The following is a 105,829-nucleotide window of genomic DNA, read 5'->3' on the forward strand; positions in this document are numbered from 1 at the left end:
TGGTGCGGCCGTTGGCGGGACCAGTCAGTGCGGCCAGCTCAGGGGGCGGTCGGCGGGATCGGCTGGTCGGGCTGCTGATGACGGCCGGTGTCGGAGTCGTGCTCAACCGGTAGGGCCGGGAGATAGGGCCAAGTGGTGTGGTCTGGTGGTAGGGCCAACCTGGTGGGGCCGGATGATAGACCGCCCGGCGCGGTGAGCCGGAGTGGCACAGCGATCAGTATTCGGTGGCGGACCAGGCTCTACGTGTAAACAAAGTCTGGTCAGAGCAGGCTTTGTTTACACGTAGTCTCCGGCGGCCCAGCCCTTGAGCCGGATGGCTCGCTCAGGCTCAGCTTCGGGTCGTCGACCTGCGCTTGGGCCCCCGGCCTGTGGGGCAGCCTCCGAAAGGCACCGTCACTCTTCCCAACGACCCTACTCTCAGCCCTTTTCCGGCGTTGGTGCCCGGCCGGGCGGTCAGGTGGAGGTGATTCCGGCCGTCGGCAGCCCCACCAGACGGGCGGCCCCGTTGCGGCTCGCCGGACCGGGGGCTTCCCGTTGCGACGTCACCAGACGGGCGGCTCGCCCAGGCTCAGGTCCGGGTCGTCGGCGCGGAAGGTCTTGATCGGGCCTGGGCCGGTGTGCGGGCCTTCGAAGCGCACCGTCACTCTGCCCAGGCCGGCACCCTGTACCCAGCCGGGGCCTCGCTCTGTGTGCACTACGTCTTGGCCGGGGCGCCACTCGGGGACGCCGGAGGCGTCGGGCTCACTGGTGGTCGTTTCCTCCAGCTCGGCCGTCCAGCCGAAACCTTTTGCACTGGGCTGCTTCTCGCTCTCCAGCGGAAGTTTCTCCGGCGTGCCGCCCATCACGGTGGCCAGCACCGGCGGGCTTACGGGCAGGCGTTCGTCGGGCTCGTCGCCCACCTCGGCCAGGAGGTCGGAGAGCAGGTCGGTCTGGGCGAAGTCGGTGAGGCCGGCCACGCCGACGCCGAGGAGGCGGATGCCGTCGCTGACGTCGACGGCGTCGAGCAGGTGGCGGATGCTCGACATGATCTTGTTCAGCGAGTCGGTGGGCTGGTCGAGGGTGAACGAGCGGGTGATGGTGCTGAAGTCGTAGCTGCGCACCTTGATGGTGATGGTGCGGGCGCAGAGCCCGTCTTTGGTGATCCGGCCGACCACCCGCTCGGCCATGCGGCGGGCGTGCTCGTTCAGCTCGCGGCGGTCGGTGAGGTCGCGGGAGAAGGTCTCCTCGGCGGAGACCGACTTGGCGTCGCGCTCGGGTTCAAGCTCGCGGTTGTCGATGCCGCGGGCGTGCTGGTGCACGGCGGTGCCGTGGGCCTGGCCGAGGATGCCGACGATCTCCTTCTCGGTGGCCTCGGCCACCTCGCCGACGGTGTGCATGCCGAACTTGTGCAGGCGCTCCTGCGTGGCCGGGCCGATGCCGGGCAGGCGGCGCACCGGCAGGGCGGCCAGGGTCTGCCGCTCGGTGCCCGGGGCCACCACGGTGAGGCCGTCGGGCTTGTTCAGGTCAGAGCCGATCTTGGCCACCAGCTTGCTGGTGCCCACCCCGACCGAGGCGGTGAGGCCGGTGGCCTCGCGAATGCGCCGGCGGACTTCCTCGGCCAGTTCGGTGACGCCGGGCACGTCGATGCCCGGGTGGGTGGGAGTGAGGTCGACGTAGGCCTCGTCGACCGACATCTGCTCGATCAGCGGGGACACCTCGGCCAGCAGACCCATGACCACCCGCGAGGCCGCGCGGTAGGCGTGGAACCGCGGGGTGAGATAGGCGGCGTTGGGGCAGCGGCGGCGCGCCTCGATGATGGACATGGCCGAGCCGACGCCGAAGCGGCGGGCCTCGTAGGAGGCGGTGGCCACCACGCCGCGGCGGCCGGTGCCACCCACCACCACCGGCTTGCCCCGCAACGAGGGCTTGTGCAGCTGTTCGACGGCGGAGAAGAACGCGTCGAGATCCAGGTGGAGGATCACCGGTCGCGTTCGCATACCCACAGTTGTACCCAAAGGGTCCGACAGTCTTGGCCCGGCACCCGCGGCGCAGCACCGCTAGCATGGCCCACATGTCTGGCTCGGACATTCCGGACCTCTCTCCCGAGGCCACGCCCAGGCGCCTGATCATGCTGGTCGGCGTCGACGGGTCGGAGAGCTCGCTGCGTGCCCGCGCCTACGCGGTGGGCCTGGCCCGGCGCTCGCACGCCTACCTGATCATGGTCTACGTGCGTCAGCTGAGCACGATGACGGCGTTCGCCCCCGGCCCGGGAACCGCCGCCATCGAGGAGGCCGAGGACGAGGTGGCCGCCGAGCTCCGCCGGGAGATGACGATGCTCGCCGAGGAGCCCGGCCCGCAGCTCGACGCCGAGCTGATCGAGTGCACCGGCAGCCCGTTCCAGGCGCTGAACCAGATCGCCGCCGAGCGCCGCGCCGACGCCATCATCGTGGGCGCCTCCAAGCAGGCCGGGCACCGGTTCGTCGGCTCCCTCGCCGTGCACCTGGTGCGCAACGCCAGCTGCCCGGTCACCGTCGTCCCCTGAGCCCTCCGGATCCAGACCGGGTCCACCCGGTCGCCCTGCGCCGAACCCCCCTCCACGCAGGGCAATCCCGGCTTCCCGGTCGGGCAGCCGTGCCCGAAGGGGCAGGACCGAAAAGATCGCCGCTGACCTGCCCGGATGCCGAAACCCGGAAGATCTGGCGGTTCTCGGTGCATCGGGCCCTCTCCCAGCGTGCTCCACTTCCGTCGGCAACGTCCGTGACCACCGGAAGACCGAGAGGGCCTCCCACCATGAGCACCCCCACCGTCAACGACCTGGCCGAGCTGCGCGAGCACCTCACCCGGCCTGACGGCACCACCGTCCTGGCTCTGCCCGGAGACCCCGGGTACGCCGTCGCGACCCCGTGGAACGTGGCCAAGACGGTCACGCCGCAGGCTGTCGTCCTGGCCGAGACGGCCGAAGACATCTCCCGCACCGTCGCTTTCGCCACCGACCAGGGCCTGCGGGTCGCGGTCCAGTGCACCGGCCACGGCGCCACCGGCCTGACCGCGCAGGACGTCGAGAAGGCCGACGTGCTGCTGGTCCACACCGGCCGGATGAACGATGTGCAGATCGATCCGCAGACCCGGACCGCCCGGCTGGGGGCCGGGGTGATCTGGCAGCAGGTGATCGAGGCCGCCGCCCCGTACGGCCTGGCCCCGATCGTCGGCTCCGCCCCCGGCGTCGGCGCGGTCGGCTTCCTCACCGGCGGCGGGATCGGCCCGCTGTCGCGCACTTACGGCCTGGCCTCCGACCTGGTCCGGGCCTTCGAGCTGGTCACCGGCAACGGCGAGCTGCGCCGGGTGACCGCGACCGAGAACCCGGAGCTGTTCTGGGGTCTGCGCGGCGGGAAGGCCACGCTGGGCATCGTCACCGCGGTCGAGCTGGAACTGCTTCCGCTGAGCGGCTTCTACGGCGGGGCGATCTACCTCGACGCCGGTGACGCCGAGGTCACCGGCCGTGTCCTGCACGCCTGGCGGGCCTGGAGCCTGAACCTGCCCGAGCACGCCAACACCTCGATCGCGATCTTCCAGCTGCCGCCGCTGCCCGCGGTCCCGCCGCCGCTGGCCGGCCGGATGACCGTCGGGATCCGTTACACCAGCACCGCTCCCGAGCCCGAGGCGGCCGAACTGTTCGCCCCGATGCGCGCACTGGGCACCCCGCTGATCGACGCGGTGGGCCCGATGCCCTTCGCCGCGATCGGCGCCGTCCACGCCGACCCGGTCGACCCGATGCCGGTCGCGGAGGAGGCCACTCTGCTGAGCGAACTGCCCACCGAGGCCGTCGACGAGATCCTGCGCGTGACCGGCCCGGGTTCCGGCTCGGTGCAGCTGGTGGCCGAGATCCGGCGTCTGGGTGGCGTTCTGGCCAAGGAGCCGGAGCATGCGGACGCCTTCAGCCATCGTGAGGCGGGCTACTCGTTCTTCGCCGCCGGTGTGCTCGCCCCCGAGATCGCGGCGATCGTCAAGCCGCAGGCCCAGGCCATGACGGCGGCCCTGGCCCGATGGAGCACGGGCGGTTTCATGCCGAACTTCTCCAGCGACCTCACCGCGGCCGAGCGGGTCAGCAGCTACGACGAGAGCACCCGCAAGCGCCTGGCCGATCTGGCCGATTCCTACGACCCGGCGGGCACTTTCCGGGTCGGCCAGGTGGTTCGCCACTAGCGGTCAGCACCGAGGCACCGGACCTGAAGGCTCAGAACCCGGGCGGCACCACGAGGTCGCCCGGGTTCAGCTCGGTCACGGAGGAACGCCCGAGCCCCAGGAGGGCGGAGTCGATGCCCCCACGCAGGATGTCGAGCACGTTCTCCACCCCGGCCTGGCCGTTCGCGGCGAGCCCCCAGAGGTAGGCCCGGCCGATCAGTACTGCGCGCGCCCCCAGGGCCAGCGCCTTGACCACGTCGGAACCGCGACGGATCCCCCCGTCCATAAGCACTTCGATCTCCCCGCCGACCGCCTCGGCGATGGCAGGAAGACTGCGGACGGCGGCGCGCTCGGTATCGAGGTTGTTTCCCCCGTGATTGGACACCGAGATAGCGGTGACCCCCGCGTCCAAGGCGCGGCGGGCGTCCTCAATTCGGGTTACCCCCTTGAGCATGAAGGGGCCGTTCCACTGCGAACGCAACCACGCGACGTCCTCCCATGTGGGCGGTGGGGTGCTTTTCCATGCCCCGTAAGCCTCGAAGAACGTAGGTAGCGGACGGCCCGGCTCGGCCAGGTTCGGCACCGTGAGGTCAGGGAGCTTCCCGGCGGCCACCCAGTCCCACAACCACGCGGGCCGCGCCAGCACGGCGGGAGCGAATCGGACCGCCGTAGGCAGGTCTATTCGTAGGGGGATCGACGGCGAGCCCCAGTCGCGCCCTTCTGAGAACGACCAGTTCAAAGTGAGGACGAGTCCTGCCGCACCTGCGCGAGCCGCGCGCTCTACCCCGGCCATCACGTGCTCCCGGGAGCCGGTCCAGCTCGTCTGGAAGAACGTGACCGGGTTAGCGGCCACCACCTCCGTAAGGGGGCGACTGGCGAAGGACGACAGCGACATCGCCGTACCCCGGGAAGCCGCGGCCCGGGCCACCGCCACCTCGGCCTCCGGATGCACCGCCTGAACGCCGGTAGGCGAGATCAGTACCGGCAGGGCAAGTCGCTGCCCCATGACCGTGACCTGCTGCGACCGCTGCGCGGACAGCCCGGCCACGTGCGGCGCGAACCCCAGCTCAGCGAACGCCCGCTCGTTGTCCTCGATGGTCAGCCCGCGCTCGGACCCGGCGACCAGCGCCTTGTAGACGGGCTCGGGCAACCGTCGGCGGGCCCGCCGACGGGCCTCGGCGACGCTCTCGAACCACGGATCGCGGAGTCTCACCGGCCTATATTGACACCACGTGCCAATATAGAGCCAGCACATCCGGACAGCGGTCTCGAAGAAGAGAAAGAGCACACCTATGGCCAACGCATGGTTCGAGACGGTCGCCGAAGCCCAGCGGCGTGCGAAGAAGCGGCTGCCCAAGTCGGTGTACATGGCCCTGGTGGCCGGCTCCGAGCGCGGCCTCACCGTGGACGACAACCTGAACGCCTTCGGTGAGCTGGGCTTCGCCCCGCACATCGCCGGGCTGTCGCAGGCCCGCGAACTGAGCACCACGGTGATGGGCCAGCCTCTGGACCTGCCGGTGATGATCTCCCCCACCGGCGTGCAGGCCGTGCACCCCGAGGGCGAGGTGGCGGTGGCCCGCGCGGCCGCCAACCGGGGCATCACCATGGGCCTGAGCTCGTTCGCCAGCAAGTCCATCGAGGAGGTGGCGGCGGTCAACGACCGGACCTTCTTCCAGATGTACTGGGTGGGCAGCCGCGAGGTGCTGGTGCAGCGCATGGAGCGCGCCCGCGCCGCCGGGGCCAAGGGCCTGATCATGACCACCGACTGGTCGTTCTCCAACGGCCGGGACTGGGGCTCGCCGAGCATCCCGGACAAGATCGACCTCAGGACGGCGATCCGTTTCGCCCCCGAGGTGCTGCGCCGGCCCAAGTGGCTGTACGAGTTCGGCCGGACCGGCGCCATCCCCGACCTGACCACGCCGAACCTGGCCCCGGCGGACGGCGGACCGGCCCCCACCTTCTTCGGCGCCTACGGCGAGTGGATGGGCACCCCGCTGCCTACCTGGGAAGACATCGCCTGGCTGCGGGAGCAGTGGGACGGGCCGTTCATGCTCAAGGGTGTGATGCGGGTGGACGACGCCCGGCGCGCCGTCGACGCCGGGGTCACCGCGATCTCGGTGTCCAACCACGGCGGCAACAACCTGGACGGCACCCCGGCCCCGATCCGCGCCCTGCCGGCCATCGCCGAGGCCGTCGGCAACGACGTCGAGGTGGTGCTCGACGGCGGCATCCGCCGCGGCTCGGACGTGGTCAAGGCGATCGCCCTGGGCGCCCGGGCCGTGATGATCGGCCGCGCCTACCTGTGGGGCCTGGCCGCCAACGGGCAGGCCGGCGTCGAGAACGTGATCGACATCCTGCGCGGCGGCATCGACTCGGCCGTGCTCGGCCTCGGGCACTCCTCGATCCACCAGGTCACCGCGGACGACGTGATCGTTCCGGACGGTTTCACCCGGTCGCTCGGAGTGACGCCCGCGCAGAAAGTGGTGCAGGCCGCAGTGCAGTCGGCCTGACCGCCCACCAGCGGTGAACCAGCACGGCACCCCCTGATCGGCCCCCGGAAACCAAGACAGTGCGCTGGTTTCCGGGGGCTCTCCAGCTCTGCGGCGCCGGAGCGGGTGGCCCGGGTAAGGAAACCGCGCCACAGAGTGATCGAAACAGGTGTATTTCATACCCATGGCGGTTTCGGACAAACCCCAGTGACCCCCTAGGCTTTCGCAGGTGCCGACCACCCCCGAGCCGACCCCGGCCCCGGCGTCACCGCCCGCAGCCCGGCCGTTCCAGGTCGACCTGCGGGGCATCGTCGACCTCCTGAGCCGCAGCATCTACTCCGGCCCCCAGGTGTATCTGCGGGAACTCCTGCAGAACGGGGTCGACGCGATCACCGCGCGGCAGTCCCTGCCGGGGGCCCCGCCCGGGGTCATCCGGATCACCCCGGCGGCCGCCCCGGGGGGCGAACTGGTCTTCACCGACAACGGAATCGGCCTCACCGCCGCCGAGGTCGGCGAGCTCCTGGCCACGGTCGGTCGCAGCTCGAAACGCGACGTGCTCGACCTGCCCCGCACCGACCGGCTCGGCCAGTTCGGCATCGGCCTGCTGAGCTGCTTCATGGTCAGCGACGACATCCGGGTGCTGTCCCGCAGCGCCGGCGGCGAGCCGCCGGTCGAGTGGGTCGGCAGCGCCGACGGCACGTTCACGGTGCGTGAGATCACCGAGGCAGAAATTCTGGACGTCGTCGGTCCCGGTGGGCTGGCGACCGGGACCCAGGTGCGGCTGCGGCCGCGGTCGGCCGGTACCGGCGAGGGCGCGCTGACCTCCGCGGCCGGTGTCCTCGACCTGGCCTCCCGGTACGGCGCCTACCTGCCGGTGCCGGTCCGGGTCGACCTGCCCGGCGGCGGTGAGCAGACGGTCAGCGGCGAGCCGCTCTTCGCCCAGCCGTTCCTGCTGCCCTCGCCCGGGCTGATGGCGCTGGGCCGCGAACTGGTCGGGGCCGACCCGCTCGACGCGATCCCGCTGCACGTGCCCGCCACCGGCACCCGGGGCACGGCGTTCGTCCTGCCCTTCGCCCCCTCCCCCGGCGCCCGCCAGGCCACCCGGGTCTACCTGCGCGGCATGCTGCTGTCCGAGCGGGTCGACGACCTGCTGCCGGAGTGGGCGTTCTTCGCCCGCTGCGTGGTCGACACCACCGGCCTGCGGCCCACCGCCAGCCGCGAGTCGCTGATCCAGGACGACGCGCTCGAGGAGACCCGGGCCGAGCTCGGCGCCGCCCTGCGCCGCTGGGTGGCCACGATGGCCAACCGCGACCCGGTCCGGCTCAGCACCTTCCTGGGCGTGCACCACCTGGCCCTGCGCGCGCTGGTGCTGCACGACGACGAGCTGGCCGGCTTCATCGTGCCCTGGCTGCCGATCGAGACCAGCAACGGCCAGACCACCTACCGCGAGCTGCTGCGCCGGGGCGACCCGCTGCGCTTCGCCGAGACGGTCGACGAGTTCCGGCAGATCGCGGCGATCGCCCGGCCGGACGCCCCGGTGATCAACGGCGGCTACGTCTACGACTCCGACATCCTGCGCCGGCTGCCCGACCTGATTCCGGGCACCGTGGTCGAGACGGTCACCATCACCGACGAGCTGGCCTCGCTGGACGTGCCGCCGCTGGCCGAGCGCCCGGCCGCGCAGCGGCTGCAGGCCCGGGCCGAGGCGGCCCTCAAGGATCTGGACTGCACGGTGCTCGTGCGGTCGTTCGCCCCCGACACCCTCCCCGCCCTGCACATCGCCGACGCCGGGGTGCTCCGCCGGCTGCAGCGGCAGCGGGCGAAGGAGGCCGGGAGCGGGATGTGGGCGTCGATCCTGCAGCGGATCGACGACGCACAGGACGCCCAGAACGCGTCCGAGGGCGAGGCGGAGACGGTCGGTGCGGCCGGCCAGCTCTGCCTCAACTGGCGCAATCGGCTGGTACGGGCACTGGCCGAGAGCGAGGACGAGCTGCTGCTGGCCCGTACCGTAAGGGTGGTTCACGTGCAGGCCCTGCTGGCTGCACACCGCCCGCTCCGCGCGGTCGAGCGGGCCTCGCTCACCGACGCACTGACCGACATCGTGCACCTGAGTGCCGGGCTGGGCGCGGACCTCGGCGACATGCCGGACGCCCCCGGGGAGAACTGATCGCATGAACACCACGCAAAGCCCCACCCAGAACACCGGCCGCCCCGAGGGCCGGCCCGCCCGGTCGATCGACACCGACGTCCTGCTGGACCGGGTCGAGTGCCTTCTCGTGCTGGAGGAGTTCGGCCTGGCCGGGCAGCTCCTGGACCTGATCGCCACCCGCCGGATGCTGCTGAAGACCACCTTCACCGACGAGCAGAACCAGCGGCTGGCCACCGCCCGCGCCCGTCGGGACTCCCCGCCGGAGCTGGACGAGGCGCTGGCCCCGGTGGTCGCCGCCCCCGACGACACCGACCCGCTGCAGGTCGCCGCGATCGTCGACGAGCAGCTGGCCAAGGAGGGCTGGAACCGTGGCCAGCGGGCGGCCCTGCTGCGGGCCAAGGCCTGGATGCTGGCCGGCGCCGGGCAGCTCGAGGAGATGCTGAACACCGCCGAGGAGGCCCTGCGCACCGGGCTCGACCTGGGCGCCCACGGCTTCTGCGTGCAGCTGTCGCGCACCGCCGCCCAGGCCACCCTGGAGCTGCACCGCTACCAGGAGGCCGCCGACCTGTACCGGCTGGCCCTCAGCGAGGCCGCCGCCGGTGAGCCGATCGTCATCGTCGAGCCGCCCCGCCAGCCGCACGGCGACCTGCTCGGCCTGATCGACTCGCTGCACCTGCTGGGCCGGGCCCGGGGCCGGGCCTCGGACGCCAAGGGGGCCGAGGAGGTGCTGCGCGAGGCGCTGCAGCTGGCCTCCACCCCGCCGGCCTCGGAGCACCCGGCGGTCAGTGCCGCCCGGGCCGAGGTGCTGCACGGGCTGGCCCTGCTGATCAGCGGCGCCGACCCCGACCGGCTGGACGATGCGGTGGAGTGCGCCGGGAAGTCTGCCGACACCTTCACCGGGATCAACGCCAAGGTGGACGCGGGGCGGGCGCTGGCCCTGGCCGCCCGGCTGCTCACCTCGGCCGACCGGCCGGCCGACGCGGTGCCGTTCCTGGAGCGGGCCACCGCCGTGCTCGCCGCCGAGCCCGAGCACCTGGTCGGCTGCCTGGACATCCTGGCCGCCACTTACGCCCAGCTGGGCCGTACTGAAGACGCCCGGGCGGCCGAGGAGATGTCCGAGCACATGCGCACGCTGCAGAACCAGTAACCACTGGACCAACCCCCGGGAGATGGCATGGATGCCGTCGAGAAGCGCCTCGCCGACCTGCTCGCGCGGGTCGACGCAACCCCGTTCGGCGTAGCCGGACGGGCGCTTCTCGACGAGTGCGTGGCCCTGGCCGACCAGCACGACCTGCCGGAGTGGGGCTACGCGGCCCGGCTCCGGCTGCTGGCCTCGGCCGCCCGCATCGGTGACACCGACGCCCAGCTGTCCGCCTTCGCCTGGTGCGTGGGCCGCAACGCCGCCGACCCGGAGCGCTTCCCGCTCCAGGTCGGCGACCACGACCTGCTCTGGTACCACAAGCACGTGGTGGCCGCCCTGACCGCCAGCCCGCTGTTCACGCTCGACGACGTGGAGTCGGCCCTCGAGGCGATGCAGGAGCAGTACCTGCGGGCCGGGGCCGGGATGTCGGCCGTCTGGCAGGCCCGGTTCCAGGCCACCCTCGGCCTGGGCCGGCCCGAGCGGGCGGCCGGGATGCTGGCCGCCCTCAGGCGCACCCCGCGCGACGAGTACAGCCACTGCTTCACCTGCTCGCGGGCCGAGGAGGCGGAGTTCCACTACCTGGCCGGGCACGACCAGGCCGGGCTCGCGCTCACCGCGGAGATCCTGGCCAACGACCTGAGCTGCGGCGACGAGCCGGCCAACGCGATGGCGCACGCCCTGCTGCCGCTGCTGCGGGCCGGCCGCCCGGGTGAGGCCCGGCGGCTGCACCTGCGCGGCTACCGGCTGATCCGCTCCAGCCCCGACCGGCTCCGGGCGATCGCCCAGCACCTGCGCTTCTGCGCGGTCACCGGCAACGAGGCCCGCGGTCTGGAGATCCTGGTCCAGCACCTGCGGCTGCTCGAGCACGACCGGCTCAACCAGCTGGCCCACCTCGACCTGCTCTCGGCCGCGGTGGTGCTGCTCACCGCGGTCGAGCAGGCCGGGGCGGGCGACCAGCCGGTGATCGCCTCCGCGCCCTGGACGATCCGCGAGCTGCTGGTCGCCCTGCGGGCCCGGGCCGCCGCCCTGGCCGAGCGGTTCGACCAGCGCAACGGCAACGACTTCGAGAGCCGCCGGCTCGCGCAGGACGAGGAACTGCTCAACACCCGCTACGACGTGCCCCTGGACACCCGCCCGTCGCCTCCTCCGGTGCTGCCGGTGCCGGCCGAGCAGCTGCACGCCGAGGCCCGCCGGCTGCGGGCCGAGGCCGAGAACCTGGCCGACAAGGAACCGGCCCGGGCGCTGTCGGCCGCCCGCGAGGGGCTGCGGCTGGCCCTCGGCCTGGGCAACCGCGAGCTCACCATCAGCATCGCCCGGTTCGGGGCGCTGGCCGCGATGACCATGGGCGAGGACGAGGCGGCGATCGAGTTCTGCCGGGTGGCGGTGGACGAGGCCGCCACCGCCGAACTGGCCGCCGAGCCGTCGTTCCGTCTGGAACTGGGCGCGGCGCTGTTCCGCGGGGGCCGCGCCGAGGAGGCCGGTCTCGAGATCGAGGAGGCGCTGCGCCAGCTGCGGGTGGCCGGGGCCCCGCCGTCCGAGCTGGCCGTCGGGCACCACCAGCTCGGGCAGGCCGAGGCCGCCCAGGGCCGGTTCACCGCGGCCCGCGCCAACTACCGCGACGCCATCGCCCTGGCCTCCCGGTCCGGCGACCACGCCGCCAGCACCCGCTACGGCCTGGCCCTGGGCGAGCTGCTGCTCTCCCGCGACGACCCGCAGGGCCTGACCGTGCTGGCCGGCACCGTGGTCTCGGCCCGCAACCTGACCAGCAATCCGCAGGTGCAGATCGGCGCGCTGCACCTGCTCGGCCGCTCGCTCGGCGCGATGCACCAGGACGAGCTGGCCGAGCGCGTGCTGCGCGAGGCCCTGCACCTGGCCGACGACGCCCAGGAGATCCCGGCGATCCGTTACGAGCACGCCGACGTGCTCGACTCGATCTCCCGGGCGGTCAGCGCCGACCCCACCCGCCGCGACGAGGCGGTGGAGCTGGCCCGGCGCGCCGCCGACGGGTTCGCCGCCGCCTCCGCGCGGTCCGAGGCCGGGCGCGCCCTGCTGCGCGCGGCCTCGATGCTCGAGCACGACCAGCCCGGCCAGGCCCTGACCCTGATGGAGCGGGCCGCCCAGCTCGCCGCCGAGCGTCCCGAGGTGCTGGTGAAGTGCCTCGACTCGCTGGCCGAGCTGCAGGAGAGGCTCGGGCGCACCGGTGAGGCGCACCTGTCCCGCACCCGCGCCGACCGGCTGCGCACCACCGCCGGCCTCCTGGGCTGACCAAGGCTGATCAGAAGCCGACCACACCCCCCGAGACCACCTAGGAGTACCGCCCTCATGCAGAGCGCCGAGGCCCGGATCGAGCAGCTCTTCGGCGAGATCGACGCCATGCCCTTCGGACCCGGTGAACGGGCCCTGATCGACGAGGCGGTGGCCCTGGCCGACGAGAACGGCCTGGACCAGCTGGCCTACGCGGCGCGGCTGCGGCTGCTGCCCTCGGCCAGCATGCTCGGCGACACCGACGCCCAGCTCTCCGCGTTCGCCTGGTGCGTCGGCCGCAACGCCGCCGACCCCCAGCGTTTCCCGCTCCAGGTGGGCGGTTTCGACCTGCTCTGGTACCACAAGCACGTGGTCAGCTCGCTGATGGGCAGCCCGCTGTTCTCCCTCGCCGACGTCGAGGCGGCGATCGAGGCGATGCAGGAGCAGTACGTGAAGGAGGGCGTGGGCGTCTCCGGCGTGCTGCAGGCCCGCTTCCAGGCCGCCGTCGGGCAGGGCCGGCTGGAAGAGGCCGGCCGGTGGCTGGGCGAGCTGAAGCGCACCCCGCGCGACAACTACAGCCACTGCGAGACCTGCGTGCGGGCCGAGGAGGCGCAGTACCACTACGCGATCGGCAAGGACGCGGACGGGCTGGCCCTCGCCGACGAGATCTTCCAGCAGGGCATGACCTGCGGGGACGAACCGGAGAACACGATCGCCCAGGCGCTGCTGCCGCTGCTGCGGGCGGGCCGGGTGGAGGGCGTCTACGGGGCGCGGCAGCTGCACCTGCGCGGCTACCGGATGGCCCGCGGGAACGCCGACCACCTGCCGATGATCGCCCAGCACCTGCGGTTCTGCGCGGTCACCGGCAACGCCGCCCGGGGTCTGGACATCCTCGAGCGGCACCTGGGCTGGCTGGTGCACGACGGCCTGAACGCCGAGGCCCACTTCGAGGCCCTGTCCAGCGCCGCCGTGCTGCTGGGGGCGGCCGAGCGGGCCGGGGCCGGCGGCCAGACCGTCAGCGCGGCCTCGGACCCGAAGCTGCAGAAGGTGTTCGGCGAGCACACCGGGCCGTGGACGGTGAGCGAGTTGCGCAAGGCCGCCCACGCCGCCGCCACCGACCTGGCCGCCCAGTTCGACCGGCGCAACGGCAACCAGTGGTACGCCTCCCGGCTGGCCGAGGACGAGGCCCTGGCCGAGGTCTCCTACGAGCTGCCGATCGGGGCCACCCGGGTGGGCACCGACCGCACCGACGCGACCGCCGCCGTGCTGCCGGACGACTTGGACGGCCGCCTCACCATGGCCGACGACCTGCTGGCGATGGACGAGCGCGGCCAGGCCCAGCAGATCCTGGCCGCTGCCGACGCGCTCGGGGAGGCCCCCGGCGGTGAGCCGCTGACCGCCGCCCAGATCGCCACGATCGCCGGGCTCCGGGCCCGGCTCGAGGCCGCCGCCGAGAGCGACGAGGTGCTGGCCGGCATCTTCTCGGTCGCCGCCCAGGACGGCCTGGGCGCCGCGCTCGCAATGACCGAGACCGCGCTGGCCGACCCGGAACTGGAGAAGGGCCGCGGGCGGGGCCGGCGGGCCGCCCTGCTGCGCACCAAGGCCCAGTTGCTGGGTGCCGACGACCAGTACGACGCCGGTCTGGCCGCGGCGGACGCCAGCCTGGCCATCGGTCTGCGGCTGGGCGCGCGCGAATGGGCCTCCACCACCGCTTCTCTGGCCGCCCACCTGGCCCAGGACGCGGGCAAGGCCGACCTGGCCATCGAGCGCTGGCGGATCGCGATCCGCGAGGCGGCGCTGGCCGAACTGCCCCAGGAGCTCGTCGCCCGGCTCGAGCTGGGCTCGCTGCTGCAGGCCCTGGGCCGGGCCGAGGAGGGCGTGGAAGAGGCGCGCGAGGTGCTGCGTCGGCAGACCGCCACCGGTGCCCCCGACTCCGAGCGCGCCGAGACCCTGCGCCGGATCGGCCAGGGCTCGGTGGCCATGCAGGAGCTGCAGGACGCCCTGGACGCCTACCGCGACGCCGTGGCCCTGGCCTCCAAGGCGCAGGACTGGCTGGTGGCCACCCGCGCCGCGCTGGCGCTGGGCGACCTGATGACCGAGACCGGCGACGAGGACGGCATCACGGTGCTGGCCGGGGCGGTCGAGTCGGCCCGGCACCTCGAGGACGAGGACCCGATGTGGGTGATCCGGGCCATGCACATGCACGGCCGGGCGCTCAGTGTGGCCGACGACGACGAGCGGGCCGCCGAGGTGCTGCGCGAGGCGATCGACCGGGCCGCCCGGGCCGCCGCCGACGAGCACCCGGCCGCCGCGTTCGAGCACGCCGACCTGCTCGACTCCCTGGCCCGGGCGCTGGTCACCGATCACGAGGACGAGGCGCTGAAGCTGGCCCAGCAGGCGGCCGGTGAGTTCGCCGCGATCGACGAGGCGGTGCCCGCCGGGCGTGCGCTGATGCTGGCCGCCGGCATCCACTTCAACCGCGAGCAGCCGGAACAGGCCCGGCCGCTGATGGAACGGGCCGCCGAGATCCTGACCGAGCACCCCGACGTGCTGGGCCAGGTGCTGCACGCCCTCGGCGACGTGTACGAGCAGCTCGACCGGCACCACGACGCCAAGCAGGCCCGCGAGCGGGCCGAGTCGCTCAGCTGAGCTAACGGCTGCGGGTCACCGATCCGAGCAGGCGCCACTTCCACGAGGGCCGCACGGCCCGGAAGTGGCGTCTGCGGAAGCTTCCCGCCCAGACTCCGGCCCCGTAGGCCGCATCGTCCATCAGCACCGCGGCCGTCCAGCGCACCGGGTCGATGTCCGGCTTGTCGCGCAACCATTCACGGACGGGTGGCGCGACGACCAGCGCGGCTGCGGCCAGGAGCCGTCCCCGGCGTCTGTTTCCGGGAACTGCGGCCACGGCCACGGCTACCGGGAGCGCGAACTGGGACGTCCAGCGGCCGATTCCGAAGAACGTCTCACGGACGCCGACGGCCAGTGGCCGTAGCAGGTCGTCCGGGTCGGTGCCCGCCTTTTTCAGTGCCATCCACGAATCTGCGTACCCAGCAGCGAAAGTGACGGCGGCCAGAACCGGCCGGCGGGCCAGCAACGCGGCCACCGTCGAGACCGGGGCCGCCACCGCGACCAGCGGTGCCACCTTGCCCGGATGCCGCTGCTCGAGCGCCGCGGCCGACGTACCGTAGGCGAAACGCCTGCGCAGCAGATCCTTCCAGGCCGACGGGTCTTCGTGACCGATCTCCACCGACGGGTCGTACCGCACCCGCCAGCCGGCCTCCAGCAGCCTCCAGACCAGATCCACATCTTCCCCGAAGCGCAGGTCCTCGTCGAAACCACGGTGCCCAGAGACGTCTTCAAGCGCCTCTCGACGCAGGATCAGCGCGGCGGTGGGCAGATAGGACACGCGGCTCAGCGGTGCGACCCGGGCCGGCAGGCCACCGAGGTCGAGCACCGGCCGGGCCTGGGTGAAACGCTCTGCGAAGGTCCGCGCCGCACGCCCTCCGGCGACCACGCGGGGCGCCACGGCAGCAAGCAGCGGATCGTCGAAATGCCCGACCAGATCGTCGATCCAGCCCTCGGACGGCAGGCAGTCGCTGTCGAGGAAGGCCACCAGCGGCGTGCCCACCTGCTTCAGAGCCTCGTTGCGGGCCGGGCCCGGGCCTCCGTTGACCGTACGGACGATCACCCGCGCACCGTGCCGCTGAGCCACCGCCGCCACCGCGGCCGGATCGTGCGAGGCGTCGTCCACCACGATCACCTCGGCCACCGCCTCCTGCTCGCCCGCGCCCAGCCCGGCCAGGCAGCGCTCGAGCTCGGCCGCACGATCGCGCACCGGCACGACCACGGTGACCGTTCCGCGCCGGGCCGGCCGCCCCTCGTTCTCGGCGGGCAGCCCCTGACGCTGTGGGTGCACCAGACCGGCGTCGGAGAACCTGCGGGCCAGGGCCGCGGCCGCCGCAGTGCCGACGACGCCGGAACGCAGCTGCGAGAACGCCTCCTGCCCGGCCGGATTGAGGCGGAACAGGCGGGCCGGAGAACCTCCGAACACGGTTCCGTCCGGTTTGACCACGACTTCCGGATCCAGCTCGACCGACATGCCCACGGGCAGCCCGGTACTGCTCCGGCCGTTCTTCCCCACGCTGGTCACGGGAGAAACTCTAGAGGCCCAGCTTCCCGTACGGCGGATCCCAGGCCAGTACCTGCGTGTGCAATCCGTCGATCAGCCGCTGGAGCACCCTTTCGCCCTCTTCGGCACTGGCTCCGGCCGGGTCGCCGAGCACGCCGTTGGGGCTCACCGACTTCACTCCCCCGGCACGTAACCGCCCGATCAGTTCCCGCACCGGCGTGGTGTCGCCCGCCTCGGCCCGCTCCAGGTCGACCAGGTGGGGCTGCAGGGCCAGCTGCAGCGAGGTCTCGGTGCGCCCGGCGTGGGCGTCCCCGTCCCACATCGCCATCCACAGCAGCACGTCTCTGGACTCGGCCCGCAACTGCCGCACGGCCTTCACGGCGGGCACCGCGTTGCCGCCGTGGGCATTGACGAAGATCTGCCGCCGGTAGGTCTCGCCCGCCGAGCGCCCCAGCTCCAGCAGCATCAGCTCGAGGGCCTCCTGGCCGATCGACAGCGTGCCCGGGAACCCGGCGTGCTCGCCGCTCGACCCGTACCCGACCGCCGGCGCCACCGCCACCTGCCCCATCCGCTCGGCCAGCCCGACCGCCACCGCCACCGCCACGTCGCGGTCGGTGCCCAGCGGCAGGTGCGGGCCGTGCTGCTCGGTCGAGCCGATCGGGATCGCGATGATGCCGTCGCCCGCCGCGTGCTCGGCGATCTCCGGGCTGGTCATCGCGGCGAGGTCCAGATAGCCAAGGTGAGCCACCCGGCGAACCCTACGCGGCACCTCCGGGCCACTGTTCGCCAGGTCTTCGTCAGGTCTTCGTCAAGCTCGGAAGATCTGGGCCAGCGCAGGTGCTACCTGGCGGTGGCCGCGCACCGGGAACATCCGGCCACGCCCCAGAAGAGCCAACTCACGGCCCAGTTCCTCGTCCTTCTCACCGGCCGCGTCGAGCAGCACGTCGAGCCGGGGCAGGAGCGCGGCCGCCCCCCGGGGATCGGGCCCGGCGTTGTGCACGCAGTCCGACAGCAGCAGCACCCGGGCCTCCGGGTTGGGGCGTTTGGCAAGCTCGGCCGCCGCCAGCTGCAGGGGGAACCCGACGTTGGTCAGGCCCCGGGCCGGCAGCCGGAGCAGGTCGTCGAGCAGCTTCTGAGCCACGAAGGGTTGCCCCATCGGCAGCACGATCGAGCAGTCCGACCAGAACGCGATGACTCCCACGTCGTCGTTGCCCAGTTCCCCGGCCAGCGCGCCCACGGTGGCGGCGGCGGTGCGGATGCGTTCGCCGCGCATCGAGCCGGAAACGTCCACCACCAGCTCGACCGAGCGCCGGCGGCGCACCCGCTCGCGCACGACGATGTCCTCGTCTTCCGGAAACGGCTTCTCCGCGAGCACTTCGAGGGTGCGGTCCAGATCGATCTCGTCGGCGCCCTCCCGGTAGCGCACGCTCACCAGCTCGCCGCTGCCGCGTCTACGGCCCCGGCCCCTGGCCGGCCGGTGCAGCGAGAGCCGCGCCGCGATCTGCCGGGCCCGCTCCTTGACCGCGTCCTGCTCCTCGTCCTGCTCCTGCGGCTCCAGCGGGACGAGTTCCCCCGCGTCGTCGGTATCGCCCGGCCCGCTCGAGCCTTTCGCCCGACCGGCCTTGGCCGCAGCCTTGGTTCCCCGCCCCAGCGACTGCAGCACCAGCCCGTCACCGTTGCCGGCGATGCTGAAAACCATGGGCTCAGCGCGGAGTTGTTTGGGTTTACGGCGCAGAGGACGTCGGCCCGGCCGGTCGGGTCTCTCGACCGGCGAGTCCGCGTCGACTGCTCTTCAACCCGGCTGGGCCGCCGCCGGGGTGAGGATGAACCGGTCTTCCCAGATCTGGCGCAGCACCCGCTCGGGGGTGGTCTCGGCGGCCTCGTCGAGATGGATCCGGCCGGAGAGCGCCACCGCCATGGCATCGAGAACCAGCCGCGGATAGGCGCTCTCGGGATCGAGCCGGGTGGTCGAGTCCGCCGCCTCGGAAACCCCGCGCAGGGCGGCCAGCTGGTTGGCCACCAGCACCACGTCGATTGCGCCGCGCACACTGCTGCCCTGCCGCAGATCCGGATGTCGACGGGTGGCCCGGTTCACCCACACCGCGTCGGCCACCAGCAACGCCCCGAGTTCCGCCCCCTGGCCGGTGCGCAGGTCGACGATACTGATCTCGGCCGCCTCGTCCTGGTAGTCCACCGCCAGGCGGCACAGCCGGTCGGTGATCGAGCTGGAGAGCCGGGTGGTGCCGACATTGTCGTAGGGGTTCATCGAGGCGATCAGCCGGAAGGTGGGCTGCGCCACCACCTGCCCGGCCCGCGGCACGGTGACGCGCCGCTCGGCCAGGGCCGCCAGCAGCGTGTTCAGGGTGTCGTCGGGAGCGCGGTTGAACTCCTCGAGATACAGGAACCCGCCCTGCTGCATGGCTTCCAGCAGCGGCCCGGGCACGAAATTGTCCCGCGAATAGTCTTCTTTCAGCACCCGCGCCGGGTTGTGGTGCCCCACCAGCTTGGCCGGGGTGAGATCGGCGTTGCCCTCGACGTAGAACAGCGGGATGCCCCACTCGTCGGCGATCGCCCGCAGCAGCGTGGTCTTCCCGGTGCCGGGCGGGCCCTCCAGCACGATGTCCCGTCCTGCGGCCACCGCCGACAGCACCAGCTCGAGTTCGTGCTCGCGGCCGACCAGATGCTTGGCCACCCGGTCGCGGGTGCGGGCCACGTCGGGGATCTGGGTCACGTGCTGCGGTCCTCACTGTCGGGGGCAAACAATGGACGATTGTCCCGCCTCCCGGCCACCCGCACGACGGTGGGTGGCCGGGTCGTGGTCGGAATTCAGAGCTGGGTGGTCCCGGCGTCCACGGTCATCGCCAGCGCGGTGACGTAGCGGGACTCGTCGGAGGCCAGGAAGAGCACCGCGTTGGACTGGTCCTCGGGCTGGGTCACGTCGACCGGCAGCATCTTGCCCATCATCACCCCGACCCGCGGGTTCTTCTCCAGCAAGGGGCCGAAGGCGCCGCCCATCGCGCCCATCGGGGTCTCCACCCCGGTCGGGTGCAGGCTGTTCTCCCCCAGCCCTAGGGGGCCGGGAGGTGCCCCCACCTGATGTGGTGCATCGCCAGCTCGGCGGCCAGCGCCCGGGCCAGGCCGGTGACGGCGTGCTTGCTGGCCACGTAGGGCGCCAGGAACGGCAGACCGACCAGTCCGGCCGCCGAGCTGGTCAGCACGATCGAACCGCCGCCGGCCGCGATCAGGTGAGGTGCCCCGGCCCGCACGGTGTTCCAGGTGCCGGTGATGTTGATGTCCAGCGTGTCCTGCCAGATCTGGGGGGTCACCTGGTCCCATGCGGCGACGTGGCAGATGCCGGCGTTACCGACGACGACGTCGAGCTTGCCGAGCTGGGCCACCCCGTCGTCGACGGCCTGGGTGAGCGCCGCCGCGTCGCGGGTGTCGACCACCGCGGAGACGATGCGCCGGTCCAGGGCCTCGACCTGGCGCACGGTCTCGGCCAGGTCTTCGGGAGTGGCGGCCGGATAGGCCAGATCGGGGACCGGACCGCAGAGGTCGACCGCGATGATGTCCGCGCCCTCGGCGGCCAGCCGGAGCGCGTGGCTGCGGCCCTGGCCGCGGGCCGCCCCGGTGATCAGAGCTACTTTGCCTTCGACACGTCCTGCCATGAGTGAGCACCTCTCCAACAACATTGTCAGTGAATGGCTGCTGCATCCCCTGGGCACCATTAGTAGACCCGTCACCTGTCGGACGGACCCCCTCTGGCGACGAAAGGCCTGTGACCTCGCTCTCATTCACCACAGTGATACTCGTTGTCGCGCAAGCTTTTTGGGTACCAGCAAAACGGCAGCGCGCGATTCCCCTCCGGTTCGGAAAGGAATCGCGCGCTGCTGGTGACTTACCTCAGGCGGGCCGGGCCCCGGTCTCCAGACCGGCCGGGCCGAAGCCGCTGAGCGGGCTCTCGTCACACCCTCTCGACGGCGGCCGGGCGACCGCCGCGCTGGGATCGAAGCCGGCGAGCGGGTTCTCGTCGCACCCACGGGCCGGCGGCGCCGAGACCACCCCGGCAACCGGGCGCATCCCCAACGCCAGGGCGACCGGCTTGTTCTTCTGACTGCGCAGGGGGTTCTTGTGCGAGTGGTCGAGGCTCGGCTTCGGGATCTCGCCCTGCACCGCGTCCAGGGCCGCCTCACCGAAACCGCGCACGCACTCCGGGTCGGGCCCGTCCAGCGGCAGACCGGTGAAGAACTTGGCCGCCATGCAGCCGCCCCGGCAGGAGTCGAAGAACTGGCAGGACGAGCACGCCCCGCCGCTCTGCGGCTGCCGAAGCTCCTGGAACAGCTCCGACTTCTGCCAGACCTGCTTGAAACCGCCCTCGTCGCGCACGTTCCCGGCGAGGAACTCGTCGTGGATCGCGAACGGGCAGGCGTACACGTCGCCCACCGGGTCGATCAGGCAGACCACCCGGCCGGCCCCGCACAGGTTCAGCCCGGGCAGCGCACCACCGAAAGCGGCCAGGTGGAAGAAGGAGTCACCGGTGAGGACCTGGTCACCGTTGGCCACCAGCCAGTCGTACAGCTGCTTCTGCTGGGGGGCGAGCAGGTGCAGCTCGTCCCAGACGTCCGCGCCCCGGCCCGAAGGCCGCAGCCGGGTCAGCCGCAGCTGCGCCCCGTAGCGGTCGGCGATCGCCTTGAACTCGTCCAGCTGGCCCACGTTCTGGCGGGTGACCACCACGGACAGCTTGAACCCGGTGAACCCGGCGTCGGCCATGTTCTGCATGGCCCGCATCGCCGTGTCGTAACTGCCCGCGCCCCGGACATAGTCGTTGACCTCGGCGGTCGCGCCGTCCAGGGAGATCTGGACGTCCACGTAGTCGGAGCCGGCCAGGCGCTGGGCCACCTCGGGGGTGATCCGCACGCCGTTGGTGGAGAACTTCACGCCCACGTGGTGCTCGGTGGCGTAGTCGACCAGGTGCCAGAAGTCCGGCCGCACGGTCGGCTCGCCGCCGCCGATGTTGACGTAGAAGACCTGCATCCGCTCCAGCTCGTCGATCACCGCCTCGGCCTCGGCGGTGGTCAGCTCCCGCGGGTCGCGCCGGCCCGACGAGGACAGGCAGTGCACGCAGGCGAGATTGCAGGCGTAGGTGAGTTCCCAGGTCAGGCAGATCGGCGCGTCCAGCCCGAGGGCGAACTTGTCGACCAGCCGGCCGGGAGAAGGGATCGGCGCGGCGGGGGTGAGGTTCGCCGGTTCGAGTACGGCCGTCATGCAGGCTCCTGTCCGGACGTCGTGCTGCGGGGACGGATCAGGTCGCCCGCCGCGAGAGAGGCCAGCGCCCGGCCCAGAGCAGGCAGGTGCGTCGGGTGGGCCCCCGCCGCCAGACACGCCGAGCGCGCGTCCGGGGCGGTGGCCAGGCCGTTGACGATGTCCAGTAGTTGACGGGTCTTCAGGAACGACAGACGCCGATTCCCGAAGTGGTACATCAGGGCACCGAAGGGCTCCGGCCGCACCGAGACGCTGGGATGCAGCTCCCAGGCCTGGTCCAGCAGGTCCGTCTCCAGCCCGGGGGCCGGTGCCGGGGGCGGCACCGACATCCGGTCCGGGTGGGCCGGGTGGGTCGGGCTGGTCGGGGTGGTCATCGCCTGGTCCTCAGCCGGCCGGCGATCAGTAGACGCCGCACATCCCGTCGATCGAGACCTCTTCGACCAGCAGGTCCTCGACGCCGACGGCCTCCTGGGACTCGACGACCTGGTCCTGCGGCGCGCTCGTGCTGTTCATCGGAACGACCTCTCTTCGACGGTGATGAGCTGGTGACGGGAGTTTATGACACTGCGTGTCGTAAACGTCAAGAGTGACGACCACCCGCAGGAGAACACACCGGTGATTGAATGACACTGCAGACCGGATGCGTCAGTGCCGCACCTGGCACCACCCGAGAAGGAGAGCGGCCGATGGCCACCGGGCCCGCCAGTGAGACCCGCAGCGGGCGCCCCCGCGCCACCAGCCGCGCCACCCTGGAACGGATCGCCCTGCAGCTGTTCGCCGAGCAGGGCTTCGACGCCACCACGGTCGAGCAGATCGCAGAACGGGCCGGAGTCAGCCGGCGCACCTTCTTCCGCTACTTCGACACCAAGGCCGACGTGCTCTGGTCGGAGTTCGACGCCGAGGTGGCCACCCTGCACCGTCTGCTCGCCGAGACCCCGCCCGACGTTCCGCTGACCGAGGCGATCCGCCGGGCCGTGCTCACCGCCAACCACTACGGCGTCGACGACGTGGCCGGCCTGCGCACCCGCATGCAGGTGATCACCGGCATCCCCGCCCTGCAGGCCTCGTCCGCCTCGCACTACGACAACTGGGCCGGCGCCCTGGCCGAGTTCGCCGCCCGCCGGCTGCGCCAGCAGCCCCGCGACCTGATCCCCCAGGCCATCGGCTTCAGCGCCCTCGGGGTGTGCCGGGCCGCGTTCGACCAGTGGGTCGCCCGCCGCGACGCCGACCTGATCAACTACCTGGACATCGCCCTCACCGCCTGGAAGTCCGGCTTCGGCGATCTGGACCGCTGAACCACCGCTGCACCCTCCGCGACTGCTCACCGTGCGTTTCTTAACCCTCCAGCGGGCCGATGGGCCGTCCTGCATACGCAGCGGCACCCTATCCGTACGGTGGGTCACCATCTCGGGACGGAGGGTGAAATGCCCACCCTCTTTTGTCGCCCCTGTCGTAATTGGAACCAAAATCTGAGTCAAGCGAGCTGTAACGCTTCCTCCACCCGCTGCGATGCAAGCGGGCGACGGTCCCCTCTGCAGTAGCGCGAAGGGTTCATTCATGTCTCTGGCCATGCCCTATCCGGCTCGACGTCGCGCCAAGTCCAAGCAGCAGTCCGCCCCGCCCCCAGGCGTGCCGGTGGCCACACCGGCCGCCGGTCACGACTCCGACCACGGCGCGATGCCTCCGGGGGTCCTCCCCACGGATCAGGTCTGGCACGTAGGCCTGTCGTTGCCCGGGATGTTCCCGTTCCGGGAAGCAAGCTGCCCCTGCGCCAAGGCGGCGTGCGGGCTCGTGGTCCCCGACCCCGCCGTCGAATGCCTCGTGCACACCGACGGCGCCCGCTTCCTGCAGGTGCACTCCGCCGCCGACTGCGGGTTCCCCCGCACCGGCTGGCGTCGCAAGCGCCGCCACAACCAGCACTGACGCCGGCCGGCGGCCGTTGAAGGCCGATCTGACCGTCGGGCCCCGGAACGCGACCCTCCGGTGCCCGACGGTCCGATCCTCTAAGGTCGCCGGGTGACCGACGGCTCCACCACCCTCTCCCTGGAAGACCTGGCCCCCGAGGCCGGGGTGCTGCGGATCTACCGCCAGGTGTTCGCCGTCCTCGCCCGTGAGCACGGCGCGATGATCACCGACGTCGACCTGCTGGACATCGACGAGGCGGTGCTGGCGGCGTTCGCCGACGCGGGCACCGAGGGGCTGACGCTGGAGGCCGCCGTCGCCGCCTGCCGCCGGTACGACCCGGCGGCAGTCACGCGACGGTTCGAGGTGCTGCGCGGCTACGGGGCGATCACCCGGGTCGTCGACCACCCGGGCGAGCGCTTCCACCGCGCGGCCTTCGCGCCCTACGTCATGCTGCTGTTCCTGCGCCGCCTGGCCGCCGCCGGTGGGCAGGGTGAACTGCACCAGCTGCTGGCTCTGGAAGGGCTCAGCATCCGCTCGCCCAACGCCGGGGTGGAAGACGGCCGGGGTTCGGTGAACCGCCTTTCGCGGGTGTTCCGCCTGATGGCCAATCAGCTCTCCAGCCTGACCACCACGAGCCCGGTCGAGGAACTGCGCGAGCACGCCGAGCTGCTGTGGGGCAACCGCGCCCTGATCCGCCAGGCCGAAGACGTGCACGCCCAGGCCCTGGGCCGCTGGCCCGAACTCGACCGCGAGTGCGCCCAGCTGCGCACTGCCCTCGCGGCGTACGCCGACGCCAGCGAGTCCGCCGCCGCCCGCCTGATCGAGCAGGCCGGATCCACCCGCGCCCTGGGTCTGCTGCCGGTCGAGACCTGGCGCAGCTTCGCCCGCACGTCCGATGCGCAGACCCTCGCCGGGGTGTTGCAAGGCCAGGTCTTCGACGCCGTCGCCCCCTGGTTCTCCCCCCAGGCGATGGCCCAGGCGGTGGACAACGCCCAGACCTCAGGGCCCGTCCGCATGCCCCCGCCCCGCCCCACCGGCGACACCGAGGCCCCCACCGACCGGCAGCTCGCCGGGGACAGCGATCTGCTCGAGTTCAGTGAGCGGGTGCTGTCCAAGCACGGACGGGTCGGGGTAAGTGAGTTGCTCGAAGACGCGGACGACTGGATGGAGGGGAGGCGCATCCTGTCGATGCTCGTCGCCGCCCACCACTCCCCCGAGGTCGACGCCGAGCTGACGTGGGCCGACGGCTTCCGCGTGGACCCGGAGGGCCCGGTGGCCTGGGTCTCGGGCGGGATCTTCGCCCGCTCCGCCGTGCCCGCCGGCCGTTCTGCCGAGGTAGGCAACCAAGCTCAGGCTGACGGCCAGACCTCCGCCGCCCGCCAGAACTCGGCCACCTCCCCGGAGCCGGAGATGCCCGCATGAACAGCGCCGAGACCGCCCTCTGGTGGGCCCGCGCCCGCGCCCTCGGCCCCTCCCGCCACCAGACCGGCACCCCCGCCCCCGACGGATTCCTCCGCCTCCTCGAACCCGACGCCACCGAGGTCTGGCTCCTGCCCGCCCACCCCGGCACCGCCGGCCCCTGGGTTCTCGACGAGCTGGGCCTCAACGGACCCACCGTCGAGCAGCCGAACGACACCGCACGGATGCTCGCGGCCGTGGTGCGCTGCTGCTGGGCCGACCCGGACTCGGCGATCTGGCCGGGCCGCGAGGCCGACTGGGAGACCGTGATGTCGGTCTACCGCACCTTCGGGGACCGCGACGAACAGGTGGTGCACCGCGCCGCCACCGGCGCGATCCGGCGCCTGCACAGCGGAGCCTGGGTGATCTGGAACGAGCAGCAGCGTGTGGTCCGGCTGGGACCCCGCTGCGGAACCTGGGAGAACGCCGACCTGACGGTGCTGCGCGAACTCTGGCGCACCCTCCCGGCCCCGACGGAGCCGGACGAGGACGCACCCGAGCTCGAGGCGGAGCAGCCCGCAACCGCAGCACCCGAAGCTGCCGGTCCCGAAGCCACCGAGCCCGGCAGCGCCCAGACCCAGCAGTCCGAACCCGAGGAGCCGACCGCGTGACCGAGATGCACCCCGCCTTCACGGCGGCGGTGGCGGACCTGTCCGAGCGGCACCGGGACGAGGTGCTGGCCGCCTACGCCGCGCTCGAGCACAGCTGGCAGCCCCTGCACGAGTCCCAGCTGCTGGCCCTGCGCGACGCCACCCTGCGCCGCTCGCTCCAGCAACTGCTGCACCCGCTGGGCCGCACGCTGGTCAAGGCCGGGCCGCACCTGTGGACGTCCGGCTACCGCGACGACGTCGCCCGCGAGCTCAGCGCCGAGGTGCTGGAGTCGCTTCCCCTGGTCGACCGCGCGGTGTTCGTGCTGATCCTGATCCACTCGGTGGCCATCCCCCGCAGCCAGGGCCTGGTCGACCTGGACACCTGGATCTCCAACCAGCCCACATCCGTCGAGGAGCTGAACCGCTACTCCAAGCTGCCCCGCACGGCGGTGCGCGCCGGGCTGGCCCGGCTGCGCGCGTCCGGCCTGGTGCAGCTGGCTCCCGACCGGCGTCCGAACTCCGCCAAGTCTGGGAGCAGCTCGAGCGCCGGGGCCTCATACCTGCCCGGCCCCCAGCTGGCCCGGCTCACCCCGGCGGCCCGGCGTCTGCTTCAGGAAGAGCTGATCCTGGCCGCCGGGGCCGACACCCCGCTGGCCGCCGCGATCCGGGCGCGGCGGGCACGCCCCTCCGAAGACGGAACCGCCGCGCCGACCACTAACCGGGCAACCCAGCCGACCAGCAGCCAGGCCGCCGAGCTGTCCGCTGCCCAGGTCACCGACCCGGCCACCGACCAAGGGGCCGAACCGCTCGAGGCGACGCCCCCGTCCATTGTTTCTGAAACTTCTGAAAACATTGCACCACAGGAGAACTCGTGACCACCCCGCCGATGATCGCCATCGACCGCAACGACCCGAACGACATCGTCGGGCCGCGCGTGCTGGTCGGCGTCCAGATGGTCGACATCTCCCGGCTCTCCGCGCACCCGGTCCCCCTGACCAACGGCGGGCTCATCACGGTGGCCGGTCAGGGTCCGAAAGACTCCAACGGCGCAGGCAAGTCCTCGTTCATCGCCGCCCTGAGCCTGCTGCACGCCGATGAGCAGTGGCGGCTGGCCGGCGGCGCCCCCGGCTCGGCCGAACTGCTGTTCACAGCCGAGCTGGCAGCTCAGGAGGCTCGCTGGGCGAACGCCGATCACGGCTACGTCATCGGCGTTTTCGCCGATCCTTCGGCCCAGACCGTCGACGAACTGGAAGCCGGCGCCCTCACCGTCTGGCTGCGAATCAACCGCAAGTCGCCCTATCTGAGCCTGCGCTGGAAGCAGGGCCTGCACGTTCCCTACGGCGCGAACGACGCCGAACGCGCTGCGGGAGTGCACAACCTCTGGGCTCAACTGCCGAACTCCAACGGTCGCGACGACTTTCACGCCGGACGGCTCGCCCGCGTGCTCTACGGCGGTCAGGTGCGCTGCGTCTCGTTCCTCTCCACCTCGGTACGCGCCTCCCCTGCCGCTAACCTCCTGGCCCAGCCGCTGAACGAGCTCTCACCGTGGCGCATGTTCGACGCGGTGGCCACCCTGACCGGGCTCGACCGCGAACTGGAGCAGGAGCAGGCGCTGCGCTCGGGCGAGCATGCCCGGCGGGTCGACGTGGTCGAGGCCGAGCAGGACCTGGCCAACTGGCAGCGTGAGATGGAGGGCGTCGAGGCCGGGATCAAGCGTCGTGACGTGGCCCGTCAGATCCTCGGCCAGGCCCGGGAGTCGTGGCGCTCGCGCTGCGCCCGGCACGTGGTCGACGGGCTGGAGCGGCTGAGCGAGCTCCGGCGGAACCTTGGCGACGTGCGCGCCGGGCAGGCTGCGGCTCGCGAGCGCCTGGCCGAGAACGAGGCCCGGATGGAGGAACTCGGCAACGACGACGGACTGCAGGAGACCTTCCGCCAGACCGAGCGGCTGCGTAACGAACTTCGCGAACGCCGCAGCAACGCCGACACCCAGGCCCGGATGAACCTGCGCCAGGTCGAGGATCTCGGCGCGAAGCTGCGGGAGCTGAAAGAGGCGGCCCGCGCGGCCGACGGCCGGGATGTGACCCGGGCCCGCGAAGAAGTCGCGGCAGCCCAGGAAGCGTTGGAAGCCGTGATCTCCCGTCGGGGCGCGGCCGAAGACGCGGTCGAGGCCGCGGCCAAGCAGGTCAAGGCAGCCGAGGCCGGCGACGACGTTGCCGCCCAGCAGCTGAAACTGCTGCAGAAGGCCGGGATTCCGGCCGCCAGCGTGGTCGACGTGCTTGACCTGGCCGAGGATCAGCGAGCGGTGTGGGAACCCCGTCTGGCCCCCTATCGGCACGCGGTGGCGGTGCCCGCCGACCACGCCGATGCAGCCCGCGAGACGCTGGCCGGGGAGCCCGGCTCGATGATCGTGCTGGCCGACGGCCAGCCCACCACCGGCCTGCCCACCAGCACCACCGCCGAGTTCGGCCTCGCCTCGTTCCTGAAGGCCCTGGCCGGCCGCGCGGGTGAACGCGACCAGCACGTCGACGAAGCAGCCGGTGTGATCGTGGTGGCCGGGTTCGAGCGTCCGCTGACCGGCCGGGACGCCCGGGTCCGGGCCGCCCGCGAGCAGCTCGCCCAGACCGAGGAGATGCTCGAGCAGATCGGTACCGCGCTCGAGCGGGCCCGGGCCAAGCTGGTCACCGCCTCCTCCCGGCTGGAGGGGGCCAAGGCCGCCCAGCGGGTCGAGGACGCCGAGGTGGACATCGAGCGGCTCCGTGAGCAGGCGGGTGAGCTGCAGGAGAACCTGGAGGAGCTGATCGGCCCGCTGGAGGACGCGGAGGCCGCGCACACCCGGGCCGCGGTCGACCGGCAGACCCGGCTGGACAAGATCAACACCCTGCGCGGCGAGGTGAGCCGCAGCCAGGCCGAGGTGCGCCAGGCCGAGGAGATCGCCGAGAAGCTCGAGGCCGAACTGCAGGCCGTGGACGTGGACGCCCGCGCGGTGGCCTGGGGCGCCACCTCCGGCTCGGCCGAGCAGCACCTGCTGGAACTGGGTGAGGACGACCAGAAGCGCAGCACCACCGAATGGAACGCGCTGGTGGTCTACCAGCTGGAAGACGTGATCCGGCGCTGCTTCCCGGACAACACCCCGGCCCAGGAACTACCCGCCGAGCTGCGGGCCCTGCTGGTCGAGCAGAAGTGGCAGCGCAGCCCGGTCGAGCAGCGGGTGCCGATGGTGCCCGACCTGATCCGGGCCCTGCGCACCCACCTGGACGTGACCGCCCAGCAGGACGCCCACGACCAGGCGATGATCGACCAGCAGCGGGCCCAGCGGCGGGCCGACCTGGAGGCCGCCCAGGCCGGTCTGGCCGAGTCCGAGCAGACCACCCGGGCCCACCGTTCGGTGCTCGCCCAGGGCATCCGGGCCAAGCTCAAGCTGGTCGCCGACGAGTTCGACCGGCTCGACCGGGAGTACGGCGGCTACGGCGCGGGCCTGGAGTACCCGGAGCCCGAGCCACCCACCGAGCCGGACAAGCCCTGGCGCTGGAGCCTCACGCCGCGCTGGCGCCGGGCCGAGAACCAGCGGATGTCCAGCTACAACCTCCGGGCCAACACCGCGATGATGGACGAGAAGGCGGTCAAGCTGGTCTGTGCCGCCGCGCTCGCCGGTGGCAACGATCGTCCATTGTTGTTGATCCTCGACGAACTGGGCCGCAACCTGGGCAAGCAGCACCGCCGCGAGGCGGTCGCGCTGTTCGAGCGGATCGGCCGCGACCGGAACATCACGGTGATCGGCGCCCTGCAGGACGACATGGAGCGCTACGCGATCGAGGCCTCGAACCTCTACATCAAGCTGCGCCGCTCCTCCGACGCGGTGGCCTACAACGACCCGCCGATCGTGCTCGGCGACGACGCCAACCGGGCCCGGGTGGAACTGCTGCGCGAGTGGATGAGCACCTACCGACCCCAGAGCACCGACATCGACCTGCGGGACGACGAGCTCGACCTGAGCCAGTGAGTCTCAGTCGAGCAGGTGCCTGAGATAGGTCTGCGGGTCGTTCAGGTAGCGGCGCCAGTGGTCCACGATCAGCAGGTCTTCCCAGGCCACGTTGCTGATGCCGTTGGCGCCGAACTCGAGGATCGTGGCGCCCGGCGTGGAGGCGAGGATCGGTGAGTGGGTGGCGCAGACCACCTGGGCGCCGCTGCGCCCGAGCCGGGTGAACAACTCGACCAGGCGCAGCGACGAGGTGAACGACAGCGCGGACTCGGGCTCGTCGAGCACGTAGAACCCGGGCCCGGTGAACATCGCGTCCAAGGCGGTGAGAAAGCCCTCCCCGTGGCTCATCTCGTCGGTGCTGCCCTCCCAGTAGCCGGGCACGCCGCTGAGTGACGACAGCAGGTTCATCGCCGTCTCGGCCCGCAGGAAGAAACCGCGGCGGGCCTTGCGCGGCCCGCTCATCATCCGGTGGCCGTTGACACTCGTCTTCAGTTTCAGCATCTCACCGAGCTGCGACTTCTCCCGGGTGCTGGCGTATTTCGTGCCCGCCTTGCCCCCGTACGAATCCAGGCCGAAGGCCTCGGCGAGCGCCTCCGCCACCGTCGACTTGCCGGAGCCGTTCTCCCCCACCAGGAACGTGATCGGCTTGGTGAAGGCCAGCCCCTGCTCGGCCAGATCGGTCACCGCCGGAACGGTGAACGGCCAAGCCTCCAGATCCGCCTCTTGAACATACGCACGATGCACCAGCACAGGTGCAAACCTAGCGCCGAACCTCAGGAATCGGACAGGGAGGATCCCAGCAGCTCGAGCAGCTCACCGGTGCCGTGCTCGCGATCCTTCACGTTGTCGTGGCCGTCGAGGAAGGCACCGTACTCGGTGAACACCAGCCGGGCGCCGGCGTCGTCGGGGCGGATCTCGATCGTGGTCTGCGAGACCGAGAGCTTCACCCCGTTCACGTACATCTCGTAGCTGTACACGATCCGCTCGTTCTCGACGATGTCGTGATAGGTGGCCACGAAGCGGTGCTCCATGTCGCCGGTGCGCCCGGCGTTGACCTCGGTACCGCCCACCCGGAAGTCCCAGACCTCTTCGATCACCTCCGACGCGGCGTGCGAGAACCAGGCCTTCTTCGCCTTCTGGTCCGACAACGCGAAGTAGACCCGCTCCGGCCGGGCCGGATAGATCTTCTCGATCACAAAGGTGTCGTGCTGCACAGAACGTTCGCTCATTGCCCCACTCCTCGAAAAGACGTCATTCCTCGGGATTCTCGGTCAGCCAGGTACCCAGCCGGTCGAGCCGCTCCTCAGCCCCGCGCCGGCGCTCGGCGATCCATCGCCCCACCTCGTCGAGCACCTCGACATCCAGCTCACAGGTGCGCACGCGGCCCTGTTTGTGGCTACGCACGAGCCCGCCGGCCTCCAGCACGGCCAGGTGCTGCACCACCGCGGGCAGCGACATCTTCAGCGGTTTCGCCAGCTCGCTGACCGACGCCGGCCCCCTTCCGAGACGCTCGACCATGGCCCTCCGGCTGGGATCCGCCAACGCCTGGAACGCCCGGTCGAGCACCACAGAATGGTTAAGCACCCGCTTAAGTATTGCGCTAGGCTCCCGGAAGTCAAGACGGCCGCGCCTGATGGGGGACCAGATGAGCCAGCGCATCGACACCGTGCACCGCTACCTGGAGGGGTTCCGCCGCAGCGACCACGCGGCCGTCCTGGCCTGCCTCACTGAAGACGTGGTCTGGAACATCCCGGGCACCCGGAACACCAGGGGCAAGGCCGAGTTCGACACCGAGATAGAGAACCCGGCCTTCGCCGGGAGCCCCGAACTGCTGGTCGAACGGACGATCGAGGCGGCCGACGCGGTCATCTGTCTCGGAGCGGGGGTCGGCTTTCTGCGCGAGGCGGGCCCGTTCCGCTTCGCCTTCAACGACGTGTTCACGTTCCGGGGAGACCTGATCAGCCAGGTCGACTCGTACGTGGTGGGGCTGCCTCCTAGCTGAGCCGGAGGGTGATGGTCGCGCCCTGGGCGTCGTGCCAGAGGGTGATCGTGCCGCGCAGACCGGCCAGCTCCCCCGTGCCCGAGCCCGGCACGATCGTCCCGAACGTGGTGCCGTCCTCGCCGTCCATGATCCCGCCGTGCTGGTAGACCAGCGTTCCGCTGCGGCCGTCGATCGTGCCCTCGAACCGCTCGGAGGCCACGTACCCCTGCCCACCCTCGGCCTGGGCGGTCAGCACACGAGCCGTACTCGTACCGGAAACCGCTCCGGTGAAGGTCTTCTCGACCACCACCTGACTCAGCACAGTGTCCTGCTCAGCATAGGGCTCTGCGTCCCACCGGGTCACCTGAAACTCTGCCACGATCTCTGTCATACGCCCGAGCCTAGGCAGGCGCACGGTCCGCGGCATTGAAGAATCACGTCAGGCTCGCAGGCCCAGCCTCACCAGCAGGGCCGCCGCCAGGCACACCCCGGCATTCACCGCGATGGCCAGATGCAGACCGTTCAGCAGTTCCACCGAAGCACCGGCCACCACCACGGCCGACAGCACCGGCGTGCCCAGCGTGATGCCGACCTGCTGGCTCATGGTCACCAGCCCCGTGGCCAGGCCCTGCTCATGGTCGGGCAGTCCACTTGTGGCCGTGGTCACGTAACCCACGATCGCCACCAGATTCGCCACACCGCCCACGAAAACCAACAGCAGCAGCGGAATCACCCAAGCACGATCGGGCCCGGCGAACACCAGCGGCAGCGTGGCCGCCCCCTGCACCACGAAGCCGAACGTCAAACCTCGGCGTAGCCCGACCCTGGCGAAAATCCGAGGCGCGAGCAGCCCGCCCAGCACAGTGCCCACCCCGAGCACACCGAACACGGCCCCCGCGGCCAGAGCCGAAATGCCAAGCACGTCCTGCAGATAGAGGGTGAGCAGGAAGACCAGCGAGGTCTCAGCGGCGAAGGCCAGCGCTCCGGCCAGGTTTCCGACGGCAGTCGGTCGCCGGCGCAGCATGGCCAGGGCGATCAGCGGCTGAGCGGAACGGCTTTCGATCCAGAGAAACAGCAGACAAAGGACGCCCGCGGTCACCAAAGCAGTCCAGGTGGGTGTGGCGGTCCAGCCGCTTTCGCCGGCGCTGCTGGCACCGAGCACGAGGGCGACCAGCGCACCGGTGGCCAGCAGCGCGCCCGGCAGATCGAGCCGCACGCCGGCGGACCGAATCTGATCCTTCGGCAGCACCCGTGGCGCGACCGCCAGCACGGCCACCGCCACGATCACGTTGAGGAAGAAGGCCCAGCGCCAGCTCAGGGTGTCGGTGAGCAGGCCGCCCAGCATGGCTCCGGTGGTGAACCCGCCAGCCATCAGCGCACCGTTGAGCCCGAGCGCCCGGTCCCGCGCCGGTCCCTCGGGGAACCCGGTGGTGAGCAGCGACAACGCGGCCGGGGTGACCATGGCCGTGGCCACGCCCTGGGCCGCTCGGGCGGCCAGCAGCACGAACGCGGTCTGGGCCAGCCCGCCGGCCAGGGACGAGACACCGAGCAGCACCATGCCGAGCAGGAAGATCCGGCGTCGGCCGAGCAGGTCGCACACCCGGCCGAAGAACAGCGTCAGCCCGGCGGCGCAGAGCGCGTAGCTGGTGGCGATCCATTGCAGGTCAGCTGTTTCCAGGCCGATGTCCCGGCCGATCACCGGTAGAGCGACGTTGAGCACGGAGAAGTCGACGGCGAGGGTGAAGCCCGCGGTGAGCAGGACCGGGAGAGTCGCCCGGGGCGAGGTTCGAAGCATGCGACCAACGCTGGCGCCCGGCCCCGAAGGCAACCAGCCACCGGCACAGCCGACGCACCCGCTGCCTGACCTTCACAGGGTCAGGCACGCCGCCCGCGCCTGCCGCACACTGGTTCCGTGCCGACCGTCCATGATGCCCGTGACCTGGGCGACTTCCTGCGCACCCGTCGGGCCGGCATCTCGCCGGACGAGGCCGGCCTGACCAGTTACGGCACCCGCCGAGTGCCCGGCCTGCGCCGAGAAGAACTGGCCCAGCTCGCCGGGATCTCCACCGCCTACTACACAAGGCTCGAACAGGGGCAGTCCCAGGCCGCGTCGGACGCGATCATCGAGTCCCTGGCCCGGGCGCTACGCCTGACCCCCGACGAGCGGGCCCACCTGTTCGAACTGGCCCGCCCTCGCCCGGCCGACCGCCGCCGACCTCCGAAGCCGGAACACGCCGGACCGGGCGTGGTGCAGTTACTCGAAGCCATGCACGACGTACCCGCACTTGTGCTGGGACGGCACAACGACGTCCTCAGTTGGAACGCTCTTGGCCACGCCCTGCTGGCCGGCCACCTCGACCGACAGGCCCCCGACGCCGCCGGCCCCGACCGCCCCAACCTGACCAGGATGCTCTTCCTCGACGCGCACACCCGCGAACTGCACCGCGACTGGGCCGACGAGGCAGCGACGTCGGTGGCCTCCCTGCGCTACGTCGCCGCGCACCACCCGGACGATCCGGCCCTGGCCGCGCTGATCGGCGAACTCAGCCTGCACAGCCCGGAGTTCGCCGCTCTGTGGGCCCGCCATCAGGTGCGCCTGTGCTCCAGCGGCACCCGCCGGCTGCATCACCCTGTGGTCGGTGATCTCGACCTGAGCTTCGAGGTGCTGCACCTGCCCGACGCCACCGGCGTTCGCCTGCTCACCCACACCGCGGCGCCCGGTAGCGCGACGGCCCAGGGTCTCGCCCTGCTGAACTTTCATACGCTTTGAAAGTTCAGGTTAGGTAAGGCTAAGCTCTCAGGTCGCAGGGAAGCCCTCGCCCCTGCCCCTAGAGAGGAACCATCACGTGAGAACACGCACCGGCCTGGTCGCCCTGATCGCCGCGGCCGCCCTGGCCCTGAGCGCCTGCGGCGGATCGGACTCGGGCTCGGACGAGGAGGCCGCGGCCCAGTCCGGCGCCGCCACCTTCGAGCCGGTCACCATCAAGCACGCCCTGGGCACCGCGGAGATCACGGAGAAGCCGGAGCGGATCGTCACCCTCGGCCAGGGCTCCACCGAGACCGCGATCGCGCTGGGCACCGTGCCGGTCGGGATCGAGGAGTACCCCTGGGGCAGCGACGACACGGGCTACCTGCCCTGGATCCACGAAGCGGTGACCGAGCGCGGCGCCGAGCTGCCCGAGCAGTTCACCGGCAGCACCGAGCTGGACGTCGAGGCGATCGTCGAGCTGGAGCCCGACCTGATCCTGGCTCCCTGGTCGGGAGTCACGCAGGAGCAGTACGACCTGCTCAAGGACGTGGCGCCGACCGTCGCGTACCCGAAGCTGCCCTGGACCATCACCTGGGACGAGCAGATCAAGACGATCGGCCAGGCGATGGGGCGCAGCGCCGACGCCGAGAAGCTGATCGCCGACGTGAAGAAGCAGCTGGCCGAAGCGGCGAACCCGGCCTACAAGGACATCACCTTCTCGTACATCTACAACAGCGGCCCGGGCACGCTCGGCGTGTTCTACCCCGGTGAGCAGCGGGTGGCCATGGTCAGCGCGCTCGGCCTGACCGTCGACCCGGTGGTGGACACCCTGGGCGAGTGGGAGGTCGAGGGCACCGACTCGGCCGCGATCGGCCTGGAGAACGCCGACAAGCTCAAGGACTCGGACCTGATCTTCACGTTCTACTCGGACGAGGCCAACCGCAAGGAGATCGAGGGGCAGAAGCTGTACAAGCAGATCCCGGCGATCCAGCGGGGTTCGGTGGTGGCGCCGACCGACCAGCCGTTCGTCACGGCGTCCTCGATCATCAACCCGCTGACCGTGCCGTGGACCCTGGAGCGGTTCACCCCGCTGATCGACGAGGCCGTCGCGAAGCTCGACCGTTGAGCAAGGTGCGGGGCTCCCTGGTTGTTCTGGGAGCACTCGCCGGGCTGGCCGCCGCTTCGGTGGCCAGCCTGTTCCTCGGCGGGAAGGTGACCGACCCGGGTGCCGTGCTGGGCGTGCTCACCGGCACCCCCGATCCGTACCTGGAAGCCGTTCTCGACGCCCGGTTCGCGCGAACGGTGATGGGAGCCCTGGTCGGCTGCGCCCTGGCGGTCGCCGGCGTGGTCATCCAGGGCATCACCCGTAACCCGCTCGGCGATCCCGGGCTGCTGGGCGTGACCGTCGGCGCATCTGCGGCGATGGTCACGGCCGCCGCCGTCAGTGGGGCCGGCTTCGGCGCCGGCTCGATCTGGGTGGCGATGGTCGGCGCCCTGCTGACCGTGCTGCTGGTCTACACCGTGGGCGGCCGTTCCGCCTCCGGCAGTGTGGTGACTCTGCTGCTCACCGGAGCCGTGGTGTCGGCCGTGCTCAGCGCCTACATCGAGGCCATGACGCTGACCAACCCGAAAGTGTTCGACTCGTTCCGCTTCTGGGTGATCGGTGCGCTCGGCGGGCGCGACCTGGAGGTTGCCGCCTCGATCGCACCGGCCCTCATCGTCGGACTACTGCTCGCGATGGTCCTCGCCCCCTCGCTGAACAACCTTGCTCTGGGCGAAGACGTAGCCACCTCGCTCGGTACGCCGGTGGCGCTGGTCCGGGCCGGCGGCATCCTGGCCGCAGCTCTGCTCAGTGCTGCTGGCACGGCGGCCGTCGGGCCGATCGCCTTCGTCGGGCTGGCCGTGCCCCACCTCGCCCGTTCCCTGGCCGGGAGCGATCACCGCTGGCAAATCCCGGTGGCCGCCCTGCTCGGGGGAATGTTGCTGATCGTGGCCGACATCCTGGGCCGGATCGTCGCTCGCCCCGAGGAGATCATGGTCGGCATCGTCACCGCGCTGCTGGGCGCCCCGTTCCTGCTCCTGGCCGTACGCCGAGGGTGGGCGGCCCGATGATCGCTCGTCTCGGCTCACGAGTAGCCATCCCCGTACATCGCTCGGCCCTGATCTACAGCCTGTGCACACTTTTCGCAGTGCTGGCCGTTGGGGTGGCCACGCTGTCGCTCGGGCGCCTGGGCATCTCTCCGGCCGATCTGCCCTCTGCACTGACCGGCGGTGCCGAAGGAAAGACCAAGTTCGTGCTGGAACGTCTGCGCGGACCCCGACTGGCCACGGCAATGCTGGCCGGGGCCTTGCTCGGGCTCTCCGGCACCCTGTTCCAGAGTGTCACCCGCAATCCCCTGGGCAGCCCGGACGTGATCGGTCTGGGCGCCGGAGCCGGTGCGGGAGTAGCCATCTCGTCACTCATGTTCACCGGCATCCCCACGCCGGTCGGGGCCGTGCTCGGCGCCGGAGCCGCCACGCTGATCGTCTATCTCTGCACCGGCATGGGTTTCCGCTCCCCCACCCGCACGATCATCGCGGGTATCGGGGTGGCGGCGATGGCCTACGCGGTCACCCAGTACGTGGTGAGCGTCAAATTACGGGACGCGGCGGCCCAGTTGGCTGCCTACCTGGTCGGATCGCTCAATGCGGCGAACGTCGACGACTTCCTGGTCAGCGGGGTCGTCCTGCTGGTGGTGCTGCCGTTGGCGATGACGCTGCCCGCCGCGATCCGGATGATGGAGATGGGCGACGACACAGCGGCCGGGCTGGGCATCGATCCGGACCGTACGCGTACGGCCGCGATCCTGCTGTCGGTCGTGGCGGCCGGCGCTGCCGTGGCCGCGGCCGGTCCCGTCTCGTTCGTCGCTCTCACCGCACCTCAAATTGCCCGTCGGGTGGTTCGTTCCGCCGATGTCGGCGTGCTCCCGGCCGCTCTCACCGGTGCGCTGATCATGGTCGTCGCCGACTTGGCCGCACAACAGGTGCCGTTCGTCGAAGGCTTGCCCGTAGGCGTCCTCACGCTTGGGGTCGGTGGTTGCTATCTGGGGTACCTGCTGCTGAGCGAGCACAAGAAAGGACGTTTGTGAGCCTGTCACTGGAGAACGTGACACTTGGGTACGGCGGGCCGGCTGTGGTGCGCGACCTGACCCTGGCCGTGCCGGAAGGTGAGTTCACCGCGGTGATCGGCCCCAACGGGTGCGGTAAGTCGACGGTGCTCAAGGCTTTGGCCCGCACCCTGCGACCGACTTCAGGGCGGGTTGAGCTCGACGGCCACGAACTGCGTTCCCTGCGGCCGAAAGCCGTTGCCCGACGGGTCGCGGCGCTGCCCCAGCATCCGATCGCGCCTGAGTCGCTGCGGGTGCGGGATCTGGTTGCCCGCGGCCGTCATCCGTACCATTCGCTGCTGCGCCAGTGGCTACCGGGCGACGCGGGCATCGTGTCCGATGCGATGACCGCGACCGGGGTCACGGCGTATGCCGACCGACTGCTGACCGACCTTTCCGGCGGTCAGCGGCAGCGGGTCTGGATCGCCATGGTGCTGGCCCAGCAGACCCAGTACGTGCTGCTCGACGAGCCCACGTCGTTCCTCGACCTGGCTCATCAGGTCGAACTGCTGCACCTGTGCCAGGACATGCGCGCCGACGGCCGCACAGTGCTGGCCGTGCTGCACGACATCAACCAGGCCGCGCGCTACGCCTCACATCTGGTGGTGATGTCCGATGGTGAGGTGGTGGCCTCGGGGGCGCCGGCCGACGTGCTGAGCGAGCAGTTGGTCCGGGACGTGTTCGGGGTGGACGGTGTGGTGGGTACCGACTCCGAGAGCAGCACCCCCATGGTCACCGTCCGGGCGCGTTCTGCTGCTGGTCGCGCTGCAGCTGATCGCGTTCGGCCTTGATCCGGGCCCACTCGCTGCCCAGCCGCGAATCGATCAGCCAGCTCATGTAGTCGCGCATGTTCCGCACCCGCTGCCAGGCCACCCCGCCCTCCCGCACGTGCGGCAGCGTCTCCACGGCCAGTTGCAGCTGGCTGGTCAGGTACTCCTGCTCACGCTCGAGGAATCCGGCCCAGACGTCCTCGTCCATCACGAAATAGTGCGAGCGCTCGCCGGATCTGCGCACCCGGCGCACGAAACCCCGCTCCACCAGCGCCCGGGTGTACGACGACACCGAGCCCGCACTGATCTGCAGCTGCTGGGACAGCTCCTGCGGGCTCACCCCGTCCGACTCGTCCACCAGCAGGTAGCCGGCGATCAGGCCCTCGATCCGGGATGCGCCGGTGGCGGCCCACGAGTCGGCGAAACGCTCGACGAACTGCCGCATCTGAAGGTCTGCGGGGCTGTCTTCCGGAGACTGCATGACAACAGTATTTCAGTAAGGCAGGATGGAGGCATGACGACCCTTCAGGGCAAGGTGGCTCTGGTGGCGGGGGCCACCCGCGGCGCCGGTCGCGGTATCGCGGTAGAGCTGGGCGCGGCCGGGGCAACGGTCTACGTCACCGGCCGCACCACCCGTTCGCAGGCCTCGGAGTACCAGCGGCCCGAGACCATCGAAGAGACGGCCGAGCTGGTCACGGCCGCCGGCGGCACCGGGATCGCCGTTCCCACAGACCATCTCGACCAGGCCGCGGTCGAGTCACTGGTCGCGCAGATCCGCGCCGCCCACGGGCAGCTCGACGTTCTGGTCAACGACATCTGGGGCGGTGAGCTGCTGTTCGAGTGGGACAAGGCGGTCTGGGAGCACGACCTGGACAAGGGCCTGCGCCTGCTCCGCCTGGCCGTCGACACGCACCTGATCACCGCCCACTTCGCCCTGCCGCTGCTGATCAGCAGGCCGGGCGGGCTCCTGGTCGAGGTCACCGACGGCACCACCGCGTACAACGCCACCAACTACCGGCTCAACCCGTTCTACGACCTGGCCAAGGTCGCGGTGAACCGGATGGGCTGGTCCCACTCGCGCGACCTGCGCAAGCACGGCTGCCTGGCGGTCTCGCTCACCCCCGGCTGGATGCGCTCGGAGATGATGCTGGAGCACTTCTCGGTCACCGAAGAGACCTGGCGCGACGCGCTGGCCACCGAGCCGCACTTCGCCATCTCGGAGACCCCCCGTTTCACCGGCCGCGCGGTCGCGGCCCTGGCTGCCGATCCCGACCGGGCCCGCTGGAACGGTGAGTCGCTCTCCAGCGGGCAGCTCGCCCAGGTGTACGGGTTCGACGACCTCGACGGCTCCCGACCTGACGCCTGGCGCTACATCGTCGAGGTGCAGGACGCGGGCAGACCGGCCGACGTCACAGGCTACCGCTGAGGGTCTTCAGCCCGCCGAGATCCCGCGTTCCAGTGTGCGCACCACCGTGGGCACCACGTCGAACTTGGCCATTGCGCCGCCCTGCACCTGCTCGAACGCGGTGAAACAGGTGGCCCAGAGCATCTGCTGGATCCACTCCGCGCTCGCCTCGGCGTCGAACACGCCCTCCTGCTGACCACGTCGGATCAGCATGATCACCGGGTCCTGGTCGGTGGACAGGTTCGGCGCGGCCTTGGGCAGGATCTCGGTCAGCATGCACTTGTCCCCGAACACGAACATGATCTGGTCGCTCACCGAGGCCAGCGCCGCCACCGCCCGGCGCATCGCCTCCTGCGGGGTGCCCTGGTCGAGCCTCGCCGCAACCGTCACCTCGTCCATCGCCTCGAGGGCGTGCTCGGCCGCCGCGACCATCAGTCCCTCCCGATCGGGGAAGTAGCGGTGCAGCGTGGTGCGCCCGACCCCGGCCGCCTGAGCGATCTGCGGCAGCGTGGCGGCCCGGTCACGGGCCAGCACACTGACCGCGGCCTCGAGAATGGCCCGCTCGGTGCGGTTGCGGGTGGGCGTCGACACGTCGCTCACGATAGCAACGGGATGCTCGAGTTCAGTAATGGAGCTTTGCAGTTCCATTTATGAGGTCTAGAGTTCCATCCATGAACGAGCCGATGATGGTTCAGGCCCGCGGCCTGCGTAAGACGTTCATGGTCAGACGGCAGCCGATCGAGGCCGTACGCAATGTCAGCCTCGATGTGCCCGCCGGTGGCCTGCTTGCACTGCTCGGCCCGAACGGGGCCGGTAAATCCACCACCATGCGCATGCTCACCACTCTCCTGCCGCCCACGGCCGGTTCGGTGCACGTGGGCGGCATCGATGCCGTGGCCGAGCCCGCCCGGGCCCGGCGCCAGATCGGTTACGTGGGCCAGAAGTCCGCGGCCGGCGAGAACTACCGGGTCCGAGACGAACTCACCACTCAAGGACGCTGTTTCGGCCTGCCGGTGAACGTCGCCCGCGAGCGGGCCGACGAGGCGCTCGAGATGCTCGGGATCGCCGCGCTCGCGAATCGCATGCCCGGCACGCTCTCGGGAGGACAGAGGCGCCGGGTAGACATTGCTTTCGGCCTGGTGCACCGGCCGCGCGTGCTGTTCCTCGACGAGCCCACCACCGGCCTCGACCCGCACAGCCGGGCCGGGGTCTGGGAGCAGATCGACCGGTTGCGCGCCGAGCACGACATGACGGTGGTGCTCACCACCCACTATCTGGACGAGGTGGAGCGGGCGGCCGGGCAGATCGTGATTGTGGACGAGGGTGAGGTGGTTGCCGAGGGAACGCCGGCCGAGCTACGGGGCCGGGTTTCGGGCAGCAGTTCGCTGGACGACGTGTTCATCGCCCTGACCGGTCGCCGGCTTCACGAGACCGGGGAGGCGTACAGCCGTGCCTAAGTTCCTGAACGATGTACGCACCGTGTTCGCCCGCGAGATAGCCCCAGAGCTGCGCTCCCCCATCGGCCTGCTCTTCGCGATGATCCAGCCGGTGCTGTTCCTGGTGCTTTTCGGGCCGATGCTCTCCGGCGCCGATCTGCAGCAGGACAGTTCGAGCTGGCGCTGGTTCGTGCCCGGCATCCTGGTGATGATGTGCCTGTTCGGTCCCTTGGGCGCCGGGCACGCTCTGATGACGGAGCTGTCGGGCGGCCAGATGGAACGCTTCCTGGCCACCCCGATCAGCCGCGTCGCGCTGGTGGCCGGCCGCACCGCGAAAGACCTGATCGTGCTCCTGATCCAGGCCGTGCTGATCATCGCCGTGGCCATGCCACTGGGCCTGAACCTGCACCTGCCCGGTGCCCTGGCCTGCCTCGGCCTGCTGGCCGTACTGGGCGTCGGGCTCAGCGGTTTCTCCTACTTGCTGGCCATCGCCGCCCTGCCCAGCGGCAACCTGTTCTGGATCGTCACCCAGGTCTTCGTGTTCCCGGTGATCCTGCTCTCCGGTGTGCTTCTGCCGGTCAACGCCGGCCCGGGCTGGCTGGAAACGGTCTCCGCGTTCAACCCCGGCCGCTACGTCGTCGACGCCTGCCGGGCCCTGTTCAACGGAGACTTCCTCGTCGCCGCGGTCGCCCAGGGCCTGCTTGCCGCACTGCTCCTGGCCTTCGCGGGCGTGCTACTGGCCACCCGAGCAATGCGTCGGGGTGTCTGATCTCAAGCCGGGTCGCCGCCGAGCCGCGCGTACAGCAACGAGTCTCGCCAGCGTCCTTTGATCTGCATGTGGTGCCGCATCCGGCCTTCCAGGCTCAGCCCGGTCTTCTCCAGCACCCGGGCCGAGGCCTGGTTGTCCGGATCCTCGGCATAGGCGTGTACCGCGTCGAAATCGTCGGGCATGATGTCGCGCAGAAGCAGACGTTCGGTGCGCAGTTCGGCGGTGGGCATCACCCGAAGGTACGCGCCGGGACCGCTGGGGGCCGCCCTGTTTATCCGGATCCGGCTCAGTCGTGCGGCTCATGGGCCGACTGGAAGCCGAGCTTGATCAGCGTCTCCATGATCTCCATGGCTTCCTCGGTGTTCTCGATCGGTGTCTGCGAGGGGTAGGGCTTGCAGATCAGATCGACACCGTGGGTGGACCAGCGGCGGGTGAGCACCTCCCCCTGGATCAGCAGGGCCCGGCCGGTCTGGTCGGACATGCTGATGAAGGTCTCTCCGGAGGGGCTGGCGCTGACCCCCATGATCTCAATGTCCTTGCCCATCAGCGCGATCAGGTCGCCCGGGTGGGGCACTTCGGAGAATTCCTTCTCCAACGGCTTGAAATAGGCCGGATTGCGCCGGGTGCCGTCGTGGGCGATGTAGTCCACGATCACCTGAACAGACATTTGACCGTCAGTCATACTCGACAGCGTAGCGTGAGCCCGCGCCGAATCCAGGGCCGGAGAACGGCTCTCCGAAGCTCAGCCGCCGGGCCAGGAGCTGCTCCACACTGCGTTCGGCCAGCTTCAGGCGTTGTTCCAGCGTGCCGGTGAGCAATACCCATGAATGCCCGGCCGCGGTCAGCTCGTCGACAAACCACCCGGTCATCGCAGCCCTGACGGCCAGATCGCCCTCCCGGAGCCCGTCGTCGTGCCACGGCACACCCTCGTGGTCAGTGACCAGATAGAGGTGACGATCCGGCAGATCCAGGGCCCAGGGCTGGGCCGGCCGGGCCTGCTCGCCCAGGTAACGGCGTTCCCAGAGCATGGTCGCGAACGCGTCGGTGTCGCAGATCAGTACCGGCGATCCGGAACGCGCCGCGGACTCCTCAGCTCGGGTCTGCTCGTACGCCACCCGGTCGAAGTCTTCGTGGTTCCAGACGATTGCCTCAAGTTCCGGCTCCGGCCGACCGGCCTCACGCGCCGCCCGCTTCTCGGCATCCCACTTGATCGTGGTGTACTCACGGCCGTACTCCGGCACCCACCCGGTGCGCGCCCACACACCGCCCTTACTGCGGCAGGATTCGGCAAGCATGGACGAGATCGTGGTAGTTCCCGTCGATTCCGCACCAATCAGGATGATCCGGGTGGTCAAACCGGCTTGCGTAGCCGGAGCAAGATCGTCCCAGTGGCCGCCCGGATCCGCCCGTACTGCGGTGGCAGACAGGTCGTCCCGCAGCAGGGACACCGCCTTGGCCCCGAACCGGCCGGCCAGCTCCGGGCCGTAGGCATCGGCCGAGTAGACGGCATCCACGGGAACGGTCTGCCCAGTGGCTCTGATACCCGCCCGCATCACCGCGACCTGAGCCTGCCAGACCTGCTCGTCACCGACGTCCATCGGTGCATCGCAACGGATCCCACCAACGGTGACCTGAGACTCGTCCTTATGTTCTGCTTTCAGCCAGGCGACCCGGTGCTCCAGCGGCACGGTCTCGGCGATCGAGGCCATCACCAGCACGGTGACGCGCTCGCACTCGGCCGCGGCCCGCCGGATCACCCGATGATGCCCCCGGTGCGGCGGATAGAACTTGCCGATGAACAGGCCGTGCCGATAAGCCTTCACGCGTGAATCGTTTCCTTCACTGCTGCGGCCGCCCGCCACCGGCGCAACCCGTCCAGACACAGCGCCAGGAAGAGCGCATAGACGATGGCGGTGAGGTACAGGTCCTTGCTCACGTACAGCGGGATGTAGATGCAGTCGGCCGCGATCCAGAAGAACCAGGTGGCAACCCGTCTGGTGTTGAGCAGCCACTGAGCCACCAGCGACAGCGAGGTGGTCAGTGCATCCAGGAACGGGCTGGAGTCGTGGGTCTCGCGCAGAATCACGGTCAGCACGGCAGTTCCGACGACGACCGCGAGCACACAGATCAGCAGAGTACGCCGATCGGCCTCCCGGATCGGGCTCTCCTCCTGAACCTCGTTCCGCCCCTGGAACCACTGCCACCAGCCGATGATGCCGAGCGCGATGAAGACGATCTGCAGGCCGGCATCGGCCCAGAGCCGCGCCGAGGCGAACAGCACCAGGAACATGGCGCAGTTGACGATCCCGACCGGGAAGTTGGCGATGCTCCCGCGGGTGGTCAGCCAGACGCACAGCCCGCCGGTGATGAAGCCCAGCAGTTCGGCCCAGGTGACGGGAGCGCCCCACAGGTCGAACACGGCCTGGTTGAGTGGCGCCACCCAGTCGCTCAGGAGATCCATCCCGCTCACCTCTCGTCGTCCTGACTATTATTCGTCAGAGTGACGATAGCTGGTGATGCCGCCGAAAATCCAGAGCTACACCGGGTTGGTTGTCGGCCGGCCCGGCCGACTGTGATGGAATCCCGGGTCCGATCCCCACCGCCCCGCAAGGACCTCGCATGCCCCAGCAACTCCTGCCCTTCCTGGCCGTGGTCATGATCCTTACGCTCACCCCCGGCCCCGACATGGCGCTGGTGCTGCGCAACGGCGTGCGTGGGGGCGTGCGAATGGCCTGGTGGACGGGTCTGGGCTGCTGCGCAGGCATCAGCGTGTACGCCGCTGCTTCGGCCGTAGGTGTGGCCGCGATCCTGGCCGCCTCGGCCACGGCCTTCACCATCATCAAGCTGGCCGGCGCCGCCTATCTGATCTACCTAGGCATCCTGGCCGTATGGCATGCGCGCAAGCAGCCCTCGGTGACGGCTTCTACGGAGACTGGGACCGCCGCCCCCGACCCCGCCACCGCCTTCCGGCAGGGCCTGCTCAGCAACCTGCTCAACCCCAAGATCGCCCTGATCTTCCTCACCCTCATCCCCCAGTTCGTCTCCCCCGGCGAACCCGCCCTGCCCACCACCGCCACCCTGGCCGCCGTCTTCCTGATCGTCGCGGTGGCCTGGTGGCGCCTGTTCTCCCTCGCCGTCGGTGTTCTCGGCGCTGTGTTGTCCCGGCCGCGGGTACGCGTGAACATCGAGCGCGTCACCGGCGTCGTCCTGATCGGCCTGGGGCTGCGGGTGGCGACGAGCGCGCACTGATAATCCAACTGCGCCGTGATCATGAGTTTCGGGACACTGGCCCGATGGAAGCCACGCTGCAAGAACTTGAACGCTATTACGACACCGTCCCCCGGCTCAGCGCACGGGCCGAGGACTTCGGCCCCCTGACGCTGTTCGTCCGCGACAACGGCGGTCACCCCTTCTACGCCCGTCCCACCCTGAGCGCCCAGGAAGCGGTGGCCGCGCAGAACATCGAGGCCGTACGAGCGCGCCAGCGTGAACTCGGCATACCCGAGACCTTCGAATGGGTGCACGAGATCTCGCCCGGGCTGACGGAGGCTGCGCGGGAGGCAGGCCTTGAGGTCGCTTCATGTCCCCTGCTGGTCCTGCCTCCCGACGCCGAGGTGTCTCCGCCTACCGCGCCGGTGCAGTTTCTGACGGCGGACAGCCCCGCCTTGGGCGCTGCGATTGCCGTGCAGCGGTTGTCTTTCTCGGGGAAGGACACAGATCTGGCTGACGAGGTCGCGGCCGCTACGGCTGACGGCACGATCGAGCGCGCGCAGGCCCAGCTTCGCTCTTCTGCAACGTATTTCTGCGCCGCCCTGGACCCGGACGGCAACCCGCTGAGCGCCGGCCAGCACAACCCCGTCGGCGATGTCACCGAGATCGTCGGCGTTGCCACCCTGCCCACCGCCCGGCGTCGCGGTCTGGGCGCCGCCGTCACTGCCGCACTGATCGCCGACGCCCGAGCCCGGGGCATCCGGACGATCTTCCTCTCGGCCGCGGACCAGAACGTGGCCCGGGTCTATCAACGCCTGGGCTTCGAGCGGCTCGGCACGGCCATGATCGTCGGATAGAGGTTCGTCGGTGATCGACGACAACAGCCTGATCCTCCTGACGCCGTACGCCCAGGGGCTGCGCTCGCAGCCTGGCATCGAGGGCGCTCTGGGCCTCCCTCTGGAACTCCTGGAAGCCGACCTCACGCCAAAAGCGTTCAGCCTGGCTGCCGTGCTCTTCACCTACCCGGTCGAAAGCCCTCCCCGGGTGGTCGACCTTCGCCGGCTCGACCGGGGTGACTACCAGGCTGAGCTGAGGGAGCTTGTGAAGCACGGCTGGGTGCTGCTGCAGTGACCTGTCCCACGGCCAGAAACTTTCTGGCCAGACTCTGAACTTTTTGGCTGGGTGCTGCATCGAAGTCTGCGTCCAACAAAAACGGCCAGTGGCCCACCGGCCCGGCAGCCGCTCAGCAGGGAGTCCCCCGTGTTCGTGTCCAGCAAGCGCATTCGTCTCGCCGCCGCCTTCGCCGCCTCGGTGACCGGCGCCGGTGTCCTGCTCGCAGTCGGTACCCCGGCCCAGGCCGCAGTTTCCGAAGATGCCGGCACCGTCGCGGTGGCGAGCGCAGCCGCCAAGCCGGACTACTCGCTGATCCCGGCCAACCGCATGACCAAGGCCGGAAAGGCCAAGAAGGGCCTGGACTTCGGCTACATCGACAAGGTCACGGTGAAGAACGGCGTGGTGAAGATCCGCTTCGACCGCGCCGAGTTCTACACCGGCCGCACCGCCAACGAGATCGCCGGCGGAGAGTCGGTCAGCGGATACGAGGTCGTGGACAAGAGCTCCAAGAAGTACACGTTCACCGTGGCCAAGAAGGCCGGCCTGACCGGCGAGCTGGACCTGGTCTCGTTCGACCAGCAGACCAACCGCCACAAGATCACCCGCCAGCAGTTGATCACCCGGCTGAAGCAGGCCGACAAGGACAACCGCCGCGTCGCCGTGTGGCTGCGTCACACCAACGGCGACAAGGGCACCGTGACGTCGCTGGCCGAGCAGTACATCCCCTGATCTTTGTCCGACAGCGGGCGGGCACCTCAAGCAGTGGGGTGCCCGCCCGCTTCTTGACGTCCTTTGGCTAATACGATTAGCTTGAGGCTAATCAAGAAAGCTTGCGACTGCCGGACGAGGGACGAACGCCATGGACAGCACCCCCAGGAAACAGGACCGCACCTCGCACCCCGGCTCCAAGCCCCCTGGCCACGACCTGTTCTCGGGCGGTCTGCGCTTCCTGACCGAACTGATCGCCTGGATCGCCGCCCCCTGGGCGCTCTGGCCACACTCCATCCTTCTGGCCATCGGCGTCGTCCTACTGCTGATCGTTCCTCCCGCCATCTTCAGCACTCCCGGCGACCGGCCCGGCGGCGACACCCCCATCGCCGTCCCCGGCGCGGTCACCATCCTCATGCTGCTGTCTCATCTGGTCGCGGCCACGGCAGCGGCCTGGGCGCTCTGGCCCACCTGGATCGCGGTGGCGGTGACGACCCTCTGCGTCGTCGTGGTGATCACCGAGCAGCCCCGCTGGCGCGCACTGACTCGACGAAGCCGCCCCTGAACGCCCTCCAACCCTGCATTCCTTGCACAAGGGCCAGGTTCAGCCCGGTGTACCGCGCAGGCGCGCGCCGACCGAGGCCGGGGCAGCCTTACCGAGCATCTGACACAAGGTCACGACCTCCGCAGCCTCGGTCACCTCGCTCCAACGCCGCATCCCGTCGTTCCACTCGTCGCCGTACGGCACTGCGGTGACATCACTGACGGCAGTACGCTTCCCGTCTTCCGTGGCCACGGCGAAACTCTGGTGCCCGTCGGTCTGACCTCGAAGGCCCCAGACCGTTCCGCACGGGGTCACGACCTTGTGAACACCCAGGCCGTAGGCATTCTCGGACCGGTAGGCCGCAGGCAGGTCCACCACGGTCTTCAGCTGCGTGAGCTGTTCGTCGGAGAACAGCTTGCCGGCGAACAGAGCCGAGACGAAGACGGCCAGATCGTCCTGATCGGAGATCATGGCGCCGGCCGCACCCGCCCTGCCGTCGATGGGCCAAGCTGCGGTGTCGGTATATTCGGGCAAGGCGCCATCGAACTTCATCGAGTACCCGCGCGCGTATCCCTGGTCGATGTTCGTGGCCACAGTCTCGGGCAGATAGGTCTTCTTCAGGCCCAGCGGGCCACTGATGCGCTCGTCCACCAGCTCGGGCAGCTCCTGCCCGGTCACCTTCTGCAGCAGCTTTCCGATCACGATGTAGCCGGTGTTCGATTAGCCCCAGCTCTCCCCGGGCTCGAAATTGGGCCCATGCGGGAACGCCATCGCAAGCAGCTGGTCCTCGGTCCAGAGCCGCTCCGGATTCGTTCCCAGGACGCCCAGAACTTGTCGTCGTCGATGTAGTCGAACAGGCCGCTGGTGTGGTTGAGCAGCATGCGAACAGTGATCTTCTTCCCGTTGGGCACCACGCCGGGCAGGTACTCCGCGAGCGACGCATCCAGATCGACCTTGCCCTCGTCCACCAGCTGAAGACACAACGTCGCCATGAAAGCCTTCGCAATACTGCCGATCTGGAACTGATCGGCGGCCTGGATCGTGCGGTCGGTCTCCCGGTCCGCCACCCCCAGGGCCGTGCGCTCGACCCCTCCACCATCGTCGATCCGCGCCATGAAGCCGGGAACCGCGGCACCCACCACCTGCTGCGCCACCTCATCCATGACTGCGCCGTCCGGCGCCGGCTCGGCGGCCTTTTCCAACGAACTGCTGCACGCGACCAGAAGCACGGAAGTCACCATGATCGACCAGATTCTTGGCACATCACGGAGCTTAGTGAGTGACCCATCGGTAGCAGTGCGTAGCACTATTGTCAGGACTCCAAGTACTCCAGAGCAGACCATGTACTTGACCAGAACGTACGGAGAGCAGACTGATGCTCAGCAGCAGACAAGCGCTTCGACCCAAGGAGAGCCCATGCCGACCGATCCCGACGACACCCTCGTCCCCGTCCACGTCCCCCGGCGCCACCTCACCGCCGTCTACGGGTTCATCGCCAGCCTCGAGGCCGCCGGTGATGCTGAAGCCCTGCCCGAACCAGCCACCAGCTGGTCTGTCGCAGACCTGAGCCGCTTCGCCGAGCCCCCCACCGCCACCAGCCTCACCATCGGCAAGGTGCTCGACGTGCTCGCCGGCAAGCCCGGCGACTACTTCTCCACCACCCAGCTCGAAGAGCTGACCGGCGTGCCCCGCCCCAACCTCAAGGGCGCGTTCTCCGCCCTTACCCGGCACATCAACAAGCACTACGACGGGCGCGACTGGATGCTCGAGTTCCGCTGGGGAACCGAGCTAGGAGCCGGGCACCCGGCCGAAGCGCACTACCGGCTCACCGAGGAGCAGGCCGACCTCTGGAAGCAAGCCCGCTCGTCCTGAAAGTTCCTACACAGAAAGGTGAACGACATGGCCATGGAAGGCAGGCAGCTGACCCGGGACCAGGTGCTGAGCTGGCGGGAGTCGTGGTCGCAGGCCGACCGCGATCGCATCGCCGCCGCCCTCGACGCCATCGATGGCGGCGCGTACCTGGCCCCACCGAGCGGCGGCTACCTCGGCGCGTGGGTGAACCACCAGATGGTCTTCACCATCAACCCGGGCTATGTCGCCTGGCGCCTCGGGCCGTACACGAAAGAGCTTCCATCTGAGCTGTTCCCGAGCATGTACGCGAACGAGACCCACGAGTGGCACGAGCTGTCGACGTTCCGCTACTACGGTGGCGGGGTCAAGAACATCGAGGCGGAGGAGAAGGTCTGCCCCATCCACGGAATGACCCTTCCGAAGACCGGGATCTGCGACGACTGCGCCTGATTCGGGGCTGCCATACTCGCCCACGTGCTGAATGAACCTCGCGAACTCATGGACGCCTTCCGCGGCACAGCACTGGAAGGCCTGAACGTCGAGACAGTCCCCCAAAGCGACGTACTGTTAGTGACGTGGCTGGATCCCAAGAATCTTCTCGCCGGCTGGCAGGCTGCCCGGGATCTCATGGCGGTCACCGGACGTCGCCCCGTCGCTGTCGGCGAGGAGTTCCGGGACGAGTTCTTCGAAGTTGAAGCGGCTGAGCTGCAGGAGCTCGAGACAGCAGTCCATTCTCTCGATCCTTGGCCCGAGAAGTACGCGCTGGAAGCCGAACTGGACCGAAAATACTGGTCGATGGACGAGGTCGATCTCGAGACGGTCTCTCAACTCCTGAACTTTCGGGGCTCCGGTCCGGCCTGGGATTCCGATGCGGTGGCGAGAGAACTGCTACCCGGCATCCCTGCGCCGACCACCGACTACACGTTGAACGAGCACCTTCTCAAACACATTTGTGACGCCCCTGAACGGCTCGCGCAGTTGGGTCCCGTTGATGAGAGCGAGACGTCCTCTGGTGCGCTGGACTGGTACAAGGCCACCGAGGTGCACCTGGCACTTCTGCCGACGACCAGCCCCTGGCTGTCAGCCGCCTGGCTCTACTACTTCGGTGAGGACGACACCGCCAACCTGGCCGCCTGCATGCGTCAATGGAACGAAGCCTGGGGAGCCGAGATAGTCGCCTCGTGGGGAACCATGCTCCAGTTCGTCACCACCCGTCGACCCGCGTTCGGCCCCGAGGCCTTCGAACTCGCTCGTCAGCACCTGGCCATGGCCGGCAACCTGCACGTGCCCCCGCTACAGCTGGCCTGGGAACTGGCCCACACCAATGCCTGGTTCCTGCACGAACGGCCCTGATCCAAGTCGCCTACATGAGACGAACCTTGTAGGCGTCGAACCGGCGATCGGCCTTCAACAGCAACAAGTCTCGCCGGGCAGCCTGAGCGATGAGCATGCGGTCGAACGAGTCGTCGTGATGCCGGGGCAGGGCCCTTGCCGCCAACCCGTCCTCCACCATGACGGCCAGTTCGGAGATGCCCTCGTCGTCCAGTTCCTGACGCAGGTCCTCGGGCACATCCAGCTCCCCCAGCGACGCCTTGATCGACATCTCCCAGGCCGAGGCGGCCGAGACGAAGACCGCTCGGTCCGGCTCCGCGATGACCTTGCGCATGGCCACGGGCAGGCGCTCATCGTCGGCGAGCCACCAGAGCAGGATGTGCGTGTCGAGCAGGACGCTGGTACGACGAGGCGGCGGCTCAACTGGCCGAGGTGATCGAGAAGGCGGAGACGACCTCGGCGACGCTTGCGGCGGTGGGTGCGGAGGGGGTGGCTGAGACGGTTGATCAGGTCAGAGACGCATTGCAGGGCATCTCCACCAGCACCAGCGGCCTGAACGGCTCGCTCGAGAATGCAGCGAAGACGCTGGAGGCGGCCAAGGGTTGAAGGGCGGGCGACTCCGCGGGCAGTGCGCCGACGGACACCAGCGCGCCATCGGGCGTGACGACCTCTCCAACGGACGCACCGGCGCACGAGGAACCCGCAGCAAGCCCGCGCGGCGAGTCGCAAGCCGTACCTGTCTCAGAGCCGTCAGATCAGATCGAGGGCACCGTCGTGGACGCGCCCGCTCATGCTTCGGCAGAAACTGGCTCTCAACTGCCGGCTGGCCAAGAGATCCCTGACGAAATCAGAGACGATACTTCGTTCGCCTTCTGGTCCGACGAGGACCTTCGCATCACGGCTGAGGTACAGAAACAGGTCGGCGCCCAGGAAGAGCTGGAGAAGCAGGAGGAAGAGGCTTCTGGGCTGCGGCGCACTTGGAAGCAGACTTCCCGGCTCGCCGCGGCCACGGGTGTAGTCGCCTACGAGATCGGGTCAACGACACTTCCGGCGGTTCCGGAGTGGGCATGGGGACCCATCGCCGCTGCGATGGCGCTTCCGGAATTCGTGAGGGCCTTCAGGGGCTGGTGGCATGGAAAGGACTGAATACGTGAAGATTGATCCTGCAGCCGAGGATCTCGGTCGGGAAGCTGTTCGTACCGCGATAGCGAAGGACCGTGGGGGTTTCGAAAAGGCACTCGAGGAGATTGCTCGAGCCGCACCTGCTCTACGGGACCAAGTGTTGCCCATCTACTCCGCTGTGGGCCGTTCCGTTCTTCGGAGCATCTACTCGGGCGGCGCCCCCAATCAGAAGCAGAATCTTGAGATGGCCCAGCAGATCAGGGCCACGAGCCCCTGGGCCCCTCTCGAACTGAAGGAAATCTGGGAAACCCTGGAAGGGCTGTCCAGCGCCAACCACACACCAGATGTAGCGCCCGAGCGTCTGGCTGCCACGCTGTTCGTAGTCGTCGGATATCTCCTAGCTGCCTACACCAAGAGTTCCGGCTTCGAGAGCTTCTACGACTACCTGGATGCGGTGCTGAACGACTTGGTCAGGCCATCCTCGTAGGGGCCGGTGGCGCAGCCGGTACAAAATCGATGTCGGAAGTCACGGCCGCACCGGCTCACAGCGACCCGTGCCTCAGCATCGTGGGGTGCCGTATGCGAGGGCATATCCGTAGATACCCAGGCGCATATTGCACAAATCGGTCAAATTTGCTGAACTGTTGGGCCTGCCGATCAAGCAGCTCGCCGAGAACACTGGGGGGTTCCTCGCATGCCCGAGTCACCCCTGATCGACTTCCGTCTGCACGAGACCCGCGCCGGCCGCGCCGGGGCTCCGGGCGAGTTCGAGGAGATGGTCAACCAGCTCGTCCACGTTCTCCATCCCGGTTCCCGGTCGGTGCAGGCAGACCCGGGTGACTGGGGAATCGATGCGTTCGCCGGCGATCTTCACGGCACCATCACGGTGTGGCAGAGCAAGTACTTCACCCAGATCGGCAAAGCACAGTTCAACCAGATCAACGACTCGCTGAACTCCGTGGTGAAGCACGCTGCCAAGCACGGATTCCGCTTCGAGCGGTGGATCCTGTGTACACCGTGCGACCTGAACCCTGAATCGACACGCTCTTGGCAGCGGCTCGAACAGCGGTATCTGGACGAGCACGGGGTGACACTGGAGTTCTGGGGCCGCACCGCGCTCACCGAACGGTTGCGACGGCCAGAGGCATGGCATCTGCGCTACAGCTACTACGGTGGAAACCCCCCGCCCAGAATACCTTTACCTAAACCGCTGACCCCATTGAGCCCGCCGGACCGGACTCTGTCTGATCCATGGAATCCGGGTGACGTGGTCCGGATCCGCGATCAGCGATATGTCGTGCGTCGCGTTGCCACATCGGAAGACGCGGGTGGTTTCATTCTTGGATGGCGTACGGCTCTGGCGATTCCGGAGGGCCGGTCGCACCTCGTCTGGGTCCAGCAGACCCGCGGCGTCGGCGCCGCGAGCCTGAAATGCAGTGTGAACGCTCGTGGTCTTCCTCCTGTGGAGCTGTACGTGGAGGGGCCCGAGACAAGCACTTTGATCACCCGCTGTCCCGCGGGACGCTCGTGGGCCGACCTCTACCGGGCCGGTCCTCTGCCTGCGGCGGCCCTCCCTTCGTTCTTCAGCATGGCGGCGGCCGCCGGTCGTTCACTGGCCCAGTTGCACGAGAGCGGTTTTGACCATCGCCGTCTGGAGGGCGAGGTCTTCATCGTGCAGGACCGTACGGTGAGACTGCGAGACGGCGGTCTGATGGGCGCACCTGGTCTCCCTGGAGACAGTCTCGACGCGCCGGCTGCCCCCGAACAACAGCACCCACCCTATACAGCCGGACCGCAGACCGACCTGTACCAGTTCGCGGCCTTGATCTGGCGGTCACTGACCGGGAACCCGCCGTCGCCGGGCCCTTACCAGCCATCTTTGCGCTTGTTCTACCCCGCGCTGCCGGAGGATCGGCCGTTCCGGAGAGCCCTGAGCCCCGACCCCGGCGCCCGTGGGCACCTCGACGAACTGATCAAGGGCCTGAACGTCTGCGCGGCCGGGTGAAAGAGCCGGCGCATTTTGCAGGCCCCCTGGCCATCATTCAGAACCGGGCCCTGCGCGAGGATCCTCAGCGGACCAGCCAGGACAATGTGTCGATCTTCGTGATTGCCGAAGAGATCACCGCCATGCTCTCCACCGGACGGCTTCCGGCTCGGATCGACGCGTTCCAGGGCGACGAGCAACTCGTCCTTCACACCACCCGCCACGTCATCACGCTGTACCCGACCAAACGCCAGGACGCGTTCCGGATCGGCTCGATCCGGCCGGCCAACCTGAGAACCGAGTCCCGAGTGGCAACCGCCGGTTGCCTGCTGAGCATGCCCGGATGCCACCTGTTCGACGACGTCCTGAGCATCGGCCAGAATTTCTCCCCTGAGCAGCAGCGACGCTTCACCACGTGGCCCCAGCTGAAGCAAACGCTGCAGACCACCGATCTTCCCGGTGACGAACGCGCCGAACGGCATCAGGCTTATCTGGCCGACACCGCCAGCATCATCAAGGTCGAGGAAGAACTGGATCGTCAGGCCACCCAGCAGGCCGGCGTACTCACGTACACGGCCGTAAGTTCCGCTCAGGAGCAACGTTATTCCGAACGCGACGTGTACCGCTTCGCCGTACTGGAGCGACCTGCATTCGGTCCAGGAGATCAGGTGACCATCGACGGCGATGCGCCGTTGCGGGCAGGCGTCGTACGCGTCACCCAGCGATCCATCACTCTCCGCATGCCGCGCACGGACGTCTCGGCCATCCCTGCAAGCGGCACCATCCGGCTCGCGCCCAAGTCGTCGGTGTTCCGCGCCCAGAATCAGGCCGTCAGGACCCTACGCGAAGGCCGGTCGCTCAATCCCGAACTCCTGCATCACCTCGTAGACGGTGAGCACCGTCCCTACACACCGGGGTGGGCCACCCCGCTCACGCCGTTGGACGCGTCCCAGAACGATGTCTTCCGCAGGGCTTTGGGCATCAAGGACCAGTTGCTGGTGCTCGGCCCACCCGGCACGGGAAAGACCCGGGTACTCACCGCGATCGCCGCTGAGGCGGTACGCCGGGGTCAGAGAATCCTGCTGGCTTCCCAGACCAATCAGGCGGTGGACAACGTTCTTGAGCGACTGCCGGACGGACTTCTTGCCGTGCGGACCGGCAACGAGGACAGCATCGTGGAGGGTCTGCGGCGTTACCTCCCTCGGGAGCACGCCAGCCAATTACGCCGCTCCATCCAGGCCCGAACCCACGACGCCAGTCAGGTCTACCGCTTCTTCCGGGAGGACGGGGAGAGCACCTCGTGGCTGAGCGAGATCCAGGATGCCTGGAGCGGGTCGGTCCAGGCCGAAAAGTGTCTGCGGCTGGCGCAGAAGGCCTACGACGACCGTGCGGAAGAGATCAGGCGGGCCAACCCCGTCCCCCGGTCGTCATGGCTGCGGCGCGTCCTCCTGTGGGAGAGCAAGGAGGCCGCGCTGGCCCGGGTCCGGTCCGTCGAACTGACGCAGTCCGCGCTGATCGACGTGGATCCCCTGGCTCAGCGGGCCCGGTCGGAGTGCCGTGCCCAGCAGAGCGCCCGTGAGGACGCCCTTGAGCGTTGCCGAAGGGCTGCGCAGGTCCTGGATCGCGAACTGGCCCTGGCACTACCCGATCAGCATCGCCCCGCCGACAGGGACGTCTCCGATGGGGACAAGTATGTGCACGACGCCCGCAAGCTGGTCGAAATGGCGCGCCGGCGCTCGCAGCTGCTGCAGGACTGGGCCGGGCAACTCGACTCCTCCGACGAGGTGCTGGAGCGCGAGATCCTTCGATATGCCGGAGTAGTCGCGACCACCTGCACCGGTGCAGCCCGGGCCGAACTGCAGGAACTGGAGTTCGACCTGGCCCTGATCGACGAGGCCGGGCAGATCTCCACCCCCAATCTCTTGATACCGCTGGTTCTGGCGCGGCGGCACGTCCTGGTGGGTGACGACCGGCAGTTACCGCCGGTCGTCAGCGAGGGCGTGAGTGAAGCACTGACCGAGCGGGGACGCGACGACCTCGTCAACGTGCTGCACCGCAGCACCTTCGAGGATCTGTATCGCCGCGGCGCTCCGGAAGCGGCGCACAAGACCATGCTGTCGGTTCAGCGCCGGATGCCTGATGTGCTGGCCCGGTTCATTTCTCAGCAGTTCTACGACGGCAAACTGCAGTCCCGCAGCACCTCGAGCTCGACTGACCCCTCCTTCACCTCGCCGATCGCGTTCATCGACACCTCCGACCAGCCCGAGAAGACGCGGTGGGAACAACGGGTAGGCGGCTCCGGTTCCGACCGGCAACGTAGCTGTCGCAACAATTTCGAGGCCCAGATCATCGTTCGCCTGATGGCCGAACGCCAGGGCCTCAGCCAGGACGCTGCGGTTATCGTCCCCTACCGGGCCCAGCAACTCCGGATCACCGAACTGCTGAGCCGGGACCTCGGACCCGGTCACGCCGTGGAGGTGGGCACGGTGGACCGATTTCAGGGCGGGGAAAGGGACCTCATCGTCTTCGGCTTCACCCGCAGTAACAAGAACGGGACCATTGGATTCCTCAAGGAACTGCGGCGCCTGAACGTCGCGATGACCCGGGCCAGGAGTCAGCTCATCCTGGTCGGAGACGCACGCTGCCTCTCCGGCGCCGCAGATTCGGACTTCCGTGCGTTCATGCGCGAACTGCTGGCTTACATCGCCACCCACGGCGACCGGCGCATGAGCGCGAACGTGTTCCCGCCGGAGAAGGGCTGACCTGCCGGTGCCGAACACCAAGCTCCTCGGGCCACCGACCCGCTCACTGGAGCGAGTGCTTTCCCGCACGGACGTCACCCCGACGCGGCTCTTGCGCGTGATGTGGCCGGTTCAGCGGGTCGAGGTCGAGGCCGAGAGTGTCGAGTACCAAAGCTTCGACCTCATAGACCGCTTCGTCCTTCGTGCCGTGGCCGAGTGCGAGTTGTCCCGTAAGAGCGACATCGCCGCCTTCCTCGGCGTCTCCGAGGCCTTGATAGCCGGCGCCTGCGCCTTCCTGACCCAGATCCAGCACCTGACGCAGATCGGTGATCTGATCACGATCACAGTTTTTGGACGCCGGTCCCTGGCTTCCGGTTCACGGGAAGTTCCTCAGAAGTCACGTCTCTACTTGCTTTTTGACGGTGTCACCGCGCAGCCTCTGCCCCGCGACTACCATCGCGGCGACCTCACCTACGACCCCGAGCCGTCGAATCGGGAGTGGGAACGTATACCGGCCTATGCCCCCTTTCCTCTCGATCATGTGGACCGGTTGTTCCGGCGCACCGACCGCAGCGACTTCAACCTGCCCACGCACCTCCAGGCCCTGCGGGTCCTCACGATCAAGACCGTCTACACGGCGGTCCATCTGGTCCAGACCCATGAGCACGAGATTCTCGCGTTCTCTGAGGCCATGCCGGACGGCGACAAGATCATCGGGGCGATCCTGCGCCAGGACGATCGCATCCCCGGGTTGATCCGCTCGACGCCCTCGAAGGAACCCGACGAGATCTGGCAGAAGTGGCGCCAAGGCCGCCCCTTCGGACCGTTGGTACGACAGCGCCCCGACGGTGTCTGGAGGGCCACCTACCCCGCACGAGCTTTCCGCGAGCATGAGATAGCGCCGAGCCGGGTAGGCAGTTTCGACTACCGGGACCAGCACTTCATCCAGCTCTGGTGCGACTCCGACCGAGTACGACAGCAGGCTCTGGTGACGCGACTGCACCAGATGGCTCGGACCATCCAGCAAAAGGAAGATCTTCGGCTTCGGATCCGCGACCTGGCTACCGTCCTGGAACTGGGCGACGTCAGCGATGACGACGTGCTCGGGTGGGCCACCGTGGCAGGCCTGGGTGAAGAGATCGCGACCCTAGTCAAGATCCCGTGATGCGGCCGACGGACCTTTCTCGATGAGCACGGCTACCCACGCAGGCGAGCCGGCGCCCCCGTTCCTACGCCCGGAGGAGCCCTCCGCGGCTGACGCGCGCCGACCACCTACCCAGAAGCGCCGGGGAGGGTAGCTCGCCCTCGCCGGATACGGTCAGCCACCAGTCCCTGTTGGGCAGACTCTGAACGGCCCAGAATCGCCCTGGTCATGCGGGATCCGACCGCAGCCCCCGCGCCGAACAGGATCCCGGCTCCGAAGACAGCGCCTCCTCGTAAGGCCGAGCCTCTTACAGCGCGAAGGCGTCGCCCAAATTCGGTCGGCTTCCCAGCGACGCGGACACTTTCGGCCGGATCTGGTGTCGTCGATCGAACTGACTCGCCAGAGCCTTCCTGAGCGGACAGCTGTGGGGCACGTCGCTCGTCCTCCGGCGGGCGCTGCCCAGCAGCGACCAGTTGTGGCTGGCCGAGGCCCACCGGCCGTTCGAGCCGGCGCACTCTGTATGCCCGATTGATGTAGGCGTTAGTCTTCTTGGGCGGCTGCGACTTCCAGAGGACTACTTCCAGTTGCCCGAAGTCAGCGACCTTTGCGAAAGCCCTGTCTCCAGAGGCTACGACGAAATACCGAACGCCGAGTTGGGCCAGCCGCTGCGCTTCGGCCAAGAGCATGGTGTCCGCGGCATCCTTGCCGTCGTCGGACACAAGCAGCTTGACGCCGCGCTCACGCAGGTACCGCCGCGATTCAGCACCGATTCGGCTGCCCGCACAGGCAGCGACCACTGGGGTGTACGGGTCGACGCAGGCCAGCAGGGCATCCATCCTGGATGACAGAACGCTTGATCGGGCTTTCTGGCCAACCATGTTCTCCAGATCGACCAGCAGAACGGCCTGACCGCTCGCCCCGTCCTGTGGGGTCTCCATCTTCAGACCGAACCCGCGCGCCGCGATGTCAGGTAGCGTTCCCGCACCGCATCCAGTCGCTCGCCGGTCGACTCCACCTGCCAGATCTTCCAGCCTCTGGAGGACGGTGTTTCCCACAACTGCTGCTCGGCAGTTCTGAGCGAGGTGTAGGTCTCGATGTGGCCGTTGGTCAGGAGTTTCACGCGGTGTTTCTGGCCCGAGCGATTCCCCAGCAGGGTCTCGTTCGGAGACAGCAGCCCGGCTCTGAGCAGATCGGAGAGCCGCACTCCCCGCGCGCCGAGAGCGGCCGGTTCGGAAGTAGCAGAGACCGGGCCCACGGGGGTGGTCGCGACAATGAACCCCAGCGCCGAAGGCGACCAGATTCGGCGGGCGATCTCCTCGTACAGGAGGCAGCGCTCTTCCACCAATTCCTCGAGGGACTTACCGGCCTTGTACGGTTTGAAGTGCCCGTCCAGACCGCTCGCCCTACGAAACTGCCGGAACCTGGTTACGCCCCGGCCCTCGTACCTGCTGGGGGCCAGAGAGGCCGCCAGCCAGTTGTACGGCGCGTACCGTTCAACCTTCTCGATCAGGCTCAGCGGGCCGAAACTGGCGTTCTCGCTGCCGTCCAGCAGAACCAGACCGCCGATCTGGCTACGCAGCCGCTTGACCTCGAACGCGTTCATCCCGTTGTTCAGGTAGACGCCCGGCTTCTGGGTCACCAGGTGTTCGATCTCGACTGGGCGGCGGCCGTCAGGACGTTCGAGCAGATCGGCGACGGAACCGCGGCCTGCGACTTCCTGTTCCAGCCAGGCGGTGATCCGGGCCAAGAAGTACAGAACGAAAGGGCGATTGCCCTGACCGTAGAGGAGAGTTCTGGCCTCGTCGAGGCTCGCGAACCAGGACTGGGAGGCTGATCCCAGTTCTCGGGCCACGTCCTTGACGTCCTTGGCCCGCCTGAGCCGGGGCAGTAGCCGGTCAACTTCTGCGTCGAGTTCGGCCTGCGCGTAGGACTGTCCCAGCAGGCCTTGCTTCAGCACGAAGAGATCGACGAAATTTGCCACCAGATTGGTCTTCTTCTCGACCGCAGCGCGGCTCTCGCCCGGAACCATCGCGGCGAGCGTGAGATCGAACTGCTGCAGCAGACCGTTGCGCTCATTCAGCCACAAGGCCGGGAAGTCGGCGTTGAATTTCTTGGCATGATCGAGCATGCGGCCGTACCACTCGTACCTCGGCCGGATCTCGTTCTTGAACAAGAGATATCGATCGCCGTGCCGTGGCTTGGGCCATACCTCTTTCTGGTTCTCGACCAGCCACTCGTGCGGGGACTTGTCCAGCATTTCGCGGGCCCGTTCGCGCTCCGAGGACTTCTGCGGTACGTCCGAGTATCTGGAGTGCAGAACGTTTCTGACGAAGGTCATCGGCTCATTGGCGTCCCTGGATCCCAAGAAGTCCGTCATGGCCTTCCAGTGTGGGTCGAAGTCGTCCCGCTCCCGTGCCGGAACATCGCTACGCAGATAGTCCTTCAGGAGATCGAACGGGGACAGGCGCACGCCCCTGTCGTTGATCCGGTTGAAGAGCTCGTTTCCGCGCTGCGCGTCACCTGCGTCGATCTCCACCAGTGAGACGCGGTCCAGCAGCCAGTTCACGAAGTCCGGCAGTGCTTCGCCCTTGACGGAGTCGGGCAGATGCTCGGCCAGCCGCTCACCGGCGTCCCAGATCATTCGCGTCGCGAGGGTATCCGGATAGTAGGGTTGCTGGTCCAGCCGGCTCCTGAAGGCCGGCTCGTACTCCCCCACCTTGACAGCGAAGTCTGACCTGGACTCGCCACGGATGGCGCTTCTGAGCCGGGCCGCCTCAGTCTGTGCGTCATCATGCTCCTGGGCGAGGACGTACAGAATAATGAGGAGCAGGAGCAAGGTGGTGATCCGCTGCTGCCCGTCCGCCAGATAGGTCCTGCCACTTTCCCGGTACACGACGATCGAACCCAGGCAGTACGTGGGAAAGCTGCGGTATGCGTCCTCGTCGTAGGTCGGCTGCCAATCTCTCTCGAACTTCCTCCACAAGTCGTCGATGAGCTTCTCGACCTGAGCCTGCTGCCAGACGTAGCTCCGTTGGTAGCTCTGCAGATAATAAGCTCGGTCCTTGAAAGCCTGCCCTACCGTGACGCCCCGGGCAGAGACGATCTGCTCAGGCTGTGACGCCCCCGTCAATGCGGCCCCCTCATCACGCGTCGAGATCAGCGAGCAATGCCTCGATCAGCTCTCCTCGACCACCGCCTTGACCACGACGACGCGCTCCGGGCCGGCTCCCGACCAGGCGTAACCCGCGCGTACCACCCGTACGGCCTGGCCTGGACGCGGCCTGGCTGCTCCCGCCGGCTCGTGCAGCTCTCGATCGAACTCGACCGTCTCGCCGGACCGCCCCAAGGGGGTGAGTCGCTGGTCCAGCGCCCGCTGCGTGAGCCAGTCGAGAATGTCTGCGCCAGAGCCTCCGTCCGCAATCAGTGAATCCACTGAGGCGACAAGCTCGGCCAACAGCGTCGCCTTTTCTCGCTCCCGCTGCTGAGACCATGAGATTTGCGCCCCCGCACCGCTTTTCTCGACCAGGGCAAGCGTGTCGGAAATGTTGTCGGTGAACGCCTCGACCAGCCAGGCGCGGCCGGCTGAGCGCTTACCGGCCTGAACGGTCAGTTTCTCCAGCGAGTCGTGAGACGACTCGGTGGTGAACGACCACTCGTACACCCCAGATCGGGGGCAGGTGATGCGTGGATGCTCCTTCAAGGAAGGCTGCAGCGTCTTCCACCAGCGATCCACGTCGGCCTTGGACACACCGGCCTCGATGAGTTCGGCCTTGATCTCCTGCGTACGTACGGGGTCTCCGGCGCGCCGGATCACCTCGATGAATGCCAGGCCTGCATCGTCCTTGAACTGCTTCACCAGCACCCGATCGCGCATGTCCACCCCTCCCCCGGCCCTCCGACATCCGTCGACGGAAAGATACCCCTTATGAGCAGATTGTCACTAGGGTCCCGAGACCCTCTTGCGGTACCGGGGCGGCCAGTCGCTCGCGCAACCGGGTTGCGCTTCAAGATGACGGCCTGCACAGGTTGTGCTTGCAAAAAAAATGACTCGTGAGCAACGAATGACAGAACGCCCCTCGCCACGGCAATCCGGGCCACCCGGCGGACAGCGAGACTGACGACGCGGCGGACGACGCGGCGGACGACGCGGCCTTGATTGGCGAAGAAGCGTGAAGAAAAATTCCCGGAGATCTGACGAGCGAGATCGCCGGTCTCTGCATGATGGAGAGGCTGCCCCCTCGGCCAGCAACCTTCGAAGACGTACCCTGCTCTGAAGAGCAACACAGTCGTGGGTCATCGAACTGGCGAACTGGGGCCGTTATGGGAGAGACAACGAAGTACAAGATCGTCGAGTCCTCGACCAAAACTACTCTGGTCACCTTGGTCAATGAAGCCATCGGACAGGGCTGGACTCCGCTCGGCGGGGTGGCTGTTGATAGCCACGTGAATCTCCGAGGGACCGTTACCACGACGTACTGCCAATCCATGGTGAAGTCCAAGAACCCCTCTCCCCCCATGACATTGACCTAATTCGTCAGCGGTTCAACGAAGCTCCGGGTCTCTTCCCCACTCAGCGCGGTTCGCGCACGGCGCGGGCAAATTATGGACTCAAGACTCGATTAGCTCTGAGCAGCCCGCCAAGCAACCAACAGCTCAGGCCGCAGCCTCCCCCGGTCTGGCACGTCCATCCCCTGCGCCCGCGCCCACCCCCGCAGTTCCTTGGTGGACGGCTCGGTCTCCCCCGCCGCAGGCTCGGGCGGCACCTCCAGTTCGTTCTCGGCCCACGACCGCGCAGCAGCCAGCCACCGGTACGTCCACTCCTCGGCCATCTTCCGGTTGTCGCAGAACACGATCGGGATGGAGGGCCAGGCGATCTGAACCTCCGCGAGCCCGTCGGCGACCAGGGCCGGACGCAGGCGTTCCTGCGCGAACACCTTCGAGTACGGCTCCTCGACCACCATGGCGGCCCGCGGCAGCGTGGCTATCTCGGCCAGGGCGTACCGCAGTCGGCCGCTGGTCAGGCTGCCCACGAAGTCGCCATCGACTTGCGCTCCACTGAGGCGACCGCCCGCGTCCCCAGCGATCTGTGAGCGGTGTTCGCGAGCGCGGTCGGCCGCGATGTCGATCGCGGCGCCGCGCTTGGTGCAGGCGCGCAGGGCAATGCGTTCGACCTCCTGGGCGTCGGCCGGCCACACTTCCAGCGGGAGCGGGTGGGCAGTACAGGCCACTACGGACGTTGACTGCGAAGCATTTCCCCCACCGCCCGCGACAGTTGCGCGACCCATACGCCGACCGATCCGGCGGCGCTGGAGCCGCTGAATACTGAATGCTCTTGGTGCCCCGCCCAGTGAGGATTCGACGATGGCCGTCGCCACCCAGACCATGACCGACGAGCAACGCAAGAGCGTTGCGCTGGAATACCTCAAGGCGTTCGACCGCGGGGGCGTCACCTCCACCGGGGGTTCGATCGTTGACCTGTTCGCAGAGGACGCTCAGGTCATGTTCCCGAAGTGGGGGATCGCCACCGGGCGCGACGAGATCGGCCGGATGTTCGGCGACATCGGCGGCACGCTGAAGCAGATCCTGCATCACTACGCGGAATTCACCTGGATCATGTCCGGCACCGACGTGTTCGCGGTGGAGGGGACGAGCCATGGGGAGCATCGGGACGGGCCGTGGCGGGCCGGCGTTCCCGACTGGGCCGCGGGCCGGTGGACGGATGTGTTCGAGGTGCGTGACTTCCTGATCCAGCGGTGCTTCATCTACCTCGATCCCGACTACGCGGGCAAGGACACCGAGCGCTACCCCTGGCTCAGGCAGTCGTGAAACCCGAGAAGGAGCACGTGAACATGACTCTGACGATGGACCGCTACATCGCCGCAACTGACCGCGCCATCGCCGACAAGTCGCTTCTCGGTGAGCTGCTGGCGGTCTTCGCCCCGGAGGCCGTCGTTCAGATCGCCGATGTGCCGTTCCGCGGCACGGAGGCCATCAGGGAGTTCTACGCCCAGTTCGTTGCGGACCATGCGGAGTCCAAGCACTTCTGGACCACGACCGTCCTGCCCGACGGGCGCCAGCGCACGGAATGGGTCTGTGCAGCGCGTAAGACGGACGGCTCGCTGATCACGATCGCCGGGATTGAACATGCGCAGCTCGACTCGCAGGGGCGGATCGCCGATCTGCACAACGAATTCACCCGTCCCCCGGCGTGATCAGTGCAGGATTCCGCGCCACCTCTCTCCGCAGCTCATGCATTCGAGCCCACCGTCCCGTAGTTCGGGTGGGGTCTGCTCCCGGCACAGAGGGCAGTACCGGAAGGACGATCGACGGGCCGCCAGTAAGCCCGCGATCACCTTCCTGTCCGCTTCCGGATCACCTGCGAGCACGACACTGCCGGTCGGTTCATAGACGAGTTCAGCGACGCCCTGCCAGCGTCCCACCGGCCGGGCGACCGTTGCGATGCCGTCGTCGATCTGGAGCATGAGCTGGGCGGGTGTCCCGGCGACATACCAAGGTTGCTGGTCGGGCTGGAACGGCCAATGGCGATTCTGTTGCTCCTGCTTCGCCCAACCCGCGCCGAAGACGTCCAGAAACAGATCGCGCGAGATGCGCAGTCGGGCAGCAAGAACGTCTTCAAGCCTGAGTTTCGGGTCTTCTCCTCCGGCCACCCACCGCTGCTTCAGCGTCTCCAGCGCGCTGGGCGGGAATTCCGGCGCCATCAGTTCCATGGTCTTGTCGACGCCGTACCGCCGGGCGAAGTCTGCGAAAACTTCGTACCACCGGCCGGCACCGTCCAGCTCGTCCACCCGAGATCCTTCCTGCCGTCTGAGCACACAGGGTATGTCCAATTGAACGACCGGGACCGGCCCGGCCCCTGAATATGCGGAACCAGGCATACGGCGAAAAATCACGAGCGCATCCAGAAGTCGGTGCCGCAGAATGAACGCTGATGAGCGGCATACACAACAACCCGGTGGCCTCCGACGAATCCGCAGCGCTCGATCCCCGTCTGCGTACCGCGATCGACGCCAGCATCAGCTGGTACGAGGACCTGTGCGCGCTGCACGGCGTGGGATCGGTGATTTCGCAGGGGGTGTGGAGTTCGCTGAGCGCCCCGCCGCCGTTGCACTCCGACGCCGTCGCGCTGGAGCCGGAGGTGACGGCCGAGCTCATCGAGGAACGTCTCACGGGCCGTGTGCACGCCGGCGTCAAGGACAGCTTTGCCACCCTGGACCTGTCCTATGCGGGCATGCGGATCCTGTTCTCAGCCACCTGGATCTACCGCCGGCCGGAGCCGGTTCGCTCTACGGATCCGGGCCCCAGCCCGTGGACGCGAGTGCGGACCGATGAGCAGTTGGCGGAGTGGACGGCGTTGCACGACACTACCGAGGTCCTGCTTCCCGGGCTGCTGCAGCGCGGGGCCTTCGCTGTCCTGGCCCGACGAGTGGACGGGCGCATCGTCGCCGGAGCCGTGGCCCGCCTAGGTAGCGGCGCGGTCGACGTCTCCAACACCTACGCCGTCGAAGGCCACGAGCTGGATTGGGCTGAGCTCGCCGATGCCGTCGCGGCGCTGTTTCCCGACCGTCCCATGGTGGGCTACGAGCGCGGGGCGCCGCTCCGAGCGGCCCTTGCCGGTGGCTTCGAAGCGGTCGGTGACCTGCGCATCTGGGTCCGTTGAGGTGCCCCGCAAGACGTCCCCCATTCTTGCGTAGCCCGGCCGGGTCCCTCTTCGAGCATCAGGAGCGGGGCAGGCTGACCGCCTCCCCCAAGGGCAGCCACTTGACCCGTTCCCGCACAGAAGCCGGAGCTGTTTCGAATACTCGGTCCAAAGCGGTTCGCTGTTCGGCAAAATGTGCCCAACCCTCGTAGTGGACCGGCAGAACCAGCCCCGGATGGACCTGCTCGATCAGGCGAAGGGCGTCGCGGCCGGTCATCGAATACCGCAGAGGGCCGGTGATCGGGAAACGAACACCGCCCAGGTGCAGCAGAACCACGTCCACATCAAATTGCGCGGACACCTGCCCGAGGGCTTTGGTGAGAACCGTGTCGCCGGTCATCCAAATGGTCTGCTGGTCTTCCGGTTCCAGGACGAAGCCGATTACCTGGCCGACAATGGGCCGGCTCAGCGGCGGGCCGTGTCGGCAGGGGGTCGCGGTCATCTTGAGGTCACTCTTGCCCTCGGCGCGAAAGACGCGGGATTCCCAGGCCTGCATCCCCACCACATTCGGCAGCCCCAGTCGCCCGGCGCCGGCCACGGTCGTCACCACTTTCCCTGCCAACGGAAGCAACGAGCGTCCTAAATCATCGAGGTTGTCGGCGTGGTGGTCGTGGCTGAGCAGGATGAGGTCTATCGGCCCAATGTCTTTGGCGTCCAGGGCCGGTCCCACTGTCTTGCGGGACGACGAGCCCCAGCCGAAGTTGTATCGGCGGCCGGGAGGATCGAACGTGGGGTCGGTAAGGATGCGCCAGCCGCCCATTTCGAGCAGGACGGTGGGCCCGCCCACATGAGTCACGTTCACGTTCGGTCCTTTCAGAGCTGCGAACAATGGACGATGGCCCCACCGTCGGTCGGGACGATGGGACCACTTCGGGTCAGGTTCGGATCAGGGCCTCAGTGCTGACGGTCCGCCCGGACGATGAAGTCCGCCGTGACCTTGGGGTGGGTCATCATGAGCACGTGCGAGCTGGCGACCCGCTTGGTCGTGGCGCCCGCACGCTTGGCCATGGCGTCCTGCGCCTTGGTCGGGATCAGGTGGTCGTTCTTGGCCACCAGGAAGTACGAGGGGATCGTCTTCCACCCGGGCTCGCCGGCCGGGATCACCAGGGAGCTCAGGGCCGCCGGGCGCTGGGACGCGCCCATGACCTTGGTGAGGGAGCGCGGCAGGTCCTGGGCGAAGATGTCGTGGAACTTGGAGGGCTTGACCATGGCGTCGCCGTCACCCTTCGGTGCGCCGGGGTACGGGCGCACGACGATGTTCTCGACCACGGAGCTGTGCCCACCGCCGAGCTCGTTCGCCGCCGCCACGTTCTCGCCCTTGGCCAGGGCGTAGGCAGCCACGTAGACCAGCGACTCGACGGACTTGTTGCCGGTGGAGGCCTCGGTGATCACCGCACCACCGTAGGAGTGGCCGACCAGGATGACCTTGCCCTTGATGGTCGAGAGGAAGTCACGCAGGTAGGCCGCATCGGTGCTGAGGCCGCGCAGCGGGTTGGACCAGGCGTAGACCGGGTAGCCCTGCTTCTGCAGGCGGCTGGTGACGTCGTTCCAGCCCGAAGCGTCTGCGAACGCGCCGTGCACCAGCACGACCGTGGGCTTCTTGGCGGCCTTGGCCGGTGCGGCGGCCTCGAGCGCGGCCGCCTGGGACGACTGGCCCGAGCCTACGAGCACGGTGGCCAGGACGAGCAGGAACGCGGCCAGTAGAACGCCGGGCGTGGTTCTGCGGAACTGAAGTGGGAAGGACATGTGAGAGCTCCAAGGGGAATTGGATCGACGCTCAGCAGGAGACGGCCGAAGCCGCCGCTTTGCGTAGGTTGATCGTGATCCGCTCGACGGCCGCGCCGTATCCCGTGGAGTGCGTAGTCGCTAGCTCAGCCGGACTCCGCTTCCCACGTGAGGCCTCGCCCCTGAGCATCGTGTGATGTGGATCACGTCAACTACCGCGAGCGCTTTGCCTGCCCGCTGACTAGTACACACAGTGAAGATCGTGACTGCGCCGAGGAGGGCCGTGGCCTCGGACGCCGAACTGATCGCCCGGTCACTGACCGGCGACAACGATGCCTTCGTGGAGATGATCACCCGCCACGAGGCCGTGATCGGCCGCTACCTGGCGCGTCAGGTCGGGCCTCAGAATGCCAAAGATCTACAAGGGGACGTGTGGGTGGCCGCCTACGGTGCCCGCGCCGGTTACGACCCCGCCTTTCCCGACGCCCGGCCCTGGCTCTACCGCATAGCGGTGAACGAGGTCAGACGACAGTGGCGCACGCAGCCGCCTGAGGACCTCGTCGCCGACGTGTCGGCGATGCCCAGGCCCCAGGGAGTGAATCCCTGGGCCGAGGTGGAGACCCGGGTGGATGCGCGCGCGGCCTTGCGCAGTGCCCTGGCCGGCCTGAAGCCGCACGAGCGCGACGTGCTGATCCTGGTCGCCGCCGAGGACCTGAGCGTGGTCGAGGCCGCACGGGTGCTGGGCATCCCGTCCAGTTCGGCCCGCCGCCGGCTGTACCGGGCCCGCAAGGCGCTGCGCGGCGATCCCCAGGTCGCAGCCCTGCTGGCCGAACTGAACAACACACAGGAGCACAAGTGATGGTCGACGAGATGGACCTGGTCAAGCAGGCCCTGGACGCTCCGTTTCCCAGCGCGGAGACCAACGAAGAAGCTCGGGCGCGCCTGGTGGCCCATATGGACAGCGCGCCTCGCGTCCTGACGCCGGTCAAAAGGCGCCCAGTACGCCTGATTGCCTTCGGTGCGGGGGCCGGCGCACTGGCTGCCGGAGTTGCCGTGGCCCTTACCGTGACCTCGCCATCGACCCCGGATCGCGCCCCGTCTCCGGGATCGCTGGCCGCCCCGACCACACAGGCCACCGTCATCGACTCCCAGTTGGTCTCCCTGGCCTTCAAGATCCAGGGCAGCAACGAACGGCCTCCCGGTGACGCGTCCCTGATCAAGCGGACCCAGAAGATCGGTGGACGAGCCACAACGGTCAGCTACGACCTGTTCACCGATGCGGGCGCCTACTACGCCCGGGAGGACAAGGCGTCACTGAGCGAGGCGATCGAGCGCGACGAGGACCTTTCCGACGGCCTTTTCGCCCGCACCGTCGCCGCCGCCCGTTTCGCCGCCGACGCCGACCCCGAAGCCGCCCGCCTGAAGATGGCCAACGCCACCCCTAACGACCTGGGGCTGGGCCTGAGCGAGAGCAAGCGCCAGGAGATCTGGGACGACGCCACCACTTGGGCCCCGGGCCAGTACCGGCCGGAGGGCTTCGAGTGGCCAGAGAATCCGCCCAGCGGAAAGGAACTCGATCTGCTCGTGGACAACATGGTCTGGATCAACAGCATCGACGCGCTGTCCGCCGGTGCCGGAGATACCGAGGTGCGGGCCGGCGTCCTTCGGCTGATGTCCACCATCGACGGCGTGAGCTTCAAGGAGTCGACCACCGCTGGCACACTCACGCTGACCTTCACGGAGGGGAAGAGCGCCTCCGGCACCACCACCGTGCAGCAACTGGTGATCGACGCCCGCACCGGCATGCCGGTTGCCTCAACCACGAAAACCACTGGTCAGGATGCCGAGTCGTCACGGAGCACCTTCGCCGTGACCCGCGTGAAAATCTCCGACCTCCTCAGCCAGGGGGCCTAGTCACCATGCTCCCCGTCTTCACCTCACATGCGAGAACGCTGATGCCCGTAGGCGAACCGGACCTCTCGACCCGTCCGTCGATCGACGAGACCATCGCCGCTGAGCGACTGCGCATCGCCGACGAACTGCAGGACCTCATCGCCAGCACCATGAGCGGGATGATTCTGCAGGCCCAGCGGGTGGACCAGACCGACGAGGGTTCACCCGACGAACTGCGTCAGACCCTTCGCGACATAGCCCTCGACGGACAGCAGACGCTCAAGTCGATGCGCGCGATCGTTCGGGGCCTGCGGGCTGTCCACCCCTCCGCAGCCTGACCTACTGCACTGACAGCGTCTCCCCCTGGTGAGGTTTTCCGGCCCGGCAGCTTCACCGCAGGTTCTTGACCAGCAGATCTATCGCCGCGCTGGTCCGCTCACGATCGCCGGTGGCTAGGAGATCCAGCACGGAACCTCTCAGCGCCGCCAGGGCCAGCGAGCGGCTGGCCAGGCTGTTGGCCCCCGCAGGCTCGTCCTGGCACCGCTCAAGAAAGGCCAGCCACTGCGCCACCGTCTGCTGCGCGAATCCTGCCCAAGGACCATCGGGTTCGACGAGGGAGCGCACGTAGCTCTCCGCCCAGAGGCGAAGTAGGGGCTCGTGCTGCGGGTCCGAAAGCCACTGCCACAGCTGCCCCACCGCGGCAGCCAACCCCGGCGGCCGAGCTGCTTCGACCCCGAAGTCCTGTAGCAACGACACCTCGTCTTGCTGAGCGCGCTCGAGCAGAGCCCGGATCAACCCTTCCTTGCTCTCGAAGAGGAACAACAGCACGCGAGGGCTCGAGCCCAGGGCCTCGGCCAGGGGGCGCAGCGACATGTCCGCCAGGCCATGACCGAGCACGTACTGGTACGCGGCCTCCAACAGCTCGACCTTGCGCGCCGACGGGCTTGGTTTTGCGTCGCTCACGTGGCTAACCTACACCGCACTGAAACAGTCGTGTCAGTGGAAGGCGTTGACGATGACCCCGCAAGATTCCCGATCCGTCGCTCTTCGGCGGGCAGACCGGCCCGGCGACCTCGGCTGGGTGCTCATGGTGCACGGCGAGGGCTACCACGAACAGTTCGGCTGGGACACACGATTCGAGGCGCTCGTCGCGCGGGTCGTGGCTGACTTCGCGAACACGCCCGATGCATCCCGCCAGGCCGGCTGGATCGCTGAGGTCGATGGTCAGCGCGTGGGCTGCATCTTCCTGATGGCAGACGAGAACCCCGACACCGCGAAGCTGAGACTGCTGTACGTCTCCCCCACCGCCCGCGGCCTCGGAGTGGGAACGCAACTCGTGCACGAGTGCCTGAGCTTCGCCCGCGCCAGCGGGTACCGATCCATCCGGTTGTGGACGGTGGATGCCCTCAGTTCCGCCCGGAAGATCTACGCCAAGGCCGGATTCAGCCTGCGTAGCCAGGAAGACGGGTCGAGCTTCGGGAAGGCCCTGGTGAGCGAGGACTGGACTCTCGATCTGAGGGACCACGACAATGGCCAGGAGCTCAGATGAGCTCCTGGCCATTGAGATCGTGGCGAACTGAAAGACTTTCAGTCGTGCCGGGCAGTCAGGGAAATCAGCTGTTCGCGAAGACCAGGTAGCCCAGGGCAAAACCGAGAATCGTAGCGACGAGGGAGACCGCCAGTGCGGGCTTACCCAGCCGCTCCTTACGGGAGACCGCGACCCCACCACAGATGATCGCTGCCACCCCGAAGACGATCGGCAGGATGACGACCGCCAGGGCGCTGAGCACGAACGACACGATCGACAGCACGTTCGACTGCTTGCTCGTGGTCGTGGTGCCGGCGAAAGGGGTCTGCGTCTGCGTCACTTCATCCTCCTACGTGGTGAATGGGTAGCTACGGATACTTTGGGGCTTTGATCATCCTTTCGCACTTCGAAGTGCCGAGCGCGAGCCGCAAGGTCCGACTCATGGGGTGGCGCGGAAGGTGCGCGACGTGGCGGACCGGTTCCGGCGGCCATCCCGATTTGTTGGTCGGGGAAAGCTGTTTCATGAGGGCACGGGCCAGAGTGTGCGTGTGGACGAGACGCAGCCGTTGCCCTTCGAACTGAGGGAAGCCTCGGCGGATTACGCGATTCACGACGGCACCGTCACCCGCAGTCCTCGGTCGTTCTTCCTCGACTGGATCATCGACGGTGTGCCGATGCGCGAAAGTATCGACAACGCGCGCGACCTGGTCACCCCGCTGAACCGTTCCTGGCTCGAGAGCGTCCCCAAGGCCGTTGACGTTCTGACGGGACGCACGCCCGAGGCTGACCTCGAGCCTGGACGGGTGGGCATCTTGCTCTGCGTGGTCTGCGGGGAGATCGACGTGTCGGCCGCACTGAGTGTGCGAGCCACGACGGTGGTGTGGTCGGACCTGCGATGGGAGGGCCAGGACTCGGTCTACCCCGTCGAAGGCGTGCCGCCGGCGCTCACCTTCGAGCGAGTGGCGTACGAGCATGCGCTGGAGGGAGCCTACGAGCGGGTGGCATCCCTGCCCTACGACGAGCCGGAGCACACGGTCCGGCGCTTCCTGTGGCCGTGGCAGTGGGGCTGGAAGCTGCCCCCGCGAAGATGAGCTCGGACAACAACCGGGCCACCTGGTGCCCCAACGACAACAGGTCAGAGACTCTTACGAGTCTCTGACCTGTTGTAACACTGTCGGGCTGACAGGATTTGAACCTGCGACCCCCTGACCCCCAGTCAGGTGCGCTACCAAGCTGCGCTACAGCCCGAACCGCCCTCCAGGACCCGTTACCGGGCCGAAGAACGCTCCGCTAGCTTAGCGCACTCCGGGCCGTGCTCGTGCACGGCCCGGAGTGCGCCGGGCCTCAGCGGGCGAGGGCGATGTTGACCAGCTTCGGGGCCCGCACCACGACCTTGGCGATGGTGGCCTCACCGACCGCCTTCTTCACCGCGTCGGACTCCAGGCTCAGGGTGCGCAGGTCGTCCTCGGTGATGCCGGCAGGCACCTGCAGGCGGTCACGGACCTTGCCGTTGACCTGGATGATGCAGGTGACCTGGTCGGCCACGGTCAGCGACTTGTCGACCTTCGGCCAGCTGGTGGTGGCCACCGAGGGCTCGTGGCCGAGCTTGACCCAGCTGTCGTCGGCGGTGAACGGGGCGAAACAGGACAACGCGATGACCAGGCCTTCCACACCTTCGCGGACGGCCGGGTCGGCTGCCCCCAAGCCGCCGTCAACGGCCTGCTGAAGCAGCGTCGTCAGCTCCATCAGGCGGGCGATGACGACGTTCTGCCGTCCGCCCTCCATCTTCTGCGTGATCTCGTCGAGCAGGACGTGCACGCGGCGGCGCAGGGCCTGGTCGCCGGTGGCCGGGTCGGCGCCCAGGCTCTCGGCGGGGACCAGGGAGGCCAGGCGGCGCACCCGGTTGAGCCACTTCACCGAGCCGGCCGGGGAGACCGCGGCCCAGTCGATGTCGTCCTCCGGGGGGCCGGCGAAGATCATCGTGACCCGGACGGCGTCCGGGCCGTACTGGGCGATCTGCTCCTGGAGGTTGACGATGTTGCCCAGGCTCTTGCTCATCGCCTTGCCCTCCATGATCACCTGACCCTGGTTGGTCAGGCGCCGGAAGGGCTCGACGAAGTGCAGCAGGCCGGCGTCGTGCAGGGCCTTGGTCATGAAGCGCGCGTACAGCAGGTGCAGGTTCGCGTGCTCCTTGCCGCCGATGTAGTGGTCGACCGGCAGCCAGCGCTTGACGCCCTCGGGGTCGAACGGCCCCTCGGTGTAGTCCGGGTTGGGGAAACGCAGGAAGTACCAGGACGAGTCGACGAACGTGTCCATCGTGTCGGTGTCGCGCCGGGCGGGCTTGCCGCACTTCGGGCACTCGACGTTGACCCACTCGGTGGCGGTGCCCAGCGGCGACTGGTTGTCGTCGGGCTTCAGCGAGAAGCCGCTTTCCGGCAGGCGGACCGGCAGTTGGTCGACGGGAACGCCGACCTCGCCGCAGTCTTCGCAGTGGATGATCGGGATCGGCGTGCCCCAGTAGCGCTGACGCGACAGCAGCCAGTCGCGCAGGCGGTAGGTGATCGCGCCCTGGCCGACGCCCTGCTTCTCCAGCTGGGCGATGATCGCGGGCAGCGCCTCGCCGGAGTTCAGGCCGTCGAACTCGCCCGAGTTGACCATGGTGCCGCGCGCGGCGGTGGCCACGCCGGTCTCGGCCGGGTCGGCCTCACCGGTGTCGACGACCGTCTTGACCGGCAGGTTCATCGCCTTGGCGAAGTCCAGGTCGCGCTGGTCGTGCGCGGGCACGGCCATCAGCGCGCCGGTGCCGTAGTCGGCCAGCACGTAGTCGGACGCGTAGATCGGGATCTGCTCGCCGTTGACCGGGTTGATCGCGTAGCTGCCCAGGAACACACCGGTCTTGGCGCGGTCGGAGGCCAGCCGCTCGACCTCGGAGGTGCCGCCCAGCTGGGCGATGTACTCCTGAAGCGGCGCGCGGTGCTCGTCGGTGACCAGTTCCAGGGCCAGCGGCGCATCGGCGGCGACCACGAAGAACGTTGCGCCGTAAAGGGTGTCGGGGCGGGTGGTGAACACCCGCACCGGCTCTTCCCGGCCGACGATCCTGAAGTCGACGTGCGCACCCGAGGAACGGCCGATCCAGTTGCGCTGCATGGCCAGGATGTCTTCGGGCCACTGGCCCTGCAGCTGGTCCATGTCGTCGAGCAGGCGCTGCGCGTAGTCGGTGATCCGGAAGAACCACTGGGTCAGGTTGCGGCGCTCGACCACGCTGCCGCAACGCTCGCACTTGCCCTGGATGACCTGCTCGTTGGCCAGCACCGTGTGGTCTTTCGGGCACCAGTTGACCGGGGAGGCCTTGCGGTAGGCCAGCCCCTGGTCGAACAGCTTCAGGAAGATCCACTGGTTCCAGCGGTAGTACTCCGGGTCGGACGTGTGCAGCCGGGTGCGCCAGTCGAACGAGACGCCCAGCCGCTTGAACGACGCCGCCTGCACCGCGATGTTGTCGTACGTCCAGGTCCGCGGGTGCAGGTCACGCTTGATCGCCGCGTTCTCGGCGGGCAGGCCGAAACTGTCCCAGCCGATCGGGTTCAGCGTGTTGAGCCCGCGCAGCCGGTCGAACCGGGCGATGACGTCGCTGATCGAGTACACCTCGGCGTGACCCATGTGGAGGTCGCCGGAGGGGTAGGGGTACATGCTGACGATGTACGAGCGCTTGCGGTCGTCACCGGCCGTGGCGTCCTGGTCGGTAAGGCCGTCGGCCTGGAAGGTGCGCTGCTCGTCCCACACCTTGACCCACTGGTCCAGGTCGATCTGGTCGACGGTGTCCCGCCGCTCGTCATGCTCGCTCATCATGTCCAACATCTACGCGAAACCGGGAGGTTGACCTTCCAAGACTAGTGGACCAGCCGCAGCAGCCCGTTCGCCTGTGGATATCCGCTCCCAGGAAACGTCCAGAGAACTTCCGGACCGGCCACAGACCCTCCACAGCCGGCGCATAGCTGCCGTTGATGAGGTGAGGACAGTTCAGCAACCAGCCATCCTTGGAGCCGATGTGAGCAGCGACCAGCAGATCCCCGATCCGGTCACGGACAACGCCGCCTATGTACGGGCCGTCCATGACAAAGGCCTGGGATTCGACCTGCGCACCATGTCGCGCCGCAAGATGCTCGGCGGGCTGGGGGCGGTGTTCCTGCTCGGCGCCTGCGGCAGCAACTCCGACGAGACCTCGACCGCCGGCAGCACCACCAGCACCGGCGTCACCGAGATCGAGTCCGAGACCAACGGCCCCTACCCCGCCGACGGCACGAACGGCATCGATGTACGCACGGAGTCGGGCATCGTCCGTAGCGACATCACCTCTTCGTTCGGAGATTCCACGACCACTGCTGAGGGCGTGCCGCTGACCATCGAGTTCACCGTCACGGACCTCACCGGCGCTCCCCTGTCGGGGGCCGCGGTGTACGTATGGCACTGCGACCGCGCGGGGCTTTACTCGTTGTACTCCGAGGGCATCACCGAGGAGAACTACCTCCGCGGCATCCAGGAGACCGACGCCAACGGTGTCGTGAGCTTCACCAGCATCTTCCCGGCCTGCTACACCGGTCGCTGGCCACACATCCACTTCGAGGTCTACTCGTCGCTGGAAGACGCGACCAGTGGCGAGGGCACCATCCGTAAGACGTCGCAGATGGCTTTGCCTGAAGAAGTCAACGCGGTGGTCTACGCCACCGACGGGTACAGCGCGAGTGTGTCCAACATGAGCCAGGTGACCCTGGAGGACGACAACGTCTTCGGGGACGACGACGCGGCGACGGAGCTGGGCACCGTCACCGGAAGCGTTTCCAAGGGGTACGTGGCCAAGCTGACCGCCGCAATCGATCCCGAGGGCACCGACGCCCAGGCGTCCGGGGGTGGTCAGGGTGGTGGAACGCCGCCCAGCGGTGGGCCGGGCGAAGGAGGCACGCCGCCGAGCGGGGCGCCTTCCGGCGGGATGGGCACGCCGCCCAGCGGTGCGCCGCAGCCGACGGCGAGTGCCAGTAGCTGAAAACCCAACCCCAACAACTAAGGACGTTTGTGGGCCTCGAGGCTCACAAACGTCCTTAGGTGGTTGGTCTGGTTCTACTGCTGGTTCTACTGCTTGCGGGAACGCTTCTCGCGGGGACGCACCGAGACCTCGATCGGTGTGCCCTCGAAGCCGAACTCCTCACGTAGGCGGCGCTCGATGAACCGGCGGTAGCCGGCCTCGAAGTAGCCGCTGGTGAACAGCACGAAGCGGGGCGGCTTGGTGGAGACCTGCGAGCCGTAGAGGATGCGCGGCTGCTTACCCCCGCGCACCGGGTGCGGGTGGCTCTGCATGATCTGAGCCAGCAGCGAGTTCAGCTTGCCGGTGGGCACCCGGGTGTCCCACGACTCCAGCGCCGTGTCGAGCGCCGGGGTGAGACGGTTGACGTGCCACTTGGTCGAGGCCGAGACGTTGATCCGGGGCGCCCACTGCACCTGCACGAGGTCGGTCTCGAACTCGCGCTCGAGGAACTTGCGGCGCTCCTCGTCCATCAGGTCCCACTTGTTGTACGCGATCACCATCGCGCGGCCGGACTCCTGGACCATCGAGATGATCCGCTGGTCCTGCTCCGACAGCGGCTCGCTGGAGTCCAGCAGGACGACCGCGACCTCGGCCTTCTCCAGGGCGGCGTGGGTGCGCAACGAGGCGTAGAAGTCGGCGCCGCGGGTGAGGTGCACGCGGCGGCGGATGCCCGCGGTGTCGACGAACTGCCACTTGCGGCCGTTGATGTCGATGACCTCGTCGACCGGGTCGCGGGTGGTGCCCGCGGTGGAGTCGACGACCACCCGGTCTTCTCCGGCGAGAGCGTTGAGCAGACTGGACTTTCCGACGTTGGGCCGGCCCAGCAGGGCGACCCGGCGCAGCCCGGAGGCGCGCTCCTCGCCGATCGCGGAGACCTCGGGCAGCGCAGCCAGCACGGCGTCGAGCAGGTCACCGCTGCCCCGGCCGTGCAGTGCGGAAACCGGGTAGGGCTGGCCCAGGCCGAGCGACCACAGCGCTGCGGCCTCGAGCTCGCCGCGGGTGTCGTCGACCTTGTTGGCCGCCAGGATCACCGGCTTCTTGGTGCGGCGCAGCAGCTTCACCACGGCCTCGTCGGTGGCGGTGGCCCCGACCTGACCGTCGACCACGAACAGCACGGCGTCGGCCAGCTCGATCGCGACCTCGGCCTGCTCGGCGACGCGGGCGGCCAGACCCCGGGCGTCGCGCTCCCAGCCACCGGTGTCGACCACGACGAAACGCCGCCCGGCCCACTCGGTCTCGTAACGCACCCGGTCGCGGGTGACGCCGGGGACGTCCTCGACGACCGCCTCACGACGGCCGAGCACACGGTTGACCAGGGTGGACTTACCCACGTTGGGGCGCCCGACGATGGCCAGCACGGGCAGCGGGCCGGAGCCGGACTGCTCGTCGAAGTCCTGGCCCTCGGCGTCGAGCAGCCGCAGGTCGGACTCGGACAGGTCGTAGTCGGCCAGACCGGCGCGCAGCGCGTGGTCCAGGCCCGGGGTCTCGGGTTCCTCAGCTCCGTAGCCCGCCGCCACGTCGTGGACGACGGTGTCTTCGGAACGGTCTTGCTCGCCTTGCTTGGACATCAGGAAACGGCACCAGCCCTGGCAGTTCGGTCGCTGTCGTCGAGGTCGGCCACCGAGCCGGAGCCGGTGACGGTGCGGGTGATCGCGGCCAGCACGGCGTCGACGGTCTGCTCGAAGTCGAGCGCCGAGGAGTCCAGGTGCAGCACGCCGTCCGCGGCGACCTCGAAGTTGGAAACGGTGGAGTCGTCGGAGTCGCGCCGCACGATCTGGTCGCGGGTGGCCTCGACGGACGCGGCGTCGGCCGAGCCGTGCAGCTCCTTGGCCCGCCGGGCCAGGCGCGCGGCCTCGCTGGCGGTGAGCAGGATCCGCACGTCGGCGTCGGGGGCGACGACGGTGGTGATGTCGCGGCCCTCGGCCACGACCCCCTCGTGCACGCCCTTGGCGGCGGAGGTGATGAGCTCGCGCTGACGCCGCAGCATCTCCGCGCGCACATCGAGGTTGGTGGCCACCTTGGAGACCACGGTGGAGATCCGGGTCTCGCGGATGGCCGCGTTCACGTCGGTCCCGCCGACCCACGCCCCGGGGGCGGACGGGTCGGTCACCATGGTCAGGTCGAGGTCGCGCACGTGCTGCGCGACCGCCGGGGCGTCGGCCAGGTCGATACCGGCCTCCAGCACCGACCAGGTGGCGGCCCGGTACATCGCACCGGTGTCCAGGTACTCCAGACCCAGCCGGCGGGCGACCTCGCGGGAGACGCTGGACTTGCCGGACCCGGAGGGGCCGTCGACGGCGATCACCAGCGGGCGCGCTTCGGTCAGGCCTTCGTTCCGGTCGGACTGCGCGGACACGGTGATACCTCCGGGGGTTGGGTGGCTTGTCGGCTGTGGGCGCCGGTCGTGAACAACGCCCTACAGGTACGTGACCTTCCTAGGTTAGTCGAGTCACGGGCCACATCCGACATCCAGCAACCGCGGCCACCCTTACGGACTGTCCGGCTACTCCAGGTAAGGACGGGTGTGGGCGCCTCAGGCGACGACGTGCCAGCCCCGGGCGGTGAGGGCCTTCTCCAGTTCCGTGCGCACGGTGGGCAGGACCGCCACGCTGCCCAGGCCGACCCGCGCCCCCGGAGCGTGCTCCAGGTTGAACTCCTCGACGTTGATCCCGGCCTCGCCGATGTCGTCGAAGAGCCGGGCCAGCTGCCCCGGCTGGTCCGGGACCAGAGCGGTGACCACGGCGTAGCGGGTCTGCGGCTGCCCGTGCTTGCCGGGGATCCGCTCACGGCCCTCCCGGCCGTTGTGGATGATCTGGGCGACCGCGGCCCGCGCGCCGACCGCCTCGCCCTCGCTGAGGGCGTCGAGGGCGGTGATCAGGCCGTCGAGGTCTTTCTGCAGATCTTTGAGGACGTCGGCCACCTGCGGTGCGTTGGCCGACAGGATCTGCGCCCACAGCACCGGGTCGCTGTCGGCGATCCGCGTGACGTCGCGCAACCCCTGACCGGCCAGCCCCACTGCCGGGTCGCCCGCCTTGACCAGGCGGGCGGCGACCAGGCTGGCCGCCAGCTGGGGCACGTGCGAGATCAGGGCGACGGCCTCGTCGTGCTCGGCCGCGGGCATGAACACCGGGGTCGCTCCCAGGGCGATGGCCAGCATGCGCACCAGTTCGGTGCCGGGGTGCTGCGCGCGGTCCTCGACCCCGCTGGGCGGGCAGACCACCCACGGGCGGCCGAGGAACAGGTCGGCCCGCGCTGCGGTGGGCCCGGAACGTTCCCGGCCCGCCATCGGGTGCCCACCGATGTAGCGATCGGCGCCACCGACGTCTTCCATCGACGCCGCGATGCCGCCCTTCACGCTCGCCACATCGGTGACGACCGCCTCCGGGTGCGCCGCCAGTTCGGCCGCGACCACCTCGGCGGTCACGTCCGGCGGCGCCCCGACGACGACCAGCTGCACCGGTTCGTCGCCCGGATCCGGCCGGCCGGCCCCCACGTCGCGGGCCAGGGCGAGCGCGGTGGGGGACGGATCGTGCAGCAGCACCCGCACCCCCATGCTGCGCAGGCCCAGCCCGATACTGGTGCCGAGCAGGCCGGTGCCGACCACGCGGACGGTGCCCAGCTCGGCCGCGGCCGCCGGATCCAGGCTCATCAGCCCAGCGGGATCGGCGGGACGCCGGTCCGCAGCCGCTCGGTGCCGTGCAGGTAGACGTTGCGGATCTGGTCGGCGGCGAGATCGGTCTCGACGTGCGCGACCAGCCGGACCAGCATCGGCATGGCCCCTTCCACGTGCATCTCCTGCACACAGATCAGCGCCGGGTCGTTCAGGCCCAGCTGACGTGCCGCGAGCGCGGGGGCCACGCTCTTCACGTCCTGGGTGGCGGTGAAGACGATGCTGATGATCGAGTCCTGGTCGAGCTGGTTGCCGACCATCACCTCGGACACCATCTCACGGGTGCGCTCCAGCACATGGTCCCGCTCGTCGGTGTCGATCTGCGTCGCCCCCCGGACAGCCCGGACAGCCACATTTCCTCCTTGAGATCTGTTTCACGAGAAGCGTTGCGCCCCCGGCGGTCTGCTAGAGATCGACAGCCTCGAACAGCTGACTGAGCTCCTCGCCGTGGATGGCCCGGGTGCGGCCGGAGCGCAGGCCCCCCATCTGGACCGGACCGATCTGGGTCCGGCAGAGCTGGAGGACCGGGTAGCCCACCTCGGCGAGCATGCGTCGCACGATGTGGTTACGCCCCTCGTGAAGGGTGATCTCGAGGAGTGCCTTACCGGGACGGGAGTCGACCATGCGGAAGGAGTCGGCCTTGACCGGCCCGTCCTCCAGCTCGATCCCGCTCCGGAGCTTCTTGCCGATGTCCTTGGCGACCGGGCCGGCCACCTCGGCCAGGTAGGTCTTGGGGACCTCGTGGCTGGGGTGGGTGAGCCGGTGGGCCAGGTCACCGTCGTTGGTGAGGATGAGCAGGCCCTCGGTGGCCGTGTCGAGCCGGCCGACGTGGAAGAGCCGCTCGTCGTGGGCGTTGGGCCGCTGGGAGAGGATGTCGCCGACGCAGGGCCGGCCCTCCGGGTCGCTCATCGTGGTGACCACGCCCGGCGGCTTGTTCAGCGCCAGGTAGATCAGCGACTGGTCGAGCTGCAGGCGCACGCCGTCGACGTGGACGACCGACTTCTTCGGGTCGATCCGCACGCCGAGCTCGCGCACGGTGGCGCCGTCGACCTGGACGCGGCCGGCCGCGATCAGGTCCTCGCTGGCCCGGCGGGAGGCGACCCCGGCCTGGGCCAGGACCTTCTGCAGGCGCACGCCGTCGGGGTCGTGCACGTCGACCGCCGGCTCCTGGGGAGCGCGGGACATCGGCTTGGAGCCCATCGGGGCGCCGCTGCGGTCGCGGCCGCCGCGCGCGGTGGTGCGGGCGCCGGGGACCTTGGGCTGCTGGCCGCGATGGGCGGATTTACGGGGCTTGGGGGGAGTCATGAAACACCTGCCGGGAAGTCGTCGAGGGCGTCGATCTCGGGGAGGAACGGCGCCAGGGAAGGCAGCTCGTCCAGCGAGGTCAGGCCCAGTTTCTGCAAGAAGGTCCGGGTGGTCACGTACAGGGTGGCGCCGGTCTCCGGGTCGTTGCCGGCGTCCTCCACGAGCCCGCGGGTGACCAGGGTGCGCATCACCGCGTCCACGTTCACCCCACGGACGGCGGAGACCCGCGCCCGGCTCACCGGCTGGCGGTAGGCCACGATCGCGAGGGTCTCCAGGGCGGCCTGGCTGAGCTTGGAGGTCTGCCCGTCGAGGACGAAGCGCTCCAGGACCGGTGAGAATTCCGGACGGCTGTAGATGCGCCAGCCCCCGGCCACCCGCCGCAGCTCGAAGCCGCGGGCATCGTTGTCGTACTCGGCCACCAGCCCCGCCAGGAGTTCGGTGACGTGCTCGACGGTGAGGTCCAGGGCGGCGGCCAGCTGAACCTCTTCCACCGGGTTCTCGACCACCATGAGGACGGCCTCGAGCGCAGCCCGGGCCCCGCCGGGCAGGTCCTCCAGATCGGGGACCTCGCTCTCCCCCGGCTGTTCCTCGTCGTTCACCGCTCCATCATGCCCTGTCCAGCGCCCGGGCCTGACATCACCGCAGGGCGCGCAGGTCCTCCTCGGTGACGAAGTTGCTCGGGTCGGGCCCCTCGGTGGGTTCTTCCGGCGGGGCCTCGACGCCCTCGAACTCGTCCACCTCGATCGTGTCCAGGTCGGCGCCGGTCCAGCGCACGGTGAGCTCGCCCAGGGGCGAGACCTGGTCGAAGGCCACGGCGGCCTCGCGGAACAGTTCGAGCAGGGCCAGGAAGCGGGCGATCACCACGAGCTTGCCCTCCGCGTCGCTGACCAGCTGGCGGAAGCTAGCGGTCTGGGCCCGGCGCAGACGCTCCACGATCAGGGCGGCCTGCTCGCGCACGCTGACCGCGGGGTTGTGCAGGTGGTCGAGCCTGACTTTGGGCGGTTCCTTGGGGGTGAGCGCCTTGGCCGCGATCTCGGCGAACTGCAGCGGGGTCAGGCCGAGCACCAGTTCGGGCAGGAGCTTGGTCAGGTGCTCCTCGATCGGCACGTCCCGAGGACTGCGCCGGGTCTCGGCCTCGATCTTGGTGGAGAGGGTCTTGGCCACGTCCTTGAACGCGCGGTACTGCAGCAGCCGGGCGAACAGCAGGTCGCGGGCCTCCAGCAGGGCCAGGTCCTCGTCGTCCTCGACCTCGGCGGCGGGCAGCAGCCGGGCCGCCTTCAGGTCCAGCAGGGTGGCCGCGACCAGCAGGAACTCGCTGACCTCGCCGAGGTCCCAGGCCGGGCCCAGGGCCTTGACGTAGGCCAGGAAGTCGTCTGTGACCTGGGCGATGGCGATCTCGGTGACGTCCAGCTTGTGCTTCGAGATCAGGCCCAGGAGCAGGTCGAACGGGCCGTCGAAGTTGTCGAGGTGCACCTCGAAGCCGGTGGAACGGCCGGGCAGCACCCCACCCGGCACGACATCGGCGTGCTCACCGACGTCTTCAGTTCTGTTCTGGCCGTTCTCGTTCTGGCCGTTCTCGTTCTCCCGGTTCTCCGGGCGTTCGCGCAGGTCGATCGCCACGCTGCCGTCGGCCGCGGTCAGATCGATCGTGGCTCCGACGGGCGCTTCCTGCGCGGTGGAACTCTCCTGGTCGGTCAACGTGGATGCAGCTGTCGGACTCAGGCGGCGTCGCCGCGCGCGATCAGCTCACGCGCGAGGAGGCGGTAGGCGTAGGCGCCGGCGTGCGAGGACGCGTAGGTGGTGATCGGCTCGGCGGCCACCGAGGCGTCCGGGAACTTCACGGTGCGGCCGATGACGGTGTGGAAGACCCGCTCGCCGAACGCCTCGACCACCCGGGCCACCACCTCGCGGCTGTGCAGGGTGCGCGGGTCGTACATGGTGGCCAGGATGCCGTCGACCTCCAGGCCGGGGTTCAGCCGGTCCTTCACCTTCTCGATCGTCTCGACCAGCAGCGCCACACCGCGCAGCGCGAAGAACTCGCACTCCAGCGGGATCACCACGCCGTGCGCGGCGGTGAGCGCGTTGATCGTGAGCAGACCCAGCGAGGGCTGGCAGTCGATCAGGACCACGTCGTAGTCGTCGAGCACCGGGCGCAGGGCCCGGCTCAGCACCGTCTCCCGGGCCACCTCGCTGACCAGCTGCACCTCGGCCGCGGACAGGTCGATGTTGGCGGGCAGCAGGTCGAGGTTCTCGATCGCGGTGGGCCGGACCACCTCCTCGATCGGGGTGGCGCGGTCCATCAGCACGTTGTAGACGGTGCTGTCCAGCTCGTGCGGGTTGATGCCGAGCCCCACCGACAGCGCACCCTGCGGGTCGAAGTCGACCAGCAGGACCTTGCGACCGTACTCCGCCAGCGCCGCGCCCAGGTTGATCGTCGAGGTGGTCTTGCCGACGCCGCCCTTCTGGTTGCACATGGCGATGATCCGCGCCGGGCCGTGCGCGCTGAGCGGCACCGGTTCGGGGAACGACGGCATGGGGCGGCCGGTCGGCCCGTCACCGCCGGAGCTCACCAGCAGCAGGCCGTCGCCGCCTCCCCGCTCCACGGCTATGTCGGACAATGCCGCAGCAGTCGTGTTGTTCGTCACGTCGTCTCCTCGGTAGCGCTCGTCGACTCCTACGCCGACATCCGGACATGACACCGGGCGTTTCGTCGATGTCCATCCTCGCGCGTCGCCGGTCGGGACCAGGCGAGGCTAGTCGGCGCGTCGCCTGGTACTCAAGCCGAGTTCCGCGCTATGAGCGGCGCTCTAGGCCTGTAGCGCCCTCGGATGCGCCGCCACATAGACCTCACGCAGCGTATCCGCAGTGACACGCGTGTACAGCTGTGTGGTGGTTACGGAGGCATGTCCGAGTAGTTCCTGCACCACCCGGACGTCGGCGCCGCCCTCCAGAAGGTGCGTTGCGAAGGAGTGCCGCAGGGTGTGCGGAGAGACCCTCCCGGCCAGGCCGGCGCGGTCGGCAGCACCGGCCAGCACGGCCCAGGCACTCTGCCGGGACAGGGGCCCACCTCGGGCGTTGAGGAAGACGGCGGGCGAGCCCCGCCCCCTTACGGCGAGCGCGGCCCTCCCCCGCACCAGGTAGGCATCGACCGCGGCGACGGCGTAGCTGCCGATCGGGACGATGCGCTCCTTGTCGCCCTTGCCCCTCAGCCGGACCAGGCCCGCCTGCAGGTCGAGGTCGTCGATCGCGCAGCCGACCGCCTCGCTGATCCGGGCGCCGCAGCCGTAGAGCAGCTCCAGGAGTGCCCGATCGCGCAGTCCGGTCGGGGTCTCGGGCGGCCCGGCGGCGGCCAGGACGCTCTCTACCGCCGCGAGGCTGATCGCCTTGGGCAGCCGCTTGGGCGGAGACGGGGGCTGCACCTGGCCCGCCGGATCGATCTGGGTGCGCCCCTCGAGCAGCAGGAACCGGTGGAACCCGCGCACCGCCACCACGTGCCGGGCCGCCGAACTGGCCGAGAGCGCGGCGGCGCCGTCTTCGCCGGTGCGGATGGCGGCGAGGAAGTTGGTGACGTCGCGCTCGGAGACCTGCGCCGGATCGTCGAGGTGGTGGTGCAGCAGGAAGTCGACGTACCGGCGCAGGTCGCGGCGATAGGCACCGAGGGTGTTGGTGGCCAGCCCCCGTTCCACCGCGAGATGGTCCAGGTAACCGCTCAGCGCTTCGTCGAGCGGGGTGGGTGGGCGCGGCGCCTTCCCCGGTGCCTGGCCCGGCAGGCCCGGCACCGGAGAAGGCGACTTCGTGCGAGGTTTCGACGCCCGCGCCCCCGGGGCGGACGTCGGGGGCGCAGTCAGGCCAGCACCTCGGTCAGGGCGACGAACGGCATCTCGTGGGCCTCGGCCACGGGAGCGTTGACCACCGCCCCGTCGTAGGTGTTCAGCCCCAGGCCCAGCGCCGGATCTGCACGCAGGGCCTCGCGCCAGCCTCGCCCGGCCAGCTCGAGCACGTACGGCAGGGTGACGTTGGTCAGCGCGTAGGTGCTGGTGTGCGGCACCGCGCCCGGCATGTTGGCCACGCAGTAGAAGACCGAGTCGTGCACCTTGTAGGTCGGGTCGGCGTGCGTGGTGGGCCGTGAGTCCTCGAAGCAGCCGCCCTGGTCGATCGAGATGTCGACCAGCACGCTGCCCGGCCGCATGGTGGCCACCTGCTCGTTGGTGACCAGCTTGGGCGCCTTGGCCCCGGCCACCAGCACGGCGCCGACGACCAGGTCGGCGTCGCGGATCGCGGTCTCGATCTCCAGCGAGTTCGAGGCCACGGTCTGCAGGTGGCCCTGGTAGATCCGGTCCATCTCGCGCAGCCGCTCGATGTTGCGGTCCAGCAGCACCACCTCGGCCTGCATGCCCAGCGCGATCGCGGCCGCGTTGGCCCCGGCCACCCCGGCCCCGATGATGACCACCTTGGCCGCGTACACACCGGGCGCACCGCCGAGCAGGATGCCCCGCCCGCCCTCGGCCCGCATCAGCGTGTGCGCCCCGACCTGCGGGGCGAGCCGGCCGGCGACCTCGCTCATCGGCGCCAGCAGCGGCAGCGACCGGTCGGCCAGCTGCACCGTCTCGTAGGCGATGCCGGTGACCTGGCGCTTCAGCAGTTCTTCGGTGAGCGGGCGATCGGCGGCCAGGTGCAGGTAGGTGAACAGCACCTGCCCCGGGCGCATCCGCTCGTACTCCGCCGGGATCGGCTCCTTCACCTTCAGCACCAGCTCGGCCCCGGCCCACACCTCGTCGGCGGCGGGAAGGATCCGAGCCCCGGCCGCGACGTAGGCGTCGTCCGAGATCGACGACCCCTCCCCCGCGGCCCTCTCGATGATGACCTCGTGCCCGGCCCGGACCAGCTCGTGCACCCCGGCAGGGGTGATCGCGACCCGGTACTCGTGGTTCTTGATCTCGCGCGGAACGCCGACCCTCACTCGATCAGCCGCCTCTCGTCAGCAGACCCCAGATGATCGCTTCGAGGGCCACTCTAGGACGGACGTCGGACCGGCACCGTGTGACGCGACGCCGTCGGCAGATCATTCGCTGCGGATCGCGTCTGGAACGGAAACTGTCGGTGGCGTGTGATTCGATCTTTCTCATGAGCGGTCGGTTCGTTCCGTATGCGGCCACACCCGGCCGCGCCATCGTGCAGGTCGTCGCCGACATCAGCGTGCTGCTGTGGGTGGTGGCCTGGTACTACGTGGCCAAGGCCGTGCACTCGGCCCTGTCCGCCATCGCCGAGGTCGGGGCCGACGTGCAGGGCGGCGCCAACGGCATCCGCAGCAACCTGAACGGCGCCGGAGACAGCGCGGGTGACATCCCGCTGGCCGGTGACGCACTGGCGAAACCGCTGAACGCGGCGGCCGGGGCCGCGCAGCAGATCGCCGATGCCGGCCAGGGCCTGGACGAGAAGGCCACCGCGCTGGCCATCCTGCTGGCGCTGGCGGTCTCGGTACCGCCGATCCTGGCGCTCGTGGTGCCCTGGCTGCTGCTGCGCCTGCGGTTCGCCCGCCGGGCCGGCGCCACCGCCGCCCTGGCCAACACCGAAGGCGGCGCCGACCTGCTCGCCCTGCGCGCCCTCGCCAACCGCCCCATGCCCAAGCTCCTGAAGATCACCGCCGACCCCCTGGAGGGCTGGCGCACCGGAGACCCAGAGGTAGTCCGCCGCCTCGCCGCCCTGGAACTGAGATCGGCCGGCCTCAAATAGGTCCGCCCAGCACACCGCGCGACCAGGCCCACCCCTCGATCACGGCCAGCCCGGCCCCACCCCTTGATCACGGCCGGCTCAGCCCCCTCGATAACGGCCAGCCCGGCCACACCCCTCGATCACGGCCGGATCTGCCCACTGCGCGAACTCAGGCCGAGTGGGGGCGCGGGCGCTTGGGAGTGCTGCCGGCGCCGACCCGGCCGATGATCGCCTGGGCCACCTGGTCCGCGTTCGTCTCCGGCAGCCAGTGGCCGGCGTCCAGTTCGACGAATCGGTAGCTGGACCGGTGGCTCTCCACCACGTATTCGGCAGATGCCTCGGCGGCCGCGCGGCCCAGGAAGGGGTCTTGCGAGCCCCAGACGTAGGTCAGCGGCAGCTTGGCCCGGCCTGCCGGGGTCGATCGTGAGTACGGCACTCCGCGATACCAGTTGAGCGCGCCGGTGAGGGTGTTCCCCTGTTGCAGCCGCTTGGCGTCCCTCTGGGCCAATGGCTTGGGCAGCCCTGTCCGCAGCAGCATCTGCTGCGCCCGATCACCACGCAGGGCGAGCTCCGGCACCCCTGGCAGCTGGAAAGCGCCCACGTACCAGGACCTCAGGCCTTGCGCACTGCTCCGGGCGGCCTTCGCCAGTGCTGCCGGATGCGGCGTCGAGAGCACGGTCACCGAGCGAAATCGGTCGGCGTGCCGACCGGCCAATGCCCAGGCCACTGCCCCGCCCCAGTCGTGTCCCACCACATGCGCTGTCTTGTGCCCCACCGCGTCCATCAGCGCCAAGACGTCGTCCATGAGCTCCCCCATGGCGTACCTGCGTCGTGAATCCGGCTGTGCGCCAGGCGAATAGCCGCGCTGGTCCGGCGCGATCGTGCGCATACCCGCCGAGTGGAGCAACGGCTCCAGCTTCAGCCAGCACGTGGAGGTCTGCGGGAAACCGTGCAGCAGGATCACCGGCGTTCCGTTGTCCGGCCCGCTGTCGCGCACGTCGAAGGTCAGGCCGTCCCGGGTGAATCTCTGCATGGCCACAAAGCGTAGATGCGCTCCCACCCTGCGCATCTGAAGAAGGCACACGAGTCCCGCGCCCTTCTGGCACCCCTTCAGGTCTTCACAATGCGCACGCCAACATCACTCTGAGCGCCCGCAGGGGAGGAAGGGGAGTTTGCCGAGAGAATGCTTGGACGTCCAAGCACAGTCTCGAGAAACTCCCTGTCCCGGCTGAGGTCACGCTTAGCTATGCGTCATCACGGACCGAGAGCGATTGGCTCGGCGCGGAGACCGACCCTGTTCGAATGCCACTTGGTGGGCAAGGGCCCGCCCAGAGGCCCCGGCTCGGCTCGGCCCGCTCATAGATCCCGACTCGGCTCGGCCCGCTCATAGACCCCGACTCGGCTCGGCCCGCTCATAGACCCCGACTCGGCTCAGAGCCGCTCATAGACCCCGACTCGGGCCCGGCGGCGAGATGCGCGCCGGGGCCCGAGCGGGTTTCACTAGCGGTAGTGGCGGTGGGCGGGCCAGGGGGCGTTGGCGGGGCGGAGGGTGGACCAGTCCGCCGCCTTGGCGGCCGCTGCGGCCAGGATGCCGATCGCTGCGCCGGGGTTGTGGATCTTTCCGGCGAGCACGGCGTCACGGGCCTCTTCGAGGGGGACCCAGCGGGTGGGCATGTTCAGCTCCTCCTCGCCGCGCTGGTACCGCTCGGCCTCGGGCACCTCGGAGATGCCGCGGGCCAGGTAGCAGCGCAGGGCCTCGTTGCTGCCGCCGGGCGAGTTGAACCACTCGGCCAGCAGGTCCCACTGCCCGGCCCGGATGTCGGCCTCCTCCAGCAGCTCCCGCTTGGCCGCCTCGACCGGGTCCTCGCCCGGCACGTCGAGCAGGCCGGCGGGCAGCTCCCAGAGTTCCATCTGCACCGGGTGCCGGTACTGCCGGATCATCAGGACGCGGTCGAACTCGTCCAGGGCCAGCACCGTCACCGCTCCCGGGTGGTCCATCAGTTCCCGGGTGACCTGGCCGCCCTCACCGAGGTCGACCTTCTCCGAGACGATGTTCCAGACCTTGCCCTGGTGGATCAGGTCGTGGGCGATCACCGGCCGGGGGGCCAGGAAGTCTTCCAGCTCCTCGCTCACGCGGTCACCGAGGCGGCGTTGTCCGAAGCCTTGCTGCCCGCAGCCGCCTTCTTCGAGGCGCCCTTGCCCGACGGGGCCGCGTTCTCCGCAGGAGCGGCGTGCTCGGAGGCCTGACGCGGGGTCTCGACCTCGACCAGGCGCTCGGCGCGCTGCCGGTCGACGGCCGCACCGATCAGGCCGGCGAACAGCGGGTGCGCACGGTCGGGGCGGGACTTGAACTCCGGATGCGCCTGGGTGCCCACGTAGTAGGGGTGCACCTCGCGCGGCAGCTCCACGAACTCGACCAGCGACCGGTCGGGAGACATCCCCGAGAAGGAGATACCGGCGTCCTCAAGCTGCTTGAGGTAGTTGTTGTTGACCTCGTAGCGGTGCCGGTGACGCTCGGAGACCTTGGCGCTGCCGTACACCTCCCGCACGATGCTGCCCTCGGCGAGCACGGCCGGGTAGGCGCCCAGCCGCATGGTGCCGCCCATGTCGCCCTCGCCCGAGACGATGTCCTTCTGCTCGTCCATCGTGGCGATGACCGGGAAGTGGGTCTCCGGCTCGAACTCGGTGCTGCTGGCGTCGCCCAGGCCGGCCACGTTGCGCGCGTACTCGATCACCATGCACTGCAGGCCGAGACACAGCCCCAGGGTCGGGATCTGGTTCTCGCGGGCGTAGCGCAGAGCGCCGAGCTTGCCCTCGATGCCACGCACGCCGAACCCGCCGGGCACGCAGATCGCGTCCACGCCGCGCAGCGCCTTCGCAGCACCCTCGGGCGTCTGGCAGGTGTCCGACGCGACCCAGCGGATGTTGACCTTCGCGTCCTGGTCGAACCCGCCGGCCCGCAGCGCCTCGGTGACCGAGAGGTAGGCGTCCGGCAGGTCGATGTACTTGCCGACCAGGGCCAGCTCGACCTGGTGGGCCGGCTCGTGCACCCGGCGCAGCAGGTCGTTCCAGCTGTCCCACTCCACGTCGCGGAACGACAGGCCCAGGCGGCGCACCACGTAGGCGTCCAGGCCCTCGGAGTGCAGCACCTTCGGGATGTCGTAGATCGACGGGGCGTCGACCGCGTTCACCACCGCTTCGACGTCCACGTCGCAGGTCAGCGCGATCTTGCGCTTCATGCTGTCCGGGATCACCCGGTCCGAGCGGCAGATCAGCGCGTCCGGCTGGATGCCGATGTTGCGCAGGGCGGCCACCGAGTGCTGGGTCGGCTTGGTCTTCAGCTCGCCGCTGGGAGCCAGGTAGGGCACCAGCGAGACGTGGATGAAGAGCACGTTCTCGCGGCCGACGTCGCGGCGGACCTGGCGGGCCGCCTCGAGGAAGGGCAGCGACTCGATGTCGCCGACGGTGCCGCCGATCTCGGTGATGATCACGTCGGCCACGCTGGCCTGGGCCCGCATGCGCGACTTGATCTCGTCCGTGATGTGCGGGATGACCTGCACGGTGTCACCGAGGTACTCGCCGCGGCGCTCCTTGGCGATGACCGAGGAGTAGACCTGGCCGGTGGTGACGTTGGCCGACTGGCCGAACTCCACGTCGAGGAAACGTTCGTAGTGACCGATGTCCAGGTCCGTCTCGGCGCCGTCGTCGGTCACGAAGACCTCGCCGTGCTGGAACGGGTTCATCGTGCCAGGGTCGACGTTGAGATAGGGGTCGAGCTTCTGCATCGCGACGCGCAGTCCACGAGCCCGGAGAAGGTGACCGAGGCTGGACGCCGAAAGTCCCTTACCGAGGGAGGAGGCGACGCCACCCGTGACGAAGATCTGCTTGGTGAGTTCCGGTATCCGCTGAGCCACGGGCTTTCACGTTATCAGGGTCTGCGGGCCGTCGTGACCTCAGCCGCCTCGTTCGCCCGGATGGGCTACCGAAGTCCCTTTATCGGCGAGGGGATCTTCATCACTACGGCCGCCCGAGCAACTGCTGGTAACGGTTGTGCCAACGCTGGGTGACCTCGTCCTCGGTCGGCAGCGCCGCGACCCGGGCGCGGGCCCGTTCGGCGAGCTCGGCCGCCTGGGTGGGGTCGGTGAGCAGATCGCGGACGGCGGAAGCAAGCGCTGGTGCCGATCCGGGATCGACGAGCGCACCCGCGTCCTCAAGCAGGTCGGGAACCCCACCCACCGCAGTGGCGACCACCGGAACCCCGGCGGCCATCGCTTCCTGTACCGCCAGCGGGCGGGCCTCCCAGTCGCTGGTGAGCGCAAAGACGTCGGCCTCGGCCAGCAGGGCAGGTATGTCTTCCCGGCGGCCCAGGAAGGTCACTGGGGCGTTGACCCGGTTGCGCCGTAGCTCGAGCTGGTCAAGCAGCTCCAGATCGCCGTCTCCGGCGACAACCCACTGCACCCCGAGGACGTCTGCGGACAGGAGGGCGGCAGCGTCTACCAACACGTCCAGACGCTTCTGGGGGGCAATACGCGAGACGGTCAGCACCAGGGGGCCACGGCGGGGCGGCAGATCAGAACCAACAATGGACGCTTGGACGCTCGTCTCCAGCGGCTCGGCCGAGACGATCGTGAGCTCCGGCCGCTTCGCGCCGAGCTGCGCGGCCCGGGCGACCAGGTCGGACGAGGCGCCGGTGAGCAGGTCGGCGCGAGTGGCCTGGATCTTCTCCGCCGCGGCGAGGACCCGACGTTTCGGCCCCCCTCCGAGCACGGCATTGTGCCAGGTCACGATCACCGGCGGGCGCTGCTTCACCGACGCCGCCGCGAGCACCGTGAGCAGACCGGCCTGGTGCCCGTGGGCGTGCACGACGCTGGCCTCACCGATCAGCCGGCGCAGCGTCTTCAGCGATGCGCTCAGGTTGTGCCGGCCCACCGGCCATTCCGGGACCACGTCCAGCTTCGTCCCGGAGAACCGGGTGGCGGTGATGGGACTGGTGAAAACGCCTACGTCCCAGCCGAGCTGGTCCAGCCCAGCAGCGAGCCCGGCCACGTGCCCGGCCACTCCCCCGGTGGCCGGCCCGGCCACCAACAGCACACGATCCGCACTCATACCTAAGCCTTCCGGGTGATCCGTCCGATCAGCATGCCCAGGTTCCGGCGGTCCAGCACCGCGAGCAGCGCGGTGAAGACCAGCGCCGACACAGTCGCAGCGACCACGCCGGCGAACAGCGACAAGATCACGGACGCTTGCCGCCCGTCCAGTACCAGGTAGGACGTTTCCCGACCGGCCAGCGCAGCGACCAGTGCGGCGATGCCGGAAAGCACCAGGAGGCGGCCCAGCCCAGCTACGGACTCGGCCCCCGCCACCCGACGCAGGGCGAGCACCAGCAAGAACGCCGCGACGGCCATGCCGACGGTGTTACCCCAGGCCAATCCTGTGACTACAGGCGCCAACTGTGCCCCTACGACAGAGCCAATGATGACCGTGCCCCAGCCGAGGGAAGTAGCCACCGCCGCCGCCCTACCCCGTTCGCGGGCGTAGAGGGCACGGCCGATGTGGGCGATCAGCGCGAAGCCGACCAGGCCGGGGGCCATGACAGTGAGGGCGTTGCCCATCTCCCCCAACATCGCCTTCGATCCGGAGGTGGTGTCGATAACGGTGAAGAACTCGCCCACCGCCACTGCGGCACCTGCGAGCACGGCGGTACCGAAGAGCGAAACCAGCACGACCACACGCGTACTGGAGGCTGCAGTCGCTGCGAACCCAGCCTCGTCCCCCTGTGAGGCTTTTTCGGCCAGCCGGGGGAAGGCACTCGTAGCCAGGGGAACAGCAAGCACCGCGTAGGGCAGGAAGTAGACGGCCTGGGTGTACTGGAACACCGGGAAAGCATTGGTGCCGCTACGACTGGCCAGAAGCAGGGCAGTTAGCAACGCGGCCTGTTGCGCCAGGAGGGCTGCGATGCCCGCCGAAGCAAGAGCTAGGCCCCGCCGGGCGATCCCCGGGGGGAAGGTGAGCGTGGGGCGGATACGAATTCCCGCCCGGTAGGTGGGCCACAGCAGGGGCAGCGTCATCACCGCGACGCCCGCCGTGGTTCCCCAGACCAGCCATGCTTCCGCCGCCCGGGGCAGCCCTCGGGCAGCGTCGACGCCTTCGTTGGTGGAGCCGTAGATCAGATAGGCGCCGACCACCACGAGACTGGAGAGCAGGGGCGCCGCGGCCGGCCAGAAGAAGCGGCGGTGGGCGTTCAGTGCGCCGGTCAGGATGACCCCGATGCCGTAGAGCGCGATCTGCGGCGCGAACACGGTGATCATGCGAGCCACCAGATCCTGCTGTGCCGCCAGCTCCAGTTGCCGGGCCGGACCGGCCTGGGCGTCGCCGTCGATCAGGAGCCTGGACAACGGAACGGCAAGCACGGCGAGCAGGATCGAGACCGGCACCAGCACGATCAGCACCCAGCCGATCAGCGCAGAGACGATCTTGTTGATCTCTTCACGACGGCCACGGGCCAGCGGCCCGGCCAGGAGTGGGACCACCGCGCTGGCCAGAGCCCCACCGGCGACCACCTCGAACAGCAGGTTGGGAAGCAGATTGGCAGCCGAGTAGGCCGCGCCCACTCCGCCGGCGCCGACCTGGGTGGAGAAGACCAGCCAGCGGCCGAACCCCACCACCCGTGCCACTGCCGTGACCGCCGCGATCAGAGCAGCCGAGGCCAGCAGCCCCCGGACGACCGGAGCGGCCGCAGTGGCGGGCTCAGGCTGGCCCGCGAGCGCAGCAGCCTGGACATGGTCGGGCGACCCACCGGCCTCAGCGGGCCCGCCGTGGCCGCCCTCCAGACCCTGACCGGTGTGCTGGGCACGGTCGACGAGGTCGTGGCGATCCGCCCGCCGCTCTTCGTCCGGCTCAGAGGATTCCGAGGTGCTCACTGGGCGGGACGTCGGCCCAGCTGGTCCAGCTCGCGCAGTACCGGCGTGTTGGCGATGACCTTGGTGAAGCTGACCTTCTCGCTGGCCAGGGTGAGCCCGCCGACGACCGCCAGCACGGCGAGCTGGCCCTTGCGGTCGAGTCCGCTGACCGCGGCGGTGCCCAGCAGGGCGCCGGCCGCGTTGGCACCGGTGTCTCCGAGCATCGCCTTCTCGGCCAGGTCGAACGGCAGCAGGCCGGCGCCGGCGCCGCAGACCACGGCCACCAGGTTGCCTGCCTTCTCCGGGGCCAAAGCCGCGGGGGCGAAGAGCAGCATGACCTTGATCGCGCGGCCGGGCCGCAGGTCGAACAGGTTCATCAGGTTGGCCGAGCCGGCCACCACGGCGCCCGAGATCAGCGTGTCGGTGGTGCGGCTGAGGCCACGGGTGAAGGCCCCGGCGTCGGCCAGGTCGCGACGGGCGGGCACCAGCAGGGCTGCGGCCAGGCCGGTGGCGCCGATGCCGAGCACCTTCAGGCCGCCGGTGGTGACGTTGCCCCGCGCCAGTTCGCCCAGGTGACCACGCAGGCCCTTGCTCTTGCCGGTCTCGCGCAGGTCGTCGATGGCGCCGAACACGCCGCCGCCCAGCGTGGCCACGACTGCCGCGGCCTTGGTGCGGGCCGGCACGCCCGGCGCGATCAGCACGGCCGCAGCGGTGCCGACCGTGTAGGCCGGGCCCTCGAGCAGGGTCAGGGTCTCGCCCCGGTGGTTCTGCCGTTCCCACAGCTCGGCGCCGCCGGGCGGGAACTTCCTGAGCAGCTTCCAGGCGTCGCGGGCCGCGAAGGCGGCGCAGGCGGCCAGCGAGGCGGTACCGATCAGACGACGGATCACGGGTTGTCTCCCTTGCCTGCGGCGTCGGTGGCCTCGGTGCGGGTGGCGAGCGGTGGCAGGATCCCGTCCACGCCCTCGCCGAAACCGTAGGCGCCGGTCGCCCCGGAGAGCTGTTCCTCCAGGGCCAGCACGGCGGTGACCACACCCATCGCGGTGGTACCGGTGTCGACCGTGGAGACGTCGGCGCTCACTGCCTCGTCGTCGCGGATCGCGGTGATCACACCGCCGGTGGCGGCCGAGGCGGGTCCGGTGGCCACCGCGCCGCCGCCGGTGGCGTCGAGCCGTCCGGCCAGCGCCACGTAGGCCGGGGCCACCTCGTCGGTGTCCGCCGCCGTCGCGGCCGGCTGGCCGGTGGCCTCCGGGTTGGCCGGGACCACCAGCACCGCGCCCGAGGCCAGGCCGTCGAGGTCGCCCTCCACCTCGATCAGCTCGGCCGTGGACAGGCCGTTCAGTGCCGTGGCGGCATCGGCCGAGCCAGTGCCGGAGAGCGTGCTGCCGGCCGCGGAGACCGTGGAGGTGGCCAGCACCTGGGCCAGCCGCTCGGCGGTGGTGCCCTCGGTCGGCACGTAGCCGCTGGGCAGCTCGCCGGCCAGCGTGGACAGGGCCGCAGTGCGGTCGGCCTCCTTGTCGGCGGCCGTCCAGTTCTCGGTCAGCCGGATCCGGCCGGTGACACTGCCCCCGGCCGTGCCGATCGCCTCGGTGAGCGGCTCGACCACGTCGTCCTCGACCCCGGGCAGCGCGATCACGGCGACCGCGCGGCCGGTGAGCGCCCCACCCACCAGGGCGGGCGTGGTGGCCTCGGCGAACTCGTCGCGGTGGGTGACCGCGGCCGAGGCCGTGTCGACCTGCTCGCGCAGCTCGTCGCGGTCGGCCCGGAGCACGCTGACCTGCTCGGTCAGGGTGGAGCCGATCGAGTCCTGCAGCGGGCCGGCGCCCAGCACGATGCCCACGGCCAGGGCCAGGAACACCGAGATGAGCGATACGAGGTGGTACCGGAAGTCGATCATGTGCTGAGAGTTCCCCGCCAGTTCTGCGTCAGTGCCTCGGGGATCGGGTCGGTGAACCAGCCGCGCACCCAGGCGGTGAGGTCGTCCCACCGCGCCCCGATCAGGGAGTAGAAGGTCTGCCCGCCCTCGGTGGAGGCCAGGGCCACGCCCAGCGCGACCAGCCCGGCGATCGCCAGGACGGCCAGCTGCCAGTTGCTGATGCGCTGGCGGTACAGCCGGGAGACGCCCTTGGCGTCGACCAGCTTGCTGCCCACCCGCAGCCGGGTCAGGAACGTGCTGGCCATGCCGGCCCGGCCCTTGTCGAGGAACTCGACCAGGGTGACGTGGGTGCCCACGGCGACGATCAGGGACGCGCCCTTGTCGTCGGCCAGCAGCATGGCCACGTCCTCGCTGGTGCCGGTGGCCGGGAACACCACCGGGTCGACCCCGAGGTCGCGCACCCGCTGCAGACCGGGCGCGTTGCCGTCCCGGTAGGCGTGCACCACGATCTCGGCGCCGCAGGTGAGCGACTTGTCGGAGACCGAGTCCATGTCCCCGACGATCATGTCGGGGGTGTAGCCGGCCTCCAGGACGGCGTCGGCCCCGCCGTCCACCCCGACCAGCACCGGACGGTACTCGCGGATGTACGGGCGCAGCGTGGCCAGGTCTTCCTTGTAGTGGTAGCCCCGCACCACGATCAGCGCCTGACGGTTCTCGAACGAGGTCTTCACGTCCGGGACGCCGACCCCGTCCAGGAGCAGGTCGCGCTCCTTCTTCAGGTACTCCATGGTGTTGGCCGCGAACGACTCCAGCTGGACGTTCAGCCCGGCCCGGGCGTCGTCCATCGCCGCCGACACCGTGGCCGCGTCCTGCTTCGTACCCCGGGCCACCACCTTGTCGCCGGCCCAGATCTCGTTGCCGTCGATCCGGACCCGGGTGCCCTCGGTGATCGTGGTGAGCACCGACTCGCCCACCCCGTCGATCAGCGGGACCCCGGCCGCGAGCAGGATCTGCGGGCCCAGGTTGGGGTAACGGCCGGAGATGCTGGCGGCCGCGTTCACCACCGCGCCGGGCTTGGCCGCGACCAGCGCGTCGGCGGCGACCCGGTCGATGTCGGTGTGGTTGATCACCGCGATGTCACCGGGCCGGAGCCGCTTGGTGAGGTCCTTCGTGCGCTTGTCGACCTTCGCGACCCCGTGCACCCCTGGACCCTCCGCCGGTTCCGGACGGCGGCCTCGGGGCAGGGACGGCAGCTTCACGAGAACGATCGTGCCATGTCCGGAACGGTGCCTCGGCCGGGGAAGGTTCCGGATGACAACGATTCGGAACCGATCACCCGTTCCCGAACCCGATTCAGCGCCGTCCGGTCCTACACCAGCAGGCGATCGGCCTCGGCCATCTCCAGCAGTTCCTCGGCGTGCGCCTGGGCCGACCCCGAGTCCTCCAGGCCGCCCAGCATGCGAGCAAGCTCACGGATCCGGCCGTCGGTGTCGAGGGTGTGCACCCCGCTGCTGGTGACCTCGCCGGAGTGCGCCTTGCGCACCAGCAGGTGCTGATCGGCGAACGCGGCGACCTGCGGCAGGTGGGTGACCACGAGCACCTGGCTGTTGCGGGCCAGCCGGGCCAGCCGGCGGCCGATGCCGAGCGCGGCCTTGCCCCCGACGCCGGAGTCGACCTCGTCGAAGACGAACGTGGGCACCGGGTCGACCGCGCCGAGCACGACCTCGAGGCCGAGCATGACGCGCGACAGCTCACCGCCGGAGGCGCCCTTGCCCAGGGGCCGCGGGGAGGCGCCCGGGTGCGGTGCCAGGAGCATCTCGATCTCGTCGGCGCCGTCCGGGCCGAACGCAACCGGCGGCCCCTCGCCGAGCATCGTCGCCGTGTCCCCGGCCGGGTCGGTCAGGTCGATCGTGCTGTCGGCCGCCAGCACCAGACCGTCCTCGTCGGGCCGGTGCGAGACCTCGACGAACAGCCGTGAACCGGCCATCGACAGCTCCTGCAGCTCGGCGGTGACCGCCTTGCCCAGGCGGGCCGCCGCGGCCCGCCGGGCCTTGGTCAGCGTGACCGCCTGCTGCGCCAGCTTCTGCCGCAGCTGGGCGACCTGGGCCGCGAGCTCGTCCACCGCCTGCTCGTCGTTGTCCAGCTCCAGCAGCCGGACCGACGCCTGCTGCGCCCAGGCCAGCGTGGCGTCCACGTCCTCGCCGTAGCCGCGCACCAGATGGCTCAGCGTGGCCCGGCGGTCCTCCACCGCGGCCAGCCGCACCGGGTCGGCCTCGACACCGGCGGCGTAGGACGCGCACTCGGTGGACAGGTCGTCGACCAGGTAGCCGATCTCGGTGGCCCGGCGGGCCAGCTCGCCCAGCGCCGGGTCGTGCGCGGCGCCACCCTCGAGGGCCCGGCGCACGGTGTTGATCAGCCCGGCCACGTCGTAGCCACCGGCCTCGGCGCCGCCGGACATCGCCTGGTTGGCCGTGGCCGCGGCCTGCTGCAGGCCCTCGGCGTGCGACAGCCGCTGGGACTCGGCCTTGAGCTCGTGGTCCTCCCCCGGCTGGGGGGCGACCTTCTCGATCTCCTCCAGCCCGGCCCGCAGGCGCTCGGCCTCGGCGGCCCGCTCGGCGAACTGCTGGGTGATCTCCTGGTGCTTCTTCTCGGTCCTGCGCAGCTCGCCGTAGGTCTTGCGGTAGGCCGCCAGGGCCTTGGCCACCGTGGTGCCGCCGAACCGGTCGAGCGACTCACGCTGCTTGGCCGTGGACTGCAGCCGGATCTGGTCGCTCTGCCCGTGCACCGCGACCAGGTCACCGGCCAGCTCACCGAGCACCCCGACGGGCACCCCGCGACCGCCCAGGTGGGCCTTCGAGCGCCCGCCCTCGGCCGCGACGGTGCGCGAGACGACCAGCGTGTCGCCGTCGTCCAGCTCCGCCCCGGCCTCCACCGCGCGGGTGGCCGCCGGGCCCTTGGGGTCGAGCGTGAGCCGCCCCTCGACCAGTGCGCTCTGGTAGCCCTCACGCACCGATCCGGGGTCGGCCCGCCCGCCCATGAGCAGGCCCAGTCCGGTGACGACCATGGTCTTACCGGCGCCCGTCTCACCCGTGACGACGGTCAGGCCGGGTCCGAATTCCAGCACCGCGTCGTCGATCACACCGAGACCGCGCAGGTGCATCTCCTGAAGCACGTCGACGACTCTAGGGCAGTTCTTCGACGGTCGGCGAGGTCGGTGGCCCGGATGTGCCCGGGTTCTTCCCGGATCCGCCGTTCGAAACGGTGTTCGAAGGATATTCCGGACCTTTTGCCTGAGCCCCCGACGAATCGGAGTGGGCCACGGCACCCCAGCCGCCCACCGGCCCGTGCGAACCGCGCGTCGCCCGGCCCCGCCAGCCGTGCACCGGCAGCCCGAACTTGGCCACCAGCCGGTCGGTGAAGGGCGGGCGCGCGAGCCGGGCCAACCGCACCGGGACCGCCGAGCGACGGACCTCGACCCGGGCCCCCGGCGGCAGTTCCATGCTGCGGCGGCCGTCACACCAGAGCATCGCCCGGCCGGGCGTGTCCTGAACCAGCTCGACGGCCGGCACCGAGGTCGGCGCCACCACCATCGGCCGGGCGAACAACGCGTGGGCGCTCAGCGGGGCGAGCAACAGCGCCTCCACCTCGGGCCAGACGATCGGTCCCCCGGCCGAGAACGCATAGGCGGTGGAGCCGGTCGGGGTGGCCATCACCACCCCGTCACAGCCGAACTCGGTGACCGGGCGGCCGTCGACCTCGATCACCACCTCGATCATCCGCTCCCGGTTGGCCTTCTCGACCGACGCCTCGTTCAGCGCCCACATGTCGGCGATCCGCACGCCGTCCAGGTCGACGGCGACGTCCAGCGTCATCCGTTCCTCGACCTCGTAGTCCCGGGCCGCCACCCGCTGCACCGTGTAGGCCAGGTCGTCGCGCTCGGACTCGGCCAGGAACCCGACGTGCCCCAGGTTCACCCCGAGCAGCGGCGCGGTGTGCCCGCGCACCAGCTCGGCGCTGCGCAGGATGGTGCCGTCGCCGCCGAGCACGATCACCAGCTCGATCGCCTCCAGCGGGTCGGCCGAGCCGGCCGGGTGCAGCAGCTCCATCGTCTTGTCGGTCAGGCCCTCGGAGTCGCTGGGCATGACGATCGGCTTGATCCCCGCCGCGACCAGCAGGTGGACGAGTTCCTCAGCCGCGGCCACAGCGGCTTCCCGGCCGGTGTGGGCCAGGACGAGCACCCGGCGATCGGGTGTGCTCATGAAGCTCCCTCAGTCAGTCTGTGCCGAACCTCGGCAGGTACGTGGTTCAGCTCGGTCCCTGCGCGATGGCGGTGTCCAGAGCGGCCGGGTCCAGCGGCGGCGCCTCCGCGTGCAACCACAGGAAGTACTCGACATTCCCGCTGGGTCCGGGCAGCGGGCTGGCCACCACACCCCGGACGCCCCGCCCCAGCTCCAGAGCGGTCTGGGCGACCGTTCGCACGGCGTCGGCCCGGATCTCGGGATCACGCACGACCCCGCCCGACCCCAGCCGTTCACGCCCCACCTCGAACTGCGGCTTCACCATGAGCAGCAGATCGGCGTCGGGGGCGGTGCAGGCGATCAGGGCGGGCAGGACCAGCCGCAGGGAGATGAAGGACAGGTCTCCCACCACCAGCGACGGCGCCGGTGCGACCTGCTCGGGGGTCAGCTCGCGGATGTTGGTGCGGTCGAGCACCGTGACCCTCGGATCCTGCTGCAGAGCCCAGACCAGCTGGCCGTAGCCGACGTCCACGGCGACCACGTGTTCGGCCCCCCGACGCAACAGCACGTCGGTGAAACCGCCGGTGCTGGCCCCGGCGTCCAGACAGCGCCGGTTCTCGACGCTCAGTTCGGCGAAATGGTCCAGCGCGCCGGCCAGCTTGTGGCCGCCACGGCTGGCGTAGCCCGGGTCGGAGTCGTCTTGTTTGACGACGATCGCCACCGCCGGATCGACCTGCGTGGCGGGCTTGGTGGCGATCGTGCCGGAGACCAGCACCCGGCGCTCCAGCACGAGTTTCTGCGCTGCATCACGGGAACGGGCCAACTGCCGGCGCACCAGTTCGGCGTCAAGCCTTCGTAGACGTGCCATCGCCGACTAGCTCTCCACGTCCGCGAGGCGGTCCTGCAACGTCTGGTGCGCGGACTCGTAGGCCTCGAGCTGGAAGTCCAGATCGGCACCGGAAGCGTCCGAGACCAGCTCCATCGCTTCGTCGACGGCCTGGTCGCCGGTCACGGGCGGCTTCGGCGCGGCGGCGGGCGGCTCGGGTACGGCCGCGGGCTCTTCCGGCGTGATGCTGCTCTCCGGCCCCTCAGGGGTGACCGTTTCGGGCAGACCAGCGTCGACGGGCGGGTACGCGCTCGTCACGGTGTGCCCTCCGGCAAGTTGGTGGTGCGATGAATAGTCATGCTGGGCGTCACGCTACCGGCCCCAGGGACCGTCGCCCTCCTTGGCGTACAGCGCCTTCAAGAGCTCCTGACCGTCCGGGGTCTCCCCTGAGGCATCCGCGTGCTCCCACGCCGCAACCACTCCGGCGCGCGCCAGGTCGAGGGCGTCTTCACCTGCTTCGAGCACGGTGACCGCCCCGTCTTCCACCCGGGCCCGCGAAGTACCGACCGTGACCACGGCACCGTCGATCTGCGGCCCATTGTGCGCGTCCATCAACCCGTTCAGGTCACGGGCGATCAAGTGAGGACGAGTGTGGGCACCAGCGGCGATCAGATCACTCACCCGGTGGACACCGGTGAGAACGACAAGACCGACCATGTCGGCCGCCCGCGCCCCCTCCAGGTCGGTGTCGAGACGATCGCCCACCACAATCGTCCTCTGGCTGCCGTAACGGGCCGCTGCCTCGAGGAAGAGCGTGGGCTGGGGCTTGCCGGCCACCTCGGGCTGGACCTGGGTGGCGGTGATGACGGCCTGGACCATGGTGCCGTTGCCGGGGGCCGGCCCGTAGGGCGTGGGCACGGTGGCGTCCATGTTGGTGGCGATCCAGGGCAGACCCGCCCGCACCGCGCGGGTGCCCTCGACCAGCAGCTTCCAGTCGATGTCGGGGGTGAAGCCCTGGACCACGGCCACCGGGGACTCGTCCATCGACCCGACCGGCTTCAGCCCGGCCTCGTCCAGCGCCTCATACAGGCCGGCGCCGCCGACGACGAGCACGGGCGACCCCGCGGGCAGGCGCTTGGCGAACAGCGCGGAAGCAGCCTGGGCCGAGTTCACCACGTCGTCGTCCTCGGCGTGCACGCCGAGTTCCCGCAGGTGAGCGGCGACCACCCGCGGCGGGCGGGAGGCGTTGTTGGTGACGAAGGCGGTGCGGGCCCCGGCCGCCCGCACCCGGTCGAGCGCCTCGGGAGCACCGGGCACCGCCTCGGGCCCGATGTAGACGACCCCGTCGAGGTCGAGCAGGACGGTGTCGAACTCGGCGGACGGCGCGCGGTCCAGCCCGATCAGCGTGGAGGAAGAACTCACAGGACGTCACCGTAGTCGTCCACCGGCATCAGGGTGTCCGGCACCTCGACGGAATCGACGACGTCGGTGCCGGCGTCGGTCTCGGGCGCCTCGACCACGAACGACTCGTCGTCCAGGTCGATCAGGGCAGGCTCGTAGACCGGCTCGGGGTCCACCCCGTCGATCAGGTCGATCTCGTCGCCGTCACCCACGTAGACGTCGTCATGAGGAACTGGGGACGTGGTGGGGTCGTCGATCGGTGAGGTCTCGTTCCCGACGGGGCCGGGTTCGTCGAGGACCAGAGTGCGCTGCTCAGGTGCTGACTGCGCCAGAGGCTCGGGCTCGGCCTCCGGCGCGGCGGTCGTGACCAGCTCCAGGCTGTCGGCCGGTTCACCACCGCCCTCGTAGGTGGTGCCGTCGTACTCGTTGCCTGCGGATCCGTCGTGCCCTGCGTCCGTGGAGCTGACCATGGCCGTTCTCCATCCCTGGCCGGCGCCGGCATCCGTGCGGCCGGGTGGCGAAGTGCCACCCGGCCCCGGCAGGGACGGAACGGATCAGTCCTGCCGGTCGGCGCTCCTGTCGGCATCCTCGCGCCCACCGTGTTCGAAGCGCACTTCGAAAGGTGTTCCTGTGGCATTTTCTGCCTTGGCGTCACCGGAACCCTGGCTCGGAGCGGTGCTCCCAGCACTCACCGTGTCCGAGTCGGCCTCTTCGGTGTCCTCGAGGTCCTCATCGTCCTCGTCGTCGAGGTCGTCGTCCTCGTCATCGTCGAGGTCGTCGGCCTGGTCGTCGAGGTCGTCGGTGCTGTCCTCGAGGTCGTCGTCCTCGTCGTCCTCGTCGATCTCGCCGTCCTGGGCGTGGGCGTCCTGGGCCGGCTTCTGCCGGTCGGCGGACCGGGGGGCGTCGTCCCCGCCCTGGCCGTCCTGGTCGTCCTGCTCGCCGTCCTCGTCGTCGTCGTCCCACTCCAGGTCGTAGACCTCGAGCTCGTCGTCGTCCAGGTCGTTCACGCCGGCGGAGCCGTCCGGGTCCTCGGCGATCGCCCGGCTGCGCCAGGACTCGGCCTCCTGCTGCCGCTTGGCCGCCTTGAGCGCCTCGGAGTACGCGAAGCGCAGCCGGGCCAGGCTGGGCGAGCGACGGTTGCTCTCCAGCTCAGGGATCTGCAGCACGACCACGGCCGCGTCGAACTCACCGAGGTCGGCCCGCGCCCCGGACTCCACGATCTTCAGCTCGATCCGGTTGTCGGCGTCGAGGGTCTTGGCCTCTTCGCTGCGCGCCAGCTCCAGCGCGCGCTCCGGCCGGCCCAGACCGCGCTCACAGTCGGCCATGATCGCCAGGTGCTCGTTCGACCCGGTGATCCGGCGCGCGGTGCGCAGCTCGGCGAGGGCATCGGCGTAGCGGCCGGTGCGGTAGGCAGCCAGGCCGGCGGTCTCACGCACCACACCCAGGCGTCCCCCGCGCTTACGGGCGGCCTCGGCGTGCTGCCAGGCCCGCTCGGGGTCGGACTCGATGAAGTAGTTGACGGCGGCCAGGTGCGCCCCTGTCTGCACGGCGACCTCGCGGGTCAGGCCGGACAGTTCATGGCGGACAGCCTTGTCGAGCATCCCCGCGTTGATCCCCTCGGGGATCTCCGGGTCGCGGCCGGCAGCCTTGCGCACCTGCATCGGACGCAGCGCGCGGCCGTCGTCGGAGCGCTGGGTACGCGTGGTCGCGGCGGGACGACGCTCGGAGCGGTCCCGCTGCTCCCGGCCGCCCCAGCCCTGAGACTGCTCCCGGCGCGGACCGCGGTCGCTGCGCTCGGGACGGTCATTACGCTCGCTGCGCTCGGGCGCCGCGTCGTCGCGAGGCGTGCTGCTGTCGCCGGACCGCGCCTCCTGAGGCTTGTCCTCGCCCCAACCACGCTTCTGGCCGGCAAAGCTGCCGCGGTCGTTGCGGTCGCCGCGGAAGCCTTCGCGGTTGGCGAAGCCCCCGGAACGACCACCCCGGTCACCGCCGGAGCGAGAGCCACCACGGTCGTCGTTGCGGTCGCCGCGGAATCCACCACGGTCACCACCCGGCCCACCGGACCGGAAGTTGCTGCTGCTGCGGCCATCACGCTCTCCGCGGAAGCCACCCCGGTCATTGCGGTCGTTGCGGTCGCCGCCCAACCCACCGGAACGGCCGTCACGGTCGCCACCGGAACGGAAACCGCCACGGTCACCACCCTGACCGCCGGAGCGGAAGCCGCCTCCGGAACCACCACGGTCACCACCGGGACCGCTGGAACGGAAACCGCCGCGGTCACCGCCCTGACCACCGGAACGGAAACCACCCCGGTCGCCACCAGAACCACCACGGTCACCGCCGGGGCCACCCGAACGGAATCCGCCCCGGTCGCCACCCGCACCGCCGGAACGGAAACCGCCACCGGAACCACCACGGTCACCGCCCTGGCCACCCGAGCGGAAGCCACCACGGTCGCCACCGTTGGAACCGCCACGGCCACCACCGGGACCGCCGGAACGGAAACCGCCACGCTCGCTGCTGGGACCGCCGGAACGGAAACCGCCGCCGGAACCCCCGCGGTCGCCGCCCGGGCCACCAGAACGGAAACCACCACGGTCGCCACCACGATCAGCACCGGGACCACCGGAACGGAACCCGCCACGGTCGCCACCAGAGCCACCACGGTCGCCGCCAGGACCGCCCGAGCGGAATCCGCCACGCTCGCTGCTGGGACCGCCGGAACGGAATCCACCCCGGTCGCCGCCGCGGTCGCCGCCGCGGTCACTGGAACGGAACCCGTCCCGGTCACCACCCTGACCACCAGAGCGGAAGCCACCGCCGGAACCACCACGGTCACCGCCCGGGCCACCGGAACGGAAACCACCACGGCCACCACCGGGGCCACCAGAACGGAAACCGCCACGGTCACTACTGGGACCGCCGGAGCGGAAACCGCCCCCGGAGCCACCACGATCGCTGCTCGGGCCACCGGAGCGGAACCAGCCACGGTCACCACCGGGACCACCGGAACGGTAGCCACCGCCGGAATTCTCACGGTCACCGCCCGGGCCACCGGAACGGTAGCCACCGCCGGAATTGCCACGATCGCCGCCCGCGCCACCAGAGCGGAATCCGCCACGGTCACCACCGGGACCGCCAGAACGGAAACCACCGCCGGAATTCCCACGGTCACCGCCCGGGCCACCAGAGCGGAAACCGCCACGGTCACCACCGGGACCACCGGGACCACCGGAACGGTAGCCACCGCCGGAACCGCCGCGGTCACCGCGGTCGCCTCCGGAACGGAACCCTTCACGGTCACTGCTGGGACCGCCGGAGCGGAAACCGCCCCCGGAACCACCACGGTCACCGCCCGGGCCACCGGAACGGAACCCACCACGGTCACCACCGGGACCACCAGAGCGGAAGCCACCGCCGGAACCACCACGGTCACCGCCCGGGCCACCGGAACGGAACCCACCACGGTCACCACCGGGACCGCCAGAACGGAAGCCACCGCCGGAACCACCACGGTCACCGCCCGGGCCACCAGAGCGGAAACCGCCACGGTCACCACCGGGGCCACCGGAACGGTAGCCACCGCCGGAACCACCACGGTCGCCGCCCGGGCCACCGGAACGGAAACCGCCACGGTCACCACCGGGGCCACCCGAGCGGAAGCCACCGCCGGAACCACCACGGTCACCGCCGGGACCGCCAGAACGGAAGCCACCGCCGGAACCACCAGGACGTGAGCCACCGCGGTCGCCGCCGGGACCGCCGGAGCGGTAGCCGCCGGAACCACCACGGTCGCCGTCGCGGCCCTGGCCGGAACGGAAGTCACGGTCGCCGGACGGACGGGAGCGTTCACCGTCGCGTGACCAGCCACCTTCGCGGGTCTCACCGGAAGAACGGGAGTTGCGCATGCCGGCGACCCGGCCACCGGAACGGGCATTGTTGCCACCACGGGACGGGGCGCGGTCACGGTCGCCCGCACGCGACTGCCCGTCCCGACCACCACGGGGGCCGGCCGATCCTCTGCTGGGACCGCCCTTGGCGTAGTCGTTCGTTCGAGGACGCTGCCTGTCGGGCTCGCCGGCCATGACTCCCAATCCTTCGTGATTGCTGATGGTGCTTCGTTCGTGGTGCTCGTGATCGATACGTCGTCGTCGCACGCGGAAGCTGCTCGGCCAGGCGGGCGCGCCACATCGAGGACACCCAGCTCCACCGGGTACCGGCGGCCACCACTGTTCAGAAGACGTACCAGTACAACACGAGCCTGGCACTGCTCTCGCCGCCCGCACCCCGGAGGGCCCGAATGGCGGCATGAAAAAACAGTGGTGGCGGCCTGCTCCTCGGGCCGTGTCCGTTACCCCGGAACCCTCGTTAGCCCCTGCGCGGAGCGCGGGTGAGGATTCGACGGGTGAACACGGCCATGAAACCGGAGCGGCCGCCACCACTATCTATGAAG

The 105,829-nt window shown here is 69.5% G+C and carries 105 protein-coding genes, 1 tRNA gene and 1 pseudogene; 48 read left to right on the forward strand and 59 right to left on the reverse strand.

The annotated features are described in order from the left end of the window. Positions 1-542: 542 nt before the first annotated feature. Positions 543-1,976 carry a DNA polymerase IV gene (locus LWF15_RS27735; protein ID WP_232813896.1) on the reverse strand — a complete coding sequence of 478 codons (1,434 nt, stop codon included), beginning with the start codon at positions 1,974-1,976 and terminating at the stop codon, positions 543-545. A 74-nt stretch (positions 1,977-2,050) separates the two neighbouring features. On the opposite strand from LWF15_RS27735, the gene LWF15_RS27740 reads away from it, so the two are divergent. After that, positions 2,051-2,521, forward strand: a complete 471-nt coding sequence (locus LWF15_RS27740) for a universal stress protein (RefSeq protein WP_232813897.1) — start codon at positions 2,051-2,053, stop codon at positions 2,519-2,521. Positions 2,522-2,769: 248 nt separating this feature from the next. Further along, positions 2,770-4,182: an FAD-binding oxidoreductase gene (locus tag LWF15_RS27745; protein ID WP_232813898.1), complete on the forward strand. Its 1,413-nt coding sequence runs from the start codon at positions 2,770-2,772 to the stop codon at positions 4,180-4,182. A 31-nt stretch (positions 4,183-4,213) separates the two neighbouring features. Here LWF15_RS27745 and mftD (LWF15_RS27750) read toward each other — a convergent pair whose 3' ends face one another. Further along, the gene (gene mftD, locus LWF15_RS27750) at positions 4,214-5,416 is read right to left on the reverse strand and encodes a pre-mycofactocin synthase MftD (protein ID WP_269810944.1); all 1,203 of its coding nucleotides are present in this window, start codon (positions 5,414-5,416) and stop codon (positions 4,214-4,216) included. Between the two features lie 37 nt (positions 5,417-5,453). Between mftD (LWF15_RS27750) and mftD (LWF15_RS27755) the strand changes: the two genes are divergently transcribed. From mftD (LWF15_RS27755) to LWF15_RS27775, 5 genes are all read left to right on the forward strand, one after another. Further along, complete coding sequence (gene mftD / locus LWF15_RS27755; RefSeq protein ID WP_232813900.1) at positions 5,454-6,671, forward strand: pre-mycofactocin synthase MftD; 1,218 nt, start codon at positions 5,454-5,456, stop codon at positions 6,669-6,671. A gap of 208 nt (positions 6,672-6,879) precedes the next feature. Then, complete coding sequence (locus tag LWF15_RS27760) at positions 6,880-8,817, forward strand: HSP90 family protein (protein WP_232813901.1); 1,938 nt, start codon at positions 6,880-6,882, stop codon at positions 8,815-8,817. Between the two features lie 4 nt (positions 8,818-8,821). Continuing rightward, positions 8,822-9,946 (forward strand): tetratricopeptide repeat protein, encoded by a 1,125-nt coding sequence (locus tag LWF15_RS27765; RefSeq protein ID WP_232813902.1) that lies wholly within the window; start codon positions 8,822-8,824, stop codon positions 9,944-9,946. Positions 9,947-9,973: 27 nt separating this feature from the next. Beyond that, complete coding sequence (locus LWF15_RS27770; protein ID WP_232813903.1) at positions 9,974-12,205, forward strand: tetratricopeptide repeat protein; 2,232 nt, start codon at positions 9,974-9,976, stop codon at positions 12,203-12,205. Positions 12,206-12,262: 57 nt separating this feature from the next. Then, entirely contained in the window at positions 12,263-14,833 is a 2,571-nt protein-coding gene (locus LWF15_RS27775) for a tetratricopeptide repeat protein (RefSeq protein ID WP_232813904.1), read from the forward strand. A gap of 1 nt (position 14,834) precedes the next feature. On the opposite strand, the gene mftF is transcribed toward LWF15_RS27775, so the two are convergent. The 8 genes and pseudogenes from mftF to mftA form a co-directional block, all read right to left on the reverse strand. Beyond that, complete coding sequence (gene mftF / locus LWF15_RS27780; protein WP_232813905.1) at positions 14,835-16,334, reverse strand: mycofactocin biosynthesis glycosyltransferase MftF; 1,500 nt, start codon at positions 16,332-16,334, stop codon at positions 14,835-14,837. A gap of 10 nt (positions 16,335-16,344) precedes the next feature. Then, the gene (gene mftE / locus LWF15_RS27785) at positions 16,345-17,061 is read right to left on the reverse strand and encodes a mycofactocin biosynthesis peptidyl-dipeptidase MftE (RefSeq protein WP_232813906.1); all 717 of its coding nucleotides are present in this window, start codon (positions 17,059-17,061) and stop codon (positions 16,345-16,347) included. A gap of 60 nt (positions 17,062-17,121) precedes the next feature. Then, positions 17,122-18,012, reverse strand: coding sequence for a vWA domain-containing protein (locus LWF15_RS27790; RefSeq protein WP_232813907.1), 891 nt, complete (start codon positions 18,010-18,012; stop codon positions 17,122-17,124). Positions 18,013-18,105: 93 nt separating this feature from the next. After that, positions 18,106-19,044 (reverse strand): AAA family ATPase, encoded by a 939-nt coding sequence (locus LWF15_RS27795; RefSeq protein ID WP_232813908.1) that lies wholly within the window; start codon positions 19,042-19,044, stop codon positions 18,106-18,108. Between the two features lie 95 nt (positions 19,045-19,139). Next, positions 19,140-19,981: pseudogene (locus LWF15_RS27800) on the reverse strand (mycofactocin-coupled SDR family oxidoreductase). A 235-nt stretch (positions 19,982-20,216) separates the two neighbouring features. Then, entirely contained in the window at positions 20,217-21,578 is a 1,362-nt protein-coding gene (gene mftC / locus LWF15_RS27805; RefSeq protein WP_232813909.1) for a mycofactocin radical SAM maturase, read from the reverse strand. Continuing rightward, a complete protein-coding gene (gene mftB, locus LWF15_RS27810; RefSeq protein ID WP_232813910.1) occupies positions 21,575-21,949 on the reverse strand; it encodes a mycofactocin biosynthesis chaperone MftB in 375 nt (124 codons plus the stop codon). The genes mftC and mftB overlap by 4 nt, the downstream gene beginning before the upstream one ends. 25 nt (positions 21,950-21,974) lie before the next feature. Continuing rightward, positions 21,975-22,088 carry a mycofactocin precursor MftA gene (mftA, locus tag LWF15_RS27815; protein ID WP_232813911.1) on the reverse strand — a complete coding sequence of 38 codons (114 nt, stop codon included), beginning with the start codon at positions 22,086-22,088 and terminating at the stop codon, positions 21,975-21,977. A gap of 173 nt (positions 22,089-22,261) precedes the next feature. On the opposite strand from mftA, the gene mftR reads away from it, so the two are divergent. From mftR to LWF15_RS27845, 6 genes are all read left to right on the forward strand, one after another. Then, positions 22,262-22,870, forward strand: a complete 609-nt coding sequence (gene mftR, locus LWF15_RS27820) for a mycofactocin system transcriptional regulator (RefSeq protein ID WP_232813912.1) — start codon at positions 22,262-22,264, stop codon at positions 22,868-22,870. Positions 22,871-23,132: 262 nt separating this feature from the next. After that, a complete protein-coding gene (locus tag LWF15_RS27825) occupies positions 23,133-23,498 on the forward strand; it encodes a hypothetical protein (RefSeq protein WP_232813913.1) in 366 nt (121 codons plus the stop codon). Between the two features lie 93 nt (positions 23,499-23,591). Continuing rightward, positions 23,592-24,902, forward strand: coding sequence for a hypothetical protein (locus tag LWF15_RS27830; protein ID WP_232813995.1), 1,311 nt, complete (start codon positions 23,592-23,594; stop codon positions 24,900-24,902). Then, entirely contained in the window at positions 24,899-25,549 is a 651-nt protein-coding gene (locus LWF15_RS27835; protein ID WP_232813996.1) for a hypothetical protein, read from the forward strand. Before LWF15_RS27830 ends, LWF15_RS27835 begins: the two co-directional genes overlap by 4 nt. Then, positions 25,546-26,403, forward strand: coding sequence for a hypothetical protein (locus LWF15_RS27840; protein ID WP_232813914.1), 858 nt, complete (start codon positions 25,546-25,548; stop codon positions 26,401-26,403). Before LWF15_RS27835 ends, LWF15_RS27840 begins: the two co-directional genes overlap by 4 nt. Continuing rightward, positions 26,400-29,528, forward strand: a complete 3,129-nt coding sequence (locus LWF15_RS27845; RefSeq protein WP_232813915.1) for a coiled-coil domain-containing protein — start codon at positions 26,400-26,402, stop codon at positions 29,526-29,528. The genes LWF15_RS27840 and LWF15_RS27845 overlap by 4 nt, the downstream gene beginning before the upstream one ends. 3 nt (positions 29,529-29,531) lie before the next feature. Here LWF15_RS27845 and LWF15_RS27850 read toward each other — a convergent pair whose 3' ends face one another. From LWF15_RS27850 to LWF15_RS27860, 3 genes are read right to left on the reverse strand one after another with little or no spacing between them, the layout of a single operon-like run. Continuing rightward, entirely contained in the window at positions 29,532-30,257 is a 726-nt protein-coding gene (locus tag LWF15_RS27850) for an AAA family ATPase (protein ID WP_352396653.1), read from the reverse strand. 23 nt (positions 30,258-30,280) lie between these two features. Beyond that, on the reverse strand, positions 30,281-30,736 hold the full coding sequence (locus LWF15_RS27855; protein ID WP_232813917.1) for an SRPBCC family protein: 456 nt from the start codon (positions 30,734-30,736) through the stop codon (positions 30,281-30,283). Positions 30,737-30,758: 22 nt separating this feature from the next. Then, positions 30,759-31,091 (reverse strand): ArsR/SmtB family transcription factor, encoded by a 333-nt coding sequence (locus LWF15_RS27860; protein ID WP_232813918.1) that lies wholly within the window; start codon positions 31,089-31,091, stop codon positions 30,759-30,761. A 61-nt stretch (positions 31,092-31,152) separates the two neighbouring features. Here LWF15_RS27860 and LWF15_RS27865 point away from each other — a divergent pair, with 61 nt between their 5' ends. Then, the gene (locus LWF15_RS27865; protein ID WP_232813919.1) at positions 31,153-31,509 is read left to right on the forward strand and encodes a nuclear transport factor 2 family protein; all 357 of its coding nucleotides are present in this window, start codon (positions 31,153-31,155) and stop codon (positions 31,507-31,509) included. Here the strand turns inward: LWF15_RS27865 and LWF15_RS27870 are convergent. Together LWF15_RS27870 and LWF15_RS27875 are read right to left on the reverse strand one after the other, a co-directional pair. Continuing rightward, positions 31,502-31,879, reverse strand: a complete 378-nt coding sequence (locus LWF15_RS27870; RefSeq protein WP_232813920.1) for a DUF3224 domain-containing protein — start codon at positions 31,877-31,879, stop codon at positions 31,502-31,504. The two genes, LWF15_RS27865 and LWF15_RS27870, sit on opposite strands and share 8 nt — an antisense overlap. 48 nt (positions 31,880-31,927) lie before the next feature. Beyond that, the gene (locus LWF15_RS27875) at positions 31,928-33,283 is read right to left on the reverse strand and encodes an MFS transporter (RefSeq protein WP_232813921.1); all 1,356 of its coding nucleotides are present in this window, start codon (positions 33,281-33,283) and stop codon (positions 31,928-31,930) included. A gap of 117 nt (positions 33,284-33,400) precedes the next feature. Between LWF15_RS27875 and LWF15_RS27880 the strand changes: the two genes are divergently transcribed. The 5 genes from LWF15_RS27880 to LWF15_RS27900 all read left to right on the forward strand — a co-directional run bounded on the left by LWF15_RS27880 (position 33,401) and on the right by LWF15_RS27900 (position 38,174). Beyond that, positions 33,401-34,258, forward strand: coding sequence for a helix-turn-helix domain-containing protein (locus LWF15_RS27880; RefSeq protein WP_232813922.1), 858 nt, complete (start codon positions 33,401-33,403; stop codon positions 34,256-34,258). Positions 34,259-34,334: 76 nt separating this feature from the next. Then, positions 34,335-35,363 carry an iron-siderophore ABC transporter substrate-binding protein gene (locus tag LWF15_RS27885; protein WP_232813923.1) on the forward strand — a complete coding sequence of 343 codons (1,029 nt, stop codon included), beginning with the start codon at positions 34,335-34,337 and terminating at the stop codon, positions 35,361-35,363. Beyond that, complete coding sequence (locus LWF15_RS27890) at positions 35,360-36,349, forward strand: iron ABC transporter permease (RefSeq protein WP_269810940.1); 990 nt, start codon at positions 35,360-35,362, stop codon at positions 36,347-36,349. Before LWF15_RS27885 ends, LWF15_RS27890 begins: the two co-directional genes overlap by 4 nt. Beyond that, positions 36,346-37,365, forward strand: coding sequence for a FecCD family ABC transporter permease (locus tag LWF15_RS27895; RefSeq protein ID WP_232813924.1), 1,020 nt, complete (start codon positions 36,346-36,348; stop codon positions 37,363-37,365). Before LWF15_RS27890 ends, LWF15_RS27895 begins: the two co-directional genes overlap by 4 nt. Continuing rightward, the gene (locus tag LWF15_RS27900; protein WP_232813925.1) at positions 37,362-38,174 is read left to right on the forward strand and encodes an ABC transporter ATP-binding protein; all 813 of its coding nucleotides are present in this window, start codon (positions 37,362-37,364) and stop codon (positions 38,172-38,174) included. The genes LWF15_RS27895 and LWF15_RS27900 overlap by 4 nt, the downstream gene beginning before the upstream one ends. On the opposite strand, the gene LWF15_RS27905 is transcribed toward LWF15_RS27900, so the two are convergent. Continuing rightward, positions 38,116-38,634, reverse strand: coding sequence for a GbsR/MarR family transcriptional regulator (locus tag LWF15_RS27905; RefSeq protein WP_232813926.1), 519 nt, complete (start codon positions 38,632-38,634; stop codon positions 38,116-38,118). The two genes, LWF15_RS27900 and LWF15_RS27905, sit on opposite strands and share 59 nt — an antisense overlap. A 33-nt stretch (positions 38,635-38,667) precedes the next feature. Between LWF15_RS27905 and LWF15_RS27910 the strand changes: the two genes are divergently transcribed. Next, positions 38,668-39,579, forward strand: coding sequence for an SDR family oxidoreductase (locus tag LWF15_RS27910; protein ID WP_232813927.1), 912 nt, complete (start codon positions 38,668-38,670; stop codon positions 39,577-39,579). 6 nt (positions 39,580-39,585) lie between these two features. On the opposite strand, the gene LWF15_RS27915 is transcribed toward LWF15_RS27910, so the two are convergent. Then, on the reverse strand, positions 39,586-40,158 hold the full coding sequence (locus LWF15_RS27915) for a TetR/AcrR family transcriptional regulator (protein WP_232813928.1): 573 nt from the start codon (positions 40,156-40,158) through the stop codon (positions 39,586-39,588). A gap of 71 nt (positions 40,159-40,229) precedes the next feature. Here LWF15_RS27915 and LWF15_RS27920 point away from each other — a divergent pair, with 71 nt between their 5' ends. Continuing rightward, on the forward strand, positions 40,230-41,015 hold the full coding sequence (locus tag LWF15_RS27920; protein ID WP_232813929.1) for an ABC transporter ATP-binding protein: 786 nt from the start codon (positions 40,230-40,232) through the stop codon (positions 41,013-41,015). After that, a complete protein-coding gene (locus LWF15_RS27925) occupies positions 41,008-41,763 on the forward strand; it encodes an ABC transporter permease (RefSeq protein ID WP_232813930.1) in 756 nt (251 codons plus the stop codon). Before LWF15_RS27920 ends, LWF15_RS27925 begins: the two co-directional genes overlap by 8 nt. Positions 41,764-41,765: 2 nt before the next feature. Here the strand turns inward: LWF15_RS27925 and LWF15_RS27930 are convergent, their stop codons facing one another. From LWF15_RS27930 to pnuC, 4 genes are read right to left on the reverse strand one after another with little or no spacing between them, the layout of a single operon-like run. Then, positions 41,766-41,993 (reverse strand): GNAT family N-acetyltransferase, encoded by a 228-nt coding sequence (locus LWF15_RS27930; protein WP_232813931.1) that lies wholly within the window; start codon positions 41,991-41,993, stop codon positions 41,766-41,768. A 56-nt stretch (positions 41,994-42,049) separates the two neighbouring features. Continuing rightward, positions 42,050-42,445, reverse strand: coding sequence for a hypothetical protein (locus tag LWF15_RS27935; RefSeq protein ID WP_232813932.1), 396 nt, complete (start codon positions 42,443-42,445; stop codon positions 42,050-42,052). Next, positions 42,438-43,586, reverse strand: a complete 1,149-nt coding sequence (locus tag LWF15_RS27940) for an AAA family ATPase (protein ID WP_232813933.1) — start codon at positions 43,584-43,586, stop codon at positions 42,438-42,440. The genes LWF15_RS27935 and LWF15_RS27940 overlap by 8 nt, the downstream gene beginning before the upstream one ends. After that, positions 43,583-44,224, reverse strand: a complete 642-nt coding sequence (pnuC, locus tag LWF15_RS27945; protein ID WP_232813934.1) for a nicotinamide riboside transporter PnuC — start codon at positions 44,222-44,224, stop codon at positions 43,583-43,585. The genes LWF15_RS27940 and pnuC overlap by 4 nt, the downstream gene beginning before the upstream one ends. A 158-nt stretch (positions 44,225-44,382) precedes the next feature. Between pnuC and LWF15_RS27950 the strand changes: the two genes are divergently transcribed. The 5 genes from LWF15_RS27950 to LWF15_RS27970 all read left to right on the forward strand — a co-directional run bounded on the left by LWF15_RS27950 (position 44,383) and on the right by LWF15_RS27970 (position 47,359). Next, positions 44,383-45,012 carry a LysE family translocator gene (locus tag LWF15_RS27950; RefSeq protein WP_232813935.1) on the forward strand — a complete coding sequence of 210 codons (630 nt, stop codon included), beginning with the start codon at positions 44,383-44,385 and terminating at the stop codon, positions 45,010-45,012. Between the two features lie 44 nt (positions 45,013-45,056). After that, positions 45,057-45,830, forward strand: coding sequence for a GNAT family N-acetyltransferase (locus LWF15_RS27955; protein ID WP_232813936.1), 774 nt, complete (start codon positions 45,057-45,059; stop codon positions 45,828-45,830). A 10-nt stretch (positions 45,831-45,840) separates the two neighbouring features. Next, complete coding sequence (locus LWF15_RS27960; protein WP_232813937.1) at positions 45,841-46,104, forward strand: hypothetical protein; 264 nt, start codon at positions 45,841-45,843, stop codon at positions 46,102-46,104. A gap of 129 nt (positions 46,105-46,233) precedes the next feature. Next, complete coding sequence (locus tag LWF15_RS27965) at positions 46,234-46,815, forward strand: hypothetical protein (protein ID WP_232813938.1); 582 nt, start codon at positions 46,234-46,236, stop codon at positions 46,813-46,815. Between the two features lie 130 nt (positions 46,816-46,945). Beyond that, complete coding sequence (locus tag LWF15_RS27970) at positions 46,946-47,359, forward strand: hypothetical protein (protein ID WP_232813939.1); 414 nt, start codon at positions 46,946-46,948, stop codon at positions 47,357-47,359. Between the two features lie 39 nt (positions 47,360-47,398). Here LWF15_RS27970 and LWF15_RS36910 read toward each other — a convergent pair whose 3' ends face one another. Together LWF15_RS36910 and LWF15_RS36915 are read right to left on the reverse strand one after the other, a co-directional pair. Beyond that, entirely contained in the window at positions 47,399-48,016 is a 618-nt protein-coding gene (locus tag LWF15_RS36910; protein WP_332879938.1) for a serine hydrolase domain-containing protein, read from the reverse strand. 20 nt (positions 48,017-48,036) lie between these two features. After that, positions 48,037-48,567 carry a serine hydrolase domain-containing protein gene (locus tag LWF15_RS36915; protein ID WP_332879939.1) on the reverse strand — a complete coding sequence of 177 codons (531 nt, stop codon included), beginning with the start codon at positions 48,565-48,567 and terminating at the stop codon, positions 48,037-48,039. 187 nt (positions 48,568-48,754) lie between these two features. Between LWF15_RS36915 and LWF15_RS27980 the strand changes: the two genes are divergently transcribed. The 3 genes from LWF15_RS27980 to LWF15_RS27990 are packed head-to-tail and all read left to right on the forward strand — an operon-like array spanning position 48,755 to position 50,542. Beyond that, positions 48,755-49,210, forward strand: coding sequence for a hypothetical protein (locus LWF15_RS27980; RefSeq protein WP_232813940.1), 456 nt, complete (start codon positions 48,755-48,757; stop codon positions 49,208-49,210). Positions 49,211-49,237: 27 nt separating this feature from the next. Next, positions 49,238-49,639: a hypothetical protein gene (locus tag LWF15_RS27985; RefSeq protein ID WP_232813941.1), complete on the forward strand. Its 402-nt coding sequence runs from the start codon at positions 49,238-49,240 to the stop codon at positions 49,637-49,639. A 24-nt stretch (positions 49,640-49,663) separates the two neighbouring features. Further along, positions 49,664-50,542, forward strand: a complete 879-nt coding sequence (locus LWF15_RS27990) for a DUF4253 domain-containing protein (RefSeq protein WP_232813942.1) — start codon at positions 49,664-49,666, stop codon at positions 50,540-50,542. A gap of 10 nt (positions 50,543-50,552) precedes the next feature. Here the strand turns inward: LWF15_RS27990 and LWF15_RS27995 are convergent, their stop codons facing one another. Further along, positions 50,553-50,915, reverse strand: coding sequence for a type II toxin-antitoxin system VapC family toxin (locus LWF15_RS27995; protein ID WP_269810957.1), 363 nt, complete (start codon positions 50,913-50,915; stop codon positions 50,553-50,555). 38 nt (positions 50,916-50,953) lie between these two features. Here LWF15_RS27995 and LWF15_RS28000 point away from each other — a divergent pair, with 38 nt between their 5' ends. The 7 genes from LWF15_RS28000 (at position 50,954) to LWF15_RS28030 (ending at position 58,357) form a co-directional block, all read left to right on the forward strand. After that, positions 50,954-51,127, forward strand: coding sequence for a hypothetical protein (locus tag LWF15_RS28000; RefSeq protein WP_232813944.1), 174 nt, complete (start codon positions 50,954-50,956; stop codon positions 51,125-51,127). Between the two features lie 168 nt (positions 51,128-51,295). Next, positions 51,296-51,667 (forward strand): hypothetical protein, encoded by a 372-nt coding sequence (locus LWF15_RS28005; RefSeq protein WP_232813945.1) that lies wholly within the window; start codon positions 51,296-51,298, stop codon positions 51,665-51,667. A gap of 4 nt (positions 51,668-51,671) precedes the next feature. Then, positions 51,672-52,130 carry a hypothetical protein gene (locus LWF15_RS28010; RefSeq protein WP_232813946.1) on the forward strand — a complete coding sequence of 153 codons (459 nt, stop codon included), beginning with the start codon at positions 51,672-51,674 and terminating at the stop codon, positions 52,128-52,130. Positions 52,131-52,337: 207 nt separating this feature from the next. Then, positions 52,338-53,648 carry a protein kinase family protein gene (locus LWF15_RS28015; protein ID WP_232813947.1) on the forward strand — a complete coding sequence of 437 codons (1,311 nt, stop codon included), beginning with the start codon at positions 52,338-52,340 and terminating at the stop codon, positions 53,646-53,648. A gap of 86 nt (positions 53,649-53,734) precedes the next feature. After that, positions 53,735-56,389 carry a DEAD/DEAH box helicase gene (locus tag LWF15_RS28020; protein ID WP_232813948.1) on the forward strand — a complete coding sequence of 885 codons (2,655 nt, stop codon included), beginning with the start codon at positions 53,735-53,737 and terminating at the stop codon, positions 56,387-56,389. Positions 56,390-56,396: 7 nt separating this feature from the next. Then, positions 56,397-57,533 (forward strand): hypothetical protein, encoded by a 1,137-nt coding sequence (locus LWF15_RS28025; RefSeq protein ID WP_232813949.1) that lies wholly within the window; start codon positions 56,397-56,399, stop codon positions 57,531-57,533. Between the two features lie 563 nt (positions 57,534-58,096). Then, positions 58,097-58,357, forward strand: coding sequence for a hypothetical protein (locus LWF15_RS28030; protein ID WP_232813950.1), 261 nt, complete (start codon positions 58,097-58,099; stop codon positions 58,355-58,357). Between the two features lie 95 nt (positions 58,358-58,452). Here the strand turns inward: LWF15_RS28030 and LWF15_RS28035 are convergent, their stop codons facing one another. The 3 genes from LWF15_RS28035 to LWF15_RS28045 all read right to left on the reverse strand — a co-directional run bounded on the left by LWF15_RS28035 (position 58,453) and on the right by LWF15_RS28045 (position 62,707). Further along, a complete protein-coding gene (locus LWF15_RS28035) occupies positions 58,453-60,642 on the reverse strand; it encodes a GmrSD restriction endonuclease domain-containing protein (RefSeq protein WP_232813951.1) in 2,190 nt (729 codons plus the stop codon). A gap of 45 nt (positions 60,643-60,687) precedes the next feature. Beyond that, the gene (locus tag LWF15_RS28040; protein ID WP_232813952.1) at positions 60,688-61,386 is read right to left on the reverse strand and encodes a hypothetical protein; all 699 of its coding nucleotides are present in this window, start codon (positions 61,384-61,386) and stop codon (positions 60,688-60,690) included. A 745-nt stretch (positions 61,387-62,131) separates the two neighbouring features. After that, positions 62,132-62,707: an Lsr2 family DNA-binding protein gene (locus LWF15_RS28045; protein ID WP_232813953.1), complete on the reverse strand. Its 576-nt coding sequence runs from the start codon at positions 62,705-62,707 to the stop codon at positions 62,132-62,134. 166 nt (positions 62,708-62,873) lie between these two features. Between LWF15_RS28045 and LWF15_RS28050 the strand changes: the two genes are divergently transcribed. Continuing rightward, complete coding sequence (locus LWF15_RS28050) at positions 62,874-63,338, forward strand: nuclear transport factor 2 family protein (RefSeq protein WP_232813954.1); 465 nt, start codon at positions 62,874-62,876, stop codon at positions 63,336-63,338. A 35-nt stretch (positions 63,339-63,373) separates the two neighbouring features. Then, positions 63,374-63,724, forward strand: coding sequence for a nuclear transport factor 2 family protein (locus LWF15_RS28055; protein ID WP_232813955.1), 351 nt, complete (start codon positions 63,374-63,376; stop codon positions 63,722-63,724). Here the strand turns inward: LWF15_RS28055 and LWF15_RS28060 are convergent, their stop codons facing one another. Next, positions 63,725-64,318 (reverse strand): hypothetical protein, encoded by a 594-nt coding sequence (locus LWF15_RS28060; RefSeq protein WP_232813956.1) that lies wholly within the window; start codon positions 64,316-64,318, stop codon positions 63,725-63,727. Positions 64,319-64,485: 167 nt separating this feature from the next. Between LWF15_RS28060 and LWF15_RS28065 the strand changes: the two genes are divergently transcribed. After that, complete coding sequence (locus tag LWF15_RS28065; protein WP_232813957.1) at positions 64,486-65,190, forward strand: hypothetical protein; 705 nt, start codon at positions 64,486-64,488, stop codon at positions 65,188-65,190. A gap of 58 nt (positions 65,191-65,248) precedes the next feature. Here the strand turns inward: LWF15_RS28065 and LWF15_RS28070 are convergent, their stop codons facing one another. After that, complete coding sequence (locus tag LWF15_RS28070) at positions 65,249-66,031, reverse strand: MBL fold metallo-hydrolase (protein WP_232813958.1); 783 nt, start codon at positions 66,029-66,031, stop codon at positions 65,249-65,251. Positions 66,032-66,123: 92 nt separating this feature from the next. Then, positions 66,124-66,975: an alpha/beta fold hydrolase gene (locus LWF15_RS28075; protein ID WP_232813959.1), complete on the reverse strand. Its 852-nt coding sequence runs from the start codon at positions 66,973-66,975 to the stop codon at positions 66,124-66,126. 241 nt (positions 66,976-67,216) lie between these two features. Here LWF15_RS28075 and LWF15_RS28080 point away from each other — a divergent pair, with 241 nt between their 5' ends. From LWF15_RS28080 to LWF15_RS28090, 3 genes are read left to right on the forward strand one after another with little or no spacing between them, the layout of a single operon-like run. Further along, on the forward strand, positions 67,217-67,813 hold the full coding sequence (locus LWF15_RS28080; RefSeq protein ID WP_232813960.1) for an RNA polymerase sigma factor: 597 nt from the start codon (positions 67,217-67,219) through the stop codon (positions 67,811-67,813). After that, positions 67,813-68,868, forward strand: a complete 1,056-nt coding sequence (locus tag LWF15_RS28085) for a hypothetical protein (protein WP_232813961.1) — start codon at positions 67,813-67,815, stop codon at positions 68,866-68,868. Before LWF15_RS28080 ends, LWF15_RS28085 begins: the two co-directional genes overlap by 1 nt. A 41-nt stretch (positions 68,869-68,909) precedes the next feature. Then, complete coding sequence (locus LWF15_RS28090; protein WP_232813962.1) at positions 68,910-69,185, forward strand: histidine kinase; 276 nt, start codon at positions 68,910-68,912, stop codon at positions 69,183-69,185. A 52-nt stretch (positions 69,186-69,237) separates the two neighbouring features. Here LWF15_RS28090 and LWF15_RS28095 read toward each other — a convergent pair whose 3' ends face one another. Beyond that, complete coding sequence (locus tag LWF15_RS28095; protein ID WP_232813963.1) at positions 69,238-69,810, reverse strand: TetR/AcrR family transcriptional regulator; 573 nt, start codon at positions 69,808-69,810, stop codon at positions 69,238-69,240. A 52-nt stretch (positions 69,811-69,862) separates the two neighbouring features. On the opposite strand from LWF15_RS28095, the gene LWF15_RS28100 reads away from it, so the two are divergent. Beyond that, entirely contained in the window at positions 69,863-70,396 is a 534-nt protein-coding gene (locus LWF15_RS28100; protein WP_232813964.1) for a GNAT family N-acetyltransferase, read from the forward strand. 64 nt (positions 70,397-70,460) lie between these two features. On the opposite strand, the gene LWF15_RS28105 is transcribed toward LWF15_RS28100, so the two are convergent. After that, complete coding sequence (locus tag LWF15_RS28105; RefSeq protein ID WP_232813965.1) at positions 70,461-70,715, reverse strand: hypothetical protein; 255 nt, start codon at positions 70,713-70,715, stop codon at positions 70,461-70,463. 208 nt (positions 70,716-70,923) lie between these two features. On the opposite strand from LWF15_RS28105, the gene LWF15_RS28110 reads away from it, so the two are divergent. After that, complete coding sequence (locus LWF15_RS28110; protein WP_232813966.1) at positions 70,924-71,466, forward strand: hypothetical protein; 543 nt, start codon at positions 70,924-70,926, stop codon at positions 71,464-71,466. Positions 71,467-71,549: 83 nt separating this feature from the next. Here LWF15_RS28110 and LWF15_RS28115 read toward each other — a convergent pair. Together LWF15_RS28115 and leuS are read right to left on the reverse strand one after the other, a co-directional pair. Next, positions 71,550-71,623 (reverse strand) — tRNA-Pro (locus tag LWF15_RS28115). 96 nt (positions 71,624-71,719) lie between these two features. Beyond that, on the reverse strand, positions 71,720-74,218 hold the full coding sequence (leuS, locus tag LWF15_RS28120; protein WP_232813967.1) for a leucine--tRNA ligase: 2,499 nt from the start codon (positions 74,216-74,218) through the stop codon (positions 71,720-71,722). A gap of 202 nt (positions 74,219-74,420) precedes the next feature. On the opposite strand from leuS, the gene LWF15_RS28125 reads away from it, so the two are divergent. After that, positions 74,421-75,413, forward strand: coding sequence for an intradiol ring-cleavage dioxygenase (locus LWF15_RS28125; protein WP_232813968.1), 993 nt, complete (start codon positions 74,421-74,423; stop codon positions 75,411-75,413). Positions 75,414-75,499: 86 nt separating this feature from the next. Here the strand turns inward: LWF15_RS28125 and der are convergent, their stop codons facing one another. The 10 genes from der to ald form a co-directional block, all read right to left on the reverse strand. Beyond that, complete coding sequence (gene der / locus LWF15_RS28130; protein ID WP_232813969.1) at positions 75,500-77,020, reverse strand: ribosome biogenesis GTPase Der; 1,521 nt, start codon at positions 77,018-77,020, stop codon at positions 75,500-75,502. After that, positions 77,020-77,808: a (d)CMP kinase gene (cmk, locus tag LWF15_RS28135; protein WP_232813970.1), complete on the reverse strand. Its 789-nt coding sequence runs from the start codon at positions 77,806-77,808 to the stop codon at positions 77,020-77,022. The genes der and cmk overlap by 1 nt, the downstream gene beginning before the upstream one ends. Before the next feature lie 177 nt (positions 77,809-77,985). Next, positions 77,986-79,101: a prephenate dehydrogenase gene (locus LWF15_RS28140; RefSeq protein WP_232813971.1), complete on the reverse strand. Its 1,116-nt coding sequence runs from the start codon at positions 79,099-79,101 to the stop codon at positions 77,986-77,988. Beyond that, complete coding sequence (gene aroH / locus LWF15_RS28145; protein WP_232813972.1) at positions 79,101-79,475, reverse strand: chorismate mutase; 375 nt, start codon at positions 79,473-79,475, stop codon at positions 79,101-79,103. The genes LWF15_RS28140 and aroH overlap by 1 nt, the downstream gene beginning before the upstream one ends. Before the next feature lie 52 nt (positions 79,476-79,527). Further along, on the reverse strand, positions 79,528-80,427 hold the full coding sequence (locus LWF15_RS28150; protein WP_232813973.1) for a pseudouridine synthase: 900 nt from the start codon (positions 80,425-80,427) through the stop codon (positions 79,528-79,530). Next, positions 80,424-81,026 carry an SMC-Scp complex subunit ScpB gene (gene scpB, locus LWF15_RS28155; RefSeq protein WP_232813974.1) on the reverse strand — a complete coding sequence of 201 codons (603 nt, stop codon included), beginning with the start codon at positions 81,024-81,026 and terminating at the stop codon, positions 80,424-80,426. Before scpB ends, LWF15_RS28150 begins: the two co-directional genes overlap by 4 nt. Before the next feature lie 37 nt (positions 81,027-81,063). Next, positions 81,064-81,942 carry a segregation and condensation protein A gene (locus LWF15_RS28160; protein ID WP_352396716.1) on the reverse strand — a complete coding sequence of 293 codons (879 nt, stop codon included), beginning with the start codon at positions 81,940-81,942 and terminating at the stop codon, positions 81,064-81,066. 203 nt (positions 81,943-82,145) lie between these two features. After that, positions 82,146-82,961 carry a ParA family protein gene (locus tag LWF15_RS28165; RefSeq protein WP_232813994.1) on the reverse strand — a complete coding sequence of 272 codons (816 nt, stop codon included), beginning with the start codon at positions 82,959-82,961 and terminating at the stop codon, positions 82,146-82,148. 273 nt (positions 82,962-83,234) lie between these two features. Further along, the gene (gene xerD / locus LWF15_RS28170; protein WP_269810964.1) at positions 83,235-84,197 is read right to left on the reverse strand and encodes a site-specific tyrosine recombinase XerD; all 963 of its coding nucleotides are present in this window, start codon (positions 84,195-84,197) and stop codon (positions 83,235-83,237) included. 74 nt (positions 84,198-84,271) lie between these two features. After that, positions 84,272-85,387, reverse strand: a complete 1,116-nt coding sequence (gene ald, locus LWF15_RS28175) for an alanine dehydrogenase (protein ID WP_232813977.1) — start codon at positions 85,385-85,387, stop codon at positions 84,272-84,274. A gap of 164 nt (positions 85,388-85,551) precedes the next feature. Here ald and LWF15_RS28180 point away from each other — a divergent pair, with 164 nt between their 5' ends. Beyond that, complete coding sequence (locus LWF15_RS28180) at positions 85,552-86,160, forward strand: hypothetical protein (protein ID WP_232813978.1); 609 nt, start codon at positions 85,552-85,554, stop codon at positions 86,158-86,160. Between the two features lie 148 nt (positions 86,161-86,308). On the opposite strand, the gene LWF15_RS28185 is transcribed toward LWF15_RS28180, so the two are convergent. From LWF15_RS28185 to LWF15_RS28255, 15 genes are all read right to left on the reverse strand, one after another. Beyond that, complete coding sequence (locus LWF15_RS28185) at positions 86,309-87,172, reverse strand: alpha/beta fold hydrolase (protein ID WP_232813979.1); 864 nt, start codon at positions 87,170-87,172, stop codon at positions 86,309-86,311. Positions 87,173-87,639: 467 nt separating this feature from the next. Then, positions 87,640-88,272 (reverse strand): NUDIX domain-containing protein, encoded by a 633-nt coding sequence (locus LWF15_RS28190; protein ID WP_232813980.1) that lies wholly within the window; start codon positions 88,270-88,272, stop codon positions 87,640-87,642. Next, the gene (locus LWF15_RS28195; protein WP_285628001.1) at positions 88,269-90,053 is read right to left on the reverse strand and encodes a CTP synthase; all 1,785 of its coding nucleotides are present in this window, start codon (positions 90,051-90,053) and stop codon (positions 88,269-88,271) included. The genes LWF15_RS28190 and LWF15_RS28195 overlap by 4 nt, the downstream gene beginning before the upstream one ends. A 103-nt stretch (positions 90,054-90,156) precedes the next feature. Beyond that, positions 90,157-91,245 carry a glycosyltransferase family 4 protein gene (locus tag LWF15_RS28200; RefSeq protein ID WP_232813981.1) on the reverse strand — a complete coding sequence of 363 codons (1,089 nt, stop codon included), beginning with the start codon at positions 91,243-91,245 and terminating at the stop codon, positions 90,157-90,159. 2 nt (positions 91,246-91,247) lie between these two features. Continuing rightward, a complete protein-coding gene (gene murJ, locus LWF15_RS28205; RefSeq protein ID WP_232813982.1) occupies positions 91,248-93,059 on the reverse strand; it encodes a murein biosynthesis integral membrane protein MurJ in 1,812 nt (603 codons plus the stop codon). Then, the gene (locus LWF15_RS28210) at positions 93,056-93,925 is read right to left on the reverse strand and encodes a hypothetical protein (RefSeq protein ID WP_232813983.1); all 870 of its coding nucleotides are present in this window, start codon (positions 93,923-93,925) and stop codon (positions 93,056-93,058) included. The genes murJ and LWF15_RS28210 overlap by 4 nt, the downstream gene beginning before the upstream one ends. After that, entirely contained in the window at positions 93,922-94,932 is a 1,011-nt protein-coding gene (locus tag LWF15_RS28215; protein WP_232813984.1) for a copper transporter, read from the reverse strand. Before LWF15_RS28215 ends, LWF15_RS28210 begins: the two co-directional genes overlap by 4 nt. Further along, a complete protein-coding gene (gene steA / locus LWF15_RS28220) occupies positions 94,929-96,164 on the reverse strand; it encodes a putative cytokinetic ring protein SteA (RefSeq protein ID WP_269810967.1) in 1,236 nt (411 codons plus the stop codon). Before steA ends, LWF15_RS28215 begins: the two co-directional genes overlap by 4 nt. 116 nt (positions 96,165-96,280) lie before the next feature. Beyond that, positions 96,281-98,071, reverse strand: a complete 1,791-nt coding sequence (gene recN / locus LWF15_RS28225) for a DNA repair protein RecN (RefSeq protein ID WP_269810968.1) — start codon at positions 98,069-98,071, stop codon at positions 96,281-96,283. A gap of 22 nt (positions 98,072-98,093) precedes the next feature. After that, a complete protein-coding gene (locus LWF15_RS28230; protein WP_232813987.1) occupies positions 98,094-99,170 on the reverse strand; it encodes an NAD kinase in 1,077 nt (358 codons plus the stop codon). A gap of 46 nt (positions 99,171-99,216) precedes the next feature. Next, the gene (locus tag LWF15_RS28235; RefSeq protein WP_232813988.1) at positions 99,217-100,017 is read right to left on the reverse strand and encodes a TlyA family RNA methyltransferase; all 801 of its coding nucleotides are present in this window, start codon (positions 100,015-100,017) and stop codon (positions 99,217-99,219) included. Between the two features lie 6 nt (positions 100,018-100,023). Further along, positions 100,024-100,293: a hypothetical protein gene (locus tag LWF15_RS28240; RefSeq protein WP_232813989.1), complete on the reverse strand. Its 270-nt coding sequence runs from the start codon at positions 100,291-100,293 to the stop codon at positions 100,024-100,026. 54 nt (positions 100,294-100,347) lie between these two features. Beyond that, positions 100,348-101,397: an HAD-IIA family hydrolase gene (locus LWF15_RS28245; RefSeq protein WP_232813990.1), complete on the reverse strand. Its 1,050-nt coding sequence runs from the start codon at positions 101,395-101,397 to the stop codon at positions 100,348-100,350. Continuing rightward, positions 101,394-101,846, reverse strand: a complete 453-nt coding sequence (locus LWF15_RS28250) for a hypothetical protein (protein ID WP_232813991.1) — start codon at positions 101,844-101,846, stop codon at positions 101,394-101,396. Before LWF15_RS28250 ends, LWF15_RS28245 begins: the two co-directional genes overlap by 4 nt. An 84-nt stretch (positions 101,847-101,930) precedes the next feature. Continuing rightward, a complete protein-coding gene (locus tag LWF15_RS28255; protein WP_232813992.1) occupies positions 101,931-102,977 on the reverse strand; it encodes a tetratricopeptide repeat protein in 1,047 nt (348 codons plus the stop codon). Between LWF15_RS28255 and LWF15_RS28260 the strand changes: the two genes are divergently transcribed. Then, positions 102,954-105,113, forward strand: coding sequence for a hypothetical protein (locus tag LWF15_RS28260; protein ID WP_232813997.1), 2,160 nt, complete (start codon positions 102,954-102,956; stop codon positions 105,111-105,113). The genes LWF15_RS28255 and LWF15_RS28260 overlap by 24 nt on opposite strands. Positions 105,114-105,829: the final 716 nt, after the last annotated feature.

It is taken from the genome of Kineosporia rhizophila, from assembly GCF_021277265.1.
Lineage (GTDB): Bacteria > Actinomycetota > Actinomycetes > Actinomycetales > Kineosporiaceae > Kineosporia > Kineosporia rhizophila.

What these genes read in the sequence shown, in the direction of transcription:
- mftB (WP_232813910.1), bottom strand. Translation starts at nt 21,949, where the DNA reads ATGACCACCCCGACCAGCCCGACCCACCCGGCCCACCCGGACCGGATG.
- LWF15_RS28165 (WP_232813994.1), bottom strand. Translation starts at nt 82,961, where the DNA reads ATGCCGTCGTTCCCCGAACCGGTGCCGCTCAGCGCGCACGGCCCGGCG.
- LWF15_RS27775 (WP_232813904.1), top strand. Translation starts at nt 12,263, where the DNA reads ATGCAGAGCGCCGAGGCCCGGATCGAGCAGCTCTTCGGCGAGATCGAC.
- LWF15_RS27745 (WP_232813898.1), top strand. Translation starts at nt 2,770, where the DNA reads ATGAGCACCCCCACCGTCAACGACCTGGCCGAGCTGCGCGAGCACCTC.
- LWF15_RS27825 (WP_232813913.1), top strand. Translation starts at nt 23,133, where the DNA reads ATGTCTCTGGCCATGCCCTATCCGGCTCGACGTCGCGCCAAGTCCAAG.
- LWF15_RS27765 (WP_232813902.1), top strand. Translation starts at nt 8,822, where the DNA reads ATGAACACCACGCAAAGCCCCACCCAGAACACCGGCCGCCCCGAGGGC.
- LWF15_RS27980 (WP_232813940.1), top strand. Translation starts at nt 48,755, where the DNA reads ATGCCGACCGATCCCGACGACACCCTCGTCCCCGTCCACGTCCCCCGG.
- LWF15_RS28085 (WP_232813961.1), top strand. Translation starts at nt 67,813, where the DNA reads ATGGTCGACGAGATGGACCTGGTCAAGCAGGCCCTGGACGCTCCGTTT.
- mftC (WP_232813909.1), bottom strand. Translation starts at nt 21,578, where the DNA reads ATGACGGCCGTACTCGAACCGGCGAACCTCACCCCCGCCGCGCCGATC.
- der (WP_232813969.1), bottom strand. Translation starts at nt 77,020, where the DNA reads ATGTCCAAGCAAGGCGAGCAAGACCGTTCCGAAGACACCGTCGTCCAC.
- LWF15_RS27855 (WP_232813917.1), bottom strand. Translation starts at nt 30,736, where the DNA reads ATGAGCGAACGTTCTGTGCAGCACGACACCTTTGTGATCGAGAAGATC.
- LWF15_RS28015 (WP_232813947.1), top strand. Translation starts at nt 52,338, where the DNA reads ATGCCCGAGTCACCCCTGATCGACTTCCGTCTGCACGAGACCCGCGCC.
- LWF15_RS27790 (WP_232813907.1), bottom strand. Translation starts at nt 18,012, where the DNA reads ATGGTTTTCAGCATCGCCGGCAACGGTGACGGGCTGGTGCTGCAGTCG.
- LWF15_RS28055 (WP_232813955.1), top strand. Translation starts at nt 63,374, where the DNA reads ATGGACCGCTACATCGCCGCAACTGACCGCGCCATCGCCGACAAGTCG.
- LWF15_RS27735 (WP_232813896.1), bottom strand. Translation starts at nt 1,976, where the DNA reads ATGCGAACGCGACCGGTGATCCTCCACCTGGATCTCGACGCGTTCTTC.
- LWF15_RS28180 (WP_232813978.1), top strand. Translation starts at nt 85,552, where the DNA reads ATGAGCGGTCGGTTCGTTCCGTATGCGGCCACACCCGGCCGCGCCATC.
- LWF15_RS27875 (WP_232813921.1), bottom strand. Translation starts at nt 33,283, where the DNA reads ATGCTTCGAACCTCGCCCCGGGCGACTCTCCCGGTCCTGCTCACCGCG.
- LWF15_RS27920 (WP_232813929.1), top strand. Translation starts at nt 40,230, where the DNA reads ATGAACGAGCCGATGATGGTTCAGGCCCGCGGCCTGCGTAAGACGTTC.
- LWF15_RS27985 (WP_232813941.1), top strand. Translation starts at nt 49,238, where the DNA reads ATGGCCATGGAAGGCAGGCAGCTGACCCGGGACCAGGTGCTGAGCTGG.
- LWF15_RS27895 (WP_232813924.1), top strand. Translation starts at nt 36,346, where the DNA reads ATGATCGCTCGTCTCGGCTCACGAGTAGCCATCCCCGTACATCGCTCG.
- LWF15_RS27905 (WP_232813926.1), bottom strand. Translation starts at nt 38,634, where the DNA reads ATGCAGTCTCCGGAAGACAGCCCCGCAGACCTTCAGATGCGGCAGTTC.
- LWF15_RS27835 (WP_232813996.1), top strand. Translation starts at nt 24,899, where the DNA reads ATGAACAGCGCCGAGACCGCCCTCTGGTGGGCCCGCGCCCGCGCCCTC.
- LWF15_RS28100 (WP_232813964.1), top strand. Translation starts at nt 69,863, where the DNA reads ATGACCCCGCAAGATTCCCGATCCGTCGCTCTTCGGCGGGCAGACCGG.
- LWF15_RS28090 (WP_232813962.1), top strand. Translation starts at nt 68,910, where the DNA reads ATGCCCGTAGGCGAACCGGACCTCTCGACCCGTCCGTCGATCGACGAG.
- mftA (WP_232813911.1), bottom strand. Translation starts at nt 22,088, where the DNA reads ATGAACAGCACGAGCGCGCCGCAGGACCAGGTCGTCGAGTCCCAGGAG.
- LWF15_RS28040 (WP_232813952.1), bottom strand. Translation starts at nt 61,386, where the DNA reads ATGCGCGATCGGGTGCTGGTGAAGCAGTTCAAGGACGATGCAGGCCTG.
- recN (WP_269810968.1), bottom strand. Translation starts at nt 98,071, where the DNA reads ATGCACCTGCGCGGTCTCGGTGTGATCGACGACGCGGTGCTGGAATTC.
- LWF15_RS27935 (WP_232813932.1), bottom strand. Translation starts at nt 42,445, where the DNA reads ATGACTGACGGTCAAATGTCTGTTCAGGTGATCGTGGACTACATCGCC.
- LWF15_RS27970 (WP_232813939.1), top strand. Translation starts at nt 46,946, where the DNA reads ATGGACAGCACCCCCAGGAAACAGGACCGCACCTCGCACCCCGGCTCC.
- pnuC (WP_232813934.1), bottom strand. Translation starts at nt 44,224, where the DNA reads ATGGATCTCCTGAGCGACTGGGTGGCGCCACTCAACCAGGCCGTGTTC.
- LWF15_RS27955 (WP_232813936.1), top strand. Translation starts at nt 45,057, where the DNA reads ATGGAAGCCACGCTGCAAGAACTTGAACGCTATTACGACACCGTCCCC.
- LWF15_RS27950 (WP_232813935.1), top strand. Translation starts at nt 44,383, where the DNA reads ATGCCCCAGCAACTCCTGCCCTTCCTGGCCGTGGTCATGATCCTTACG.
- LWF15_RS28215 (WP_232813984.1), bottom strand. Translation starts at nt 94,932, where the DNA reads ATGATCGACTTCCGGTACCACCTCGTATCGCTCATCTCGGTGTTCCTG.
- LWF15_RS28185 (WP_232813979.1), bottom strand. Translation starts at nt 87,172, where the DNA reads ATGCAGAGATTCACCCGGGACGGCCTGACCTTCGACGTGCGCGACAGC.
- LWF15_RS27910 (WP_232813927.1), top strand. Translation starts at nt 38,668, where the DNA reads ATGACGACCCTTCAGGGCAAGGTGGCTCTGGTGGCGGGGGCCACCCGC.
- mftD (WP_232813900.1), top strand. Translation starts at nt 5,454, where the DNA reads ATGGCCAACGCATGGTTCGAGACGGTCGCCGAAGCCCAGCGGCGTGCG.
- LWF15_RS28250 (WP_232813991.1), bottom strand. Translation starts at nt 101,846, where the DNA reads ATGGTCAGCTCCACGGACGCAGGGCACGACGGATCCGCAGGCAACGAG.
- LWF15_RS28255 (WP_232813992.1), bottom strand. Translation starts at nt 102,977, where the DNA reads ATGCTCGACAAGGCTGTCCGCCATGAACTGTCCGGCCTGACCCGCGAG.
- leuS (WP_232813967.1), bottom strand. Translation starts at nt 74,218, where the DNA reads ATGAGCGAGCATGACGAGCGGCGGGACACCGTCGACCAGATCGACCTG.
- mftR (WP_232813912.1), top strand. Translation starts at nt 22,262, where the DNA reads ATGGCCACCGGGCCCGCCAGTGAGACCCGCAGCGGGCGCCCCCGCGCC.
- LWF15_RS27770 (WP_232813903.1), top strand. Translation starts at nt 9,974, where the DNA reads ATGGATGCCGTCGAGAAGCGCCTCGCCGACCTGCTCGCGCGGGTCGAC.
- LWF15_RS28140 (WP_232813971.1), bottom strand. Translation starts at nt 79,101, where the DNA reads ATGAGCCTGGATCCGGCGGCCGCGGCCGAGCTGGGCACCGTCCGCGTG.
- mftD (WP_269810944.1), bottom strand. Translation starts at nt 5,416, where the DNA reads ATGTGCTGGCTCTATATTGGCACGTGGTGTCAATATAGGCCGGTGAGA.
- LWF15_RS27740 (WP_232813897.1), top strand. Translation starts at nt 2,051, where the DNA reads ATGTCTGGCTCGGACATTCCGGACCTCTCTCCCGAGGCCACGCCCAGG.
- LWF15_RS27930 (WP_232813931.1), bottom strand. Translation starts at nt 41,993, where the DNA reads ATGCCCACCGCCGAACTGCGCACCGAACGTCTGCTTCTGCGCGACATC.
- LWF15_RS28050 (WP_232813954.1), top strand. Translation starts at nt 62,874, where the DNA reads ATGGCCGTCGCCACCCAGACCATGACCGACGAGCAACGCAAGAGCGTT.
- LWF15_RS28260 (WP_232813997.1), top strand. Translation starts at nt 102,954, where the DNA reads ATGGCGGACAGCCTTGTCGAGCATCCCCGCGTTGATCCCCTCGGGGAT.
- LWF15_RS28200 (WP_232813981.1), bottom strand. Translation starts at nt 91,245, where the DNA reads ATGAGTGCGGATCGTGTGCTGTTGGTGGCCGGGCCGGCCACCGGGGGA.
- LWF15_RS28230 (WP_232813987.1), bottom strand. Translation starts at nt 99,170, where the DNA reads ATGAGCACACCCGATCGCCGGGTGCTCGTCCTGGCCCACACCGGCCGG.
- LWF15_RS27870 (WP_232813920.1), bottom strand. Translation starts at nt 31,879, where the DNA reads ATGACAGAGATCGTGGCAGAGTTTCAGGTGACCCGGTGGGACGCAGAG.
- LWF15_RS28075 (WP_232813959.1), bottom strand. Translation starts at nt 66,975, where the DNA reads ATGTCCTTCCCACTTCAGTTCCGCAGAACCACGCCCGGCGTTCTACTG.
- LWF15_RS27865 (WP_232813919.1), top strand. Translation starts at nt 31,153, where the DNA reads ATGAGCCAGCGCATCGACACCGTGCACCGCTACCTGGAGGGGTTCCGC.
- LWF15_RS28150 (WP_232813973.1), bottom strand. Translation starts at nt 80,427, where the DNA reads ATGACTCCCCCCAAGCCCCGTAAATCCGCCCATCGCGGCCAGCAGCCC.
- LWF15_RS28235 (WP_232813988.1), bottom strand. Translation starts at nt 100,017, where the DNA reads ATGGCACGTCTACGAAGGCTTGACGCCGAACTGGTGCGCCGGCAGTTG.